The 110924-nt window shown below is 69.7% G+C and carries 111 protein-coding genes and 1 pseudogene (1 of these 112 running past the window's edge); 50 read left to right on the forward strand and 62 right to left on the reverse strand.

Annotation, left to right across the window (positions count from 1 at the left end):
• Positions 1-87 precede the first annotated feature (87 nt).
• The 4 genes from ACFX43_RS28655 to ACFX43_RS28670 are packed head-to-tail and all read left to right on the forward strand — an operon-like array spanning position 88 to position 3510.
• Positions 88-1812 (forward strand): nitrite/sulfite reductase, encoded by a 1725-nt coding sequence (locus ACFX43_RS28655; RefSeq protein ID WP_378840342.1) that lies wholly within the window; start codon positions 88-90, stop codon positions 1810-1812.
• Complete coding sequence (locus ACFX43_RS28660) at positions 1809-1979, forward strand: hypothetical protein (RefSeq protein ID WP_350659041.1); 171 nt, start codon at positions 1809-1811, stop codon at positions 1977-1979. Before ACFX43_RS28655 ends, ACFX43_RS28660 begins: the two co-directional genes overlap by 4 nt.
• Positions 1976-2719 (forward strand): phosphoadenylyl-sulfate reductase, encoded by a 744-nt coding sequence (locus ACFX43_RS28665; RefSeq protein ID WP_141792939.1) that lies wholly within the window; start codon positions 1976-1978, stop codon positions 2717-2719. The genes ACFX43_RS28660 and ACFX43_RS28665 overlap by 4 nt, the downstream gene beginning before the upstream one ends.
• A gap of 47 nt (positions 2720-2766) precedes the next feature.
• Positions 2767-3510, forward strand: coding sequence for a CbiX/SirB N-terminal domain-containing protein (locus ACFX43_RS28670; protein ID WP_160022518.1), 744 nt, complete (start codon positions 2767-2769; stop codon positions 3508-3510).
• 59 nt (positions 3511-3569) lie between these two features.
• Here ACFX43_RS28670 and ACFX43_RS28675 read toward each other — a convergent pair.
• The 6 genes and pseudogenes from ACFX43_RS28675 to ACFX43_RS28700 all read right to left on the reverse strand — a co-directional run.
• Positions 3570-3632: pseudogene (locus ACFX43_RS28675) on the reverse strand (50S ribosomal protein L36); the annotation flags it as partial.
• 6 nt (positions 3633-3638) lie between these two features.
• Positions 3639-3875: a 30S ribosomal protein S18 gene (gene rpsR, locus ACFX43_RS28680; protein WP_378840353.1), complete on the reverse strand. Its 237-nt coding sequence runs from the start codon at positions 3873-3875 to the stop codon at positions 3639-3641.
• A 29-nt stretch (positions 3876-3904) separates the two neighbouring features.
• Complete coding sequence (gene rpmF / locus ACFX43_RS28685; RefSeq protein WP_350658697.1) at positions 3905-4081, reverse strand: 50S ribosomal protein L32; 177 nt, start codon at positions 4079-4081, stop codon at positions 3905-3907.
• A gap of 30 nt (positions 4082-4111) precedes the next feature.
• Positions 4112-5230, reverse strand: coding sequence for a CobW family GTP-binding protein (locus tag ACFX43_RS28690; RefSeq protein WP_378840364.1), 1119 nt, complete (start codon positions 5228-5230; stop codon positions 4112-4114).
• Positions 5227-5490 carry a type B 50S ribosomal protein L31 gene (locus tag ACFX43_RS28695; RefSeq protein ID WP_378840368.1) on the reverse strand — a complete coding sequence of 88 codons (264 nt, stop codon included), beginning with the start codon at positions 5488-5490 and terminating at the stop codon, positions 5227-5229. The genes ACFX43_RS28690 and ACFX43_RS28695 overlap by 4 nt, the downstream gene beginning before the upstream one ends.
• Before the next feature lie 78 nt (positions 5491-5568).
• A complete protein-coding gene (locus ACFX43_RS28700; RefSeq protein WP_355224860.1) occupies positions 5569-6126 on the reverse strand; it encodes an XRE family transcriptional regulator in 558 nt (185 codons plus the stop codon).
• A 72-nt stretch (positions 6127-6198) separates the two neighbouring features.
• Between ACFX43_RS28700 and ACFX43_RS28705 the strand changes: the two genes are divergently transcribed.
• Complete coding sequence (locus ACFX43_RS28705; RefSeq protein WP_378840371.1) at positions 6199-7752, forward strand: FAD-dependent oxidoreductase; 1554 nt, start codon at positions 6199-6201, stop codon at positions 7750-7752.
• 123 nt (positions 7753-7875) lie between these two features.
• Here ACFX43_RS28705 and ACFX43_RS28710 read toward each other — a convergent pair whose 3' ends face one another.
• The 5 genes from ACFX43_RS28710 to rpmB all read right to left on the reverse strand — a co-directional run bounded on the left by ACFX43_RS28710 (position 7876) and on the right by rpmB (position 10757).
• Positions 7876-8418: a hypothetical protein gene (locus ACFX43_RS28710; RefSeq protein ID WP_378840374.1), complete on the reverse strand. Its 543-nt coding sequence runs from the start codon at positions 8416-8418 to the stop codon at positions 7876-7878.
• A gap of 8 nt (positions 8419-8426) precedes the next feature.
• Positions 8427-9158 (reverse strand): TIGR03943 family putative permease subunit, encoded by a 732-nt coding sequence (locus tag ACFX43_RS28715; RefSeq protein ID WP_378840379.1) that lies wholly within the window; start codon positions 9156-9158, stop codon positions 8427-8429.
• Positions 9155-10141, reverse strand: a complete 987-nt coding sequence (locus ACFX43_RS28720) for a permease (RefSeq protein WP_378840383.1) — start codon at positions 10139-10141, stop codon at positions 9155-9157. Before ACFX43_RS28720 ends, ACFX43_RS28715 begins: the two co-directional genes overlap by 4 nt.
• 74 nt (positions 10142-10215) lie before the next feature.
• Positions 10216-10521: a 30S ribosomal protein S14 gene (gene rpsN / locus ACFX43_RS28725; protein WP_378840389.1), complete on the reverse strand. Its 306-nt coding sequence runs from the start codon at positions 10519-10521 to the stop codon at positions 10216-10218.
• Positions 10521-10757, reverse strand: coding sequence for a 50S ribosomal protein L28 (gene rpmB / locus ACFX43_RS28730; RefSeq protein ID WP_350720330.1), 237 nt, complete (start codon positions 10755-10757; stop codon positions 10521-10523). The genes rpsN and rpmB overlap by 1 nt, the downstream gene beginning before the upstream one ends.
• A gap of 128 nt (positions 10758-10885) precedes the next feature.
• Here rpmB and ACFX43_RS28735 point away from each other — a divergent pair, with 128 nt between their 5' ends.
• Positions 10886-11299 carry a Fur family transcriptional regulator gene (locus ACFX43_RS28735; protein WP_378840396.1) on the forward strand — a complete coding sequence of 138 codons (414 nt, stop codon included), beginning with the start codon at positions 10886-10888 and terminating at the stop codon, positions 11297-11299.
• Position 11300: 1 nt separating this feature from the next.
• Here ACFX43_RS28735 and ACFX43_RS28740 read toward each other — a convergent pair whose 3' ends face one another.
• The 7 genes from ACFX43_RS28740 to dut all read right to left on the reverse strand — a co-directional run bounded on the left by ACFX43_RS28740 (position 11301) and on the right by dut (position 16738).
• On the reverse strand, positions 11301-12737 hold the full coding sequence (locus ACFX43_RS28740; RefSeq protein WP_378840399.1) for a PepSY-associated TM helix domain-containing protein: 1437 nt from the start codon (positions 12735-12737) through the stop codon (positions 11301-11303).
• 80 nt (positions 12738-12817) lie between these two features.
• Entirely contained in the window at positions 12818-13357 is a 540-nt protein-coding gene (locus ACFX43_RS28745; RefSeq protein WP_378840402.1) for a cell division protein FtsQ, read from the reverse strand.
• A 27-nt stretch (positions 13358-13384) separates the two neighbouring features.
• Positions 13385-14431, reverse strand: coding sequence for a hypothetical protein (locus tag ACFX43_RS28750; RefSeq protein ID WP_378840406.1), 1047 nt, complete (start codon positions 14429-14431; stop codon positions 13385-13387).
• On the reverse strand, positions 14428-15180 hold the full coding sequence (locus tag ACFX43_RS28755; protein WP_378840411.1) for a DUF3159 domain-containing protein: 753 nt from the start codon (positions 15178-15180) through the stop codon (positions 14428-14430). Before ACFX43_RS28755 ends, ACFX43_RS28750 begins: the two co-directional genes overlap by 4 nt.
• A gap of 11 nt (positions 15181-15191) precedes the next feature.
• The gene (locus ACFX43_RS28760) at positions 15192-15563 is read right to left on the reverse strand and encodes an OB-fold nucleic acid binding domain-containing protein (RefSeq protein WP_355224876.1); all 372 of its coding nucleotides are present in this window, start codon (positions 15561-15563) and stop codon (positions 15192-15194) included.
• A gap of 7 nt (positions 15564-15570) precedes the next feature.
• Positions 15571-16233: a DUF3710 domain-containing protein gene (locus ACFX43_RS28765; protein WP_378840414.1), complete on the reverse strand. Its 663-nt coding sequence runs from the start codon at positions 16231-16233 to the stop codon at positions 15571-15573.
• Between the two features lie 52 nt (positions 16234-16285).
• Positions 16286-16738, reverse strand: coding sequence for a dUTP diphosphatase (gene dut / locus ACFX43_RS28770; RefSeq protein ID WP_378840417.1), 453 nt, complete (start codon positions 16736-16738; stop codon positions 16286-16288).
• A 73-nt stretch (positions 16739-16811) separates the two neighbouring features.
• On the opposite strand from dut, the gene ACFX43_RS28775 reads away from it, so the two are divergent.
• Together ACFX43_RS28775 and ACFX43_RS28780 are read left to right on the forward strand one after the other, a co-directional pair.
• Positions 16812-17270 carry a DUF3093 domain-containing protein gene (locus ACFX43_RS28775; RefSeq protein WP_378674274.1) on the forward strand — a complete coding sequence of 153 codons (459 nt, stop codon included), beginning with the start codon at positions 16812-16814 and terminating at the stop codon, positions 17268-17270.
• A gap of 35 nt (positions 17271-17305) precedes the next feature.
• Positions 17306-17620 carry a DUF4235 domain-containing protein gene (locus ACFX43_RS28780; protein WP_378840420.1) on the forward strand — a complete coding sequence of 105 codons (315 nt, stop codon included), beginning with the start codon at positions 17306-17308 and terminating at the stop codon, positions 17618-17620.
• Here ACFX43_RS28780 and ACFX43_RS28785 read toward each other — a convergent pair.
• A complete protein-coding gene (locus ACFX43_RS28785) occupies positions 17566-18363 on the reverse strand; it encodes a GntR family transcriptional regulator (RefSeq protein WP_378840425.1) in 798 nt (265 codons plus the stop codon). The two genes, ACFX43_RS28780 and ACFX43_RS28785, sit on opposite strands and share 55 nt — an antisense overlap.
• A gap of 145 nt (positions 18364-18508) precedes the next feature.
• On the opposite strand from ACFX43_RS28785, the gene ACFX43_RS28790 reads away from it, so the two are divergent.
• From ACFX43_RS28790 to ACFX43_RS28810, 5 genes are read left to right on the forward strand one after another with little or no spacing between them, the layout of a single operon-like run.
• A complete protein-coding gene (locus tag ACFX43_RS28790; protein WP_378840428.1) occupies positions 18509-19765 on the forward strand; it encodes an NRAMP family divalent metal transporter in 1257 nt (418 codons plus the stop codon).
• Between the two features lie 5 nt (positions 19766-19770).
• A complete protein-coding gene (locus tag ACFX43_RS28795; protein ID WP_378840434.1) occupies positions 19771-20550 on the forward strand; it encodes a LamB/YcsF family protein in 780 nt (259 codons plus the stop codon).
• Complete coding sequence (locus ACFX43_RS28800) at positions 20547-21341, forward strand: putative hydro-lyase (RefSeq protein ID WP_350665607.1); 795 nt, start codon at positions 20547-20549, stop codon at positions 21339-21341. Before ACFX43_RS28795 ends, ACFX43_RS28800 begins: the two co-directional genes overlap by 4 nt.
• Positions 21338-22960: a 5-oxoprolinase/urea amidolyase family protein gene (locus tag ACFX43_RS28805; RefSeq protein ID WP_378840441.1), complete on the forward strand. Its 1623-nt coding sequence runs from the start codon at positions 21338-21340 to the stop codon at positions 22958-22960. Before ACFX43_RS28800 ends, ACFX43_RS28805 begins: the two co-directional genes overlap by 4 nt.
• A 1-nt stretch (position 22961) precedes the next feature.
• Positions 22962-24686 (forward strand): acetyl/propionyl/methylcrotonyl-CoA carboxylase subunit alpha, encoded by a 1725-nt coding sequence (locus ACFX43_RS28810; RefSeq protein WP_378840444.1) that lies wholly within the window; start codon positions 22962-22964, stop codon positions 24684-24686.
• On the opposite strand, the gene ACFX43_RS28815 is transcribed toward ACFX43_RS28810, so the two are convergent.
• From ACFX43_RS28815 to ACFX43_RS28830, 4 genes are all read right to left on the reverse strand, one after another.
• Complete coding sequence (locus ACFX43_RS28815; RefSeq protein ID WP_378840450.1) at positions 24683-25534, reverse strand: alpha/beta fold hydrolase; 852 nt, start codon at positions 25532-25534, stop codon at positions 24683-24685. The two genes, ACFX43_RS28810 and ACFX43_RS28815, sit on opposite strands and share 4 nt — an antisense overlap.
• Positions 25535-25574: 40 nt before the next feature.
• Complete coding sequence (locus ACFX43_RS28820) at positions 25575-26627, reverse strand: adenosine deaminase (protein WP_378840456.1); 1053 nt, start codon at positions 26625-26627, stop codon at positions 25575-25577.
• Between the two features lie 333 nt (positions 26628-26960).
• Positions 26961-28451 carry a putative T7SS-secreted protein gene (locus ACFX43_RS28825; RefSeq protein ID WP_378840459.1) on the reverse strand — a complete coding sequence of 497 codons (1491 nt, stop codon included), beginning with the start codon at positions 28449-28451 and terminating at the stop codon, positions 26961-26963.
• Positions 28452-28454: 3 nt separating this feature from the next.
• Positions 28455-28790 carry a hypothetical protein gene (locus ACFX43_RS28830; protein ID WP_350665627.1) on the reverse strand — a complete coding sequence of 112 codons (336 nt, stop codon included), beginning with the start codon at positions 28788-28790 and terminating at the stop codon, positions 28455-28457.
• A gap of 92 nt (positions 28791-28882) precedes the next feature.
• Here ACFX43_RS28830 and ACFX43_RS28835 point away from each other — a divergent pair, with 92 nt between their 5' ends.
• From ACFX43_RS28835 to ACFX43_RS28845, 3 genes are read left to right on the forward strand one after another with little or no spacing between them, the layout of a single operon-like run.
• The gene (locus tag ACFX43_RS28835) at positions 28883-29206 is read left to right on the forward strand and encodes a hypothetical protein (protein WP_378840462.1); all 324 of its coding nucleotides are present in this window, start codon (positions 28883-28885) and stop codon (positions 29204-29206) included.
• Positions 29206-29505 (forward strand): hypothetical protein, encoded by a 300-nt coding sequence (locus ACFX43_RS28840; RefSeq protein WP_378840465.1) that lies wholly within the window; start codon positions 29206-29208, stop codon positions 29503-29505. The genes ACFX43_RS28835 and ACFX43_RS28840 overlap by 1 nt, the downstream gene beginning before the upstream one ends.
• 23 nt (positions 29506-29528) lie before the next feature.
• Positions 29529-29924, forward strand: a complete 396-nt coding sequence (locus ACFX43_RS28845) for a VOC family protein (RefSeq protein ID WP_350716765.1) — start codon at positions 29529-29531, stop codon at positions 29922-29924.
• Here ACFX43_RS28845 and ACFX43_RS28850 read toward each other — a convergent pair.
• Positions 29921-30391: a DUF5709 domain-containing protein gene (locus ACFX43_RS28850; protein ID WP_378840472.1), complete on the reverse strand. Its 471-nt coding sequence runs from the start codon at positions 30389-30391 to the stop codon at positions 29921-29923. The two genes, ACFX43_RS28845 and ACFX43_RS28850, sit on opposite strands and share 4 nt — an antisense overlap.
• Positions 30392-30518: 127 nt before the next feature.
• On the opposite strand from ACFX43_RS28850, the gene ACFX43_RS28855 reads away from it, so the two are divergent.
• A complete protein-coding gene (locus ACFX43_RS28855; RefSeq protein ID WP_378840477.1) occupies positions 30519-32060 on the forward strand; it encodes a sulfatase-like hydrolase/transferase in 1542 nt (513 codons plus the stop codon).
• Here ACFX43_RS28855 and ACFX43_RS28860 read toward each other — a convergent pair.
• From ACFX43_RS28860 to ACFX43_RS28895, 8 genes are all read right to left on the reverse strand, one after another.
• Positions 32045-33010 carry a formylglycine-generating enzyme family protein gene (locus ACFX43_RS28860; RefSeq protein ID WP_378840482.1) on the reverse strand — a complete coding sequence of 322 codons (966 nt, stop codon included), beginning with the start codon at positions 33008-33010 and terminating at the stop codon, positions 32045-32047. The genes ACFX43_RS28855 and ACFX43_RS28860 overlap by 16 nt on opposite strands.
• A 43-nt stretch (positions 33011-33053) precedes the next feature.
• A complete protein-coding gene (locus tag ACFX43_RS28865) occupies positions 33054-34268 on the reverse strand; it encodes a hypothetical protein (RefSeq protein ID WP_378840485.1) in 1215 nt (404 codons plus the stop codon).
• A gap of 98 nt (positions 34269-34366) precedes the next feature.
• The gene (locus tag ACFX43_RS28870) at positions 34367-34903 is read right to left on the reverse strand and encodes a DUF1697 domain-containing protein (RefSeq protein ID WP_378840488.1); all 537 of its coding nucleotides are present in this window, start codon (positions 34901-34903) and stop codon (positions 34367-34369) included.
• Positions 34904-34907: 4 nt separating this feature from the next.
• Positions 34908-37433 carry a bifunctional FO biosynthesis protein CofGH gene (locus ACFX43_RS28875; protein WP_378840497.1) on the reverse strand — a complete coding sequence of 842 codons (2526 nt, stop codon included), beginning with the start codon at positions 37431-37433 and terminating at the stop codon, positions 34908-34910.
• Between the two features lie 37 nt (positions 37434-37470).
• Positions 37471-39756 (reverse strand): serine/threonine protein kinase, encoded by a 2286-nt coding sequence (locus ACFX43_RS28880; RefSeq protein WP_378840502.1) that lies wholly within the window; start codon positions 39754-39756, stop codon positions 37471-37473.
• Between the two features lie 114 nt (positions 39757-39870).
• Positions 39871-41049 (reverse strand): hypothetical protein, encoded by a 1179-nt coding sequence (locus ACFX43_RS28885; protein ID WP_378840505.1) that lies wholly within the window; start codon positions 41047-41049, stop codon positions 39871-39873.
• Positions 41050-41387: 338 nt separating this feature from the next.
• On the reverse strand, positions 41388-43649 hold the full coding sequence (locus ACFX43_RS28890) for an MMPL family transporter (protein ID WP_378840508.1): 2262 nt from the start codon (positions 43647-43649) through the stop codon (positions 41388-41390).
• A gap of 93 nt (positions 43650-43742) precedes the next feature.
• Positions 43743-44783, reverse strand: a complete 1041-nt coding sequence (locus tag ACFX43_RS28895; RefSeq protein WP_378840513.1) for an LLM class F420-dependent oxidoreductase — start codon at positions 44781-44783, stop codon at positions 43743-43745.
• A 23-nt stretch (positions 44784-44806) separates the two neighbouring features.
• Here ACFX43_RS28895 and fgd point away from each other — a divergent pair, with 23 nt between their 5' ends.
• The 4 genes from fgd (at position 44807) to ACFX43_RS28915 (ending at position 48578) form a co-directional block, all read left to right on the forward strand.
• Entirely contained in the window at positions 44807-45811 is a 1005-nt protein-coding gene (gene fgd, locus ACFX43_RS28900) for a glucose-6-phosphate dehydrogenase (coenzyme-F420) (RefSeq protein ID WP_378840519.1), read from the forward strand.
• A gap of 166 nt (positions 45812-45977) precedes the next feature.
• Positions 45978-46952, forward strand: coding sequence for an RNA polymerase subunit sigma-70 (locus ACFX43_RS28905; protein ID WP_378840522.1), 975 nt, complete (start codon positions 45978-45980; stop codon positions 46950-46952).
• Positions 46953-47049: 97 nt separating this feature from the next.
• Positions 47050-47832: an SDR family NAD(P)-dependent oxidoreductase gene (locus ACFX43_RS28910; protein WP_378840529.1), complete on the forward strand. Its 783-nt coding sequence runs from the start codon at positions 47050-47052 to the stop codon at positions 47830-47832.
• 20 nt (positions 47833-47852) lie between these two features.
• Positions 47853-48578: an acyltransferase gene (locus ACFX43_RS28915; RefSeq protein WP_378840532.1), complete on the forward strand. Its 726-nt coding sequence runs from the start codon at positions 47853-47855 to the stop codon at positions 48576-48578.
• Between the two features lie 16 nt (positions 48579-48594).
• Here the strand turns inward: ACFX43_RS28915 and ACFX43_RS28920 are convergent, their stop codons facing one another.
• On the reverse strand, positions 48595-49773 hold the full coding sequence (locus ACFX43_RS28920) for an alpha/beta fold hydrolase (RefSeq protein WP_378840541.1): 1179 nt from the start codon (positions 49771-49773) through the stop codon (positions 48595-48597).
• 160 nt (positions 49774-49933) lie between these two features.
• On the opposite strand from ACFX43_RS28920, the gene ACFX43_RS28925 reads away from it, so the two are divergent.
• Positions 49934-50812 carry a glycerophosphodiester phosphodiesterase family protein gene (locus ACFX43_RS28925; protein WP_378840545.1) on the forward strand — a complete coding sequence of 293 codons (879 nt, stop codon included), beginning with the start codon at positions 49934-49936 and terminating at the stop codon, positions 50810-50812.
• 29 nt (positions 50813-50841) lie between these two features.
• A complete protein-coding gene (locus ACFX43_RS28930) occupies positions 50842-51462 on the forward strand; it encodes a TetR/AcrR family transcriptional regulator (protein WP_378840548.1) in 621 nt (206 codons plus the stop codon).
• 702 nt (positions 51463-52164) lie between these two features.
• Here ACFX43_RS28930 and ACFX43_RS28935 read toward each other — a convergent pair.
• The 3 genes from ACFX43_RS28935 to ACFX43_RS28945 all read right to left on the reverse strand — a co-directional run bounded on the left by ACFX43_RS28935 (position 52165) and on the right by ACFX43_RS28945 (position 55396).
• Positions 52165-53439: a DUF222 domain-containing protein gene (locus tag ACFX43_RS28935; RefSeq protein WP_378840551.1), complete on the reverse strand. Its 1275-nt coding sequence runs from the start codon at positions 53437-53439 to the stop codon at positions 52165-52167.
• Positions 53440-53846: 407 nt separating this feature from the next.
• On the reverse strand, positions 53847-54101 hold the full coding sequence (locus ACFX43_RS28940; RefSeq protein ID WP_378840554.1) for a hypothetical protein: 255 nt from the start codon (positions 54099-54101) through the stop codon (positions 53847-53849).
• Positions 54098-55396: a PspC domain-containing protein gene (locus tag ACFX43_RS28945; RefSeq protein ID WP_378840559.1), complete on the reverse strand. Its 1299-nt coding sequence runs from the start codon at positions 55394-55396 to the stop codon at positions 54098-54100. The genes ACFX43_RS28940 and ACFX43_RS28945 overlap by 4 nt, the downstream gene beginning before the upstream one ends.
• Before the next feature lie 124 nt (positions 55397-55520).
• On the opposite strand from ACFX43_RS28945, the gene ACFX43_RS28950 reads away from it, so the two are divergent.
• Both ACFX43_RS28950 and ACFX43_RS28955 read left to right on the forward strand, forming a co-directional pair.
• On the forward strand, positions 55521-56861 hold the full coding sequence (locus tag ACFX43_RS28950; protein WP_378840564.1) for a PspC domain-containing protein: 1341 nt from the start codon (positions 55521-55523) through the stop codon (positions 56859-56861).
• Positions 56858-57505 carry a response regulator transcription factor gene (locus ACFX43_RS28955; protein ID WP_091052906.1) on the forward strand — a complete coding sequence of 216 codons (648 nt, stop codon included), beginning with the start codon at positions 56858-56860 and terminating at the stop codon, positions 57503-57505. Before ACFX43_RS28950 ends, ACFX43_RS28955 begins: the two co-directional genes overlap by 4 nt.
• Before the next feature lie 5 nt (positions 57506-57510).
• Here the strand turns inward: ACFX43_RS28955 and ACFX43_RS28960 are convergent, their stop codons facing one another.
• Entirely contained in the window at positions 57511-59781 is a 2271-nt protein-coding gene (locus ACFX43_RS28960) for a SulP family inorganic anion transporter (RefSeq protein WP_378840569.1), read from the reverse strand.
• Positions 59782-59951: 170 nt separating this feature from the next.
• Here ACFX43_RS28960 and ACFX43_RS28965 point away from each other — a divergent pair, with 170 nt between their 5' ends.
• The 3 genes from ACFX43_RS28965 to ACFX43_RS28975 all read left to right on the forward strand — a co-directional run bounded on the left by ACFX43_RS28965 (position 59952) and on the right by ACFX43_RS28975 (position 63958).
• On the forward strand, positions 59952-60314 hold the full coding sequence (locus ACFX43_RS28965; protein WP_350719670.1) for a hypothetical protein: 363 nt from the start codon (positions 59952-59954) through the stop codon (positions 60312-60314).
• 62 nt (positions 60315-60376) lie between these two features.
• Entirely contained in the window at positions 60377-62836 is a 2460-nt protein-coding gene (gene pcrA, locus ACFX43_RS28970; RefSeq protein WP_378840576.1) for a DNA helicase PcrA, read from the forward strand.
• A 120-nt stretch (positions 62837-62956) separates the two neighbouring features.
• Entirely contained in the window at positions 62957-63958 is a 1002-nt protein-coding gene (locus tag ACFX43_RS28975; RefSeq protein WP_378841203.1) for a DUF222 domain-containing protein, read from the forward strand.
• A gap of 49 nt (positions 63959-64007) precedes the next feature.
• On the opposite strand, the gene ACFX43_RS28980 is transcribed toward ACFX43_RS28975, so the two are convergent.
• Entirely contained in the window at positions 64008-64307 is a 300-nt protein-coding gene (locus ACFX43_RS28980) for a hypothetical protein (protein ID WP_378840579.1), read from the reverse strand.
• A 144-nt stretch (positions 64308-64451) separates the two neighbouring features.
• Here ACFX43_RS28980 and ACFX43_RS28985 point away from each other — a divergent pair, with 144 nt between their 5' ends.
• Positions 64452-65147, forward strand: a complete 696-nt coding sequence (locus ACFX43_RS28985; protein WP_378840582.1) for an aspartate/glutamate racemase family protein — start codon at positions 64452-64454, stop codon at positions 65145-65147.
• On the opposite strand, the gene ACFX43_RS28990 is transcribed toward ACFX43_RS28985, so the two are convergent.
• Entirely contained in the window at positions 65137-65721 is a 585-nt protein-coding gene (locus ACFX43_RS28990; protein WP_378840586.1) for a GNAT family N-acetyltransferase, read from the reverse strand. The two genes, ACFX43_RS28985 and ACFX43_RS28990, sit on opposite strands and share 11 nt — an antisense overlap.
• Positions 65718-67769: a HelD family protein gene (locus ACFX43_RS28995; protein WP_378840589.1), complete on the reverse strand. Its 2052-nt coding sequence runs from the start codon at positions 67767-67769 to the stop codon at positions 65718-65720. The genes ACFX43_RS28990 and ACFX43_RS28995 overlap by 4 nt, the downstream gene beginning before the upstream one ends.
• 174 nt (positions 67770-67943) lie before the next feature.
• Here ACFX43_RS28995 and ACFX43_RS29000 point away from each other — a divergent pair, with 174 nt between their 5' ends.
• The 7 genes from ACFX43_RS29000 to ACFX43_RS29030 all read left to right on the forward strand — a co-directional run bounded on the left by ACFX43_RS29000 (position 67944) and on the right by ACFX43_RS29030 (position 73582).
• Entirely contained in the window at positions 67944-68264 is a 321-nt protein-coding gene (locus ACFX43_RS29000) for a hypothetical protein (protein WP_378840594.1), read from the forward strand.
• An 82-nt stretch (positions 68265-68346) separates the two neighbouring features.
• Entirely contained in the window at positions 68347-69261 is a 915-nt protein-coding gene (locus ACFX43_RS29005; RefSeq protein WP_091042336.1) for an ABC transporter ATP-binding protein, read from the forward strand.
• A complete protein-coding gene (locus tag ACFX43_RS29010; RefSeq protein WP_378840597.1) occupies positions 69261-70091 on the forward strand; it encodes an ABC transporter permease in 831 nt (276 codons plus the stop codon). The genes ACFX43_RS29005 and ACFX43_RS29010 overlap by 1 nt, the downstream gene beginning before the upstream one ends.
• Before the next feature lies 1 nt (position 70092).
• Complete coding sequence (locus ACFX43_RS29015; protein WP_378840602.1) at positions 70093-70905, forward strand: ABC transporter permease; 813 nt, start codon at positions 70093-70095, stop codon at positions 70903-70905.
• 71 nt (positions 70906-70976) lie between these two features.
• A complete protein-coding gene (locus ACFX43_RS29020) occupies positions 70977-72119 on the forward strand; it encodes a methyltransferase domain-containing protein (RefSeq protein WP_378840606.1) in 1143 nt (380 codons plus the stop codon).
• 15 nt (positions 72120-72134) lie between these two features.
• Positions 72135-72329 (forward strand): DUF3046 domain-containing protein, encoded by a 195-nt coding sequence (locus ACFX43_RS29025; protein ID WP_378840609.1) that lies wholly within the window; start codon positions 72135-72137, stop codon positions 72327-72329.
• Positions 72326-73582 (forward strand): MFS transporter, encoded by a 1257-nt coding sequence (locus ACFX43_RS29030; protein ID WP_378840612.1) that lies wholly within the window; start codon positions 72326-72328, stop codon positions 73580-73582. The genes ACFX43_RS29025 and ACFX43_RS29030 overlap by 4 nt, the downstream gene beginning before the upstream one ends.
• A 52-nt stretch (positions 73583-73634) precedes the next feature.
• On the opposite strand, the gene ACFX43_RS29035 is transcribed toward ACFX43_RS29030, so the two are convergent.
• Together ACFX43_RS29035 and ACFX43_RS29040 are read right to left on the reverse strand one after the other, a co-directional pair.
• Complete coding sequence (locus ACFX43_RS29035; RefSeq protein WP_378840615.1) at positions 73635-74276, reverse strand: DUF305 domain-containing protein; 642 nt, start codon at positions 74274-74276, stop codon at positions 73635-73637.
• 95 nt (positions 74277-74371) lie between these two features.
• Positions 74372-74815 (reverse strand): DUF6153 family protein, encoded by a 444-nt coding sequence (locus ACFX43_RS29040; RefSeq protein WP_378840620.1) that lies wholly within the window; start codon positions 74813-74815, stop codon positions 74372-74374.
• Between the two features lie 133 nt (positions 74816-74948).
• On the opposite strand from ACFX43_RS29040, the gene ACFX43_RS29045 reads away from it, so the two are divergent.
• The 8 genes from ACFX43_RS29045 to ACFX43_RS29080 all read left to right on the forward strand — a co-directional run bounded on the left by ACFX43_RS29045 (position 74949) and on the right by ACFX43_RS29080 (position 81136).
• Positions 74949-75677, forward strand: a complete 729-nt coding sequence (locus tag ACFX43_RS29045) for a DUF4396 domain-containing protein (RefSeq protein ID WP_378840624.1) — start codon at positions 74949-74951, stop codon at positions 75675-75677.
• 248 nt (positions 75678-75925) lie between these two features.
• On the forward strand, positions 75926-76984 hold the full coding sequence (gene recA, locus ACFX43_RS29050) for a recombinase RecA (RefSeq protein WP_183545582.1): 1059 nt from the start codon (positions 75926-75928) through the stop codon (positions 76982-76984).
• Between the two features lie 67 nt (positions 76985-77051).
• A complete protein-coding gene (locus tag ACFX43_RS29055; protein WP_378840633.1) occupies positions 77052-77774 on the forward strand; it encodes a regulatory protein RecX in 723 nt (240 codons plus the stop codon).
• A complete protein-coding gene (locus ACFX43_RS29060; protein ID WP_355020998.1) occupies positions 77771-78271 on the forward strand; it encodes a phosphoribosyltransferase in 501 nt (166 codons plus the stop codon). The genes ACFX43_RS29055 and ACFX43_RS29060 overlap by 4 nt, the downstream gene beginning before the upstream one ends.
• Before the next feature lie 23 nt (positions 78272-78294).
• On the forward strand, positions 78295-78990 hold the full coding sequence (locus ACFX43_RS29065) for a GNAT family N-acetyltransferase (RefSeq protein ID WP_378840638.1): 696 nt from the start codon (positions 78295-78297) through the stop codon (positions 78988-78990).
• A gap of 31 nt (positions 78991-79021) precedes the next feature.
• On the forward strand, positions 79022-79864 hold the full coding sequence (locus ACFX43_RS29070) for a PPK2 family polyphosphate kinase (protein WP_378840645.1): 843 nt from the start codon (positions 79022-79024) through the stop codon (positions 79862-79864).
• Positions 79865-79943: 79 nt separating this feature from the next.
• The gene (locus ACFX43_RS29075) at positions 79944-80726 is read left to right on the forward strand and encodes a HipA family kinase (RefSeq protein WP_378840649.1); all 783 of its coding nucleotides are present in this window, start codon (positions 79944-79946) and stop codon (positions 80724-80726) included.
• Entirely contained in the window at positions 80726-81136 is a 411-nt protein-coding gene (locus ACFX43_RS29080) for a DUF3037 domain-containing protein (RefSeq protein WP_378840654.1), read from the forward strand. The genes ACFX43_RS29075 and ACFX43_RS29080 overlap by 1 nt, the downstream gene beginning before the upstream one ends.
• Positions 81137-81156: 20 nt before the next feature.
• Here ACFX43_RS29080 and ACFX43_RS29085 read toward each other — a convergent pair whose 3' ends face one another.
• The 3 genes from ACFX43_RS29085 to ACFX43_RS29095 form a co-directional block, all read right to left on the reverse strand.
• The gene (locus tag ACFX43_RS29085; RefSeq protein WP_378840657.1) at positions 81157-83316 is read right to left on the reverse strand and encodes a HelD family protein; all 2160 of its coding nucleotides are present in this window, start codon (positions 83314-83316) and stop codon (positions 81157-81159) included.
• A 133-nt stretch (positions 83317-83449) separates the two neighbouring features.
• Complete coding sequence (locus tag ACFX43_RS29090) at positions 83450-83971, reverse strand: hypothetical protein (RefSeq protein WP_378840660.1); 522 nt, start codon at positions 83969-83971, stop codon at positions 83450-83452.
• Positions 83972-84063: 92 nt separating this feature from the next.
• Entirely contained in the window at positions 84064-84831 is a 768-nt protein-coding gene (locus ACFX43_RS29095) for an enoyl-CoA hydratase family protein (protein WP_378840667.1), read from the reverse strand.
• Positions 84832-84850: 19 nt separating this feature from the next.
• Here ACFX43_RS29095 and ACFX43_RS29100 point away from each other — a divergent pair, with 19 nt between their 5' ends.
• Positions 84851-85432: a protein-L-isoaspartate O-methyltransferase gene (locus ACFX43_RS29100; protein WP_378840670.1), complete on the forward strand. Its 582-nt coding sequence runs from the start codon at positions 84851-84853 to the stop codon at positions 85430-85432.
• Here ACFX43_RS29100 and ACFX43_RS29105 read toward each other — a convergent pair.
• The gene (locus ACFX43_RS29105; protein WP_378840675.1) at positions 85429-86565 is read right to left on the reverse strand and encodes a YihY/virulence factor BrkB family protein; all 1137 of its coding nucleotides are present in this window, start codon (positions 86563-86565) and stop codon (positions 85429-85431) included. The two genes, ACFX43_RS29100 and ACFX43_RS29105, sit on opposite strands and share 4 nt — an antisense overlap.
• A 96-nt stretch (positions 86566-86661) precedes the next feature.
• Here ACFX43_RS29105 and ACFX43_RS29110 point away from each other — a divergent pair, with 96 nt between their 5' ends.
• Both ACFX43_RS29110 and ACFX43_RS29115 read left to right on the forward strand, forming a co-directional pair.
• Positions 86662-87234 (forward strand): RDD family protein, encoded by a 573-nt coding sequence (locus ACFX43_RS29110; protein WP_378840680.1) that lies wholly within the window; start codon positions 86662-86664, stop codon positions 87232-87234.
• A 60-nt stretch (positions 87235-87294) separates the two neighbouring features.
• Positions 87295-87984 carry an RDD family protein gene (locus ACFX43_RS29115; protein WP_378840683.1) on the forward strand — a complete coding sequence of 230 codons (690 nt, stop codon included), beginning with the start codon at positions 87295-87297 and terminating at the stop codon, positions 87982-87984.
• A 63-nt stretch (positions 87985-88047) separates the two neighbouring features.
• Here ACFX43_RS29115 and ACFX43_RS29120 read toward each other — a convergent pair whose 3' ends face one another.
• Genes ACFX43_RS29120 through ACFX43_RS29150 form a run of 7 tightly spaced genes read right to left on the reverse strand, consistent with a single transcriptional unit; the run spans position 88048 to position 96939 of the window.
• Complete coding sequence (locus ACFX43_RS29120) at positions 88048-89211, reverse strand: acyl-CoA dehydrogenase family protein (protein WP_378840688.1); 1164 nt, start codon at positions 89209-89211, stop codon at positions 88048-88050.
• Complete coding sequence (locus ACFX43_RS29125; RefSeq protein ID WP_378840692.1) at positions 89208-91100, reverse strand: biotin carboxylase N-terminal domain-containing protein; 1893 nt, start codon at positions 91098-91100, stop codon at positions 89208-89210. The genes ACFX43_RS29120 and ACFX43_RS29125 overlap by 4 nt, the downstream gene beginning before the upstream one ends.
• An 8-nt stretch (positions 91101-91108) precedes the next feature.
• Positions 91109-92680 carry an acyl-CoA carboxylase subunit beta gene (locus ACFX43_RS29130; RefSeq protein WP_378840696.1) on the reverse strand — a complete coding sequence of 524 codons (1572 nt, stop codon included), beginning with the start codon at positions 92678-92680 and terminating at the stop codon, positions 91109-91111.
• Positions 92677-93828, reverse strand: a complete 1152-nt coding sequence (locus ACFX43_RS29135) for an acyl-CoA dehydrogenase family protein (RefSeq protein ID WP_378840700.1) — start codon at positions 93826-93828, stop codon at positions 92677-92679. Before ACFX43_RS29135 ends, ACFX43_RS29130 begins: the two co-directional genes overlap by 4 nt.
• Positions 93825-95552 carry an acyclic terpene utilization AtuA family protein gene (locus tag ACFX43_RS29140; protein ID WP_378840704.1) on the reverse strand — a complete coding sequence of 576 codons (1728 nt, stop codon included), beginning with the start codon at positions 95550-95552 and terminating at the stop codon, positions 93825-93827. The genes ACFX43_RS29135 and ACFX43_RS29140 overlap by 4 nt, the downstream gene beginning before the upstream one ends.
• Positions 95549-96343, reverse strand: coding sequence for a TIGR03084 family metal-binding protein (locus tag ACFX43_RS29145; protein ID WP_378840708.1), 795 nt, complete (start codon positions 96341-96343; stop codon positions 95549-95551). Before ACFX43_RS29145 ends, ACFX43_RS29140 begins: the two co-directional genes overlap by 4 nt.
• On the reverse strand, positions 96340-96939 hold the full coding sequence (locus ACFX43_RS29150; protein ID WP_378840710.1) for a TetR/AcrR family transcriptional regulator: 600 nt from the start codon (positions 96937-96939) through the stop codon (positions 96340-96342). The genes ACFX43_RS29145 and ACFX43_RS29150 overlap by 4 nt, the downstream gene beginning before the upstream one ends.
• A gap of 114 nt (positions 96940-97053) precedes the next feature.
• On the opposite strand from ACFX43_RS29150, the gene ACFX43_RS29155 reads away from it, so the two are divergent.
• Positions 97054-97413 (forward strand): VOC family protein, encoded by a 360-nt coding sequence (locus tag ACFX43_RS29155; protein WP_378840712.1) that lies wholly within the window; start codon positions 97054-97056, stop codon positions 97411-97413.
• Positions 97414-97531: 118 nt separating this feature from the next.
• Here ACFX43_RS29155 and ACFX43_RS29160 read toward each other — a convergent pair whose 3' ends face one another.
• From ACFX43_RS29160 to ACFX43_RS29175, 4 genes are read right to left on the reverse strand one after another with little or no spacing between them, the layout of a single operon-like run.
• Entirely contained in the window at positions 97532-100204 is a 2673-nt protein-coding gene (locus ACFX43_RS29160; RefSeq protein ID WP_378840714.1) for an FtsX-like permease family protein, read from the reverse strand.
• Positions 100201-100923, reverse strand: a complete 723-nt coding sequence (locus tag ACFX43_RS29165) for an ABC transporter ATP-binding protein (RefSeq protein ID WP_378840717.1) — start codon at positions 100921-100923, stop codon at positions 100201-100203. Before ACFX43_RS29165 ends, ACFX43_RS29160 begins: the two co-directional genes overlap by 4 nt.
• A complete protein-coding gene (locus ACFX43_RS29170; RefSeq protein WP_357355598.1) occupies positions 100916-101065 on the reverse strand; it encodes a hypothetical protein in 150 nt (49 codons plus the stop codon). Before ACFX43_RS29170 ends, ACFX43_RS29165 begins: the two co-directional genes overlap by 8 nt.
• Complete coding sequence (locus tag ACFX43_RS29175; RefSeq protein WP_378840723.1) at positions 101062-101622, reverse strand: PadR family transcriptional regulator; 561 nt, start codon at positions 101620-101622, stop codon at positions 101062-101064. Before ACFX43_RS29175 ends, ACFX43_RS29170 begins: the two co-directional genes overlap by 4 nt.
• Before the next feature lie 184 nt (positions 101623-101806).
• Here ACFX43_RS29175 and ACFX43_RS29180 point away from each other — a divergent pair, with 184 nt between their 5' ends.
• Positions 101807-104626, forward strand: a complete 2820-nt coding sequence (locus tag ACFX43_RS29180; protein ID WP_378840727.1) for a M4 family metallopeptidase — start codon at positions 101807-101809, stop codon at positions 104624-104626.
• A 27-nt stretch (positions 104627-104653) separates the two neighbouring features.
• Here the strand turns inward: ACFX43_RS29180 and ACFX43_RS29185 are convergent, their stop codons facing one another.
• The 5 genes from ACFX43_RS29185 to ACFX43_RS29205 form a co-directional block, all read right to left on the reverse strand.
• A complete protein-coding gene (locus ACFX43_RS29185) occupies positions 104654-105175 on the reverse strand; it encodes an SPFH domain-containing protein (protein ID WP_378840733.1) in 522 nt (173 codons plus the stop codon).
• Positions 105176-105231: 56 nt separating this feature from the next.
• The gene (locus tag ACFX43_RS29190; protein WP_378840736.1) at positions 105232-106161 is read right to left on the reverse strand and encodes a hypothetical protein; all 930 of its coding nucleotides are present in this window, start codon (positions 106159-106161) and stop codon (positions 105232-105234) included.
• Between the two features lie 140 nt (positions 106162-106301).
• Entirely contained in the window at positions 106302-108467 is a 2166-nt protein-coding gene (locus ACFX43_RS29195; RefSeq protein WP_378840740.1) for a 3-hydroxyacyl-CoA dehydrogenase NAD-binding domain-containing protein, read from the reverse strand.
• A gap of 17 nt (positions 108468-108484) precedes the next feature.
• A complete protein-coding gene (locus tag ACFX43_RS29200; protein WP_091043431.1) occupies positions 108485-109696 on the reverse strand; it encodes an acetyl-CoA C-acetyltransferase in 1212 nt (403 codons plus the stop codon).
• Between the two features lie 39 nt (positions 109697-109735).
• Positions 109736-110329: a MerR family transcriptional regulator gene (locus ACFX43_RS29205; RefSeq protein WP_378840746.1), complete on the reverse strand. Its 594-nt coding sequence runs from the start codon at positions 110327-110329 to the stop codon at positions 109736-109738.
• Between the two features lie 133 nt (positions 110330-110462).
• Here ACFX43_RS29205 and ACFX43_RS29210 point away from each other — a divergent pair, with 133 nt between their 5' ends.
• On the forward strand, positions 110463-110924 hold the start of the coding sequence (locus ACFX43_RS29210) for an acyl-CoA dehydrogenase family protein (protein ID WP_378840754.1). The gene runs 702 nt beyond the window's last position; 462 of the gene's 1164 nt are visible here — the first part of the coding sequence; its start codon is at positions 110463-110465; its stop codon lies beyond the right edge, outside the window.

Here is a 110924-nt window from a genome sequence, read left to right on the forward strand (position 1 = left end):
CGCCGCCCGACAGACATCCCGGGCGCCCGCCGCGAGCACGTCCCTGCTCCGCCGTGCGTCCACGACCGACGCAAAGGTTTCTCTGACATGAGCGACAACCGGTTTCAGGCCAAGCGCGCCACCCGAACCGAGATCCCCCGGCCCAAGAAGGGCGAGGGCCAGTGGGCCCTCGGCTACACCGAGCCGCTGAACAAGAACGAGGAGTCGAAGAAGAACGACGACCCCCTCAACGTTCGCGATCGGATCCTCTACACCTACTCCAAGCGCGGGTTCGACTCGATCGACCCGGCCGACATGCGCGGCCGCTTCCGCTGGTTCGGCCTCTACACCCAGCGCAAGCCCGGGATCGACGGCGGCAAGACCGCCATCCTCGAGGAAGAGGAGCTCGACGACCGCTACTTCATGATGCGGGTCCGCTCCGACGGCAAGCTCCTCTCCCCCGCCGCGGTGCGCACCCTGGGTCAGATCGGCGTCGACTTCGCGCGGGACACCGCCGACATCACCGACCGCGAGAACATCCAGTACCACTGGATCGAGATCGAGAACGTCCCGGAGATCTGGTCGCGCCTCGAGGAGGTCGGGCTGCACTCGACCGAGGCCTGCGGTGACTCGCCGCGTCCGTTCCTCGGCTCGCCGGTCGCCGGCGTCGCCGCCGACGAGATCATCGACGGCACCTCGGCGCTGCGCGAGATCGAGTCCCGCTACCTGGGCGACCCCGCCTTCTCGAACTTCCCGCGCAAGTTCAAGACCGCGCTGACCGGCCACCCCTCGCACGACGTGGCGCCCGAGATCAACGACATCGCCTTCGTCGGCACCGTCCACCCCGAGCACGGCCCCGGCTTCGACGTCTGGGTCGGCGGCGGTCTCTCCACCAACCCGCGCCTGGCCGAGAAGCTCGGCGTGTGGGTGCCGATCGACGAGGTCGCCGACGTGTGGGCCGGCGTCGCGGGCATCTTCCGCGACTACGGCTACCGCCGGCTCCGTTCGCGGGCCCGGCTGAAGTTCCTGGTCGCCGACTGGGGCAAGGAGAAGTTCCGAGAGGTCCTCGAGAACGAGTACCTCGACCGTCAGCTCGTCTCCAACCCCTCCCCCGAGTCGCCCCTGGGCCACCGCGACCACGTCGGCATCCACGACCAGAAGGACGGCAAGAAGTACGTCGGTCTGGCCCCGATCGCCGGGCGCATCTCCGGCACCCACCTGGTCGAGCTCGCCGGCGTCATGGAGAAGTTCGCCGTCGAGGGCGCTCGGCTCACGCCGTACCAGAAGATCGTGCTCATCGGTGTCGACCCCGCGGTCGTCGAGGACCTCGTCACCGAGCTGGACGCCATCGGCTTCTCGGCCCGGCCCTCCAACTGGCGTCAGAACACGATGGCCTGCACCGGGATCGAGTTCTGCAAGCTCGCGATCGTGGACACCAAGGACCGGGCCCGCGACCTGATCGCCTCGCTCGAGTCTCGCTTCCCGGAGCTCGACGCCTCGATCACCGTCAACGTCAACGGCTGCCCCAACGCCTGCGCGCGGACCCAGGTCGCCGACATCGGGCTCAAGGGCCAACTGGTCCTCGACGACGAGGGCAACCAGGTCGAGGGCTTCCAGGTGCACCTGGGCGGCGCGACCGGGCTGACCGCCAACTTCGGGCGCAAGCTGCGCGCGCACAAGGTCACCTCGGCCGGGCTCGACGACTACATCTCCGCGCTGGTCGTCAACTACCTCGCCGACCGCGAGGAGGCTGAGACCTTCTCCGCTTGGACCGCGCGGGCCGACGAGGTACTGCTGCGCGGCGAGAAGACCTTGGACGAGGTGACCGCATGAGCGAGCGCGCGAGCACCCCGTTCCACTGCCCGTTCTGTGGCGAGACCGACCTGTGGCCGCACGAGGCCACGCACGGGTCCTGGGAATGCCGCGCCTGCCTGCGCGCCTTCCAGCTGAAGTCGCTTGGACAGATCTCTCGGGCAACCACGAAGGAGGCGCACAGATGAGCGTCAGCACAGCAGCCGCCCGGGCCAACCGCGCGGTGGACACCGAGGGACGTACGCCCGAGGAGCTGCGCGAGATCGTCTCCCACTGGGGAGCCGAGCTCGAGCTCGCCCCGGCCGAGACGATCATCGAGTGGGCCGCGGCGACTTTCGGTGAGCGGTTCGCGATCACGTCCTCCATGGGTGACGCGGTCCTGGCTCATCTCGCCTCGAAGGTCGTACCCGGGATCGACGTGGTCTTCCTCGACACCGGCTACCACTTCATCGAGACGATCGGCACCCGCGACGCCGTCGAGGCGACGATGCCGGTCAACCTCCTCACGATCACGCCCGTGCAGAGCGTGGCGGAGCAGGACGCCGAATACGGCAAGGACCTCTACCGGACCGACCCCGACCTGTGCTGCGCGCTGCGCAAGGTCAAGCCCCTGGCCGACTCGCTCGCCTCCTACGACGCCTGGGCCACCGGCCTTCGCCGCGCGGAGACGAAGAACCGGGTCATCGCACCGGTCATCGGCTGGGACGCCAAGCGCCAGAAGGTCAAGGTCTCGCCGATGGCGCGATGGTCCGACGAGCAGGTCGAGCGATATATCGAGGACAACGGAGTGCTCGTGAACCCGCTCGTCTACGACGGGTATCCCTCGATCGGCTGCGCGCCGTGCACCCGCCGGGTAGCCCCCGGCGAGGACCCGCGCAGCGGGCGATGGGCCGGCACCGGCAAGACCGAGTGCGGCATCCACGCCTGACCACAGACTTTCCGACCTTTCCCCGCAACACCCGAAGGATGAAGACAATGGCAGCTCCCGCTCTGGTAGCCCTGGCTCACGGCAGCCGCGATCCGCAGTCCGCCGCGACCATCAACGCCCTCGTTGCCGAGGTACGCGCCCTGCGCCCCGACCTCCGCATCGAAGCCGCCTTCCTCGACCACTCCCGGCCGCGTTTCCAGGCCGTCGTCGACAAGCTGGTCAAGGCCGGCCACGACGAGATCGTCGTCGTGCCCCTGCTCCTGACCGAGGCGTTCCACGCCCGCGTCGACGTACCCTCGGTCATCGCCGAGGCCACCGCGCGCCACTCCGGCCTGCGCATCCACACCAGCGAGATCCTCGGCCTCGAGAGCGTCTTCCTCCAGGTGCTCGACGAGCGTCTGCGGGCATCGCTCAAGGCCGCGCGGGTGCGCGAGCTCGACGCGCTCGTCCTGGCCGCCGCCGGCTCCTCGGACTCGCTGGCCAACCAGTCGGTCGCCCGCCTGGCCCGCATCTGGGGTGCCCACCACAAGCTGCCGGTCGTGGCCGCGTACGCCTCGGCTGCTCCGCCGGCCACCGGCGAGGCGGTCCGTGCCTTCCGCGCCGAGGGCCGCCGCCACATCGCCGTCGGCATGCTCTTCCTGGCTCCCGGGCAGCTGCCCGACCGCGCCAAGGAGCTCGCGCTCGAGGCCGGCGCCGTCGCGGTCAGCGACCCGATGGGCGCCCACCCCGAGGTCGCCCGCACCATCCTGGCCCGCTACGCCGTCGGTGCCGTCGAGCTCGTCCCGGTCTGATCTGACCCGCCCGCGCCGAGTCGGCGCATCCTGACAACGATCCCCGCCGAGGCGGCTNGGCGGCGTACGACCTGGGAGCCGGGCTGGTTCTTCAGCGACCGGATGGAGTTGACCACCTTCATGGGGACCTATCCCTTCGTGCTCGTGTAGGGCAGCAGCGCGACCTCGCGGGCGTTCTTGATCGCCTTGGTCACCGCGCGCTGCTGCTGCGGGGTGAGTCCGGTGACGCGGCGCGAACGGATCTTGCCGCGGTCGGAGATGAACGTACGCAGCAGCTGCACGTCCTTGTAGTCGACGTGGGTCACGTCCGGCGCCAGCTGCGGCTTGCGCCGCTTGCGGACGGGAGACGGCGGTCGTTTGGGCATGCGGTCGATCTTCCTCTCAACAGGGTCTTTCAGCGGAGCTTGGCGGGGTCGACGTAGCCCCGCTGGACCGCGCGGACCAGGCGACGGGGCACGTCATAGCTCTGGCCGTCGACGGTCACCGGCACGAGCGCGACCGGAGTCGCCTTCCAGCTCGACCGGCGGTGGCGGGTGTTGCTGCGCGACATCTTGCGCTTGGGTACGGCCATGGTGGCCTCCTTCGGGGTGGTGGATGCGATTCAGGCGGCTCGGCCGATGGGGCCGAGCCAGTCCTCGAGCCCGTCCCAGGACTCCTCCCAGATCTGGCCGCGCTGGGCGATCTCCTGGTCGGTGAGCAGGGCGCGCTCGAAGGCCCGCGGGATCTCGTCGGCCTCGTCGTCGATCCCGATCACGACGATCCGGGTGAGCCGCTCGGTGCGACCCCACTTCTGGGTCGAGCCCACGCTCGCCTGGCCACCGGCCCCGTCCCAAACACAGATGTCGTCGGGGCGGGTCGGCACCCAGAAGCAGCCGCGCGAGCGGCGGGGGCCACCGCCGAGACGCTCCAGCTCCTCCTGGAACCGGACCGGGTGGATCGGGCGCTCCGAACGCAGGTCGAGCCGCCAGGCGCCACCCTCGGGCAGCGGCGGCAGCGCGTTGCGACGCACCTCCGCGACCCAGGCTTCGACCGCGTGGTGGCGGTGCACGCCGGCGACCAGGCCGGCGGCGTCCAGGAGCGAGGGGTCGGTCACCACCGGGATACCCGGCCGGGCGAGCGTCGCGACCAGCGACTCCTCCTCGGGATCGGGGGCCTCGGTGATGCTGACGACGTCGGCGTACTCGACGATGGCGCTGGCAACCTCGGCGACGCCGCGCCGGTCGTCCTCGGAGGTGGCCAGCCCGCGCTCATCGAGAAGGTCGGGACCGAGCAGGTCCTCGGCGACGGTCGCACCCTCGAGCGCCGCGACGACGGCAGCGATCGAGATGTGCGGAGCCATCCGCGGAGCCCACGCGAGCACCCGGCAGACCTGGATCGCCTCGGCTGCGACCGGCAGGCAGGCCACGATGCTCCCCCAACGGCCCTGGGCCGCCAGGCGCTCGAGCGTCGGCACGATGTCCTCGCGGATCGCGCAGGCCACGCAGGCGTGGGCGAGGTTGATCTCCTCGTGCTCGATCACGCCGGTCAGGTCACTGACGACGCGGGTGAGGAGCTGGCGCTCGGGGTCGATGACGTGGCGCACCATGACCGCGTCGGGGAGGCCGAACTGGAGCGAGATGGTCGCCGAGAGCATCGCACTCTCCGCGACCCCGCTCACCAGGATCACCGGCACCTTCGGACGAGCGAGCTTGCGGGGAGACCGCGGACGAGGCGCGCTCATCGATCGCGCCCGTAGCGGCGCTTGAAGCGCTCGACCCGTCCCTCTGTGTCGACCACGCGGCCGCGGCCGGTCCAGAACGGGTGGCTGGCACTGGAGACGTCGACGTCGACGACCGGGTAGGTCTCGCCGTTCTCCCAGGTGACCCGCTCGTGGTCGTCGGCGAGACGCTCGAGGATCGTCGACTGCATCAGGAAGAGCTTGTCCGCCGAGCGGTCGCGGAAGACGACCAGCCCGGAGACGGGATGGATGCCTTGCTTCATGGGGACCTCCCGTTGTGGTTAATGATAACGATTCTCATCTTACCCACAACGTGCCCGTTATTCACATCGAGGTGAGACTCACCCCTCGGCGGTGTGGGTGTGCATGCGTACGCCGTCGCTGTTGAAGATGCTCAGCACCTGCGCCGGGCGAGACCCGGTCGCGAAGATCGCGTGCGGGACTCTGGTGTCGAACTCGGCGGCCTCGCCGCGGGTCAGCACCAGGTCGCGGTCGCCCAGCAGCAGCCGCAGCTTGCCGGAGATGACGTAGAGCCACTCGTAGCCGTCGTGGACCCGCGGCTCCGGCACCTCGGTCACCGGCTCGTAGGTGATCTTGAAGGTGTTGACCGGCGATCCCTCCGGAGTCAGTGGCGCGATCTCCATGCCGTCACGGCGGATCACCGGCCGGCGCACCCGCGGATCCGGGACCGACGGCGTCACCAGGCTGTCGAGACCCACGCCGAGGTGGCGGGTCAGCGGGATCAGCAGCTCCAGGCTCGCCTGCCGCTTGCCCGACTCGAGCCGGGACAGCGTGCTCGGCGACATCTCCGCCATCGCGGCCAGCTGGTCCAGGGTCCATCCCTTGCTGTGCCGGATCGCCCGGATCCGCGGGCCGACCTGCTTGAGCTCGTCGATCATGTGCCCCATCTCCCATTTGCCATTTCTGCAAGAACCCTTGCCGTTCCTTCATTGTGCCACTGAACTGAAGGCATGACCCAACACACCGAACACTTCGACGCAATCGTCATCGGCGGCGGTGCCGCCGGCCTCTCCGCGGCTCTCATGCTCGGCCGCTCCCGCCGCAGGACCCTCGTGGTCGACTCCGGCCTTCCCCGCAACCGCTTCGCGGCCCACATGCACGGCGTGCTCGGCCACGAGGGCATCGACCCCACCGACCTGCTGCGCAAGGGACGCGAGGAACTGGCTGCGTACGACGTGGGGATCCGTCCTGGGCGCGTCGCCCGCCTCGACGAGACCGAGCAGGGCGTGAGCGTCCTTCTCGAGGACGGCGAGCGGCTCACCGGCCGGATCGCGATCGTCGCCACCGGCGTCACCGACGAGCTTCCTGACATCCCCGGCCTGGCCGAGCGCTGGGGCGCCACCGTGCTGCACTGCCCCTACTGCCACGGCTGGGAGGTGCGCGACCGGCGGATCGGGGTGCTGACCACCTCGCCGCTCGGGATGCACCAGGCGCAGCTGATCCGGCAGTGGAGCGACGACGTCGTCGTCTTCACCGCCGGGCTCGGCGAGCTCGGCAAGACCGACGAGCAGCGGCTGCGAGCACGTGGGATCACACTCGTCCCGGCCCCGGTCGTCGAGGTCCTCGGCGAGGGCGACCAGGTCACCGCGGTGCGCACCGCCGACGGGTCGACCACCGAGGTCGGCGCCATCTTCACCGCCGGCACCCTGCGCCCGCACGACGACTTCCTGACCCACCTCGGCCTCGACCGCTCCGACACACCGGTCGGCAGCTTCCTCACCGTCGACGCGACCGGCAAGACCAGCAGCGACCGGATCTGGGCGGTCGGCAACGTCTCCAACCCGATGGCCAACGTCCCGATCAGCATGAGCGCCGGCACCATGGCGGGCAGCGTCGTGAACATGACCCTGGTCACCGACGACTTCGACCGTGCCCAGGCCGGGCCCGCTGCGGTGGACTTCTGGCAGGAGAGGTACGCCGGCAGCGACCGGATCTGGTCCGGCAAGGTCAACACCGTGCTCGGTGACATCGCCACCGGCCTCGAGCCCGGGACGGCCCTCGACCTGGGCTCCGGGGAGGGCGCCGACGTGATCTGGCTGGCGCAGCAGGGCTGGCGAGCCACCGGCGTCGACATCTCCGAGAACGCCGTCACGCGCGGACGCGAGGCGGCGCGGGCTGCCGGGCTGAGCGAGGACCAGGCGAGGTTCGTGGTCTCCGACCTCTCCTCGCCGGCCGACCTCGACGGGAGCTACGACCTGGTCACCGCCAGCTTCTTCCACTCCCCCGTCGAGCTGCCGCGCACCGACATCCTGCGCCGGGCAGCCGATCTGGTGAGCCCGGGCGGACACCTTCTGGTCACCTCCCACGCGGCCGCACCGCCGTGGGCCGACGCGGCAGCGCACGAGCACCGCTTCCTCGACGCCAAGGAGGAGCTGGCCTCGCTCGACCTGCCCGAGGAGAGCTGGGAGACGGTCGTCCTCGAGCACCGGCACCGTCCCGTCACCACCCCGTCCGGCGAGGAATCCACCCTCGAGGACGCCGTGGTCCTGCTCCGTCGTCGGTGACTCGACTCGCGAACACCGGGGGCATTTTCCCGCCATGGCGGGAAAATGCCGCCTCGACTCGAGCGCGAGCCCCGCAGAATCCCGCCATGGCGGGATTCTGTCCGCCACCAGGGGACAGAACCGTCAGCTAGCCGCGCCGCAGCTCTCGGTGAGGAACTCGCCGAGGCGCTCGTAGGCGAGGTTCTGGGCCTCGCCGCGCTCCAGCGGGTCTTCGCCGCGGCCGGTGCGCAGGGCATCCTCGATCATCATCCGCACGCCCTCGACTGCTGCCGCCGGCGTACCTTCTGGGACACCCATCGACTGCAGACTCGTCGCCGCCAGACCGAGCGCGGTCTCGTTCTCGTCGTTCGGGGTGGACATCTGGGTCGCGTGGGCGTTCGCCATGGTCTGTACGGCGCCGCAGAACTCCTCCAGGGAGGCGACCGGCCCCGCGGCGACCGGAGCGGCCGACGAGGTCGCACCCGACGGGGTGGAGACCGCCGGAGCGTCTCCACCACCGAGGTCGCGGGTGAGCACCACGACACCGATCGCGACCGCGATGATCACACCGACGACGAGCGCACGCGGCGGGTGCGGGAGTCGGTCCCGCCAGGTCCGCTCTTGCTGCGCCTCCGCCCGGCGGGCGGGGTTGCCGGAGCGTCTCGGGTCACTCGGGGCGCGACTCACCGGGGCGCTCACTGATAGGTGTTGGCCGGCGCCTCGCGCGGCTCGACGGAGGCGGCCTCGATGGCCGTCTCCGACTTGCCGCCCGGCGCGGTGCCCTCGACCCAGCGACCGGTGACCGCGACCCAGGAGTCGCGCTCCGGGGCGTCGTCGTAGTCCTCCACCCGGACCCGGGAGGCGCTCGCGTCGGCGGCGCAGCAGGCGATGGCGATCCGGGTGACGTACCAGTTGCCGTTCTCGTCGGTGCTCACGAAGCCGGTGAGGCGTACGTCGCGGTCCTTGATCGTCGCGCCGTCCTCGACCCCGGCACGCCACATGAACTCGGCGACCTCGACGTCGACCGGGCCGTCTGAGGCGGGCAGCGGCAGGATCTCGGCGTCGGGGGCCGCCGCGACCGGGTCGTCGGCACGCCGCTCGGCGAGATAGGCACCCAGGGACGGCGGACTGGCCACGAAGACGATCACCCCGGGAATGATCGCCAGCCAGGTCATCGCCGGGACCTTGTGGTCGTGGGCGTCGTGGGCGTCGTGGCCGTCGTGGCCGTCGTCGCCCTCGCCGTCGTGGTCGTCCGGCGCGGGTCGCAGCAGCATCCACACGGTCAGCCCGAGCAGCACCACGCCGGTGGCGACCAGCGGCCACTTCATCCAGCCGGTGACGTACCTCAGATAGCCGTCGCCGAGCGAGAGCCGCAGCAGTACGGCGCCGAGGAAGCCGACGACCAATGCCTGGGTAGTACGTGTCACAGCAGCCACCATCCGATGCCGACGGCGGAGGCGACCGCCGTGATGATCACCAAGGGTACGAAGCGGAGCGCGAAGCCCATGCCGAACTGGCCGGCCTCCATCGAGGCGAGCTTGATGTCCATCGCCGGGCCGACGACGAGGAAGACCAGCTTCGCGGTGTCGGAGAAGGCGGTGAACGAGGCCGCGACGAAGGCGTCGGACTCCGAGCAGAGCGCCACGATGAACGCGAACAGCGCCAGCGTCGCGATCCCCAGCACCGCCTGACCGGCGACGGTGTTGACCACCGAGCGGGGTACGAAGGTGTTGACCGCCGCGGCCAGCATGGCGCCCAGCACCAGGAAGCCGGAGGCGTGCAGGAAGTCGTGGCTGACGTTGCCGAGGAACGACCGCTCGTGGGCGTGCTGGTCGCGGCCCAGGTTGGTCAGCCGCTCGAGCAGCAGCTTGCCGCGCGCGAGCATGATCCAGCCGACGGCGACGGCAGTGATCATCGAGGCCAGGAACCTGGCCAGCACCATCACCGGCTGGCCGGGGAAGGCGACGGCGGTCGAGACGAGCACCGCGGGGTTGACCGCGGGCGCGGCCAGCATGAACGTCAGCGCCACCGCGGGCGCGACCCCACGGCGGATCAGCGAGTTGGTCACCGGCACCGCGGCGCACTCGCAGCCCGGCAGCCCGATCCCGGCCAGGCCGGCGACCGGGACGCCGAGCACGGGGCTCTTGGGCACGATCCTGCTCAGCGCCTTCTCGGAGAGGAAGGTCGAGATGACGGCGCTGAGCAGCACGCCACCGAGCAGGAACGGAGCCGACTGCACCACGATGGCGACGAAGATCGTGCCCCAGGTGTTGAACAGGTCATGGTCCAACAGCGGCAGCAGCCAGCGCTGGGAGAGCAGGATGATGAGCAGGACGATCGCGACGACCTCTGTCTGCCCCAGCCTGAACCCAGACTTCTCGGCCGCCCGCTCTGGGGTCCTCGTACTCATGGAGCGTGTGTCTAGCACAGGCCTACGACGACCGGGTTACGCCTCGCCGACTCGGAACGATTCTCGTTAGGAACTCACCAGCTGGACTTGGTGATCCCGGGCAGATGTCCCTTGTGCGCGAGCTCGCGGAAACGGATCCGGGACACGCCCGCCTTGCGCAGATAGCCCCGCGGCCGGCCGTCGACCTGGTCGCGGTTGCGCAGGCGTACGGGTGAGGAGTCGCGGGGCAGGCGGGACAGGGCGCGGACCGCCTCGGCCTGCTCGGCCGAGCCCGGCTCGGCGGTGCGGATGCGCTCCTTGATTTCGGCCCGGCGTGCTGCATACCGCTCCACGGTCTCGCGGCGCTTGGCCTCCGCCGCGATCTTGGACTTCTTCGCCATCAGACCTTCTCCCCTCGGGCGAGCATCTCGGCGACGACGGCGTCGATGCCGCGTACGTCGATCCGCTTGATCGCGTTGGTGCTGAGCCGCAGCGTGACCTTCCGGCCCAGGCTGGGGACGTAGTAGGTCTTCTTCTGCAGGTTCACCTCCCAGCGTCGCCGGGTCGCCTTCTTGGACCAGGGGCGGTTGTTGCCGAAGCCGGGGCGGGCTCCGGTGACCTGACACGTGCGTGACATGGCAGCCTTTCGTCTTATTGGGAATCGTTCCCATTATGGCATAGGTGTCACACGCCGCGTCATCGACCGCCCTGCTGACGGTGCCACTGGGCAGGGGATCCATACCGATACCGACTAACATGACGCCCATGGCACCAACCCAGCAGGTCAAGCGGCGCTCAACCAACCAGGGCGCCGCGGTGAAGGAGGCTCTCGCCGCCGAGGACACCTTCCGCAGCGCCCAGGACGTCTACGCCACGCTGCGAGCCAACGGCGAGAAGATCGGCCTCTCCACGGTCTACCGCCACCTGCAGATCTTCGTCGACGACGGACTGGCCGACGTGATCCACAAGCCCGACGGCGAGTCCACCTACCGGCTGTGCGGCGACGCCTCCACGACCCATCACCATCACCTGGTCTGCCGCAGCTGTGGCAAGGCCGTGGAGATCGAGGGCCCGGCCGTGGAGACCTGGGCCGACAAGGTGGCGGCGCAGAACGGCTTCACCGACGTCAACCACACCGTCGAGATCTTCGGCCTCTGCGCCGCCTGCGCCGCCTCCTGACTCAGCTGCGGCGACGCACCGCGCCCAGCGCGGCGTCGACCCCCAGGAACGCGATCAGACTGATCCCCAGCAGCGGGACGAACCAGCCGACGAGCGCGGTCACCGCGATGCCGCCCACGAGCACGGGCACCGGCAGCCGGCGCCAGGCGCCGCGCGGCACCGGCCGGCCGAACCGCAGCCGGCTCGCGCCGCGGGGACGCCGCAGCCACCACATCCGGTAGCCGAGCAGCGTCATCACGATCAGGCCGATCGCCAGTGCCGCCAGTGCCAGCTGGTTGACGATGCCGAACAGGATGCCCATGTGGGCGCCGATGACCCAGTCGGTCAGCTTGGCCATGACCGGCCAATCGGCGAAGTCGACCCGGTCCAGCATCTTGCCCGTGGCGGGGTCGACGCTGATCGCGTCGTAGCCGGTCGGCCAGTCGCGCTTGTTCTCCGCCGCCGTCCATGCGCTGGCGCCGTCGGCCGGCGGAACCAGGTAGAGCGGATCGCCCAGCCCGGCCTCCCGCGCGGCGGCGAGCGCTCCGTCGACACCGGCCCCGTCGGAGAAGACCGCATCCGGGTCCTCGACGCCTGCCGCCAGCCCCGAGGAGCCGTGGTGCGCGTGCTCGTCCGCAGCACCGCCGGCCTGCAGTGAGGTTGCCGGTGTGGGCTCGGTCCACGACAGGGCGGTACGCACCTCGCCGATGTGTGCCCCGGCGAAGCGTGACCAGGTCAGCCCCGAGACCGACAGCGCCAGTACGCCCAGCAGGACCCAGACGCCGATGACCGCGTGCCACGACATCACCCGGGAGCGTCCGGTGGCCGCCGGGTCGGGCGCGACCAGCCGGCGCATCCGCCGATCTCGGCGTCCCTTGCCGATCCACAGCATCAGCCCACCGAGTGCCACCACCCACAACCAGCTCGCGGCGAGCTCGCTGTAGTGACGCCCGAAGGCACCTAGGTGGAGGTTGCGGTGCAGCTCGTCGAGCCAGGCGCGGAAGCCGAGCCACTGCCCGTAGCTGCGTACCTGGCCCTGCACAACAGCGGTGTAGGGGTTCACGAAGACCGACATCGCGTAGTCGTCTGGCACGGTCTCGTCGGTGAAGACCACCCGGGTGCTTCGGTAGGCGGCGGGCGGCACGTCGACGCGGAGGATGTCGCCGTCGGGGTGACTCACCCGGGCCGCGGCGACCTGCTCGGCCAGCGTTGCCTGATCTCCAGACACGGCGACGTGGGTCAGGTCGCGGTAGGCGATCTGCTCGACCTGCGGGGCGATCGTGTAGAGCAGCCCGGTCACCGAGGCGACCAGGATGAACGGGGCGACCAGCACCCCGGCGTAGAAGTGCAGCCGCAGCACGAGCGGGCGGATCATCGGCCACCAGCCGGGCCCGGGGCTCGACGACTCGATCTGTGGCTCTGCTGGAGGGGCGGTCTGGAACTGCGTCGGAACGGACATTCGAGGTTTCTCTTCTCGCGAATTTTTCGGGTACGCAAGACAGCCACCGGGGCTCACCCGGTGGTGCTCGCAGAGGGATCTCAGAGGCCGGCCGGCCTCGGCGGTCCCCTTCGCGGAGAGACATGGGTCCACAGGGCCGGTCGCGGGACGAACTGTGTTGACTCGGCGAGCAGGCGGCCGCCGACCGCGACCCGCGGCATCGGGAGGCTGCGTACGGCAACGGCGAGGGCCTTGCGGTGCAGCACCCAGACGAAGACTGAGAGGACGGCGGCGCAGGCGTGGGCCAGGAGCATCGCGGCACCGTCGGCGGAGCCGAGCGAGGTGCCGACTGCGTGATGGTGCTCGGCGCCGGGGGTCGCGGAGAACGCCGCGAAGACCTCGTGGAGCCCCAGCTGGGACAGTCCGGCCAGGACAGCACCGGCGAGGATTCCGACCCAGCGCTGCAGCACCACGATGCCGGCGCCGAAGACGGCCAGGGCAGCCGCGGCCAGCCAGCCGGCACTCGGCAGCGCGCCGCCCGCGGCCAGGTGGGCCAAGGCCGCGCCGGTCATGATCTCGAGCGTGGCGAGCAGGGAGAGCCACACGCTTCCACGCGTCGGCCTCACCACTCGCAGCTCCACGCGCAGCACCGTATCCCGACGACGCGCTCAGAGCTCGTTGGCCGCGCCCTCGACGAGGAAGGTCGGATACTGACCCTGGTCCTCGTCGTCGGTCGGGATCACCGGGCTCACCGGCGTGCACGCGAGGGTCCGCACCTCGCAGCTGACGACCTGCTGTGCGCGCAGTACGTTGAGGGCGTTCTGGTCGATGCGCTGCGCGACCCCGAAGAACGTGTCCTGGTCACTCCACCCGGCCAGCGTGAAATGGCCCCAGGGAGCATCGATCGGGCGTTGGTCCCCGGTCGCTGCGTCGTACGCGACCGCCTCGGTGGGCCATTGGCTGGTGTCGAAGATCGTGCTGCGGTCCGGGGAGAGCAGCCCCACCCCGGAGAGCCAGGTGTCGGCCACCTCCCGGCGCCGGCCCTCGCCTTCGAGATAGACGTGGAAGCCATCGGGGAAGAGGGTCTCGGCAAAACCCTCGTAGACCTCCCCGTCGGGGCCCTCGCTCGCCTGCGTCGTGGAGCCGTCCTCGAGATCGATGGTGGTTCGGTCGAAGAAGAGGCGCTCGTCGCTCACCCCCACCAGCAGGGGCATGATCTCGCCGTAGAGGTCCGCGAGATCCGCGCCGCCGGCGGGCTCCTGGTCAGGCGTTCGGTAGAGCTGCTCGCCCGTGCGGGTGTCGAACGCCGCCACCTGGAGCACGTGGGTGCCGAACTCGTCGGTCGGGCCGCGCGACTGGTCCACCGTCGCGAAGACCGACCGGTCCGCCGACACCGCCAGGTTGCCCCACCCGACCTCCTCGACCTTCTCGGTCTCGCCTTCGGCGCTGGTGAACCACAGCGTCTGGCCACGCATCCAGTAGGCGCCGGTCGCGCCCAGCACGAACTGGTCCACGCGGTCACCGAGGTCGACCGTCCGTTCCCCGACGTGCAGGGTGCCGTCGGCGTACCAGGCCGGGGCGGTGGCGTCCCACTCAGTCGGTCCCACAGGCAGCGAGAAGGGCTCCTTGCCGCCGCCGGTCGCGGTCGGGCTCCCGCACCCAACCAGCGAGAGCGAGACGAGAGCGCCGGCGACGACGGCCCCGCGCAGGTTCATCGAGCCTGCTGGACCGGCGTGTGGTTGCGGGCGAGGAGCCAGATCATGGTGCCGTAGCAGGCGATCCGCAGCGCCCAGCCGAGGCCGGTGCGGAGGATGCCGAGGGCGAGGATCGCCCAGTCGCGGTCGATCGCACCGCTCCAGGCCAGGAACCAGATCGGGCCCTGGATGGCCGCGCCGATCGCGCCGGGAGCCAGGAACAGCCAGGTCAGCCGCGAGCACAGCTTCACGATCTGCTTGTCCTGGTGCCACTCGAGCGGATCGCCGCTGGCGACGCCGATGAAGAAGCCGAAGATCGGCCAGCCGATCAAGCACAGGCCGCCGACCACGACGGTGTAGCCGAGGCTGATCAGGATGCCGGGCAGGAAGTAGGCCAGCGCCTGCTCCTCGGCCGAGCCGCCCATGGACTGGGCCAGCCGCACCACCGCGAAGCCGATGAGGATGCCGAAGATGGCGTTGCCGACGTACTGCAGGCTCGAGCGCTGCACGAGCCGGACCAGCAGGAAGGCCGCGGCGGTCGCGGCCGAGGCGATCAGCGCGACCTTGAGGTCCTTGAACACCAGCCAGGCGATGGTGAAGACCAGGCCGGGTACGCCGGCCTCGAGCATGCCGCGCACACCGCCCAGCCCGGCCGACATCTGGCGGCGTACGACCGCCTCGACGGTGTCGACCGTCGGATGGTTGTGGTTGTGGTTGTGGTCGTGCTCGTCGCCCTGGCCGTCGGCAGGGGTCTCAGAGGTGGGGCTCACGTGTGGTTGGCTCACTCGTTGGGGTCCGGTATCAGCTCGTAGCGGGGGTTGAACATGATGCGCTGGCCATCGGTACGGCCGATGCGGCCCTGCACCTGCAGGGACCGGCCCGGGCTGATCCCGGCGATGCGCCGGCGTCCCAGCCAGATGAGCGTCAGGGTGCCGGAGCCGTCGAACAGCTCGGCCTCCAGGGCGGGGACACCGCCGCGGGGCCGCAGTGTGATCGTACGCAACGTCCCCCGCAGTCGCACCGGTTCACGGTCGGGCGCGTCGGCGATCGAGGCGACATCCTTGGCGACGTAGGCCGCACGGATCTCGCTCGCGTCGATCGAGGCGGTGTTCGCCCACTCACTGAGCTTCGCGCGCAGCCGGCCCTTGGACACTACCGGCTCACTTCTCCACGCGACGCGCGTTGGGCGGCAGCTTCACCTCGAGCGCCTCGCCCTTGGGCTTGGCCCCCTCACCGCGGCGCACGACGACCCGCTCGAGGAGCTTCTCCCACTCCTTGCCGGCGGTCGGCTCCATCGCAGGACGGCCCATCATCGTGGCGCGCAGCATCCAGCGCGGGCCGTTGACGCCGATGATGCGGGTCTGCTGGACGGCCGGCTGGCCGTCGGGCAGCTTGACCTTCATCTGGGTGATCAGCTCGGTGCCCCACGGGCCCTCCAGGTCGGCGGTCGCACCGCCGCGCTGCTGGACGTCCTCGCGCAGCATCGGCAGCGACTCGGTCCACAGGTCGCCGTTGCGGGGCGCGGCGAAGGCACGCAGCTCCATGGCGCCGTCCTCGGCGGTCAGCATCACGGCCGCGATCTGGCCGGACTTCTCGTCCACCTGCAGGCGCAGCTCCTTGCCCGGCGCGGGGGCGAGCATCATCGAGCCGAGGTCCACCCAGTCGCCGGTCATCAGCCCGTCGGGGACGGAGTCGATGTCGAACGGCCCGACCTCGGGAGCCGCCGGCACCGGCCGCTCGGGGGCCATCGGCCCGTCCTGGACCGGTGCAGATGGCTCTCCCCGGTGGGAGGGCGTGGACTTGCGACGGAACTTCACGACCATCTGCTTTCAGGTTGCGGTGATTCTCTGAGGAGACTTATCTAACACTGATCCCTCAGCGGTTGGAGAAGCCCCCTGTAGAACCGTATCCCCCATCTCCACGAACGGAGTCGGGCAATTCGGACACCTCGACGAACCGAGCCTGCTCGACGCGCTGGATCACCAGCTGGGCGACCCGGTCGCCGCGGCGCAGCTCGATCGCCTCGACAGGGTCCAGGTTGATCAGCGCCACCTTCACCTCGCCACGGTAACCGGCGTCGACGGTGCCGGGGGCGTTGACGATGGACAGCCCGTGCTTGGCGGCCAGCCCGGAGCGCGGGTGCACCAGGCCGACGTACCCCTCCGGCAGCGCCATCGCGATCCCGGTCGGCACCAGTGCGCGCTCCCCCGGCTTCAGGCTCACGTCCACGGTCGTCCGCAGGTCGGCTCCGGCATCGCCCGGGTGGGCGTACGCAGGTGGCGGCAGCTCGGCGTCGAGACGGACCAGGGCTACTTCGAGATCAGACACAACCCGCACCTTAGATGCTTTACTGCTCACCCGATTCGTGACTCCCTTGATCGACGTGAAAAACTCACGATTCGTGAGCACCCCGGCGTACGACGAGCGACTGACCGTGCCGCTGCGGTGGTGGGTCCAGGGCGTCATGTTCCTGGCGACCCTGTGGATCGCGGTCATCCTGTGGGTTCCGGCCGCGCTCGCCTGGGGCATCACCGCGGCGATCGTCGGACTGTTCGCGCTGGCCATGATCGTCTACGGCAACGCCAGGATCACGATCGCGGACGGCGTCCTGCGCGCAGGGCCGGCCCGGATCGAGGCGCGCTTCCTCGGCGAGGCGGTCGCGCTCGACGAGACCGAGGCGCATCACCTGGCCGGGCGCGACGCCGACGCCAGGGCGTACCTGCTCCTTCGTCCCTACCTCAAGCGCGCGGTGCGGGTCACCATCGACGACCCGGCCGACCCGGCGCCCTACTGGCTGCTCTTCACCCGGCACCCGGTGGCCCTCGCGAAGACGGTCAACGCGCTCCGAGCGAGTCTCTGAGCGCCAACGTCCCGGCCATGGCCTAGGCTCGAGGTATGTCCAAGTCCACCAAGGCTGACAAAGCCGACAAGGCTGACAAGGTCTGGGCGATCATGGCCCTCGTCAGCGGAATCGGGGCCGCGAAGGTCACGAACAAGCTCCTCTCCACCGGCTGGAAGGCGTCCACCGGACGCAAGCCACCGGCGAACCCCGCCGACCCCGACGTACGCCTCGTGGAGGCCGTGCTCTGGTCGGCTGCCACCGGCGCCACCGTCGCGCTCGCGCGGATGTTCGCCCAGCGCCGCGCGGCCAACTACTACGTGAAGTCGGTCGGCCGGCTGCCGAAGCAGCTGGAGAAGGACGGATCCTGAGTCAGCAGATCCTGAGATAGCAGAAAGGCCGCACGGGTTCCGTGCGGCCTTCTTCTTTTCGGCCTGGCTTGCGCTCGGCTCTCGCCGAGTCGGCGCGTTTGCACCGGACGCTTGCTAGCGCAAGCTATGAAAACGCGCCGACTCGNGGAGAGGATGAGGTAGTCGCGCAGCTCCTCAGCGGCCGCAGGCCCTCCCTGCTCGAGGAAGGTCTCGAGCAGGGAGCGGTTGCGTGTGACGAACGGAGCGTGCAGCGCCTCGGGGTTGTCTATCTCGAGGAACGCGAGCCGCAGCTCGGCGGCGATGTCGCGGAACAGGCGCTCCAGGCGCGGGCTGTCGGCGAGGGCGACGATGGCGTCGTGGAACGCCATGTTGGCGGTGCCCACCGTGCGCCAGTCGCGCGCCTCGAGGCTGGTCTCGCTCTGTTCCACCGCCGCGCGCATCGCCGTCACCGCTGGATGCAGCGGGGAGCCCGCGGCCAGCGCGGCAGGCTCGACGTAGCGCCGCGCCCGATAGATGTCGACGACGTCCGCCACGGTGGGGGAGGCGACCGAGACCCCGCGATGGGGCACGTGCTCGATGAGGCCCTGCTCCGCCAGCACGCGGAACGCCTCACGAAGCGTGTTGCGCGAGACCCCGAGCTTCTCGGCGAGGGAGATCTCCGACAGCCGGGTGCCGGGCGCGAACTCGCCGTCGATGATCCGCCGGCGCAGGGCGTTCGTCAGGGTGTCCTCGACATCGGGCATGACCGCATCTTAGGGGAATTGCATCCGCGGACAATCGAAACACCATTTTAACAACGGCGGGTGTTGTTGTAGAACAATCTATGCCATCTTGTACTACACAAATGAGAGTGTGGTGCCAGCCACACAGCGATGGCAGGAGTCCCCCATGACCGAGACGACCAGCGCCGAGCGCGCGAAGAGCTTCGCCCGTTCCCGCCGAGGACCCATCCTCGGCGCCATCTTCCTGATGGCCACCTCGGCCATTGGCCCCGGCTTCATCACCCAGACCGCGACCTTCACCGCGCAGCTCGGCGCGGCGTTCGCCTTCGCGATCCTGGCCTCGATCCTGATCGACTTCGCGCTGCAGATGAACGTGTGGCGCATGATCACCGTCGCCGGCAAACGGGCCGGCGACCTGGCGAACGAGGCGGTGCCGTACTCCGGTCACCTGCTGGCGACGCTCATCGTGATCGGTGGTCTGGCCTTCAACATCGGCAACATCGCGGGTGCCGGCCTCGGTCTGAACGCCCTGCTGGGCATCGAGCCGAAGGTCGGCGGCCTGCTCTCGGCGCTGCTCGCGATCGGCATCTTCATGTACAAGCGGGCCGGTCGCGTCGTCGACATGGTCGTGCTCGGGCTCGGTCTGCTGATGATCGGACTCACTCTCTTCGTCGCGATCGCGTCGCAGCCTCCGGTCGGCGACGCGCTGCGCCAGACCTTCGTGCCCGACACGCTCAACTTCGCGACGATCACCACGATCGTGGGCGGCACCGTCGGTGGCTACATCACCTACGCCGGTGCCCACCGCTACCTCGACTCCGGCCTGACCGGCCCCGAGCACGTGCCGGCCGTGCACCGGGCCTCGATGAGCGGCATCCTCGTCACCGGGATCATGCGCTACGTACTCTTCCTCGCGATCCTCGGTGTCGTGGCCTCCGGCGTCACCCTCGACTTCTCGAGCCAGGCCGCCAACCCGGCCGGTCAGGCCTTCGGGGCCGTGCTCGGCGACGCCGGCATCCGGATCTTCGGTGCGATCTTCTGGGCCGCGGCGATCACCTCGGTCATCGGCGCCGCCTACACCTCGGCCACCTTCATCTCGACCTTCTCGAAGAAGCTCGGCGCGGGGCGGCCGCTGCAGGTCGCGACCGTCGCCTTCATCGTGGTGTCGCTCGTCCTCTACCTGCTGATCGGCGCCGCACCCGCGGCTATCCTGGTCTTCGTCGGCGGCTTCAACGGTCTGATCCTCCCGATCGGCATGACGATCTTCATGTACATCGGCTGGTTCCGTCAGCGCGACGTCCTGCACGGCTACCGCTACCCGCTGTGGCTGCTGATCCTGGGGACGCTCGCGACCCTGCTCAGCTGGTACATGGGCATCGTCTCGGTCGGCCCGATCTTCGCCTTCATCGGCATTGGAGCGTGAGCACCGTGAACTACAAGGCAACCATCGACCTGAACTCCGACCTCGGCGAGAACACACCCGACCGTGTGGTCGCCGACGACGCGGCCATGCTCGCGATCGTCTCCAGCGTCAACGTCGCGTGCGGGTTCCACGCCGGCACCCCTGAAGGGATCCGTACGACGCTCGCCGACGCCGTGGCCAACGGTGTCACGATCGGTGCGCACCCCGGCTACCGCGACTACGAGGGCTTCGGACGCCGCGCCGTGGACATCGACTCCGCGACGCTGCAGGCGCACGTCGAATATCAGCTCGGCTCGCTGATCGGCCTGACCTCGGCGGTCGGCGGCGTCGTCCGCTACGTGAAGCCGCACGGTGCGCTCTACAACACGATCGCCCGCGACGAGCGACAGGCGCGGGTCGTGGTCGCCGCGGTCATGGCGATCGACCCGTCCCTCGTGCTGCTGGGACTGGCGGGTGGCGTGGTGCTCGACGTGGCCGAGAGCGCCGGGCTCGCGACGGCGGCGGAGGCCTTCGCCGACCGTGCCTACACACCCGGCGGGGAGCTGGTCTCGCGCGCCGAACCCGGTGCGGTCCTGCACGACGCCGACGTCGTCGCGGCGCGCATGCTGCGGCTCGCGCGAGAGGGTGTGGTCGAGGCGATCGACGGCACCGACGTGGCCGTACGCGCCGACTCGATCTGCGTGCACGGCGACAGCGACGGGGCGATCCGGATGGCTGCCGCGACCCGAGCCCTGTTCGAGGCCGAGGGCATCGTGATCGCCCCGTTCGCCGGGACCGTGGCATGACCGCGAGCATCACCCAGCTCGCCGCGGCTCGCGCCGCGCGCACCTCCTACCGGGCGGGCGAGGTCGCACCGACGAGTGGCGTCGCCCACGGCCTGGTGCAGGCGAACCTGATCTCCGTGCCGGCCGACTGGGCCTTCGAGGTGCTGCTCTTCGCGCAGCGCAACCCGAAGCCGTGCCCGGTGCTCGAGGTGCTCGACCCGGGCGCCTACGAGTCGACCCTGGCGCCCGGCTCCGACCTGCGCACCGACATCCCGGCGTACCGGATCTGGCGTGATGGTGTGCTCACCGAGGAGGTGACGGACGCGAGCGCGGCGTGGGAGGAGCACCCCGACCTGGTCTCGTTCCTGATCGGCTGCAGCTTCACGTTCGAGGCGGGCCTGGCCGACGCCGAGATCCCGATCCGCCACCAGGAGCTCGGACGTAACGTGCCGATGTACCGCACATCCCGCCCGTGCGCTCCCGCCGGGCGCCTGCGCGGCGACATGGTGGTCTCGATGCGGCCGATCCCCGCTGACCGCGTCGCCGATGCCGTACGCATCTCCGGGCGCTATCCGGCGGTGCACGGTGCGCCGGTGCACGTCGGTGACCCGGCCTCGCTGGGCATCGCCGACCTCGCCGCTCCTGAGTTCGGGGACCCGCCGGAGGTGCGCGACGGCGAGGTGCCGGTGTTCTGGGCCTGCGGGGTCACGCCGCAGGCCGCGATCATGGACTCGCGCCCGCCGTTCGCGCTGACCCACGCGCCCGGTCACATGTTCATCACCGACGTACGGGATGCGGAGTATCTGGCGTGAGGCGCGTTCTCATCGCATCGGATCAGGCGCTGCTGGTCGAGGAGGACGACCTCGAGGGCGCGATGCGGCTGCACGCTGCCCTCGTGGCCGCGCCGCCGACCGGCGTCGTCGAGCTGGTGCCGGCCGCCCGGACGGTGCTCGTCCGGTTCGACCCGACGCTGGTCGACGAGGTGACCCTCGCGAAGGAGCTGGGTCGCGTCGAAGCCGTCCACGGTGGCCTTCCGACCGCTGGTTCGGTGACCATCGGTGTCCGCTACGACGGACAGGATCTCGACGAGGTCGCGGAGCTGCTCGGGGTCAGCGCAGAGCAGGTCGCCGCGCGCCACGCGGCCGCGACCTGGCGGGTGGCCTTCACCGGCTACGCGCCCGGCTTCGGCTACCTCGTCGGCGACGACCCGCTCTTCGACGTACCGCGGCGCTCCTCTCCACGCACCCGGATCCCCGCCGGCTCCGTCGGGCTGGCCGGGACGTTCTCGGGCGTCTACCCCAGGGAGAGCCCCGGTGGCTGGCAGCTGATCGGGCGTACGGACGCACCGATGTGGGACCTGCACCGGGACCCGCCCGCCCTGCTCGCGCCCGGGATGACCGTGCGGTTCGAGCGGCTCGAGCGGGAGTCGGTCGCGGTGACAGCCTCCGACCCGGTTGCCGACGCGGCGGACCATTCGTTCGCAGTCGAGGTCGTACGTCCCGGCCTACAGTTGGTGCTCGAAGACCTCGGCCGCCCCGGCCACGCCGCGCTCGGAGTCTCCGCGTCGGGAACGGCCGACCGCCGCGCCCTGCGGGCCGCGAACCGCGCCGTGGGGAACGCTCCGGGAGCGGCAGGTCTCGAGCTCGCCGGTGGCGGTGCGGTCCTGCGCTTCACCGGCCCCGCCGTCGTGGCGGTCGCGGGCGCCCTCGCCGAGACGACGATCGTACGCACCGACGGCCCGCCGCTCCCCGTCGAGCACGGCGCCGCCACCGCGCTCGAGGACGGCGAGGAGCTGCGTCTAGGCGCGGTGAGCGCCGGCCTGCGCGCCGTGATCGCGGTGCGTGGCGGTCTGGATCTCGAGCCGGCACTCGGCAGCCTCTCGAGCGACACGCTCGCGGGCCTCGGCCCCGGCGACCTCGGCGGACGGCCCCTGCGCGCCGGCGACGTCGTGCCGCTGCACGGGCCCTCGGCCGCACCCCACTCGGTGGACCCGAACCCCGCTCCCGCCGACCCGCTGCCCGCACCCGGTGACACGGTCGAGCTGCGCGTCGTGCTCGGCCCGCGCGAGGACTGGTTCACCCCGGCCGGCGTACGCACCCTCGTCGAGCAGGAGTGGACCGTCACACCGCGCTCCGACCGGGTCGGCGTACGCCTCGAGGGCGCCGTCCCGCTCGAGCGGGACGTCGCCGGCGAGCTGCCGAGCGAGGGCGCGGTGACCGGCGCGATCCAGGTGCCACCCGACGGCCAGCCCGTGCTGTTCCTTCCGGACCACCCGCTCACCGGCGGCTATCCGATCATCGGCGCGGTCATCGACCGCGACCTGGACCTGGCCGGGCAGCTGCCGCCCGGGGTCCGCATCCGCTTCCGACCCGTCGCGCCCACTGTGCCTATTTTGGCCGTTGGGCCGACGACCGAGAACCGAGGAGACTGACATGCGCAGGGTGCTCATCGCCAACAGGGGAGAGATCGCCGTCCGCGTCGTGCGGGCGGTTGCCGAGGCCGGCCTCGTGTCGGTCGCCGTCTACGCCGACCAGGACGCCGACGCGCTGCACGTGCGTCTTGCCGACGAGGCGTACGTGCTCGGTGGGTCCACCGCCGCCGAGTCCTACCTCAGCATCGAGTGGCTCATGGCCGCGGCGCAGGCCTCCGGCGCCGACGCCGTGCATCCGGGCTACGGGTTCCTGTCCGAGAGCGCCGAGTTCGCGCGCGCCGTCGAGGCCGCCGGCCTGATCTGGATCGGCCCGGCTCCTGCGAGCATCGACAGCCTCGGCGACAAGATCACCGCACGCCGGATCGCGCAGAGCGTCGGCGCCCCGCTGGTCGCCGGCACCGACCGGCCGCTGGAGTCGGCCGACGAGGCGGTCGCGTTCGCGCGCGAGCACGGGCTCCCCATCGCGATCAAGGCCGCCTTCGGTGGTGGCGGCCGTGGGCTGAAGGTCGCGCGCGAGCTCGACGACGTCGCCGATGCCTTCGACTCCGCCTCGCGCGAGGCGCTGGCCGCGTTCGGTCGCGGCGAGTGCTTCGTCGAGCGGTTCCTGGAGCGTCCGCGGCACATCGAGGTGCAGGTGCTCGGCGACGGCACCGGGCACGTCGTGGTGGTCGGCGACCGGGACTGCTCGCTGCAGCGCCGCAACCAGAAGCTCGTCGAGGAGGCGCCCGCGCCGGGGCTGACGGAGGAGCAGCGTCGCCGCATCCACGACGCCGCGCGCGACATCTGCGCCGCGGTCTCCTACCGCGGGGCCGGGACCGTCGAGTTCCTGATGGGCGAGGACGGGGTGATCTCGTTCCTCGAGGTGAACACCCGCCTGCAGGTCGAGCACCCGATCACCGAGGCGGTCACCGGTGTCGACCTCGTCGCGGAGCAGCTGCGCATCGCCGCGGGCGAGGGGCTCTCCTTCTCGGAGACGCCGGCGCCGACGGGCCATGCGATCGAGCTGCGGATCAACGCAGAGGACCCGGGCCGCGGCTTCCTGCCGAGCCCCGGCGTCGTGACGGGCCTGCGGGTCCCAGCGGGGCCGGGCGTGCGCTGGGACGCCGGGATCGAGACGGGCGACACGGTGCAGAGCGCCTTCGACTCGCTGATCGCCAAGCTGATCGTGCACGCGCCGGACCGGGACACCGCCGTCGTACGTGCCCGCCGCGCGCTCCGTGAGCTCAGCGTCGAGGGGGTCGCGACCGTCGTACCCTTCGCTCGCGTCCTGCTCGACGACCCGGCCTTCTCGACCGCCGGGTTCGCGGTGCACACGCAGTGGATCGAGACCACGCTGATGCCGCGGCTGGAGGAGCAGCGGCGACCCGAGCCGGCGCCAGTGCAGTCGCTTCGGCGGGTGCCGATCGAGCTCGACGGCCGCCGGGTGATGCTCGGGCTTCCGGATGACCTCCTGCGTGGTCTCGCGGCGGGCGGGTCGGTGACGGCCGATCCCGGGTCAGCGGCCGTCGCCGACCCCACCGTGCTCGAGGCAACCGTTCCCGGCGTACTCGTCGACTGGCTCGTCCCCGACGGCGAGCAGGTCACCGAGGGCCAGGACGTCGCGGTCATCGACGCCATGAAGATGGAGACCCGCGTCGTCGCACATCGTGCGGGCGTGCTCTCCCGCGGCACCGACGTGGGTGGGACGGTCGCGATCGGCGACGTGCTGGGGAAGATCGAGGTCTAGCCCGTGTGATCGATGATCGCGGGGACGACCTTGTCCCAGGTCGAGGGCGGGGGCGGCTCGTGGCCGACGCCGTCGAGGGCGAGGAGCGTCGCATTGGGGATGTCGCGGGCCAGGATCTCGGCATGCCCGATCGGGAACAGCGGGTCGCGGGTGCCGTGGATGACCAGCGTCGGCGCGGCTATGTCGGCCAAGGTCGCCTCGATCGGCTCGCCGTCGCTCATCGCCTGGTGGTTGGCGAAGCTCGGCCGCATGTCCGGCGTGCGGCGTACGACCCGCTCGATCACCGCCCGCATCCTGGCCTCGTCGAAGCCCTCGGGAACGAACGCCCGCTGGTCCTCCACCAGCATCGACACCAGAGCCTCGTGGTCGTCGGGATCCGGGACCGTGGTGGTGGCCGCCTTCGCGAAGAAGTCGGCCAGCTCCTCGCCGATGGGCGGCAGGTCGGGTACGCCGTCGAAGGCCGGTGAGGTCTCGTTGAGGATCAGCGTCTCGACCCGCTCCGGATAGAGCACCGCCGCACACTGGGCCAGCGCCCCGCCCATCGAGATGCCGAAGATGTGGGCCTTGTCGAGGCCGAACGCGTCGAGGAGAGCCGGGATGTCCGCGATCATGTCGCGCCCGGTGTAGCCCGGCTCTCCCGGCGGCCAAGTCGTCGAGCGGCCGGTGTCGCGGTGGTCGTAGCGGATCACGAACCTCCGGCCCGCGGCCAGCGCCTGGCAGAAGTCGTCCTCCCAGTAGTCCATCGAGGCGCTCATCCCACCGACGAGCAGGATCGGCGGGTCCGCCGGACTCCCGAACGTCTCGACGCACAGCTCGATCCCGTTGACCGCCAGTGTCAGTTCGCCCATGGCGTCCAGCAAACGGGCGGGGCCGAGCCGCGTCAAGCGCTTAAGGCGTGGCGTACGCGTCGATCTCGGCGCGCAGCCGGGTCTTGACGTCGTCGGGTGCGTAGGAGACGTCGACCGCAGCACGGGCGAGGTCGGCGATGCCCGCGGTGTCGAGGCCGAGGAGGTCGGTCGCGATCTCGTACTCCTGGTTGAGCGTGGTCGCGAACATCGGCGGGTCGTCGGAGTTGATCGTGACCGGCACGCCGGCATCGACGAACGTCTTCAGCGGGTGCTCCTCGAGCGTCGCGACGGCGCCGGTGGCGACGTTGGACGAGGGGCAGACCTCGAGCGGGATCCGGTGCTCGGCGAGGTGGGCGAGCAGGGCGGGATCCTGGGCCGCCGAGGTGCCGTGGCCGATCCGCTCGGCCTTCAGCACGGTCAGGGCGTCCCAGATCGTCTGCGGTCCGGTGGTCTCGCCTGCGTGCGGCAGCGAGCGGAGCCCCGCGGCGCGGGCTGCGTCGAAGTGCCTCTCGAACTGTGGCCGGGGAACCCCCACCTCGGGTCCGCCGAGCCCGAACCCGACGAGCGCCTCGGGGCCGTGGTCGACGGCGTACGCCAGCGTCGCATCGGCCGCCGGAATCCCCGACTCACCCGGGATGTCGTAGATCCAGCGCAGCGTGATCCCGAAGTCGCGCTCGGCGCCCACCCGAGCGTCCTCGAGCGCCTCGGTGTAGGCCTCGATCGCCATCCCGGTGTGCCCGGTTTGCCCAGGCTCGCGCACGGCCAGATCCGGGCGTACGGAGGTGTAGGGGGTGCAGGTCAGCTCGGCGTAACGGACCTGCTGAGTCTGCGCCAGGTCACGCGCGATCTCGTAGGTCAGATAGCGGATGTCCTCCGGCGTACGGACCAGGTCGACGACCGAGAGGTAGACCTCGATGAAGTGCGCGAAGTCGCTGAACGTGAAGTACTCCCGCAGCAGCTCGATGTCCGCCGGCACCGTCCCCGGATGCCGCGCAGCCAGCTCCGAGACGATCCGCGGCGAAGCCGACCCGACGTGGTGGACATGGAGCTCGGCCTTGGGCAGCCCGGCAATGAAGGTCTTCAGGTCACTCACGCCCCGATCCTCACACGCCCCTGCCAACGGCTGCGAGCGAGTTTCAACGCGCGGCGGCTTTATCAGGGATGGCCACCCGGTCGCGCGCCACCACAAACTATGCGGCGTAGACCACCTTCGCTGGCCAGGTGCCGCTGCTTGACGCCTGCCGTGACGCCTTGTGAAGGATGGCCATCGCCGCGCGTTCAGAGGTTGGGTCAGGAACAACGAAGAACCTGCTGAGATCGCTCTTCGAAGCTGCCACTCGGCCGGATCGTCCGCTCGTGGACTCGAATGAGTACACGACAAGTTCCTCGTCCTCGAAGACCTTTTCTCCGTCGATAAGCGCGCCCATTACAGTCCCATCTCTTTCGCCCAGTTTGCCACTTTGTTCGCGGCGTCGTGGGCCTCTCGGTAGGTTGAACCAGGATTGTCTCGCATGTACTCGAGCTCGAATTTCTCGTGCTGAAGCCACAGGCGGTCGAGGTCGGTTCCTTTACCATCCTGCAGGCGGAACCATGCTTCCGCCTGCTCGGGGCTTGCATCGAACCGCTTCATCTGCGGGAGTCCATCGTCGCCATCCAGTTCATGTTCCTTGAGGAATACGTGGTCCTTGATCGCCCGTAGATCGTCTGGTGTGACTTGTGTCCCGTCTGGAAGGGAAGTGTTCGTCGGATCACTCGCGATCTTGTCGATGTCATCAGACGTTTCGCGGATCTCGTCGTACGCATCTTCTGCCCAGTCGAAGCGTTGGCCGTAGTCCCTCGGAGCGATGTGTCCGCCCGTCTGGAGTTCTCCGAGCTCGCTCAGGTCCTCGATATCGAGCCTGCTGGGACCGCCCAGATCATCAAGCTTGCCCAAGTCGCCGAGGTCATCAAGGCCTCGGGCTCCTCTGGACAGATCGCTGAGCGCGTCGAGGGCGTCGGCACCGCCCTTGATGCCGCGGGTCGCGGCGGTGGCGGTGCCGCCGGAGAGAACACCGGCGACGATGTCGGGGACGAGGTGGCCGATCGCGCGGGCGGGGTCGTCGGCCCAGGTGTCCCAGTCGAGCAGGCCCTTGCCGAGCTGCTTGCCGAACTCGAGGGGGTCGGTCTTGAGGGCTTGCCACAGCGCCTCGGCGTCCTCGAGCATCATCGACTTCTGGGCGGCCAGCTCCTCTGCGGTGAGATCACCGGTGGCGAGCTCGATGATGTCGTGGAGCGGGCCCATGTTGTAGCCCATCTTGACGAGATCCCAGACGGCCTCACCGGCGCCCTCGAAGATGCCGCCGACGAAGGCGAGTCCGGACTCGAACCAGTTGCGCTTCTCCGGAGCGTCCTTGCAGCCGACGCGTACCTCTCGGGCGCAGCGTGCGGCCGCGATCTTCAGGTCGCTCTTGGCGGTCTCGAACATCTCCAGCGCGCCTGAGCGGATCTCGGCACCGGGGTCTGTGAAGGGGTCCTTGGTGTAGGGGTACGTCATCCCGCCGGCCAGCGCGTCGGAGCGGGCCCGGTCGAAGCGGCTGGAGTATTCGGCATAGTCGGACTTGGCCTGGGTGGTGACGCCCTCGCCACGTTCGTACTCCGACTTGGCGGTGGCCGCGTTCTGCTGTGCGGTCTCCAGGGCGGAGGCGTAGTCGATCAGGGCGTTGCCAGCGGCGCGGAAGCCGGTGCCGGCCTCGTACCAGCGGTTCGGTTCGCGGTCGTGGGCGTCGCGGAAGTTGTCGGCGGCCCGGCCGATCCAGCCTTGAGTGTCGATCCTGGTGAGGGCGTCGCCGGTCTGGTCGAAGAACTTGCCCTTGTCGGCGCAGGTCTGGCCGCGGGAGCGGATCTCACCGGGATTGCCCTTGATGGTGAAGTCGGGCACCGGCTACTTCCCTCCGCCGGTGATGGTGAGGTCGGTCGCGGCGGACTTGGCCTTGTCCATCTCCGTCTTGCCCGTCTCGTTGAGCTCGAAGTAGTTCATCGCGATCTTCCCGATGCGACCGGACATCTCGCCGACGTCCTCGCAGAGGTTGTTCATGCCCCGCTCCCAGCGGTCCTTGAACTCCTCGACCGCGCCCCAGACCTCCTCGGAGCCGCAGGCGTCCTCGGAAGGCACCAGGTCCTCGACGTCCTTGTCCTTGAACAGCTGCACCGTCTCAGCCAGCCCCTGAGCAGCCTTGGCCAAGGACTCCAGATCGACCTCGAAGTCGTACGACGCCATCCACCAAGCCTTCCGAGTCTGTACCCACCCACGTACGCCGGGGGACAATGTAGCCTCAGGCTCACTGGCACATCGAATACTCTGGGGCGCCCGTGAACATCCAACTGACAGTCGGTCAACAGACCGCTGCGGCCAAGCATGTCGAAGACAGCATCGCCGATCTCGAGAAGCTGCTGACCACCCTCTCCGGCAACATCGAGAGCGCTGTGCCGGGGATGATGGGGAGCGCCGCCGGAGGTCTCGTGGAGTCCCTGCAGACGTGGTACGAGAAGGTCGGCGGGCTGGCGACGCTGATGCAGGAGTACGCCGCCGCGCTGCGCGACGTGGACGTCCAGCACGCGACGACCCAGAACGAGATCGTCCAGGAGGCTCACGGTCAGGCCTCGAATCTCGAGCAGCGACTGGGGAACATCTGATGAGCGACAACAGCCTGATCGTCAAGGAAGCCAGCATCGAGGACCTCGAGACGACTCTGAAGACTGCCGCCGGAGATCTGCGCACTTTCTTCACCGACCTGATGGACGAGGTCGACCAGATCACCGCCGGCTGGTCGGCCGAGACCGGGTCGAAGCAGGCCGCGGACCGCGCCGCGCGCCGAATGATCGATGCCTCCGGACGCGCCGCCGCCGTGCTGGAGACGATGGCCACTGCCGTACACAACTATGGCGAAGAGGCGCACGACATCGAGGTCAAGAACGTCGCGATCGTCGGATGATCGCCTGAACCGAGGAGACGAAGATGCGGGCGATCCACCACTGGGACCTCTGGGTCGACGACTTCGAGACTGCCTCGGGGGAGTGGGGCTGGCTCTTCGGCGAGCTCGGCTGGGAGGCCGGCACCCAGGGCCACTTCTGGGAGGCGCCGGACGGGACGTACGTCTTCATGGAGCACTCCAAGGACCAGCACGGCACGCAGGACCGGCTGCGGCCCGGCGTCAACCACATCGCGTTCATGATCGATGACCGAGACCAGCTCGACAGGATCCGGGCGGCGTCGACCGAGCACGGCTGGCACGAGATGTACGCCGACCGCTACCCGCACGCAGGCGGCGACGAGCACACGGCGCTCTACCTGGAGAGCTCTGAGGGGTTCGAGGTCGAGATCGTGCTGGAGATCGACGACCTCACCGCCTAGCGGTAGTCGTCCCCGTCGTCGCTCTCGGCGTCGCTGTCGTCGATGATGTGGATGGCGGCCTCCTCCGCGGAGGCGCCGGCGCCGTCGATGCCGGCATCGATCCCGTACAGCTCGGACTCCGCATCCTCGCCCTCGCCGCGGTCGGGGTCGACCAGCCGGCCCGCTCGCTGGTTGCCGACCTCGCGGCCGTCAGGGTCGTCGCTCTCCTCGGCATCGTCGTACTCGACCGCGTAGGGATCCGGCTCCGGCACCTCCTGGTGGCGGCGTTGGTCGATGCACTCGCGGTGCTCCTCCTCCCAGGGCGTGTTGCCGTAGTCGGTGGAGTAGTGGTCGGCGGTGACGATGCCGTGGTCGAGCTCGTCGCGCACCTCACCTTCGAGAACGTCCCCGGAGAGCGCGTCCTCACCGGTGATCTGGTCCTCGTCGTCGACACTGTAGTCGCCGTAGTTCTCGCGCGATTCGCTCACTTGAGTCTCCTGATCAGCCGGGCATTGGGGTCATGACGGCCCCCTTCGGTAACGTTAACCCGGTCCGGTATGGAGTGGAACCGGACAGAAACATACGACGCGGGGATCGACCAAGGGAGCAGACCACATGGCGCCTCGCGCCCGATTGGCGGTGGCGGCCGTTGCCGTGCTCGCCGGCGCCTCGATCGCGCTCGGCGCGATGCCTGAATCGGCCGGTCCGCTGGGGTCGCTGGGGTCTCTGGCCGGGAACGCCTTCGCGCGCGACAACGGGGGCGTGGTGCCCTCGACGCCGACATCGACGCCCGACTGGGCGCCCTACTCGACCCAGCCCAACATCCTCATGATCACGGCGGACGACCTCGCCTACGAGGATCTCGAGTTCATGCCCCACACCCGCAGCCTCCTGGCCGCGCAGGGCACCTCGCTGACCGAGGCGATCGCTCCGACGCCGATCTGCGTGCCGGCCCGTGCATCCCTTCTGACCGGGCAGTACAGCCAGAACCACCACACCGTGACGATCAACGGCGAACGCGGTGGCTACGAGTCGATGGACCACACCGGCACGCTGCCCGAGGCGCTGCAGGATGCGGGCTACGACACCCTCTTCGCCGGCAAGTACCTCAACGGCTACGGCCTCAACGGAACGGCCAAGGACGTGCCGCCCGGGTGGACCGACTGGCGGGCGACGACCGACATGTCGACCTACAACTTCATCCGGCCGAGGATCAACCACAACGGCAAGCTCACGACCTACAACCGCTACACGACGTACGTCATGCGGGACCAGGCCAACGAGATGATCTCGGCGCCAGAGCGCGCCGACAAGCCGTGGTACATGTGGCTCAACTACGTGGCCCCGCACCACGGCGGGCCCGACGAGCCGGAAGACCCGGAGGGCACCAGCACGACCCGACCGGCGGAGGAGGACAAGCACTCCTTCGACGGTCTCGAGCTGCCGGACACCCCCAACATGTTCCGCACCCCGACCGATGCGCCGCGGATCTCGGCCTCCCGCAAGTACTTCGACGCACAGGGCCGCGCCGAGCTGCGGATCGCGCACGAGCAGCGGGTCGAGGCCGTCCAGTCGCTCGACCGCGCGGTCGCCAGCCACGTACTCCGTCTGCAGGAGACCGGCCAGCTCGACAACACCATCATCATCTTCTCCTCGGACAACGGCTACACCACCGGCGGCCACAACATCAACGGCAAGCTGATGCACTACCGCGAGACGCAGCGGATCCCGGTGATCCTGCGCGGCCCGGGCATCCCGGCCGGGCGGACCCTGGCCACCGGGGTCGGCAACCCCGACATCGCCACCACGATCATGGCGGTCGCCGGCGCCGAGCCGGGGCGCGCCCAGGACGGCGTCAACATCATGCCGTGGCTCGAGGCCCCCGCGCAGGACCGGGTGATCCCGCTCTCCGCCTGGCGGGTCAACGACGGCTACAAGCAGATCTACTCGGGGATCCGCTTCGGTGACTGGACCTACGCCCGCTTCTCCGACGGCAGCGAAGAGCTCTACGACCTGGCAGAGGACCCCTACCAGATCCGCTCGCTCGCGCTGCTCCCCGAGTACGCCGACGAGCTGGCCGAGCTGCGTGGGCTGAGTGAGAAGTACGCCGACTGTGCCGGTGACACCTGCCCGAAGGAGTTCTACCCGGCCGACTGATCGTCCAGGTCGGCCGCGCAGCGGAACCCCAGGTTGCCCGCGGTCGAGTCGGGCGGGCTGCTGGAGCGCGCCGAGAGCCGGTAGCGGTGGCAGTAGGAGTCGTGGCAGAGGTAGGAGCCGCCGCGCATGACGCGGGTCAGGCCCTCGGCCGGGCCCCGCGGGTCCGAGGAGGAGCCGGAGTCGACGAGGTCGGTGTAGTAGGTCGGCGAGAACCAGTCCGCGCACCACTCCCAGACGTTGCCGATCATCTGGAACAGCCCGAAGCCGTTGGGTTCGTACGTCCGCACCGGCGCGGTCGTGACGAACCCGTCGTCGGCGGTGTTGGTGTCGGGGAAGACTCCCTGCCAGACGTTGGCGTGGTGGGTGCCGCCCTGCTCCAGGTCGTCGCCCCACGGGAACCGTGAGCCGGCGCGGCCGCCGCGGGCGGCGTACTCCCACTCGGCCTCGGTCGGCAGCCTCGTCCCGGCCCAGTCGCAGTAGGCCAGCGCGTCGTCGTGGGAGACGTGCACGACCGGGTGGTTGCCGCGGCGGCCGACGTTGGAGCCGGGGCCCTCCGGCGCCCGCCAGGACGCGGCGCGTACGCCGAGCCACCAGGGCGCCTCCGGGGAGCGGCCAAGGATGTCACGCGGGTTGCCGTCGAAGGCCAGGTGGAAGACGGCCGAGAAGCCCTCCCGCTCGGCCGTGGTGACGTGGCCGGTCGCCTTCACGAACCGAGCGAACTCCTCGTTGGTCACCGCGGTCGCGTCGAGCCGGAACCCGGGCAGCTCGACCGGATGCACCGGACCCTCGCCGTCGGCCTGGTAGCCCTCGCCGAAGGAGTCGCCGGCGGCGTACTGCCCACCGGGGAGGTCGACGAGGGTCCGGCGGCGCTTGCGGGGCAGGGCCGGCGGGCGCCGAGCCGGGTCGGGGCTGGGCCCGCGGGTGGCGCCGAAGGTGAGGTCGGAAGGCACGCCCACCAGCCTACGAGCTGTGCCCATTGCTTCGGGCTTCGCTTCAGCCGGTGTACGTCGCCTTCAGGCTGCCCGCGCTGGCCACGACCTTCCCCTTCTTGCCGGTGACCATGAGGCCCGGCGTGCGGGCCTTGCCGCTGGCGTCGGCCTTGATCTTGACCGTGCAGGTGGGCTTCTTGCCGGCGCACTTGAAGTCACCCGTCGGTCGGTAGGTGACCGTCATCGTCTGGTTGTCGGCCAACCCCTCGACGTAGGCCGCCATGTAGGTGCACTTCGGCTTGCCCTTCGGGCACGAGCGCTCGACGGTGTGCCACTCCATCCGGGCCGCGGCCGCCTTGCCGCAGAGCTTGGCCGGCTCGCCGGCTCGGACCGTGCCCCAGGCGTACGTCACCTTGGTGGTCGCCTCCACGCAAGCCTCGGTGCCGCCCTTGGCGACCGGCAGGGTGTAGGTGAGCTCTGGGTCCTCACCTGCGGTCGGCTGGGTGGCGCCGTCGTCGATGGAGGCGATGCCGGAGGCGACCGCCGGGGCGGTGACCTTCAGCGTGACCTCGCGGTAGCCCGCGGCGGCAGCGCCGGTCGGCGCCTCGGGGGTGCGGGCGTAGCAGCTGTCGAGCTGGGTGATCGCGGCGACGTTCTTGGCGGCGAGGTCCTCGTCGGTGAGCCGCAGGTTGGTGACGGCCAGGACACCGGCGATCTCGGGGCGGCCGACCTCCCGCAGGCATCGGGGGTCATCGAGCGTCCAGGCGTCCGCGACCTGCCTGCTCCAGCTGTTGGCGCCGCCGTCGGCACAGTCGAGCAGCTCCGCGTACCACTGCGAGCCCAGCGCCGAGGGCCACTCGCCGGCGTAGCTGAACCCGCTGCCGCTCTTGGTGACCACTCCGGCATCTGCGAGCCCGGCGCTGCCCTTGTCCTTGACCACGGCGTCCGCCGCGCAGCGGATCTGCTCGGGATCGGCCCAGGCGGGGGTGTCGCCGGCGAGGGCGAGAGTGCGCGCGACGTCCTTCTCGGCACCGCGCAGCGGACCGATCTCACCGGTGAAGTAGGCCCACGCCGAGGTGCCGAGGAAGGCCACCGCGACGAGCAGGCCGACGCTCACGAGCCAGCGCAGCGCCAGGCGTACGGGGCGGCTCCGGTCGCGCCGCCGCCGTGGTAGCGGGGGCAGCCCGAGCCGCCGCCGTCGGGCTTCCTCCGCCGCCGCGTTGGCGAGCTCGGTGGGTTTCGGTTGTTGTTGAGCAGTGCTTCCGGTGGGGTCGGACATCTCACTCTTCCTCGAGACGGTTCAGCGAGGATCGTAGAGGGTAGTCGTTTCCGATACCCCCTGCCACTCCCCGGTGGCTTCCGCCTCAACGACGAGGGCTACTTCCACTTTGCGGCGGCGTTCAGCAGCCGGTCGATGGAACCACGGGTCCTCGTCGTGGCCACGCCACCGGTGGCCAGTTCCAGTTCGAAGGTGGGACTCCCCGCTGAGTTGCGGGGTTTGCGGATCAGGCTCAGGGCGATCCCGTCTCCGATGTGCAGCACGTCGACGTCGTCCTTGGAGTTGGTCCACGGCGTTGACCAACTCGGCTCCTTGCCGCCGCGGAAGAACGTCACGGTTTCGCGGTACGTGCGGGGGGACTGGTGCTTCTCGAACACCCCCAGGGCCAACAGCTCTTCGAGGTCCGCCAGCGGCCTCACGATGGCCGCGTCGTCGTACCCTGCCAGGGAGCCCAGTTCGCCGGCTGCCGCAGCCACGACCCTCTCGGGGGCATCGGCCTCGAGCAACACCGTCCCGTTCGTCTGGAACGACCTCACGCGCAAGGCGCCGCCCCGCTCGAGCGCACACTCCAGTTGCTCCCGGTTCGGCGACCCGGCATGACCGAGGTTGAGGTTCCGGTAGAACACGACGTGCATCAGGTCATCGACCTTCGTACAAGGTCGTCCGTTCGCGCACGTCCCGGCCGATACCTGCACCGATCTCCTCGAGCTCGGCGACGGTCTTTGCCGAACCGTGCTCAGAACCGGCCATCCGGGAGATGGTCTCCTCCATCAGGGTGCCGCCGAGGTCGTTGGCGCCGGCCTGGAGCATCGCCCTGGTGCCGTCGATGCCGAGCTTGACCCAGGAGGTCTGGATGTTGTCGATGCGGCCGTGGAGCATGATCCGGGCGAGGGCGTGGACGGCGAGGTTGTCGCGCATGGTCGGGCCGGGGCGGGCGGCGCCGGCGAGGTAGATCGGTGCGCTGGTGTGCACGAAGGGGAGCGGCACGAACTCGGTGAACCCGGCGTTTCCGTGCTCGCGGGCCTTGTCCTGGATGCCGGCCAGCACGCGGAGGTGGCCGACCCAGTGGCGCGGGTTGTCGACGTGGCCGTACATCATCGTCGACGTCGTCGGGATGCCGACGCGGTGGGCGGTGGAGACGATCTCGATCCAGGTCTTCGCGGGCAGCTTGCCCTTGGTCAGGACCCAGCGGACCTCGTCGTCGAGGATCTCCGCGGCGGTGCCGGGGAGCGAGCCCAGCCCGGCCTCGCGGACCTTGATCAGGAAGTCCTCGATGGAGAGTCCGGTGCGGGAGGTGCCGTTGACGATCTCCATCGGGGAGAAGGCGTGCACGTGCATCTCCGGCACCCGTTGCTTGACGGCCTGGACGAGATCGAAGTACGCCGTCGACGGGAGCTCGGGGTCGATCCCGCCCTGCATGCACACCTCGGTGGCGCCGAGGTTCCAGGCCTCCTCGGCGCGGTCGGCGACCTGGTCCAGATCCAGGGAGTACGCATCCGCGTCGGTCTTGCGCTGGGCGAAGGCGCAGAACCGGCAGCCGACGTAGCAGACGTTGGTGAAGTTGATGTTGCGGTTGACGACGTAGGTGACGGTGTCGCCGTTGACCTGTTGGCGCAGGTCATCGGCGAGCTTGGTGACCTGGCGCAGCAGGTCGCCCTCGGCGGTCATCAGGGTCAGCGCGTGCTCGTCGGAGAGGTTGCCGGGGTCCTTCTCGGCGGCGGCGAGAGCCTCGTGCCCCTCGGCATGGAGTACGGCCGGAGCACCGGTCGAGGTGGCTGCCTCCCGCACGGCGTCCCAGTCGCCGTAGACCGTCTCGAAGTCGTCCCTGCGGTCGTTGGTGCGACCCTCGGTGTCGACCGAGGCGTGCAGGTCGACCCGGCCGGCCGCGGTGAAGCCACCGTCGGGCTCCTGCCACGGGTGCCCTTCGGGCCGGATGCCGTCACGGGCCAGCCCGTCCTCGTCGGCGAGAGCCTCGACGTGGGAGAGGACGCGCGGGTCGATCCACGCCTGCCCCTCGCGCAGGGTGCCGTTGACGTACTCCGGGTGGACGGTCAGCCGCGGCCGCAGCTGGAAGCCGGCCTCGGCGGACACCTGGCGCAGCGCGTCAAGTGAGGGCCAGGGGCGCTCGGGGTTGACGTGGTCGGGCGTCAGCGGCGAGACGCCGCCCCAGTCGTCGATCCCGGCGCCGAGCAGCGCGCGGCACTCGTCGAGGTCGACCAGGTTGGGTGGCGCCTGGACCCGTGCCTTCGGCCCGAGGACGATCCGGGTCACCGCGATCGCGGCCAGATACTCATCCAGCCCCAGGTCGTCGACATGGCGCATCGCGGTCGACGGCTTGGCCCGGAAGTTCTGCACGATGATCTCCTGCAGCCCGGAGTAGGCCTTGTGCACCTTCCGCAGCGCGAAGATCGTCTCCGCGCGCTCGGTGAGGTTCTCGCCGATGCCGACCAGCAGCCCGGAGGTGAACGGGATCGAGAGGCGACCTGCGTCCTCGAGCACCCGCAGCCGCACCGCCGGATCCTTGTCGGGCGAGCCGTAGTGGGCCTCGCCCTTGGTCTCGAAGAGCCGTCGGCTGGTGGTCTCCAGCATCATCCCCATCGAGGGGGAGACCGGCTTGAGCCGGTTCATCTCCTCCCACGACATCACCCCGGGGTTGAGGTGGGGGAGCAGGCCGGTCTCCTCGAGCACCCGGATCGCCATCGCGCGCACGTAGTCGAGGGTCGACTCATAGCCACGGGACTCCAGCCACTCGCGCGCTTCGGGCCACCGGTCCTCGGGCCGGTCCCCGAGGGTGAAAAGCGCCTCCAGACAACCGAGCTTCGCGCCCTCGGCGGCGATCTCCAGGATCTCGTCGGGGCTCAGGTAGGGCTCGCGGCCCTCCCGCTCTGCCTGCCCCGGCGTCTCCACGAACGTGCAGTAGTGACATCGGTCCCGGCACAGCTTGGTCACCGGGATGAAGACCTTCGGCGAGTACGTCACCGTCTCCGGTCGTCCGGCCGCGACCAGTCCGGCGTCGCGTACCTTCGCCGCGGCGGTGGTCAGTCGTTCGAGGTCATCGCCCCTGGCCGCGAGGAGTGCCGAAGCCTCCGCCACGTCCAGGGCTGCGCCGCGTTCGGCCCGGGCCAGCGCCCGGCGGATCTGCTGAGGTGTCGGCTGCTCGCTCATCACCAAGCAGCCTAGTAGGCACCGCCCAGTTGTCGAACTAGTTGTCGATCTGGGCGCTCGCTCCGGGGGCCGTGGCGACGAACTTGGCGGTCCAGTCCTTCGGGCCCGACCAGTCGACGATGGCTCCCTTGCCCTCACCGTCGGGGGCGCCGGGCCAGACGCACTTCGCGTTCTTCGCGTCCGAGCACTTGCCGCCGTTGAGCGTGAGCTTCACGTTGAACTGCTTGCCGGGCTGGAACCCCTCGAAGGTGAGCCGCCAGGTGTTGCACTCGACCTTCTGCTTCGTATAGACGGGGTCGGTGCACTTGTCCTGCTTGATCCACTCGAGCTTCTTCGGCTGAGCCTTGCCGCAGGCGTCGGCGTCGGTGGCCTTCTCGGTGCCCCAGGCGAAGGTGACGGTGGTCTTGACCGCGATGCAGCCCTCGACGCCTCCCTCGGTGACGGAGAGCTCGTAGGAGGAGCCCTTGAGCTCCTCGTAGCTGCTGCTGCCCTTCTTGGCGATCCCGATCGCCGACTCGCCGCCGGGAGCGGTGGGCTCCTGTACGTCGAAGTCGACCTGCATGTAGGCAGGCTTGGGGGTCACCTTGGCGCCGAGGGCGTCGGCCTTGACGTAGCAAGCGTCGAGGGCCGCGACGGCCTTCTCCTTGGCCGGGCCGGCGGCACCGGGGTCGCCGTCCTTGAGGAGGTCGTCGACCGCGATCAGGCCGGCCATGGAGGTCTTGTCGACCTCCTTCTCCATGCAGCGGGTGTCGCCGACCTTCCAGTTGTCGCCGATCTCGGTCGCCCAGGACTCGGTGCAGTCGAGCAGACCCCGGCTGAAGTTCATCGCGTCGTCCGCGGGCCATTCGCCGGTGTAGGTCCAGTCGTCGCCCGCGTCCACTACTCCGTGGGAGCGCAGCTCGGCGGCGGGAACCTTCCCGACCAGGGTCTCGGCCGCGCAGGTCATCTGGTCCTCGGTGGCCCAGCCCGGCTTGGGTACGCCACTGGCGATCGCCTCAGCCGCCTTGGCGTCGTCGCCGTGGAGACCGAAGATGCCGAAGCCCTGGGTGAAGATGCCGACGCCGAGGAGCAGAACCGCGGCGACCCCGCCGCCGACGATGGTGTAGAGCTTCTTCTTGTCGCCGCCGTTGCCCTGGCCTGCGTTGGAGTGGTGCGAGGGCAGCCACTCGGGCTGGCCGCCGCCGGCACCGGTGTTGCCGGTCGAGGACGCAGCGGCCGCGGCGGCAGCGGTCTGGGGCAGACCCTTGCCGCTGTGCACGACCGTCGAGTCGGTCTCGTTGGCGAGCGGTGCGGGAATCGGGGTGCCTTCGCCCGGGCGCTTGACGATCGTCGGCTGGGCCTCGGCCTCGGGGGCGTTGGCGCCGGCTCCGGAGGTGCCGTCCGCGGTGGTGTCCCAGGTGACCCCAGGACGGGATCCGAGATCGGCAGCGGCCGCTCCGGCCGCTCCGGCGGCACCGCTGATGACACCACCACCGAGACCGGACTCCTCGAGCCGGTCGGCGGCCTTGTCGAGGGCCTTGGAGAGCTCGGCCGCGGTCCGGAAGCGGTTCTCCGGCTTCTTCGCCAGCGCCCGCTGGATGATCGGGTTGATCAGGTCGGCACCGGGCGTCGAGGCGGGCAGCCGCGGCACCGGGTTGTTGATGTGGGCGCTCATCAGCTCGAAGTCGGTGCCGGTGTAGGGAGCCTTGCCGGTCAGGCAGGCCCACAGCAGACAGCCGGCGGCGTAGATGTCGCCCGCCGCGGTCGCCTGCTCACCCATGTGACGCTCGGGCGACATGTAAGGCAGCGAGCCCACCACCGAGCCGGCCCGGGTCACGTTGGAGTCGCCCTCGGTCGCGATGCCGAAGTCGGTGAGGTAGGGGACGAGCTCGCCCTCCTGGCGCTCCCACAGGAGCACGTTGGACGGCTTCACGTCGCGGTGGACCACACCTGCGCGGTGCGCGTCGAAGAGGGCGTCGCTGACGTCACCGACCAGGCGCAGCGCCTGGACGGTCTCCAGCTGCCCCTTGGTCTTCAGCCAGCCGTGCAGGTCGCCATCGGGGACGTACTCGGTGACGAGGTAGACGGTGCCCTCGACCTCGCCGTATTCGATGATCTGCACGATGTTGCGCGAGCGCAGCTTGGCCAGGATGTTGGCTTCCCGCTCGAAGCGGGTGATGAAGTCCTTGTCGACCGTGAGCGAGGGCAGCACCAGCTTCAGCGCCACCTTGCGTCGCAGTGCCGGGTCCTTCGCCTGGTAGACGACACCCATGCCACCTTGACCCAGGACCCGCTCGATCACGTAGCGACCGAACTGCTCGCCTTCCTGGGGGAACGCAACCATCTTTAGAACCTCGCCCTGATTTTTTTACCCGATTCCAGACCTCTGCCGAAACCCTAGCGTCCCCTTAACGATCGTCGCGCGGCAACGCCACGGGCGAGACCAATTGTTAAGGACCTAGTTGGGAAGTACGGCCTTGAGCCCGTCGACCTCGGCGGTGAATCGGTCCTTCCAGCCCTTGGGAGCGGTCCAGTTGGTCCAAGTGCCACTCGGCTTGGTGACGAAGGCCGTGTCCGAGCACGATCCGGAGGCCGACCGGCAGTTCCCGCCATTGAGCTTCAGCTTGATCGTGACGCTGGAGAGGAGCTCGTAGCCCTCGTAGTGGAGCGTCCAGGAGCTGCACGGGGCGTACTTCGGCTGGGCGCACGACTTGTCCTTCGTCCACCACAGCCTGCGGTCCTTCGCCTTCCCGCAGGCCTCGCTCTCGCTGGTCTTGGTGGTGCCCCAGGGGTAGTTGATCGAGGCCTGGAAGGTCGCGCAGCCCTCCTGGCCGCCTTCGCGCACGGGGATGTTGACCTTCCCGCCGGTCACCGGGGCCCACTCCGAGGAGTCGGCGGACTTCGCCTGCACGACCACCTCGCTGCCCTCGACGGTCGGCGACGTGACCGCGAAGTCGACGCCGAGCACCGCCGGGGTGGCCGTCGCGGCCGGCGCGGTGAGCTCGTCGCTGACGTAGCACTCATCGAGCGCGGCGACGGCCTTGTCGGCCTGTTTCGTGACGCCGGCGTCCTCGACCTCCATGACCTGGGTGGTGATCAGGCCGGCCATCGCGGTCTCGTCGACGTCGCCGAGGCAGTCGGTGTCGGTCAGCGCCCACTCCTTGCCGATCGCCTTGCTCCAGTCACCCGAGCAGGAGAGCAGACCCTCGGCGTACGTCGTCGCCTGCTGTCCCCGCCACGCGCCGGTGTAGGTCACCGACTCGCCGGAGATCTGGATCAGCCCCGCCTTGCGCAGGGCGTCGCTGCGCTCGTCCTTGACCAGCTGTTCGGCGGCGCACTTGGCGTCCCCGGCCGAGGCCCAGGCCGGCTTCGGTGCGTCCGCGGCGATCGCGGCCACCGCCTTCTTGTCCTCGGCGCTCAGCGGGCCGAACCCGAGACGCCCGCTGAAGAAGGCCCATGCCCCGGTGCCGAGCAGTGCGACGAGCACCACCGCGCCGACGGCACCCAGCCCGATCAGCAGTCCCTTGTTGCTCTTCTTCTGCTGTTGGTGGTGCGGCGGCAGCCCATAGGCCGAGGCGTACGCAACCGGCGGCTGCCCCGGAGGCGGGCCGTAGCCGCTGGGCGGTGCCGCGGGCATCGCCATCGTGGGTGGCGGCGGGGGAGGTGCCGTCGGCGGCTGAGCAGGCGGGGGCGAGGAGGGAGGGGGCGACGACGGGGGAGGTGACGACGGGGGAGGCGGAGGCGGCGGCGGAGTGGGGCTCGCGCTGGGGATCCGGGTCGCGTCCGGGTCGATGGGGTTCGCCGGCTCAGGCGCCGGAGGCGGCGTGGGCCGCGGCGTACCCGGTCTCGTCTTGTCCTGGTCGTCTGGCCCCATGTCGCACGCCCCGCATGTCAGTGAAGTGGAGCGACCGGGCCGAGCGACCCGAGTCGTAGGGCACATCGTAAAGACAGTTCGCCGGATTCGCAGCCGGGGCCTCAGTACTGGCCAGGATTGCGGGGCTGGCGGAGCTGGTGATCGAGCTGGTGATGGGGCCGGGCCATCGGCCTCCGAACGACCGCCGGGTGCGGCGAACGAATTTTCGTTCGCCCCCGGGCGAGCCTGCTCGGCCACCAGATGACGTCACCCAGATCGAGGTTGATGGCGGTCACCAGGATGGAGCGGACCACGAGGGTGTCGAGAAGTACGCCGAGGGCGATCGTCAGGCCGATCTCGATGAAGCTCACGTGCGGCAGCGTGGTGAGCACCGCGAAGGTCGCAGCCAGCACGATGCCGGCGCTGGTGATGACCCCGCCGGTCGCCGAGAGCGCGACGAGCGAGGCCCGCCGGGTGTCGCCGTGCTCACTGGCCTCTCCTGCAATGGCTTCCTCGCGGACCCGGTGCATCAGGAAGATGTTGTAGTCGATGCCCAGCGCGACCAGGAACACGAAGACGAACAGCGGGAACTCGCGGCCCTGTCCGGCGAACCCCATCGCGTCGAAGATGATCGCCGAGAGGCCGAGCGCGGCGCCGAAGCTGAGCACGACGGTGGCCATCAGCAGCAGCGGGGAGAGGATCGAGCGGAGCAGGATCATCAAGATGATCAGCACCAGCCCGAGCACCAGCGGCATCACGACCTTGGTGTCGCGATCGGTCGCCGAGGCCATGTCGAGCTGGATCGCGGCGGTGCCGGTGGCGAGCGCGTCGGCGCCGTCGACCGAGTGGACGACGCCGCGTACGTCCTCGACGGTGTCGAACGACGCCTTCGACATCGGGTCGGTGGCCAGCGGGACCGCGGTCAGCGCGACCTCGTGAGTGCCGTCGGTGACCGGGGTGACGCCCTCGTAGCCGGCCTTCGTGAGCGCCTCGACGACGTCCTTCTCGGTGCCTGGGGCCGAGACGACCTGGATCGGGTTGGAGGGGTCGCCGAGGTCGTGCTCCTCGAGCACCCGGTCGCCGATCAGCGACGGGAAGTCCTTGGTGTAGGTCTCCGAGCTGTCCAGCGTGGTGATGTTGAGCATCGAGAGCCCACCGCAGCAGGCCAGCAGCACCGCGGCGGTGCCGATCCAGACCGCCCGGGGCCGTTTCTGGATCCAGTCGCCGAGCCGCGCCCAGATACCGCCGGTCTTCTCGCCTGATGTGCCGTACGCCGGCTTGACCGGCCAGAACACCCAGCGACCCGTGATCACCAGCAGGGCCGGGAGCAGGGTCAGCATCACGACCAGGCCGGCGACGATGCCGATCGCGCAGACCGGGCCGAGGCTGGCCGTCGACCCCATGGTGGCGACCATCAGGCCGAGCATGCCGACGGTGACCGTGCCGGCCGAGGCGATGATCGCGGGGGCCGCCCCGCGCAGCGCCGCCGCCATCGCGCGATGGCGGTCCTCGTGGCGGCCCAGCTCCTCGCGATAGCGGGCGATGAGCAGCAGCGCGTAGTCGGTGCCGGCGCCGAAGACGAGCACGTCGAGGATCGCCCGGTTCATCTGGTTGAGGGTCAGCCCGGCGTAAATCGCGCAGAGATAGACGACGCCCATCGACACGACCAGCGCGACCAGCACCGAGACGAGCGGGAGGAACCACAGCACCGGGCTGCGGTAGGTGATCAGCAGGATCACGACGACCACGCCCGCGGCGGCGTAGAGCAGCGCACCGCCGATGCCGGCGCCGGCCTCCATCTGGTCGGCCGTGGAACCGCCCGCGCCGCCGATGTAGACGTCGACGCCGTCGATCTTCGTCATCTCGACCAGGTCGTCGCGCAGCTCGAGCAGCGCGGTCGGGTCCTCGTCGGCGTAGTTGACCACGAGCGAGACCGTGGCGACCTCGCCGTCGGCGGAGACCAGGCCGTGCTTCTGGCCCTTCTTCTCCCCGGTCGGGTAGGCGATCGCCGGCATCACCGGTTGTCGAGCCTGTCGAGACCCATTCTGTTGCGACTGAGGATTCGCTTGGCTCGTGACCCCGTCGAGCGACGCGATCTCCGGGATCTGCAGCACGATCGCGGTGTAGTCGGACTTCGTCAGACCACCCTCGCGGTGATAGACGATCGTCGTGGTCAGGTCGTCGGGGTCCTGCACCTTGGCGAGCTCGTCGATCGCCTGGGTCGACTCCGCGTTGGCCGGGAGCCAGTCGGAGTTGTCGTGGGACTCGACATCGCCGAGCTTGCCGGTCAACGGCCCGATCAGGACCAGCATCACCAGCCAGAAGCCGAGCACGACCCACTTGGTGACGGGCCCGGTGATGGCGCTGACGATCCGCTCAGACATGCGTCCATGCAACCAATGCCCGTGGGGGCAGCGTCACATCGGGACTGCTGGGGTGGCCGTGGGTGTAAGGGAGTTCACAGCCGGCCAGGTGGTCTAGGCCAGCCACTCCTTGACCTGGGCGATCGACGCGAGACCGTCGGTGCCGAAGGCGGGGGTCACCTGGAGGCTGGTCACGCCGGCCTCCTTGAAGGCCGCGATCCGCTCCTTCACGAACGACTCCGGTCCGACCAGGTTGCCGGCCTCGAGCCAGGCGTCGGGGACCTCGGCCTCGGCATCGCGCTTGTGGCCGTCGAGGTAGAGGTCCTGGATCTTCTTGGCCGCGTCCCCGAAGCCGTACTTCACGGCCATGTCGTTGTAGAAGTTCTTGCCGCGGGCGCCCATGCCGCCGACGTACAGCGCCAGCAGTCCGCGCATCGTGTCGCGGTGGCGCTTGGCCTCGTCGGGGTCGTCGGTGATCGCGAGGAGGCCGCCGGCGGAGATCTCCAGCGGCTTCAGGTCGGCCGAGCGCTTGGCCAAGCCCTTGTCGATGGCCTCGCCCCAGACCTCGCGGGCCTTGTCGGGCAGGAACTGGAACGGCAGCCAGCCGTCGGCGATCTCGGCGGTCATGGCGACGTTGTTGTCACCGAGCGCGGCCACCCACAGCGGGGTGTCGGCACGCTCGGGCCTGTTGAGCAGCTTGAGCGGCTTGCCGAGGCCGGTGCCCTGGTCGGCCGGCAGCGGGATCTTGTAGAGCCCGTCGCTCTGCAGCCGCTCGCCCCGCAGCCCGGCGCGCAGCAGGCCGATGATCTCGCGGGTGCGGGTCAACGGCTTGTCGTACGCCACCCCGTGGAAGCCCTCGATGACCTGGGGCCCGCTCGCGCCCAGGCCCAGGATCGCGCGGCCGCCGGAGACGTTGTCGAGACCGGCCGCGGTCTGGAGCAGCGCTCCCGGCGTACGGCTGTAGATGTTGAGGATGCCCGCGCCGAGCTCGACGGTCTCGGTCTTGGCGGCCAGGTAGCCGAGCAGCGAGACCGCGTCGAAGCCGTACGGCTCGGCGACCCAGAGCTGGTCGAGCCCGGCCTTCTCCAGGCCGACGACCTGGTCAGCGGTCTCCCGCGGGTTGCCGAAGTAGGTCAAGGGCATCGCAAGCTTCATGCCGAGGAGGCTACCGTGACCGTGTGACGGAGATCAGGTTCGGATACAAGGCGTCCAACGAGCAGTTCGCACCCACGGAGCTGTTGAACTACGGCGTGATGGCGGAGGAGCAGGGTTTCGACTCGGTCTTCATCTCCGACCATCTCCAGCCCTGGAGACACGACGGCGGTCACGCGCCGTTCGCGATGACCTGGCTGGGCGCGCTCGGCGCGCGCACCGAGCGGATCGTGATGGGCACCTCGGTGCTCACCCCGACGTTCCGCTACCACCCGGCGATCGTGGCGCAGTCCTTCGCGACCCTGGGCTCGCTCTTCCCTGAGCGCGTCGTGCTCGGGATGGGCACCGGCGAGGCGATGAACGAGGCCCCGCTGGGCATCGAGTGGCCCGAGGGCAAGGTGCGCTTCGCGCGGTTCCGCGAGGCCGTGCGGGTGATCAAGAAGCTCTGGTCCGAGGACCGGGTCACCTTCGAGGGCGACTACTACCAGCTCGACCGGGCGACCATCTACGACAAGCCGTCCACGCCGGTCCCGATCTACCTGGCCGGCAGCGGCCCGGCCGCGACAAAGTACGCCGGCCGTGCCGGTGACGGCTACATCACCACCTCCGGCAAGGGCGCCGAGCTCTACACCGAGACGCTGCTCCCGGCCGTACGGACCGGCATCGAGCTCTCCGAGCGCAAGCCGGAGGACGTGGACATGATGATCGAGGTCAAGGTCTCCTTCGACCACGACCTGGAGCAGGCGATGGAGGCGACCCGCTTCTGGGGCGCTCTCGGTCTGACCCCCGAGCAGAAGCACTCCGTCGAGGACCCGGTGGAGATGCAGCGTCTCGCCGACGCGCTCCCGACCGAGGCGACCGCCAAGCGGTTCATCGTGTCGACCGACCCCGACGAGCACGTCGCCCGGATCAAGGAATACCTCGACATGGGCTTCACCCACCTGGTCTTCCACGCCCCTGGCCCGGACCAGGCGAAGTTCCTCAAGCTCTACGGTGAGGAGATCCTCCCCAAGCTCCGCGCTCTCGCCTGAGCTGGGCCGGAGCATGGCCAGGGCCCCGGCCGGGAATCAGAACCGGGGCCCTGGGAGGACCGCCCCACATACGTGATACGCCGTGCGGATGTGGGGCGTTGCACTTGTTTGAGGCCGGTTGCGAGTTTCGTCTCCGGTGCGGGTGGCAGGGCCTACGCTCACCGGCATGAGCCTGATGGTCGACCCGTTCGTGGACGCCGCCGAGAAGCACCGGCGCGAGCTGCGGGTGCACTGCTACCGGATGGTGGCGAGCTTCGACGAGGCCGAGGACCTGGTCCAGGAGACTCTGGTCAAGGCCTGGGAGCGGCGCGATCAGCTGACCGACCCCGAGGCGCTGCGGGCGTGGCTCTACCGGATCGCGACCAACACCTGCCTCGACTTCCTGCGCCGAAACGAACGGCGGCCGAGGACGTACGCCGCCCTGCCGGGGTTCGACCACGGCACCGGTGAGCCCCCGGAGCTGCTGGAGTGGCTCCAGCCGTTCCCGGACTCTCTGCTCGACCCGGAGCGTCCGGAGGATGAGGCGGTCGCGCGGGAGACGATCGAGCTGGTCTTCCTGACCGCGATCCAGCACCTGACCCCGCAGCAGCGGGCGGTCTTCGTCTTCCGTGAGGTGCTCGGCTGGTCGGCCGCCGAGACCGCGGCCGCGCTCGACGTCACCGTCGCCACGGTGAACTCGCTGCTCCAGCGGGCCAAGCCGGCGCTGCGCCGCCACCTGCCCGAGGACCGGTCGACGTGGCGTACCGAGGGGCCGACCGAGGAGGAGCGGAAGGTCATCGACGCCTACATCGCGGCGGGGGCGAGCAACTGGCGCGAGGGCATCGCCGACCTGCTGACCAGCGACGCCGTGCTGACCATGCCGCCGAACCCGTTCTGGTTCACCACCCGCGACGCGTTGCTGTCGTTCGTGCTGCCCAACCTCGACCCGTCCTCGCCGACCTACCTGGGTGAGTGGCGCTTCATCCCGGCGAGCGCCAACCGGATGCCCGCGGTCGCGGGCTACGTACGCCGCCCGGGCACCACGATCTACCGGCCGCAGACGCTCGACGTGCTCCGGATCGTCGACGGCCGGCTCGCCCAGATCACCACCTTCGAGCCACATCTCTTCCCCGCCTTCGGGCTCCCGCAGGCGCTGACCTGAGAAAAGTTTCGCGTCACCCGATGAGTTGCTGGCGCTGCGTACGTCCTAACGGGCAGATCGCGCACGACGGGTGCGCGACAGGACCTCAGGAGACACCATGAACGCACAGCTTCAGGACCGCACCGCCATCGTCTGGGGCGGCGCCGGCGACATCGGCTCGACGACCGCGAAGGCCTTCGCGGAGGCGGGCGCCAAGGTCTACCTCGCCGGCCGCACCGAGGCCACCCTCGCGGCCAGGGCCGAGGAGGTCGGCGCGGCCGGCTACGGGGTGGTCGACATCCTCGACGAGGACGCCGTGGTCGCCTTCGTGGAGCGGGTTTTCGCCGAGACCGGCTCGCTCGACATCTCGTTCAACGTCGCCGACCGGGGCGACATCCAGGGGCAGTCGCTGCTGGAGATCTCGGCCGCCGACTACACCCAGCCGGTCGTACGCGGCATCGCCGGCTCCTTCCACACCGCCCGTGCGGCCGCACGGCAGATGGTGACGCAGGGCCGCGGCGTCGTGCTCGCGCTCGACTCCGGCTCCGCACGTGGCTCGGCGCCCGGCATGGGCGGCACCAGCGCCGCCGACGGTGCCCTCGATGCGCTGGTCCGTGATCTCGCCGCGGAGGTCGGCCCCTCCGGCGTACGCGTCGTGGGGATCTGGACCGCCGGGATCACCGAGACGTTCACCGCGGAGAAGTTCGAGCGGGTCCTCGGGACACGGCTCCCGGAGGATGCCCTCGACGGGATCCGGGCGAACCTCGACGGACTGCGGATGACCAAGCGGTCGCCGCGGCTGCAAGAGGTCGCCGACACCGCGACCTTCCTCGCCTCCGACGGAGCCGGCGCGATCACCGGCACCTGGCTCAACGTGACCAGTGGGATGTACCCGAGCTGAGCCGGGTTAAGGTTCCCGGCATGTCCTGGACCAGGGGTGAGCCGCTCACCGACGTACATCGGGAGCGGCTCATCGCCGCGGGGCTCGAGCCGGAGGTGCTTGCCGGGCTCGAGCTGAGCGAGATCACCGGGCCGTTGCCGGAGTGGTGGCACGAGGGCGGCAACGCGCTCTACCTGCGCGACGGATTCCCGCTCGACGAGCGCCTGATCGAGCTGCTCGGGTTCTACCCGTTCTCCGACGCGCTGATCGTGGTCGCGACCGACATCACCTCGATGCAGGCGCTGCTGGTCGGCGGCGACTCACCGACCATCTTCATCGGCCCGGACACGAGCATGGTCTGGGGCGAGATCTACTGCGGCGGCGGCTCTGCGGTGATCCTCTCGGGTGGTCTCGTCGCGACCTCGCGCGCGCAGATCGATGCCCGCAACGGCGGCTCGATCGTGGCTGCCCGGGACCAGCTCTGGGCGGCCAACGTCTACGTCGCGACCGACGACATGCATCGGCTCGAGGACGGTGAGACGGGGCAGCGGATCAATCCGTACGGCGCCAACATCCGCTTCGGCGAGCACGTCTGGCTCGGCCGCGACGTGATCGTCACCGGCCACGCCGAGATCGGTGACGGTGCCGTCGTCGGCATGCGTGCCATGGTCCGCAACCAGAAGGTCGAGCCGCGTACGGCCGTAGCCGGCGTCCCCGCCCGACTGATCCGCGAGAACGTCGTCTGGTCCGGCGAGGACACTCCCTGATCCCTGTCGCGTGTGCTCAGAGCTCGAGCAGCGGCACGAGAGCGCGAGCGAACTCCGCGGGAACCGCACTTGCGCCCACGTGGTTGCCGGGCATGTCGATCAAGGGTCGGTCCAGCAGCGCGGCCAGGGCCTGGGCCGCCCGTCGCGCCATCTGGTGATGGCTCAGCGTGCCGGCGCACACGGTCAGCCGGGCTCGACGGATGACCTCGATATCGGGCTCGTAGAAGACGCTGGGGCCGGCCATCTGGCCAAGGAAGTAGCGGTTCTTGTCGAGTTCCTCGGTCGGTAGCTCCGGCAACGCGATATGCGCGGGAGGCACCTGATCCTGGCCTGTGTGGTGGGCGGCGCCGCTGAGGTCGAAGAACTCCTGCACGGCTTGCTGAGGATCAGTCGTCGCGACCGCGAATGCCGATGCTGCGCGGGCAGCGAGGGTGGAATCGTCCAGCAGAGTGATCAGGGGCGGCTCGTGCAGCAAGGCCGATGCAATGATCTCGGGATGCTGCTTGGCCAGCTCGAGAAGGGTGACAGCTCCGCCGCTCGTACCGACGAAGAGCGCCGGCGCACCGGTGAATGCGTCGACCAGTGCGGCAAGGTCTTCAGCGAGGACCTCGGGCGTTGGCGCAGCCATTCCAGGCGTGACGCGACTGGCCCCGATGCCGCGAGGATCATGGGTGACGACGGTGAACTGCCCCGCCAGCTCCTCCGCGAGAGCTGCAAACCCGGCTCGCCCTGCCGGGGCTCCGACGAGGAAGAGCAGTGGCCCCTTCCCCTGGACGCTGTAAGTGATCCTCGTGTCGGGCCGCTCGAGGACGTTCACCGAGCCGGTTGCTCGATCGGTGTAGTCCGCGATCTTGCGGCTGATCACCTCGAGGGCCCGGTCCAACGCCTCACGGCGCTCTTCGACACGACGGCGATGCGCGGTGAGCAGCTCCAGCCGCAACCGCGACGGGTCGGTGACCTCGGCTTCGGCTCCGGTGAACTGCGCGATGTCGGCCAGGGGCATTCCTGTCTCGCGTAAGTGGACCAGCATGCGGACCAGGTCGACATCAGCCGCAACGTACTGACGGCGCCCAGAAGCGTCACGCCGAGGGGCAGGCAAGATCCCCTGCCTCTCGAAGTACCGCAGGGTGTCGGGTTCTAGGCCGGTACGCGCGGCGACCTCACCGATGCCGAACTGCACTTCTTGCTCGCTCATGGTGCAAGCCTCCGACCTGGACCGCGGTTCAGGTCAAATGGATCTCCGAACCGCAACCCGAGCTCGAGCTCCACCGAACCTCCGAACGGCCCGCCGCTCGTAACGTCCCATTCACATTGTGCCCGCCACGGCTTCGCTGCCGGCACGCACGCTTGGCGACATGGCATCGGCCCACCGCCCCCTTGTGATCGGCCATCGCGGAGCACCCGGCTATCTGCCGGAGCACTCCTTGGAGTCCTACCGTCTGGCGCTGCGCCAGGGCGTGGACGCGCTCGAGACGGACGTGGTGATGACGAGCGACGGGGTGATGGTGCTCCGACACGAGAACGAGCTCTCCCGCACCACGGACGTGGCCTCGCGCCTGGAGTTCGCGGAGCGGCGTACGACCAAGGTGATCAGCGGCAAGAAGTGGACCGGCTGGTTCACCGAGGACTTCACCTTCCCCGAACTGCTCAGCCTCGGGGCGCCGACGACCAGCCAGCCGATCATCACCCTCGACACGCTGCTGCTGCTCGTCGCCGACGAGTCGCAGCGCCGCGGGCGGCGGGTCGGGCTGCACGTAGAGGTCAAGCACCCGACGTACTTCGCCTCCATCGGCTTGCCCGTCACCGAGACCCTGCTGCAGACCCTCGCCGACCACGGCGTCGACGCCTGGAACAGCCTCCCGGGCCTGCCCGCCCAACGGCTGTGGCTGCAGAGCTTCGACGAGGCGTGGGTGCGGGAGATGAGCACCCGCGCCGACCTCCCGCTGGTGCAGCTGGTCGACAAGAAGTGGGGCGCGGTCGACTGCGCGGAGATCGCGACGTACGCCCAGGCCATCGGCCCCAAGAAGTCGATGGTCCGCAAGAAGGGGCAGCCCGCGACCGGCTTGGCCGACGAGGCCCACCGGCACGGCCTGAAGGTCTTCGTGTGGACCCTGAAAGCGGGCCGCGACCAGGCCAATCGCCTCTTCGAGGCCGGAGTCGACGGGGTGTTCGCCGACTACCCGAACCGTCCGATCGCGGCCTTGGCCGACATCACACAGGTACAAACCGCCTGAGGCTGGCGCTCGCGCGTAGGGTTTGGGGCATGCCGCCCCTCAATGCGGACCGCGCGGTCCTGATCGCTGCTCGGGAGGTCCTGCTCAGGGACCCCCGCGCGACCATGGCCGCGGTCGCGGAGGAGGCCGGAATGGGAGTGGCCGGGCTCTATCGCCGCTACGCCAACAAGCAAGCGCTGCTGCGGGCCGTCGCCGCCGACAGCTACCGCCGCTACATCGCCTTCGCGGAGGCGGCTCTGAGCGACACCGACGACCCGTGGCTCGCGTTCACGGGCTTCCTGCGCCAAGTGCTCGACGACGGACTCCCGCGGCTCACCCTCGCCCTGCGCGACGAGGTCAGCTTCGACCAGGGCCTGCGTGACCTGGACAAACTCGCCGTCGACACCACCAACCGCCTCCTGCGCGGCGCCCGTGGCAGCGGCATCCTCCGCCCCGACGTCACCCGCGCCGACATCACCGTTCTCCTCGAGCAGATCAGTCGCATCGAGGTAGGAGACGACGTACGCAGCGCCGCCCTGCGCCGCCGATATCTTGCTCTCGTCTGCGACGGCCTGCGTGCCGAGGCAGCCAGTCGCCGCCTCCCCGGTCCGCCGCCACACGAGGCCGAGCTGATCGGGCGATGGGCGGGGGAGATCTCGAGCGTCTCCTAGGCTGCCGGTTTCGTTGTCGAGCTTCGTCGGTCTTGGTTTGGTCTCGGTTCGCCGCGCTGGAAGTGGCCGTGGCTTGTTTCGGGGTTCGCCGCCGACCCTTGGTTCGATTGTTTCTCGATCGCGTACCGCGTCAAGGACGGGCTTCGCCCGCCGGCTTCGCCGGTCGCCTGCGGCGATCCTTGACCCGGCGCGCGATCGAGAAGATTTGGCCTGTATCGGGTCGGCGGCGAGGGTGTGGCGCAGCGGATTCAGGTGGGCACGGGTTTGGGGGCTGTGTGCTGGTCGTGCGCGCCGGCGGGTCGCGCCTCGTGGGTGCCTACGGCAGTGGGCGCGACCTTGTGAACCGTTCACAAGCGGGCAGTTGTTCTTGGCCGGGGTGGGTTCGGTGCCGGTCGGGTCGCGAGTTTCCCACTGATCGGGAGAGTTCCCCACGGGTGCGGAGGTTCCCCATGCTCCGGAGCGCGGGGAAACTCCGCTGCAGGGGGAAGTGTTCCCGCCAGCTGGGAACGGCGCGCGTGGAGTCGAGAAGGTGGCCGGAACGCTGGTTGGGCACCAGGACAGGGGCCCTCAGCGAGAGCCGAGACCGGTCGACGGTTGGAGTCGTCGGGCCCGGTGGCAGGGCCCGGTGGCGGGGCCCGGTGGCGGGGCCCGGTGGCGGGGCCCGGTGGCGGGGCCTGGTGGTGTGGTTCCTCGCCCCGCCGGTCAGGGGCGTCGGGTGAACCTGATGGTGCCGTCGGGTAGTCGCTCATGGGTATAGCCGGGTGCGTGGGCGAGGCGGTGATGGTGGGGACACAACAAGGCCCCGTCTTTGAGGTCTGTCTTGCCGCCGGCGGCCCAGGGGTCGAGGTGGTGGGCGTCGCACCACTCCGGTGGCATGTCGCAGCCTTCGGCCTGGCAGCACTTGTGCTGCAACCGGAGTGCTTTGCGTTGGATCGGCTGGAAGAACCTGCTGCCACGGCCGGCATCGAGGACCTCACCGTCACCACCGAGCACCCAGGGAATGATGGTCGCGCTGCACGCCATCCGCCTCGCCTCAGCCGCGCTGATGGTGGTGCCGTTGGTCTCGTCGTAGCCCAGGGTGGCGATGCCGAGGTCCTTGCGGAGGTCGTCGAGGGAGATCACCACGTTGACCACGGTGGCGTCGCCACCGTGACGGGGCAGGGCGGCCGGGTCGACGGTCTCGAGCAGTCGGGCGAAGCCCTGACCCATCAACCGCTCCCACGGCGGCAACGGCGCACCCTTGGCGACGAGCTGCTGCTTGCGGGGCTGGGCGTGGGCCTCGACCAGCCGTTTGAACCGCATCCCGATCGAGGTCGGCAGCGCGCCGTCGAACCCGATGGTGCCGTCGTGGTTGTCCCAGACTCGTAGGGCGGTCTTCTGGTGGGCGCGTTCTTCCTCGGCGAGGAGGGCTTTGGCTTCGGCGTCTTCGAACCGGGCCGGGTCGATCTCAGCCAGGATCCGTTTGCCGACGATCCGGAGCTCGTTGGCGGTCAGGCGATCGGCGTAGTCGACCAGGAGCTTCTCGGCCAGAACCAGGTCCTCGGCACTGGTGACCGGATTGGCCTCGATCTTGTCCAGGGCCTGGGTGATCACCCTGGCCTTGTCCAGAGACACCACACCGTCCGCCAGACCAGCAGCGACGAGCTCGTACTTCTCGACACTCGCGGCAAGTTTGATCTGGGACCGGGCGACGGCCTTGTCGACCAATAACTCGGCCCGCATCCACCCCGACGCATCCTTTGCGCCGGTCTCTTCGGCGATGTCGCCGGCCGTGGCCAGCACCCGGAGTTTCAACGCGGCTTGCTGGGCCTGGAGTTTCTCCAAGCGTTCCAGGAGGTCCTTCTTCTGTCCGGTGCGCCAGTAGGCGGGGTCGGTTGCTAGCAGGTCTTGGAGGGCGGTCTCGATGGCCTTCAGGGCAGCGTCGATCGCGGCGCCGGGGTTGGTGCCCCAGTGGTCGATCGAGCGGCCGAGACTCATCGCCATCCTCCCCTTCAGAGGTGTGCTGTGATGGGTCTGATTCTACGCCGTCGGCCCTTACCTGGCTATCTATTTTCCCAGGTCAACCACTGTTTTCGCGGTGAGCGAACGGACTAGCATCTGTGGATGGTAAGTGGCCCGAAGGGCCACCCTTGCGCCCATCAACCTCACCTTTCCCAGGCAAGAGTCCGCTGCGCCACACCCCGGCCGCCGCCCCGATAGCCAGCCAAATCTTTTCTCGACGGGCCCCGGTGTCAAGGATCGCCGCAGGCGACCGGCGAAGCCGGCGGCCGAAGGCCGTCCTTTACTCCGGGGACCGTCGAGAAGACCCTCAAGAACGGGTCGGCGGCCCACCCCAACCCCGAAAAACGATCCCGCAGAGACGACAAACGCCCCCGCGAAGAGAGTCAGCTCTTCCTGAGCAGCGCCGCGAGGAGGCCGATGGAGCCGCCGACGATCCAGGGGAGCGGGAGGAGCCAACGGAGGTCCTCGATGCTGTGGATGACGACCGTGCCGCTGACGATCAGGGCCCACACGACGACGAAGACGAGGAAGGCGAGCCCCATGACCAGGTGGCCGATGTTGACCGGGTGCCGGCCGGTGGGCTTCGGCGGTTGAGCCTGGTCCTCGAAGCGTGGCGGCGGGGCGTAGTCGTAGCTCATGGGTTGGTCCTCTCGGCCGTTCCGACGAAGGCGGCGGCTCGGGGGTCGCTCTCCTCGAAGACCTTGATCGCGCCGACGTCAGCCGTGGTGGTCAGGTGGAGGTCGGCGTCATCGGCGAGACCGGGTTCGCTGCCTTCCTTCCCGGCGACATGGGTGCGGGCCAGGTTGAACCCGCCGACGTCGCTGCGGGTCTCGTCGAAGATCTGCGCCTCCCCGAGTGCGCCGACCGAGGCGTCCACGGAAACGGTGGCGTCGTCGGGGACGATCACGGTGATCTCGCCGAAGGAGCTGTTGATGTCGAGCTCGCGACCGTCGAGCGTCTTCGCGTCGATGGCGCTCATGTCCAGCATGATCTCCCCGGCGTCGACCTGGTAGGACGACTCCAGCATCGCGACGCTCCGCGGATGGGACTCGATGCTGCTGCCGGTGTCGATGTTCGAGGGGTCGATCATGGTGAGCGGCAGCGCGGCGAGCGCCAGCAAGCCGAGGAAGATCAGTCCGCCGGCCCGGCCCCAGAAGGCGCCGAGCACGAGGAAGCCACCGAAGACGGCCAGGAGCGCCGCCGGGTAGGCGCTGGTCGGCACCGGTGCCCAGTCGGCGACGTCGACGAGCCCGAGGACACCGACCACCAGCGCGGCGACCGCGACGGCGCGGCCGAACAGCAGCGGCGGGCGCCGCCGACCGGCCAGGGTGACAGGCGCGTTGGGATCGTAGGATCCGGGCGGCCACGGCGCCGGAAGAGTACGCGTCTGAGCTGCGGGAACGTCCATGCTCGTGGTTGAAGAAGACGAGGCCGGGGACGGGGGAGGTCCGCCGCGCTTGCGGCCCCACTTGCCGCGGTTGGCGTACCAGAGCGCGACCACCCCGAGCACCGCGAGCCAGAACCAGGGGACGCTGGTGTCGCCGAACGCGTCGCCGAGCAGTGAGATCGCCGCGATCCCGCCGGCGATCCAGAGCAGGAGGTTGCGGGCAGGCGGCCCGACGGGAATCATCCCGTCCTCGGCACCTTCCTCGGGCACCAGCACCCAGGCTGCGACGTACACGATCCCACCGGCGCCCCCGAAGAACACCGCCACCACCAGCAACACCCGCACCAGCAGTGGGTCGACGTCGAAGTGGCGTGCGATCCCACCCGCGACGCCGGCGATGTGCCGTCCCTCCGGAGAGGCATGGGTCGTACGCCGCAGCCCACTGAGGTTGCGCAGCTGCTCGACACTGGGGCGGGCGCGCTCCTCGGAGACAGGCGATGGCGGCTCCGGGTTGGGAGGCAGCGGCGCCTCGGGCGGGATCGTCACACCCCTACTCTGACTCCTCCGCACGCCGCAGACCATCAGGGACGGCCCTGAGTTCTCGACGAGCAAGGATCAGGGTGAATCCTCATGGCACACACCCACGGTTGGTGTGACGATGGATGTCATCATGACGACATCCCATGCCACGGCGGAGCTGACGGCACCGCCCCCGGAGCGCGCAGGCCCTATGGCTTCGGGCTCCGCTTCAGCGGTACGCCGCGCCTACCGCGACACCGACGCGTCGGTGATCGGCGGGGTGGCCGCGGGCCTGGCCGAACACCTCGGCCTGCCGGTGCTCGCCGTGCGGGCGTTCTTCGTGGTGACCGCCGTGTTCAGCGGCTTCGGCGTGCTGCTCTACGCCGCCCTGTGGATCTTCGTCCCCGCCGCGCCTCTCCTGGAGCAGTCCACACCAGGCGGTGAGAGCGCGACCCGCGGTGGCCGCCGCCCCGCCGCGCGTTCGGGTGGCGTCGACAAGGGCCCGGCGATCGCGCTGCTCGCCCTCGGGTTCGGCGCCGTGGTGCTCTTCGACACCCTGCTCGGAGCCGGTGCGCTGATCTGGCCGGCGATGCTCGGCGTCGCCGGCGTCGCGCTGCTGTGGCGCCAGGCAGACGCCGCCCAGCGAGAGCGCTGGATCGACGGCACCGGCCGCCTCGACCTGGTTCGGATGGTCTTCGGCAAGGGCGGCTGGCGGGCGTACGTCCGGGTCGGAGTCGGCGTCGGGCTGATGCTCTTCGCGGTGATCCTCGCCGGCGGCCAGCTCGACTTCGGCAACGCCACCGCGCTGATCATCGCCGGGCTGATCGTGCTCGGCGCGGGCTTCCTTGTCGTCGGGCCGTGGATGCACCAGCTCGCCAGCGATCTGGGCAGCGAGCGCGAGGAGCGGATCCGGAGCCAGGAGCGCGCCGACATGGCCGCTCACCTGCACGACTCCGTCCTTCAGACCCTCGCCCTGATCCAGCGCAACTCCGGCGATCCCGCGATGGTGCAGAAGCTGGCCCGCGCCCAGGAGCGCGACCTGCGGGAGTGGCTCTTCTCGACTCCTGCCGAGGCCGACGAGACGTTCGCGGCCGCGCTGAAGGCGGCCACCGCCGAGGTCGAGGACGCCCACGGCGTGACCGTCGACGTGGTGGTCGTCGGCGACGGCCCCTTCGACGAGACGGTGCGCCCGATCGTCGCCGCCACCCGCGAGGCGGTCACCAATGCTGCCAAGCACGCCGGCACCGGACGGGTCGACGTCTACGCTGAGGCGACGGAGGAGGCCTTCGAGGTCTTCGTCCGCGACCGGGGAGCCGGCTTCGTCGTCGACGAGGTCTCCGCCGACCGGCACGGCGTGCGCGACAGCATCATCGACCGGATGTCGCGCCACGGCGGCAGCGCTGTGGTGAGATCGTCTCCGGGAGAGGGCACCGAGGTGCGGCTGAAGCAGCCGCGGACCGGCAACACACATTCTGGAGAGGAACGACGATGAGTGAGGTCAAGGTCGTCATCGTCGACGACCATGCGATGTTCCGCACCGGCGTGCGCGCCGAGCTGAGCCGGTCGCCGGTGATCCGGATCGTCGGGGAGGCCGAGGATGTCGACACCGCGGTCAAGGCGATCGCCGAGGGCAAGCCCGACGTGGTGCTGCTCGACGTACATCTTCCAGGTGGGGGCGGTGTCGAGGTGATGCGCAAGGCGCCCGCCGTCGACGGCTCGCCGCGCTACCTCGCGCTGTCGGTCTCCGACGCGGCCGAGGACGTCATCGGCACCATCCGCGGCGGTGCCCGCGGCTACGTCACCAAGACCATCACCGGCGCCGAGCTGGTCGCCGCGATCCAGCGGGTGTCCGGCGGCGACGCGGTCTTCTCACCGCGTCTGGCCGGCTTCGTGCTCGACGCCTTCGCGGGCACCATCGCCATCGCCGACATCGACGAGGACCTCGACCGTCTGACCGAACGAGAGCGCGAGGTGATGCGCCTCATCGCCCGTGGCTACTCCTACAAGGAGGTCGCCGGCGAGCTGTTCATCTCGATCAAGACGGTCGAGACCCACATGTCCAACGTGCTGCGCAAGCTGCAGCTGTCGAGCCGTCACGAGCTCACTCGCTGGGCCAACGACCGCCGCCTGCTCTAGATCGTCTACGCGGGCTCCGGCGGGCGAGCCTCCATCAGGTGGGCGAGCTCGTCGGTCTCTGCGTCGGTGAGCGTCGTGAACCCGTCTCCTCGCAGGATCTGCAGCGTGCCGTCGGAGATGTCCAGGAACAGCCCCACGAGACGTACGTCCCGGCCTGCCAGGAGCTCCCCGAGGCGATCGATCATGACCGCGACGTTGACCTGGGAGACCTGGTCGACCTCGCTCCGGCCGGCCGCGGCGGCCGCGGCGCCGACCGGGTGCCCGGCCTGCCACTCCTGGATCGCCGGAGCGGCGTGGCGCAGCCAGTCGCCGACCGGTCCGGCGGGGACTTCCCCGGCACGGGTGCTCTCCAGCGCCGAGGTGATCGCCCCGCAGCGGGAGTGGCCGCAGACGACGACGGTGTTGATGCCGAGGTCGTCCACGCCGAAGAGCATCGGCGCCGCGACCGAGCTGTCCGGGCTACCGGGCTCGGGTACGAGGTTGCCCATGGTGCGCACGGTCAGCAGGTCGCCCGGGCCGCTCGAGGTGATCAGGTTCGGCACCACCCGGGAATCGACGCAGGTCAGGAAGACGGCGTGCGGCTCCTGGCCGTCGGCAAGCCCCTCGTAGACCGGGCGTAGCGGTGCCGCGTGGCGGCGGTGGTACTCCCGGACGCCGAGGGCCAGCGGGTGATGCCGGTCGGTGCGGTCGGCACGTACGTCCTGCCAGGCGCCCCACGGCAGCAGGCCGCGTGGGCTGATCGGAGGCGCCTTCAGCGCGCGCTCCTGGCGGGGTGCCTCCTCGCCGTGGGGTCCGGAGTGCTCGACGAGCACGGTGCCGCCGGCGGCCTCGTAGCGGGCGCGCCAGTGGTCGAGCTGGTCGCGCCCGGCCGGGTCGAGGTAGTCGACGAGGAGGTCGAGCTCGACGACCTGGCCTTCCGGGATCTCGTCGAGCCTGCTCACCAGCGTCGGTGTCGCCAGGAACGAGAGGCTGCCGTGCACCTCGACCAGCCACTTCTCGCGGCCGTCGGCGGCCTGGCCGGCCATACGTACGTCGATCCGCACATGGACCAGGCGCCACAGCACCAGGACCAGGGCGGCGATCAGGCCGATCAGGACACCTTCGATGAGGTTGAGCGCGAGCACTCCCGCGATGGTGAGGCCGTAGATCCACAGCTCGCCGCGGGCGTGCGCCTGGGAGATGTCGGCGGGCCGGACCAGGCCGGTGCCCATCATGATCAGCAGCCCGGCCAGGGCGGCGAGCGGGATCTGCTCCACGAGTCCGACCAGGACGAGGGCGAAGAGGAGCACCCAGACGCCGTGCAGGATCGCGGACGCGCGGGTGCGGGCTCCGGCGGCGACGTTGGTCGAGCTGCGCACGATGACGCCGGTGACCGGGAGGCCGCCCAGAGCACCGGAGGCGGTGTTGGCCAGGCCCTGGCCGACGAGCTCGCGGTTGAGGTTGCTGCGCGGGCCGCCGTGCAGCTTGTCCACGGCGACCGCCGAGAGCAGGCTCTCGACGCTCGCGATCAGGGCGACGGTGAGCACCGCGCCGGCCACCGCGAGCGGGGTGCCCTCCGGGAGCGCGACCGAGCCGATCTCGTCGAGCAGGTCACCACCGAGCTCGACCCGCTCGGCGCCGGGCAGCCATGCCGCGGCGAGCAGGGTGAGCGCGACGATGGCAACCAGCTGGCCGGGCACCGCGCGGACCCGCTGGGGTAGCCGGGGCCAGACGAGCAGGATGCCGATCACCCCGAGCCCGGCCAGGATCGCGTGGATGTTGGGCTGCTGCGCGTTGCCGACGATGTGCTCGAGGTTCTCGAACGCGCTGGACTGGGAGCGGCCGCCGAGAGCGACGTTGAGCTGGCCGAGGACGATCGAGATGCCGATCGCGGCCAGCATCGCGCTGACCACGGTCGGAGAGATCGCCAGCGCGTAGCGACCGAGCCGGGTGGCACCGAGCACGACCTGGAGAATTCCGGCCATCACCGTGATCGCACAGGTCGCCTCCCAGCCGAACTCGGCGACCGTCTCTGCGACGACGACGGTGAGACCCGCGGCCGGGCCGCTGACCTGCAGTGGTGAGCCGCCGAAGAGGCCGGCGACGATGCCGCCCGCCGCAGCGGCGATCAGGCCCGCGGCGACAGGTGCACCGGAGGCGACGGCGATGCCGAGCGAGAGCGGCACGGCGACGAGGAAGACGACCAGCGAGGCCGGTACGTCGAAGCGAATGATCTGGCGGAGCTGATCGAGCGGTCTGGACCCGCCAGTGGGCAGGGTCGGGTTGGGTGATGACACGTCAGAATCCTCCTTGCGGAGCCGAGAGCGATGGTGGCGGTCACGGTGAGAGTAGGCAGACGTCGCCGAATTCCCCAAGGCGAATGTGACCAAAATCGTGTGATCGTTCGAAAACGTGCCGAAGCGGTACCGCGTGGTGGGCTCCGAAGCGGTGGCTCTAGTCTTTGCCCATGGAGATCGTGCGGCACATCCTGCTCGTCATTCACCTGCTCGGCTTCGCAGCGCTCTTCGGCGGCCTGCTGGTGCAGATCAAGACCCCTGACAAGGTCGCCAACGGCCTCATGCGCGACGGCTCCGGCACCGCGTTCCTCGCCGGTCTGCTGCTCGTCGGCGTCCTCGAGATGGGCGATGGTCCGGTCGACCACGCCAAGGTCGGCGTGAAGCTCGTGATCGGCCTGGTCATCCTCGGCCTGGTGATGTCGCAGCTGCGCAAGCCCAAGATCTCCGACGGGCTCTACTGGACGATCTTCGGGCTGACGATCATCAACGTCTGCGTGGCGGTCTTCTGGTCCTCCGCGCACGTCGCTGCCTGACGGTTCTCACAGGGCCCGCCGACCCGTGACTTGTCGGTGCCAGCCCCTAGGCTGGAGGCAGCATGAGTACGCCTGACCAGACCCCTGTCGCAACCATTCCGGGCCTCGAGGCCTTCGCCTCGGCGCAGCCGGCCGACGAGCCGCGTACGAAACGGCGTGGCCCGAGCACCGAGGAGCTCCTCGACGGGCTCAACGAGCCCCAGAAGGCCGCGGTGCAGCACCAGGGAGCACCTCTCCTGGTCGTCGCGGGTGCGGGGTCGGGCAAGACCCGCGTGCTGACCCGGCGGATCGCGTGGCTGATCTCGCAGCGCGGCGCCCACCCCGGCAGCATCCTGGCGATCACCTTCACCAACAAGGCCGCGGCCGAGATGAAGGAGCGCGTCGAGGCCCTGGTCGGCAAGCGCGCCCGGATCATGTGGGTCTCCACGTTCCACAGCGCCTGCGTGCGGATCCTCCGCAAGGAGATCGACAAGGTCGGGCTGAAGTCCAACTTCTCCATCTACGACGCCCAGGACCAGAAGCGGCTGATGCAGCTGGTGCTCAGCGATCTCGACCTCGACCCGCGCCACTACCAGCCCGGCCAGGTGCTCAACTGGGTCAGCGACCAGAAGAACGAGCTGCGCGACGTCGAGGCGGCCGAGAAGGACGCGCGCAACCACCTCGAGCAGACCTACGTGGCGGCCTACAAGGAGTATCAGAAGCGTCTGCGGCAGGCGAACGCCCTCGACTTCGACGACCTGATCATGTCGACGGTCGAGCTCTTCCGGACCTACCCGGAGGTGCGCGAGGTCTACCGGCGCCGCTTCCGGCATGTGCTGGTGGACGAATACCAGGACACCAACCACGCTCAGTACGCCCTGGTCCACGAGCTCTGCGCCGACCGGATGGACGACACCGCGCTGACCGACACCTACGCCGAGGACACCCCGCGCGCCGAGCCGGCCGAGCTGATGGTGGTCGGTGACGCCGACCAGTCGATCTACGCCTTCCGCGGCGCCAACATCCGCAACATCCTCGACTTCGAGCAGGACTTCCCCAACGCGACCACCATCCTGCTGGAGCAGAACTACCGCTCCACCCAGACGATCCTCACCGCCGCCAACGCGGTCATCAAGCACAACAAGGGTCGCAAGGAGAAGGCGCTGTGGAGCGACGCCGGCAACGGCGACCGCATCGTCGGCTACGTCGCCGACGACGAGCGCGACGAGGCCCGGTTCGTCTCCGACGAGATCGACAAGCTGGTCGACGGTGGGCTCAAGGCCGCCGACGTCGCCGTCTTCTACCGCACCAACGCTCAGTCGCGTGTCTTCGAGGAGGTGTTCATCCGCACCGGCCAGCCCTACAAGGTCGTCGGCGGTGTGCGCTTCTACGAGCGCAAGGAAGTACGCGACGCCCTGGCCTACCTGCGCACCCTGGCCAACCCCGACGACCAGGTCTCGCTCCGAAGGATCCTCAACACCCCCAAGCGGGGCATCGGTGACCGCGCCGTGGCCTGCGTCAACGCGCTCGCCGAGCGCGACGGCCTGACCTTCTGGGATGCGCTGCAGAAGGCCGAGGACGCCCCCGGTCTGGCCACCCGCAGCCTGACCAACATCAAGGCCTTCGTCGCGATGGTCGAAGAGCTGCTGCAGATGGTCGCCGCCGGCGAGCGGGCCGACGTCATCCTGGAGACGGTGCTCGACCGATCGGGCTACCTCGCCTCGCTCGAGGAGTCCGACGACCCGCAGGACGAGACCCGCGTGGAGAACCTCGCCGAGCTCGTCGCCGTGGCCCGTGAGTTCTCCGACGATCCGGTCGCGGCCCCGAGCGCCGACCCGGCCGATGTCGACGCAGGCACGGTCGAGCCCGGACTCCGCGACTTCCTGGAGCGCGTCGCCCTGGTCGCCGACACCGACCAGATCCCCGACGACGAGGACGGCGTGGTCACCCTGATGACGCTCCACACCGCCAAGGGCCTGGAGTTCCCCGCGGTCTTCCTCACCGGCATGGAGGACGGCGTCTTCCCGCACTCCCGGGCCCTCGGTGACGGCACCGAGCTCGAGGAGGAGCGCCGCCTGGCCTACGTCGGCATCACCCGCGCCGAGAAGCGCCTCTTCATCTCACGTGCCGTGGTCCGGTCCGCGTGGGGCGCTCCCTCGCACAACCCCGGCAGCCGTTTCCTCGACGAGCTCCCGGTCGACCTGGTCGACTGGCGACGCACGGAGAAGGAGATGTCCTCGTGGGGCCGGCCGAACTTCGCCAACGACAGCTGGGGCGGCGGCCAGCGTCTCGGCCAGCCCACGGCCGCCGGTCGCCGCAACTTCTCCTCGGCCGCGCTGCGCGCCGATGTCGCGGCCAAGTCGAAGCCGGCTCGTGAGGTGCCCTCGCTCGACCCGGGCGACCGGGTCACCCACGACTCCTTCGGCCTCGGCACCGTCGTCACCATCGAGGGCTCGGGCGACAAGCAGGTCGCGAGCATCGACTTCGGCGACACCGGCGTCAAGCGCCTCCTGCTCCGCTACGCCCCGGTCGAGAAGCTCTAGTCACGCCGAGTCGGCTCGTCCTGACAGAGATCAGCGTCGAGTCGGCTCGTCCTCACCCGAAATCCCGCCGAGTCGGCTCGTCATAACGAGCCGACTGGAGTTCAGACGTGTGCTCTTCCGATCNACAAGGCCGTCGCCCGGTCCCAGATCAAACTTGCCGCGAGTGTCGCCAAGTACGAGCTCGTCGCTGCTGGTCTGGCGGACGGTGTGGTGTCTCTGGACAAAGCCCGGGTGATCACCAAGGCCCTCGACAAGATCGAGGCCAATCCGATCGCCAGTGCTGAGGACTTGGTGTTGGCCGAGAAGCTGCTGGTCGACTACGCCACCCGGTTGACCGCGAACGAGCTCCGCATCGTGGGGAAGCGGATCCTGGCCGAGATCGACCCGGTCCGGTTCGAAGACGCCGAAGCCAAAGCCCTCCTCGCCGAGGAAGAACGCGCCCAGCAGAAGACCGCGTTGCGGGTGTGGGACAACCACGACGGGACCGTCGGGTTCGAGGGTGTGTTGCCGACCTCGATGGGGATGAGGTTCAAGCGGCTGGTCGAGGCCTACGCCCAACCCCGCAAACAACAACTCGTCGCCAAGGGCGCCCCACTCCCTCCCTGGGAACGGCTCATGGGCCAAGGCCTCGCCCGGCTCCTGGAGACCATCGACCCCGCAGCGCTACCTCGTCACGGCGGCGACGCGACCACCATCAACGTGGTCATCTCCCTCGAGGAACTCCGCAAGGACCTCGGCGTCGCCACCCTGGGCTACGACGAGACCAACGGCACCACCATCAGCGCGGCGGAAGCGCGGCGGATGGCCTGCAACGCCACCATCATCCCCTGGGTCCTCGGCGGTGACGGTGAGGTCCTCGACGCCGGGCGGAGCAGCAGGTTCTTCCAACCCATCCAACGCAAAGCACTCCGGTTGCAGCAGAAGTGCTGCCAAGCCGAAGGCTGTGACATGCCACCGGAATGGTGCGACGCCCACCACCTCGACCCCTGGGCCGCGGGCGGGAAGACCAACCTCAAGGACGGGGCCTTGTTGTGCGCGCATCATCACCGGTTGGCGCACAACCCTGCGTACGTTCATGAGCGACTACCGGATGGCACGATCCGGTTCACCCGCCGCCCCTAACCAACAGGGCGTCAACTCTAGTTCGCGCGCACCACGAAGCGTCTGCTGGTCAGACAGGATCTGTGAAAGTGACTGGCTTGCCGGTGGCATGGGCATAGGCGATCTCCCTGCGCGTGGACTCGCCGACGTACCCGCCTGGGTTGACGACCAGAACCCGGTCGGCCAGGTCGATCTTGCGCAGGTGGAGGGCGTCCAGTGCCGCCTTCTGCTCCTCGGTGACCAGCTCGTCCGCCTCGCCCGGCGCGACGACGATGACACCCGCGAAGGTCAGTTCCCGGTTCGCCGCCCGCATCTCCTCCACGAACCGGGTGGAGCCGCAGATGCAGACGATCTCAGGCCGGTCGGTCATTGCTCAGTCCTTCACTTGAACGGAATGCTTGTGAATGGTTCACAAGGTGACGCCCACTGTCATGGTCGCGCGCGAGGCATGAGGCGCCGAGCCACCTCGACCCACGGCTCCCGGAAGTTGGTCGCCCAGAGGAAACTAAGTGGCATGCGAAGGATCGGCGTACTGGGTGGGATGAGCTGGGAGTCGACGGCGGAGTACTACCGCCTGCTCAACGAGATCACCGCGAAGCGACTCGGCGGACTGCGTTCGGCGGACCTGCTCGTGCGGTCGGTGGACTTCGCGGAGATCGAGGAGATGCAGGCATCCGGCGAGTGGGAGCGAGCGGGGGAGCGCCTTGCCGCGGAGGCGGCGACGCTGAGTGATGCCGGGGCCGAGGTGATCGTGCTGGCCACGAACACGATGCACAAGGTGGCCGGGGCGTTGGAGGAGACGTACGGAGATCGTTTCCTGCACCTCGGCGACACGACGGCGGCCGCGGTCAGAGCGGCGGGGGTCGGGCGGGTCGGACTTCTCGGCACCGGGTTCACGATGTCGCAGCCGTTCTACGCCGACCGGCTCCGCGGCCACGGCCTCGAGGTCACCGTCCCCAACGAGCCGGACCAGGAGACCGTCCATCGGATCATCTACGAGGAGCTGTGTCTGGGGACGTTCCTGGACAGCTCCCGGCAGGCGTACCTCGAGGTAATCGACCGTCTGATCGCCGCCGGCTGCGAGGGCGTGATCCTCGGCTGCACCGAGATCGAGCTGCTGCTGCCGATCGAGACGTACGCAGGTGTGCCGCTGTTCCCGACGACCCGGCTGCACTGCGAGGCCGCGATCGCGGCGGCACTCAGCGCTTAGCCCACTCCTCCGCGAGGATCGCGTAGGAGAGGCCGTCGAGCCAGCCGCGGGTGCGGTGCAGGGAGTCCTTGACGGTGTGCGACTCACGCCGCATTCCGAGGCGCTCCATGAGTCGCCACGAGGCCACGTTGTCGGCGAAGCACTCCGCGACGACGCGGCGCAGACCCAGGGGGCCGAAGCAGACGTCCAGCACGGCGCGTACGGCCTCGGTGGCGTAGCCGTTGCCCTGGTGGGCCGGGTCGATCGTCCAGCCGAGCTCGGCCTGGGTGCCGTTGCCCTGCTCGCGCACCTCGGTCTGCGACCACGGGTCGGTGATCCGCAGCATGAGGTCGCCGACGATGACGCCGTCGCGCTCGATCACCAGGCCGGGCCCGATGACGTCGGGGTCCTCGAAGACCTTGCGATAGGCCTCGAGATCCGCGAACGCTGTCGTCACCCATTCGGCCACCTCGGGAAGCCCTCGGAAGGCCCAGGTCGGCTCGATGTCGGCGGGCGTCATCCGGCGGATCACCAGACGCTCGGTGCGTAGCGGCCAGTCAGCCTTCTCCAGCGGATCCGGTCGGACGTCGATCATGCGCCTACTTTCGCATCCACCCGTTCCGGGACGCCACCGAGTTCTTCGGGGAGGGCGTCGTGCCGTACGACCAGGGAGGTGACAGCGCGGGTGAGGCAGACGTAGAGGCGACGGAGACCGGTGTCGCGGTCGGGCTCGCCGGCGACGATCCCGGTGGGGTCGGAGACCACCACGTGGTCGAACTCGAGCCCCTTCGCCAGCGAGGCGGGAACGAGATCGAGATGGGCGTCGAACTCGGTCTCCTCGTCGGCGGCCACGCCTATCTCGGCGAAGGACAGTCCGGCCTCGGTCAGCTCGGCGCGCACCGTCGCCAGCGAGGCGTCCGGCACGATCAGCCCCACCGACCCGGGGCGCTCCAGCGCAGCCCCGAGCGCCTCCACGACCGACGAGGTGGTGAAGGCGAGGTCACCACGTGTGCGGCGCACCGCGACCGGCGGCTCGAGGTCGGGGGCGATGTGGGGGAGGAGGCGGGCCGCGTAGGCGATCACGTCGGCCGGGACCCGGAAGCCGCGCGTCAGCTGCTCGACATGACCGTCGGGCTTGCCGAGGTGTGCCAGGGCTTCGGTCCACGACGAGGAGGCCCATGGCGTGGTCGCCTGGGCGAGGTCCCCGAGGATCGTCAGCGAGCCCGTCGTCGAACGGCGGCCGAGCGCGCGCAGCATCATCGCGGAGAGGTCCTGGGCCTCGTCGGCGACGATGTGGGCCACCGACGGTGTGCGGTCGAGCAGGTCGGCGATCTCGTCGAGGAGCACCAGGTCGGCCAGCGACCAGCGCGCCGCGCCTGCCGAGCGCGGCGGCTTCTCCCAGAGCAGGCTCGCCTGCTCCGTCTCCGTGAGCAGCCCATCGGCGACCTCGGCCAGCCAGCCCGCGTCGGTGAACAGCCGGAACAGGACGCGGGCGGGCTTGAGATCGGGCCAGAGCGCGGCGGCGTAGTCCTTGACCGGCTTCGCCCGCGCCACCGCGTCGTGCACCCGGTCGTCGGGTGAGTCGCCCGAGCGCTCCATCTGCACCAGCACCCGGTGGGCCAGGGCGCGCGGGAGGAGGGCCCGGCCCGCGGCGTACCTGAGATCGTTGGCGCGCAGCCCCTCCAGGGCCTCCCGCGCCTCGTGCGACGGCACTCGCCAGCGCCGCGAGCCGCGCGGGACGACCAGGGCCTCGTCCGGCTCGCCGAGGTGGGACCAGACCGCCCGGTGGAGCACCTCCGCCATGCGTACGTCGCCCTTCAGCGTCGCCACCGGCGCGGCCTCCTCCGCGCGGACGGCGCCATGGCTCTGCCCATTCTTGGCGACCAGCTCCGCGATCGTCGCCTGCTTGGCCTCGATTTCACCCAGCGCGGGGAGAACGTCGCGGATGTAGCGGAGGAACGAGGCGTTGGGGCCGATGATCAGGACCCCGCGCCGGGTCAGCTGGTCGCGGTGCGCGTAGAGGAGGTACGCCGCCCGGTGCAGCCCCACGGCCGTCTTTCCCGTCCCCGGCGCACCCTGCACGACGATCGTCTGGGACAGGTCGGCGCGGACCAGGACGTCCTGCTCGGGCTGGATGGTCGCGACGATATCGCGCATCGGTCCCACGCGCGGCCGCTCGATCTCGGCCTCGAGGATCGCCGAGTGCTCCGGCCCGGCCCCGGCGTCGGTCAGTGACTCGTCCTCGAACGCCGTCAGCTCCCCGTGGGAGAACCCGTAGCGCCGCCTCCGCGCCAACCCCATCGGCTCGGTCCGGGAGGCTCGGTAGAACGGGACGCTGACCGGGGCCCGCCAGTCGACCACCATCGGGTCGCCTGCGCCGTCGGAGATGTGGCGCCGGCCGATGTGGAAGGACTCGCCTCCTACCGCAGCGGTCCGGTCGATGCGGCCGAAGAAGAGCGGCACGTCAGGATCGTCGGCGAGCTGCTCCAGCCGATGCGCGAGAGTGGCGTCGAGGATCTCGGCGCTGACCCAGTTGCCGGCCGTGGAGGAGTCCAGCGACTCCACCTTCTTCCGCATCCGGGCCAGATCCTGCCGGGATGCGGCCAGATGCTCGCGCTCGGCGTCGAGATCGTCTATGGGCATGGCTGGTTCATCGCTTCTCCGTCGCGGCAGGTTTCGATGGGGGCGCGGGGTCAAAGGCTCCAACATAGGCGACCACGGAGTGGGCGCCCAACAGGTTTATCCGGGCGTGCGTTGGGCACCAGGATGCACAATTGCACCGTGAGCCTGTTCGATCGTTTCCGCCGCGGGACGCGCATGAGCCGCCCGACAGGCGAGAGCTACACCGGATCCACAAGGGTGCGCGCCGCGGACTCCACCGACCAACAGCATCTCGAGCAGTTCGTGAAGACCCGGCGTGGTGTCGAGGGGTTCGTCGAGCCGCGCACCGTCGTCAGCGAGGTGACCCTGCTGCTGGTCGCGCATGACGGCGAGTGGACCCGGCGGCGAGTGCCGTCGGCGCAGTGGGCGCACAAGTTCGCCAACAAGCACCAGGTCCCGTCCTACGACGCCGCGGTGGTCGGCGTACCCCAGCGGATGCGCGACTACAACCGACGCCAGAAGCAGCGGGGCCTGTAGGCGCCGATCCGGGTTCGATCGAAGGCTCGGTCGAAACTGTCGGCGCTGCCATCTAGTCTTTGCCGACGTGGGTGAAGACCTGATGATCTCGGCGCGCGGGTTGCGCAAGTCGTTCGGCGACTTCGAGGCGGTGCGCGGGATCGACGTGTCGGTGCGCCCCGGTGTGGCCTTCGGTTTCCTGGGGCCGAACGGGGCCGGCAAGTCCTCGACGATGCGGATGATCTGCTGCGTCTCGCCGCCGAGCGGGGGAGAGCTGCGGGTCTTCGGGATGGATCCGGCCAAGGACGGGCCGAAGATCAAGGCGCGGCTCGGAGTGTGCCCGCAGGAGGACACCCTCGACGTCGAGCTCAACGTCTACGACAACCTCTTCGTCTACGGCCGCTACTTCGGGCTGCCGAGGGCCGAGGTGAAGGGCCGGATCGAGGAGCTGCTCGACTTCGTCCAGCTCACCGACAAGGCCAAGGCGAAGGTCGACGACCTCTCCGGCGGCATGAAGCGACGGCTGACGATCGCCCGGAGCCTGATCAATCGACCCGAGATCCTGGTGCTCGACGAGCCGACCACCGGCCTGGACCCGCAGGCCCGCCACGTCATCTGGGACCGGCTCTTCCGGCTCAAGCAGGCGGGCGTGACGCTGCTGCTGACCACCCACTACATGGACGAGGCCGAGCAGCTGTGCGATGAGCTCGTGGTCATGGACCAGGGTCGGATCGTGGCCCACGGGACGCCGCTGGGACTCATCCAGCAGCACTCCACCCGCGAGGTCGCCGAGCTGCGCTTCGGCGTCGGCGAGCACGAGGCGCTGGCGGCGAAGGTCGAGGACCTCGCCGAGCGGGTCGAGGTGCTGCCCGACCGGCTGCTGCTCTACAGCGACGACGGCGAGGCGGTCATCGAGGCCGTCCACAGCCGCGACCTGTCGCCGGTGGCCACCCTGGTGCGGCGCTCCTCGCTCGAGGACGTCTTCCTGCACCTGACCGGCCGGACCCTGGTGGACTGATGGCCGACTACGCCGACTCGGGGCCGGCTACCCCACCGACGGCGCCCGCGGGGCTGGTCTCCGGGGCGCTCCGGATGGGCGACTACTGGCTCACCGTCCTGGCGCGCACCTGGAAGGGCGGGGTGATCACGACCTTCGTGACGCCGTTCTTCTACGTGCTGGCACTGGGCGTGCTGCTCGGCGGCTTCGTGGAGGCCGATCCGGCCACGCTGGAGGGCGCCGACTCCTATCTGGCCTTCGTCGCGCCGGGCATGGTCGCGGCCCACGCGATGACGATCGCCTTCTCCGAGATGACCTATCCGGTCTACGGGATGGTCAAGTGGCAGCGGATCTACTTCTCGATGATCGCCTCGCCGCTGACCGCCTCGCACATCGTGCTGGCCCAGCTGGGCTTCCTGATGCTGCGTACGTTGTTCGCCTGCGGCGTCTTCCTGCTGGTCCTGGCCCCTTTCGGCGTCTTCGAGACGTGGTGGGGCGTGCTGACGGCGTGGCTGGTGCAGGGGCTGGTCGTGCTTGCGTTCGGGACGCCGGTGCTGCTGTTCTCGCTCTCGATCAAGGGCGAGGAGTCCTTTGCGCTGATCTTCCGGCTGGGGATGATCCCGCTGACGCTGTTCTCCGGCACGTTCTTCCCCGTCGCCAACCTCGGGCCGGTGCTGGAGAAGGTCGCGATGGCCTCGCCGCTGTGGCAGGGCGTCAACCTGACCCGGATGCTCGCGCTGGGTGAGATCGACTGGGCGCTGGCCGCGGTCCACGTCGGCTATCTCGGACTGCTCGCGGGCGTCTGCTGGTGGCTCGCGGTGCGCAAGCTGGGCGAGAGGCTGGTCTCCTGAGATGGCCCTCTTCACCGCCGCCGTGGGCGCCACCGTCGCCCGCCCGCTGCGAGGCGGCGAGGCCGCCCGGCTGCTGCTTTGGCGCAACATCCTGGTCTATCGGCGCGCCTGGCTGGTGTTCATCACCGGGTTCCTGGAGCCGGTCTTCTACCTGTTCTCGATCGGCATCGGCGTGGGCGCGATGGTGGTCGGCTTCGAGTACGCCGGTAAGCCGGTCGACTACCGCGAGTTCGTCGCCCCCGGGATGATCGCGGCCTCGGCGATGAACGGGTCGCTGCTGGATGCGACGTTCAACTTCTTCTTCAAGCTGAAGTACAACAAGCTCTACGACCAGATGCTGGCCACCCCGCTGCGCACGGTCGACATCGCGGTCGGCGAGATCCTCTGGAACCAGCTGCGCAGCGGCATCTACGTGACCGCGTTCCTGCTGATCATGGTCGCGATGGACCTGGTCCACTCCTGGTGGGCGCTCCTGGTGGTGCCGGCGGCGCTGCTCATCGGGTCGGCCTTCGGGGCCGTCGGCATGGCGCTGACGACCTACATGACCTCCTGGCAGGACTTCGAGAAGGTCACCCTCGCGATGATGCCGATGTTCCTGTTCAGCGCGACGTTCTTCCCGATCACGGCATATCCGGAGTGGCTGCGCTGGGTCGTGGAGGTCACGCCCCTCTACCGCGGCGTCGTGCTGTGCCGTGAGCTGACGCTCGGAGTGCCGTCGTGGGGCTCCGCGGTCTCGGTGGTCTACCTGCTGGCGTTCGGGGCGGTCGGTCTGGTCGTCGTGCGCCGCCGGCTCGACTCCCTACTCCTCACCTGAGCGGCAGCAACTCGCGTCTCAAAGGCAGGATCCCCCTCGTGAGGGCCCTAACGGGCCGTCAAGATTGATCCATGACTTATGACGCGATCGAGCCGGACACCAAGGACTGGACGTGGGTGCTCGACCGGCCCTGCCCGGAGTGTGGCTTCATCGCCGGTGCCGTCACCGCGGACCAGCTCCCCGAGATCGTGCGGGACAACGCGACGTACTGGGAGATCTACCTCGCCGCCGACAACGCCCGCGACCGCCCCCAGCCCGGGGTGTGGTCGGCGCTGGAGTACGGCGCGCACGTACGCGACGTCCACCGCATCTTCGGCGAGCGGCTGCAGCTGATGCTGACCGAGGACGAGCCGCGCTTCGCCAACTGGGACCAGGACGTGGCCGCCCGCGAGGGCGACTACGCCGGCCAGGACCCGGCGGTCGTCGCCGAGCAGCTGATGGACGCCGCGGACGAGATCGCCACGATCTACGAGAAGGTCCCGCCGGACGCGTGGGGCCGTCGTGGGACCCGGTCCAACGGCGACGTGTTCAGCGTCGAGTCGCTGGGCCGCTACCACCTCCACGACGTCGTCCACCACCTGTGGGACGTACGCGCGGCCGCCAAGCAGGCGACCGTCGCCGCCTACGACGCCAGCGTCGCGACGTACGTCCAGGGCAGCTCGTTCTCCGAGGAGAACCGTTCGGTCCTGGACAGGTTCCTGGCCGTGCTCGAGCCGGGCGACCACGTGCTCGAGATCGGCACCGGACCCGGCCACGACGCGAAGGCGCTCGAGGCCGGGGGAGTGCGGGTTCGGCGCACCGACATCAGCGAGGGGTTCGTGGCGCACCTGCGCAAGCAGGGATACGCCGCTGCCTGCCTGGACCCGCTGACCGACGATCTGCGCGACCCGGTCCACCCCGACGTCCCCTATGCCGCGGTCTGGGCCTCGGCGACGCTGCTGCACGTGGCCCGCGACGACTTCGGGACGGTGCTCGCCCGGCTCGCCGAGGTGACCCGCCCCGGCGGTGCGCTGCATGTGTCGATGAAGGAGGGCGACGGCGAGGAGTGGACCAACCGCGGTCACGTCGAGGCACCCCGCCTCTTCGTCTACTGGCGCGAGCCCGCGCTCCGGGCGGCGCTGGACGAGGCCGGCTGGGAGGTGCTCGAGGTCGGGCACGCCGACGGACGCCTCGGCGACGTCTGGCTCGACGTCCTCGCCCGCCGGCGCGCCTGAGTAGCATTCGGGGCAATGAGACACACGGAGTTCTGGTCCCGCATGGACGAGGCGCTCGGCGCGGGCTACGCGCGAGCGTGGGCACGCCAGTTCGTCATGGGCGACCTGGGCGGGCGCACCGCCCAGGAGGCCCTCGACGACGGCGTCCCGCCCAAGGAGGTCTGGACCGCGGTCTGGAAGGCCCTGGAGCTGCCGGCGCGTGAGCGGTGACGCTGGTCGCACCGGCCTCGGTGGCCGCGGTCCAGAAGCGCACCATCCTCACCCTGGTCGCCACCCAGGCGGTCGGGGCGATGGGCATCACGATCGGCATCGCGACCGCCTCCCTGCTGGCGCGCGACCTGTCCGGCTCGGAGTCGATGGCAGGTCTCTCACAGACGACCCAGGTGCTCGGCGCCGCCGTCGCCGCGTACGTCCTGGGGCGGGTGATGGATGCGCGCGGGCGCCGGTTCGGGCTGGTGGCGGGCTACCTGCTCGGGGCGGCCGGTGGGCTGCTGGCGGTGCTGGCCGGCGTGGTCGGCTCGATGACGCTGCTGCTGGTCGGCGCCGTGCTGCTGGGTGCGACCACCGCGGCCAACAACGGAGCGCGCTACGCGGCCACCGACCTGGCACCTGCCAGGAGCCGGGCGCGGGCGCTGTCGGTCGTCGTCTGGGCGACGACGTTCGGTGCGGTGATCGGCCCCAACCTGACCGGCGTCGCCGAGATCTTCTCCGACTCCGTCGGGATCCCGGTCCTCACCGGGCCGTTCGCGATCGGGTCGATGGGGATGCTGGCCGCCGCGCTGGTGGTCGGGGTCTTCCTGCGACCTGACCCGCTGCTGGTCGCCCGGGAGGGCGCGCCGCCGGCGGAGTCCTCATCGGTGGTCGAGCCTGTCGAGACCACGAGCTGGCGACGGGCGATCGCCGTCATCCGGGAGCGGCCCGCACTGGCGGCGGCGGTCGTCGGGCAGGCCGCGGCCCATGCCACGATGGTGGCAGTCATGGTGATGACCCCGCTCCACATGGAGCACGGCGGCGCCGGCCTGGAGATCATCGGACTGGTGATCAGCGGGCACGTACTGGGCATGTTCGCCTTCGCGCCGATCGCCGGCTGGCTCGCCGACCGCGTCGGCCGGGCCGATGTGATGGCGCTGGGCGGCGGGGTGCTCCTGGTGTCCCTGGTCCTGTGCGCCGCGGCGCCGGAGGGCAGCTCGGGGCGGATCTTCGTCGGGCTCTTCCTGCTCGGACTCGGCTGGTCGTTGGCCACGATCGCCGCGGCCACCTCGGTCGCGGACCACACCCCGCTCGAGGTGCGCGCCGACGTCCAGGGCACCGCCGACCTGATCATGGGCGTCGCCGCTGCCGCCGCCGGGGCGCTGTCGGGCGTCGTCGTCGACCTGGCCGGATATCCGGCGCTCGCGCTCGGCACGATCCTGCTGGTCATGGTGCTGTTCGGGGCTGCGTACGTGGCCCGTAAGTCTGCCTGACCGGCCTGCATGATGGGCAGGGCCGTTGGCGGCCCTGCCCATCAGAGCGTCCTCAGCCGATGAGCTTCTCCATGGTTTCGATCTCGGCCGTCTGGGACTCGATGATCGTCCCGGCCAGATCGACGGCCGGCTTGAACCGGCCCTCGTCCTGCTCGGCCTCGGACATCTCGATCGCGCCTTCGTGGTGCTCGATCATCATCTTCAGCCACATGTCGCTGAACTCGGCGTCGGAGGCTTTCTCGAGGGCGTCCATGTCCTCGGCCGACATCATCCCGGGCATGTCGTCGTCCATGCCCTCCATCGAGTCGGACATGCTGCTGTCGTCGTCGCCGTGGCCCTCGTGGCCGCCGTTGACGTGGTCACGCATGGTCGACGGCACCTCCTCGCCCCACTGCTGGAGCCAGCCGGACATGGTCTCGATCTCGGGGCTCTGGGCCGCCCGGATCGAGTCCGCCAGCTCCTGGACCTCGGGCTCGAGGTTGCGGTCCATGGTCAGGTCGACCATCGACAGGGCCTGGGCGTGGTGCTGGATCATGTCGGTCGCGAAGGTGACATCGGCCTTGTTGTTCTCGGTCTCCGAGAGCTTCTGAGGAGCCTCGGCCTCCTCGCTGCCGCCACAGGCGGACAGGGTGAGCAGCACGGCGAGGCCGGCCGCCGCCCAGGTCGCGCGGAAGAGGGGACGTTGCGTACGCATCTGTTGTTTCTCCTTGTGAAGTGCTGATTACGGGCATCGCTGACCCACCTGCTGACCTCGGGCATGGCCCGGGTCGCGGGGTGGGGTCAGGCCGCTCAGCACCTGATGACGGAGTAGGCCCAGACAGAGGGCGGGCCGGTCGCGGGACAGGTGAGCAAGGGCGCGAACCCGCTGGTCCGGGACCAGGTGCGGGCCCGCGAGAACCACCAGGCAGGAGTACGCCGCCACAGCCCGCTCAGCAGCAGCGCGCCGGCGGCGAGCAGGAACGCCGCGCACAGCATCATCGCCGTGTGCCCGGCGCCGCCCGGGTGCCCGGCGCCGTCGGCTGCTCCGTGGCCGGTGTGCTCGAGCGCGTGCGTGTGCCCGACGTGGGCGGCTGGCAGGCTCAGCGCGCCGTGCTCACCGTCGGTGTCGGTGCCGTGGAGGCTCAGCCCATGCATGGCCAGCAGACCGGCGACCGTGACCACGACCGCTGCCAGCAGGCCGGCGCGCGCGACCGCACGGGTCGTCCGCTGTCGTCGTCGCGCTGCCGTCCACACACAGCACACCCTAGGGAGTCCGTCGTGGTTGGACAAAGTGAGGTCTCCGACCGGATGTCGCTTGCGACCGCATACCCCCATGGGGTATGAATGTTCGGGTAGGCACAACGAACCGAACGATCAAGGGAGCGACATGACGTCGCATGACGAGCACCTGCACGCCGGACACGACCACGGCGGACATCAGCACTCGATGCACGAGGGTCACGAAGGTCATGGCGGCGACCACTCGGCGCATGACGTGCACGGCGCGCATGGGGGCGGGGTGAACGCGATGGCGGCCAGCGCCACGCTGCACTGCCTCACCGGATGTGCGATCGGCGAGATCGCCGGACTGATGATCGGCACCGCGATCGGGCTCAGCACCGGATGGACGATCGTCCTGGCCGTCACGCTCGCGTTCGCCTTCGGCTACGCCCTCTCGACCCTGCCGCTGCTCAAGTCGGGCCTGGCCGTCGGTGCGGCGTTCAGTGTGGTGCTGGCCGCCGACACCCTCTCGATCGCCACGATGGAGCTGGTCGACAACCTGGTCATGGCGCTCATCCCCGGGGCGATGGAGGCCGGTCTGGTCAACGTCGTGTTCTGGATCGGGATGATGATCGCCCTCTCGGTGGCCTTCGTGGCGGCCTTCCCGGTCAACCGGTACCTGCTCCAGCGGGGCAAGGGGCATGCGCTCACCCACCAGTACCACGGCGCGGCGCCGGTCCAGGAGGGCGTACGTCGCTTCATCCCGTCCTTCTCGAGCGGTGCCCTGGCGGCGGTGATCATCGCCTTCATGCTCGGTGGTCTGTCGGTCGCCGTCGCCGACGAGATGGGTGGCGGCTCGGCTCCCGCCGAGCAGGTCGAGATGCAGGACCACTGAGGATCCGGCGACCTCGACACGCCCGAACAGGTGTTCACATCGAACGCTTGTTCGGGCTAGTGTGTGGTAGTAGGTGGAGCGTGGTTCGTGCTATCGGCCAGGCAAAAACAGGGTCGTGAAACACCGTGCCAGAGGGTCCCGTCCAAAACTGTCGGTGGTCCCGTCTAGCGTCTGCCTTGATGACGACGAAGACACGTGGACAAGCGGCAGGCAAGGGGAAGAAGTCTGCCCCTCAGGAAGGAAAGAACATGGCGGCAGGTGATCGCGAGAAGGCATTGGACGCCGCTCTCGCCAACATCGAGAGGCAGTTCGGCAAGGGCTCGGTCATGCGGCTGGGCGATGAGACCCGGGCTCCGCTGGAAGTGATCCCGACCGGCTCGATCGCGCTCGACGTGGCGCTGGGTCTGGGCGGTCTGCCCCGCGGGCGGGTCGTGGAGATCTACGGTCCGGAGTCCTCGGGTAAGACGACGGTGGCCCTCCACTCGGTCGCCAGCGCGCAGCGCGCCGGTGGCATCGTGGCCTTCATCGACGCCGAGCACGCGCTCGACCCGGAATACGCGAAGAACCTCGGCGTCGACACCGACGCCCTGCTGGTCTCCCAGCCCGACTCGGGTGAGCAGGCCCTGGAGATCGCCGACATGCTGATCCGCTCGGGCGCGCTCGACCTGATCGTCATCGACTCCGTCGCGGCGCTGGTGCCGCGGGCCGAGATCGAGGGCGAGATGGGCGACAGCCACGTCGGCCTCCAGGCTCGACTGATGAGCCAGGCGCTGCGAAAGATGACCGGTGCGCTCAACAACTCCGGCACGACCGCGATCTTCATCAACCAGCTGCGCGAGAAGATCGGCGTGATGTTCGGCTCGCCCGAGACCACGACCGGTGGTCGCGCGCTGAAGTTCTACTCCTCGGTGCGACTCGACGTGCGCCGGATCGAGACGCTCAAGGACGGCACCGACATGGTCGGCAACCGCACCCGCGTCAAGGTCGTGAAGAACAAGGTGGCTCCGCCGTTCAAGCAGGCGGAGTTCGACATCATGTACGGGAAGGGCATCTCCCGCGAGGGCGGCCTGATCGACGTCGGTGTCGAGGCGGGCCTGGTCCGCAAGGCTGGCGCTTGGTACACCTACGAGGGCGACCAGCTCGGTCAGGGCAAGGAGAACTCCCGCAACTTCCTCAAGGACAACCCCGACCTGGCCAACGAGCTGGAGAAGCGGATCCTGGAGAAGCTCGGCGTCGTGCCGACGGTCGACGCCCCGGCCGACGGCGAGACGCCCGCGGCCGAGCCCGCCGGCGTCGAGGACTTCTAGGTCCAAAGGCACCGGCTGACCCGTGGCTTCGTCAAGGCCTGACCGTTCGTCCACCCAGGATCCCTGGGTGGACGAACGGCCCGCGCCCGACTGGCTGGGGGACGTGACCCTCGGCGTCGAAGCCTGGGCCGGCAAGACCCCGTCCTCCCCGTCGCTCGAGCCGTCCGTCCCGTCGGTTGAGCCGTCGTCGCGACGAAGGAGCGACGACGTGTCGAAACCAACACGTTCCCGTCGAAGGCAGCCTCGCCCGGCGGATCCCGCGGACCCGAAGAACGACCCGGAGCCCGACCACGAGGCGATCGCCCGCAAGATCCTCCTCGACGCCCTGACCGGCCAGGCGCGCAGCCGCAAGGAGCTCGCCGACAAGCTCGAGAAGAAGGAGGTTCCGGCGGCCCTGGCGACACGGCTGCTGGACCGCTTCGAAGAGGTCGGGCTGATCGACGACGAGGCCTTCGCCAGGGCCTGGATCGCCAGCCGACAGCCCGGAAAGGGCCTGGCCCGACGAGCCCTGGCCCAGGAGCTGCGCCGCAAGGGCATCGACGACGACGTCGCCCGCGACGCGCTCGACGAGATCGACCCCGACGACGAGCGTGAGGCCGGCCGGCGGATGGTCCGGCGCAAGCTGCGCTCCCTGGAGCGCTTCGACGACCAGACCAAGACCCGGCGTCTGGTCGGGATGCTCGCCCGCAAGGGATACGGCGCCGGTGTGGCCTACAGCATCGTTCGCGAGGAGCTCGCTCTGGCCGATGACGATGGCGCGGGCGGTCTCGTGTCAGAATCCGATCTGTGAGTGAGCAGCAAGAGCGCGAGATCCTGACCTACGACCTCTTCGGCACCGCGGTGCGCGACATCGCCCAGAAGGTCGTCGACAGTGGTTACGAGCCCGACATCGTGCTCTCCATCGCCCGTGGCGGCCTGGCCCTTGGGATGGGCCTGGGCTATGCCCTCGACGTGAAGAACCTGTCCGCGATCAACGTGGAGTTCTACACCGGCGTCAACGAGCGTCTCGACGTCCCGATCATGCTCCCGCCGACCCCCGCGGCCGTAGACCTGACCGGGATGAAGGTGCTCATCGCCGACGACGTCGCCGATACCGGCAAGACCCTGGAGATCGTCCACGACTTCTGCGAGGGTCACGTGGCCGAGGCCCGCACGGCGGTGATCTTCGAGAAGCCGTGGACGGTGATCAACGCCGACTACGTCTACAAGAAGACCGACCGCTGGATCGACTTCCCGTGGTCGTCCCAGCCGCCGCTCGTCGACCGCCGCGGCGGCCAGGCCCACTGACCCTGCGGCGTTAACCTGGGTGCATGTTCACGCCGGTTGCGGTCCACACCGGGACACACCGTCTCGGGGGCGTGACGCGCCCGGGGGAGAGCTGGGCAGCGGCGGCGGCGAGAATCGCCGGGCGGCCTGCGTACGCTGTGGATCTCTCCGCTGAGGTGAAGGAGTTCTCCTCCGACCCGATGCCGGTGGTGGCGCTGCGGCCGATGACCCGCGGCGACCTGCCTCACCTGGTCCGCTGGCTCAACACCGAGCACGTGCACCGGTGGTACGCCGTCGATGGTGAGCCCACGCCCGAGTGGGTGAGGGAGAACTACGGGCCGGACATCGACGGCAAGACCCCGGTCACCTTCTGGGTGATCGAGGCCAACGGGCGCTCGATCGGGTTCTGCCAGGACTACCGGATCAGCGACGAGCCCGACTATGCGCTGCTCACCCCCGACCCGGACGCGATCGGCTTCGACTACGCGATCGGTGAACCGGCCTTCGTGGGTCGCGGGATCGGGCCGCGGATGGCGTGGGTCTGGCTCACCTCGATCCCGCGTCGCTATCCCGGCGCGACGGCCTGCTTCGCCGCCCCCGACCACCGCAACGCCGCCTCGCTGCGGATGCTCGCCAAGGTCGGCTTCGAGCAGGGCACCTGGTTCGACGAGCCCCAGCCGGACGGTTCGACGACCACGATGGTCGGCTGCTCGCTCGATCTTCGGCGCGTACTCGGCTGACGGCCCGCGCCTCGGCACCTATCGTCAGGGCATGAGCCTTCTTGACGAGCTGCGGATGCCGGTCGGACCGGTGGACCTGCGGAAGTACGACACCAACTCCGCGCCGGGCGTCGGCGCTGACAAGGAGACCGGCAAGCAGGTGCTCGCCGAGCTCGGCCCGACACTGATCGAGCTGCAGACCAAGCTGTTCGCCTCCAAGGAGAGCGACGACCCCAGGCGGGTGCTGCTGGTGCTGCAGGGGATGGACACCTCCGGCAAGGGCGGCGTGCTCAAGCACACCGTCGGGCTGGTCGACCCAGTCGGGGTGAAGATCACCAGCTTCAAGGCACCGACCGACGAGGAGCGTGCCCAGGACTTCCTGTGGCGGATCGAGAAGGCGGTGCCGGAGCCCGGCTACCTCGGTGTCTTCGACCGCTCCCACTACGAGGACGTGCTGATCGGCCGCGTCCGTGAGCTCGTGACCCCCGGGGAGATCGAGCGACGCTACGCCGCGATCAACGACTTCGAGAAGCGGCTGGCCGACGACGGCACCGTGATCCTCAAGTGCATGCTGCACATCTCCGCCAAGGAGCAGAAGAAGCGGCTCCTGGCCCGCCTGGAGGATCCGACCAAGCACTGGAAGTACAGCCCCGGCGACATCGACGAGCGCCAGCTGTGGGACAGCTACCAGGAGGCGTACGAGATTGCGCTGGAGCGCACCAACACCGAGTACGCTCCGTGGTACCTCGTGCCGAGCGACAAGAAGTGGTACCGCAACCTGGCCATCGGCGAGCTTCTCCTGGAGACCCTGGACCGGCTCGACCTCGACTGGCCCGCGCCCCACTTCGACGTCGCCGAGGAGAAGAAGCGACTGGAAGAGGACACCATCTCGTGAGTGAGCGCCAGCGAGCGAGCCATCAAGGCATCACGTGGCCGCGTCCGTATTCTGGCGCTTGCGCTACGGATGTGGCCGCGTGAGTCTGGAGACGGTGCGGGTGACGCGGTACGTCACCCCGCTCCGGGAGGGCGGCAGCCTGCCCGGGATCGTGGAGGCCGATGATCTCGGCACCTACGTCTGCAAGTTCCGTGGCGCCGGACAGGGGCTGCGGGTGCTGGTGGCGGAGGTGATCGTCACCGGTCTGTGCCGGGCGCTCGACATCCCGACGCCGGACCAGGTCGTGCTCGATCTCGATCCGGAGATCGCCCGCTACGAGGCGGACGAGGAGGTCCAGGACCTCCTCAACGTGAGCGCCGGGCTCAACCTCGGCATCGACTTCCTGGCGGGTGCGTTCGGCTACGACGCCGCCTACCAGCCCGACCCGTCGCTGGCCGGGCGGATCCTGTGGCTGGACGCGTTGATCGCGAACGTCGACCGCTCCTGGCGCAACCCCAACATGCTGCTGTGGAACGGCGCGCTCTACGTCATCGACCACGGCGCCTCGCTCTACTTCCACCACGTCTGGCCCGGCGGAGGCGGGGACCCCGCGCGCTACGCTGCCCAGCCGTTCGACACCTCCGAGCACATCCTGCGCGCCTTCGCCGCCGAGGCGCTCGCCCAGAACGACGACCTCGCCTTGCGGCTCGACGACGCGGTGCTGGAGAAGGTGCTCGCCGACGTACCCGACGAGTGGCTCGAGCCGGTCCCCGGCTATGACACCCCGGAGTCCCTGCGCGAGCGCTACGTCACGTTCCTGCGGGCGCGCCTCGACGGCGAGCGCCCGTGGCTGCCCGCGGCCGAGCCCGCCCCGGAGGCGTGATGGACGCCTACCAGTACGTCGTGCTCCGCTGCGTACCCCGCCCCGAGCGCGAGGAGTTCCTCAACGTCGGCGTCGTCCTCCACTGCCCCGAGCAGAAGTTCCTCGCCGCCCGGTGGAGGCTCGACGAGCAGCGCCTCGCCGCCTTCGCCCCGGGGCTCGACCTGGCCCTGGTGCGGGCCGCCCTGGAGTCGGTGGACCTGATCTGCGCCGGCGCCGCCCATGCCGGCTTCGGCGCGGGCGTCCGCGCCACCGCGTACGGGATGAGGGCGCTCTCCGACAACGAGTCCGCCCGCTTCGGCCTCCTCAAGGCCCCGAAGAGCACGGTCCTTCAGCCAGGCCCCGTCCACGGCGGTGTCACCACGGATGCCGCAGCCGAGCTCGACCGCGTATTCGCCCACCAGATCACCTGAAAACCCGCCGAGTCGGCTCGTCATGACGAGCCGACTCGGCNGGTGGCGCGGCCGGTGGCCGACTCGCGTTCGATCTCGTCGGGGCTGACCACGACGATGCCGTCGAACTCGAGGCCCTTGGTGTCCAGGCCGGTGAGGACGACGATGCGGTCCTCGCCGGATGGCACCGAGGTCCGGTCGGCGGCGGAGGCGGCGGCGCTGGGGGCGTCGTCCGCGAACTCCGGCCAGGACGCGAGCCACGAGTTGACCTCGGAGCGGCGCGCCACCGGGACCACGATGCCGACGGTGCCGCCGACGTGCGACGCGATCTCGCCGACCGCCTCCCGGGTGGCCTTCTCCAGGTCGACCGCGTGCTCGATGACCCGCGGCTCGACACCGGTGGAGCGGACCGCGGTGGGCAGGTCGGCGTTGAGCCCGACCCGCTCGGCGTAGGCCGCGGCGAAGTCGTAGATCTCGGCCGAGTTGCGGTAGTTCGTCGACAGGTGGAACGCGTGGACCGGCTTGCCCTCGAGCGCCTTGGCCCGAGCCGCCTCGGCCTCCGCCGCCACCGGCCACGAGGACTGGGCGGGGTCACCGACGATGGTCCACGAGGCCGTACGTCCCCGGCGACCGACCATCCGCCACTGCATCGGGGTGAGGTCCTGGGCCTCGTCGATGAGGATGTGGGCGAACGGGTCGTCGTCGATCCGGTACGTCGGAGGGCGCCAGCCACGGCCCGAGGAGAACTCGCGGTCGGAGGCGGTCATCAGCTCGGCGATGTCGATGCCGCTCTGGTCGGCGTCCCGCTCGTCGGCGACCTGCTCGGGGATGTCGCCGATCGCGTAGCGGAGCTCGTCGAGCAGCGGAATGTCCTCGATGGCCAGGTCGGCGTCGGTCAGGCCGCGGCCGGCCCACGACTTGAGGAGCAGCTGCTGCTCGTCGTGAGTCAGGATTCCCTCGGAGACGCGAGCCAGGAACTCCGGCTCGCGGAGCCAGCCGAGCACCTCGCGCGCCTCCAGCGCCGGCCACCAGGCGGCGGCGAACTCGAGGAAGGCGGGGTTGTCGAGCATCTCGTCGTTGAAGACCTCGCGACCGCGCTCGCGGCCGCGCTCTCCGCGTACCTGCCGCCAGAGGATGTCGAGAAGCATCTGGGGTACGCGACGCAGCTGCTGGTTGCGTCGGCCCTGGCTCATCAGCTGTCGCCGCAGCTCACCGAGCCGCTTGCCGTCCAGGCGCAGCGAGTCGTCGCGGTAGAAGACCTTGAACTCGCGCGGGGAGCCCGGCGCCTGCTGGCGCGAGGCGCGACGCAGCACCTCGGCCATCCGGACCGAGCCCTTCACGTCGGCGACGGCGGGGTCGTTGTGCCACGTCGCGCGTACGCCGTCCACGACCTCACCCAGCGAGCGCAGCGCCACCGCGGTCTCGCCGAGGCTCGGCAGGACGCGCTCGATGTAGCGCATGAAGACGCCCGACGGGCCGACGATGAGCACGCCGCCGGACTCGTAGCGGCGACGCTCGGTGTAGAGCAGGTAGGCGGCCCGGTGCAGAGCCACCACGGTCTTCCCCACGCCCGGACCACCGGAGATCGTCGTGACGCCCTTACCCGGCGCACGGATGGCCTTGTCCTGCTCCGCCTGGATGGTCGCGACGATGGAGTGCATCGTGCGGTCGCGGGCACGGCTGAGCTGGGCGATCAGCGCGCCCTCGCCGACGATCGGCAGGTCGGCACCGGAGCGCTCCAGCGCCTCGGCGTCGAGCAGCTCGTCCTCGACACCGATCACGCTCTGCCCCTCGGAGCGGAGCACCCGCCGTCGGATCACCGACCGCGGCTCGACCGCCGTGGCCTGGTAGAACACCGCGGCCGCCGGCGCCCGCCAGTCGATCAGCAGCGAGTCACGCTCCGCGTCGCGAAGACCGATGCGGCCGACGTAGCGCGGCTCCGGGTCAACCGACGGGTCGAGGTCGAGGCGGCCGAAGACCAGCCCCTCGTGAGCGGCATCGAGCTGCGCGATGCGTCGCGCCGCCTGGAAGGCGAACGCGTCGCGCTCGACCAGACCACCTTCGTGGCCCAGACGCCCACGGTCGCGGCCCTCGGCGGCCAGCTCCTGCGCAGCGCGCGCCGACTCTCCCAGCTGGAGGTAGACACGATCTACGAACCCCTGCTCCTGAGCGATCTCGCGCTCAGCCAGCTTGTCGTTCAACTGGATGTTCCCCCGTCACAAAGATCCACACCCGCCGTGCGCCCCCCATGGCGCACGGCAAGGAGATAACTCTACCCCCGACGTGGTGTTATACGGGCAGCGGTGCCACCAATCGACCGCCGTGGCGAACTGGCTAGCCGCCGACCCAGCCCTCGACGTGGTCGATCACACCGAGGTGGATCTCGATCGTGCCGTCAGCGGGGACGTACGGCGATCCGTCCTTGTGCAGCGCCCGCAACGTGATCTTGTGTTTCCCTGGTCCGCCGAGCACGACCGACCCACCACCGTTGCTGTGGTAGTTCGCCCGCGGCTCGGTGCACCATTCGGCGCTCTCCTGGTCCCAGCCATCGGCCGACATGTAGACGTGCAGATCGCCCGGAATCTCGAAGTCGCAACCGAACTCCACCCGAAAGTTGTCGAGCGTGGTGGTGAACTCGATGGTGTGGCCGGCCGGGTCGAGCAGCTCACGTGCGTCCGTGCTCTCCCAGCGAGCGACGACCTCGCCGCCGTCCGGCGTCGCCGTCGGAGGCACGACGGACACCTCCGGCTCCGACGACCATACGAAACCTTCGTCATCGCCGCCAAAGGGGTTGATCACCCACAGGACCCCGGCGACGACGACCAGGAACACCGCACCCGACAGGGCCTTGACCATCTTTACTTCCTTCCAGGGAGGAAGCGGAGCCTAGCCTCGCGCGCACTCTCGAGCGCTGGAATTTCCACAAGCCATCAGCCGTCTCGCTGGCACTACTTCTTGCGCGTCAGGAACGCGGTCATCGCCTCGCGGGCCTCGTCGGAGCCGAAGAGGCGGGCGGAGAGGGCGGCCATCTCCTCGCCGCCGGCGTCGATGTGCTCGACCAGGCCGCGGACCATGAGGCGCTTGGTCTCGCGCAGCCCCTGGGGGGAGCCCTCGAGCAGGGAAGCGGTGATGGCGGCGACCTCGTCGTCGAGCGAGGCGGCGGGGACGGCGGCGGTCAGGATGCCGATGCGGGCTGCCTCGGCGGCGTCGAACTTGTCGCCGGTGAGGAAGTAGCGGGAGGCGGCGCGGGCGTCGATCCGGGGCAGGATCGAGAGGGAGATCGCGGCGGGGGCCAGGCCGAGCCGGACCTCGGTGAGCGCGAACGAGACGGTGTCGGCGGCGATCGCGATGTCGGCGGCGGCAACGAGCCCGAGACCGCCGGCACGCACCGGTCCCTGGACCTTCGCCACGACGGGCTTGGTCAGGGCGACGATGGTGCGCTGGAGACGTACGATCCCGCGGGTGCCCTCCTCCATCGGCACCGTCGCGGCCTCGGAGAGGTCGGCGCCCGAGCAGAAGACGGTGCCCGTGGCCTGGAGCACGACGGCCTTGACGGAGGTGTCCTTGTCGGCGGCGTGCAGCGCCTCGAACAGCTCGGTGACCAGCTGGCGGGAGAGCGCGTTGCGGTTGGCCGGCGAGTCGAGAGTGATGGTGGCGACACCCTCGGCGACGTCGAGGTGGACGAGCTCTGCGTTGGTTTCAGGCGACACAGTCATGGGGCAGACCTTACGGTGCTTGACTGGAGGGGTGGACGCGGTCCTCGATGCATTTTCCGCCATTCCCCGGGAGGGCTTCCTCCCGCCCGAGGAGCGCGACTTCGCGCGCTTCGACGAGCCGCTTCCGATCGGTCACGGGCAGACCAACTCGCAGCCGCGGACGGTGGCCGACATGCTCCGTCTTCTCGAGGTCGCACCGGGTGACAAGGTGCTCGACGTCGGCTCCGGGTCGGGCTGGACCACCGCGCTGCTCGCCCACCTGACCGGTCCGGAGGGCAGCGTCATCGGGGTCGAGCTGGAGCCGTCCCTGGTCAGGTTCGGCCGCCGCAACCTGGCGGCGACCGACCAGCCCTGGGCCCGCATCGAGAAGGCGAAGCCCGGGGTCCTCGGGTGGCCGCGGCAGGCTGCGTACGATCGCATCCTCGTCTCCGCCGAGGCCGAGGCCCTGCCGCGCGAGCTGATGGACCAGCTCGCCGCACCCGGCCGGATGGTGGTCCCGGTCGCCGGGCTGATGATGCTGGTCGAGCGGAACTCGACGGGCACGTCGCGACTGAGCAGCCACGGCTGGTATCGCTTCGTGCCGTTGCGGAGGAAGCCCTAAGAGCTCGTACGCCGCTCCGGCTGGTCCTCGTCGGGATGCGGCACCGCGCGCAGCTGGCCGGGAGGCACCGGGGGCGGCGGCTTGGTCGGCGGCAGCGGCCGGCTGAACTCGTCGCGGCGACGGATCTGCCGAGCGGTCTTGCGGAGCCAGGAGGGGTCCATGACGATCTCGTGGCTGTTGCCGTCGGGGCCGTCGAAGGTGACCGCGACCGTCTCGAAACCCTTGTGGCGCTGCATGAGGGCATAGCTCGCGTAGGCGCGGCGGTCGGCCTCGGTCAGCTCGACATCGTCGGTGAAGAGGGTCAACAGCGCTCGCGGCCACAGGTGACGGGCGTAGACGACGTTGACCTCGATCGAGATCACCACCATCAGCGCCGCGATGTAGAGGAAGGCGACCAGACCGAGGACCAGCGCGAAGGTCTGGTTCATGCCACGGGTGGCGGCGAGCACGTGCTGGACGAACTCCGCGCCGAAGTACTGCAGCACCTGCCACAGCATCGCGAACGTGAGCGCTCCTGGAAGGGCGTGGGCGAGGGCGTGGTCGCGCGTAGTGGCCATCCGGAAGACGACGCAGAGCATGCCGGTGACGATCACGACGGTGCCGAGGATGACCAGCCAGTAGCCGACGTCGACCGCCTTGAATCCGAGGAAGTCCGTGCGGCTCAGCACCAGCGACAGCGCAGTCACCGAGAGGATGGCCAGACCGCCGGCGGCGAGCATGAGCAGCGACCGCACCCTCAGCAGGATCGGGTTGGGGCGGCTGTTGCGCGGCACGGACCAGGCAGTGTTGACCGCGTTCTGCAGCGAGAGGCCCAGGCCGAGCGCACCGTAGAGGGCGGTGATACCACCGATGACGATCGCGCCGGTCGATCCGGTGAGCTCCTTGCGGCCGAGCTGGTCGCCGATGATCGGGAACTGCGCCAGCGCCGTGTCGAGCACTGCCTCCTGCAGGCTCGGGTTGCCCTCCAGCACGAAGCCGAGGATCGAGGAGGCGAGCAGCAGGATCGGGAAGACGGCGACGAAGGCGTAGTAGGTGATGATCGCGGCGAGGTTGTTGCCCTGGTCGTCCCAGAACTTGTACAGGACAGCCAGCGGGAACGCGACCGGCGGGAACCGGCGCTGAGCCCGATCCATTGACCTCGCCGCTCCAGCCATAAGGGTCAGGCTAACCCCTGTGCGACCCGATAGATTGAACGTCGGCCAGGTCAGCAGGCCAGCACACTCGAGGAGATGACCCACCAGATGTCGAACTTCGGCCCGCCGCCAGGGCCGCCGCCCGGGCCGCCGCCAGGCGCACCGCAGGACCCCACCCGTGGACCGGGCGAGCAGCCCCAGACCCCGCCGTGGGCACAGCAGTCGTACGTCCCCACCGGCCCGCCGCTGGCGACCTGGGGTCGCCGGGCCGGCGGTGCGCTGATCGACGCGGCGCTGCTGGTGCCGTTCTATCTGGTCGCCGGTGTGGGAGGTGGGTTGTCGCAGGAGTCCGGCTTCTTCGTCACCCTGTTCGGCCTCCTGGTCACCCTTGTCGGCTGGCTGGGGTTCATCGGCTTCGCCGTCTGGAACCACGTCCTCAAGCAGGGCCGCTCCGGCTACACCATCGGCAAGGGCGTCGTCGGGATCAAGCTGGTCCGCAAGGAGCCACAGGCGACGACCGGCGTCCCGATGGCGCTGGTGCGGCAGCTGCTCCATGTCCTCGACGCGTTCTGCTTCATCGGCTATCTGTGGCCGCTGTGGGACGACAAGCGGCAGACCTTCGCCGACAAGATCGTCGGGACGCTTGTCGTGGTGGAGCCTCGGTCTTAGCCGCAGCAGGCTCAGGCGTGTGCGCTGACATTTACGTTGAGATGTGGCCATACTCGGCGCATGTCTAACTACGGCCCGCCTCCTGGCACCCCCCAGGACCCCTCCGGCCAGCCCCTGCCGCCGACTCCGCCGCCAGCACCGGCCTACGGTCAGCCCAGCGCTCCGCCGCCTCCGCCCGCGCCGGGCTACGGCGCCCCCGCCGCTCCCGGCTACGGCGCCGCCCCGGCCGGTTACGGCTACGGCGCCCCGACACCGCCGTACGCCTCTTGGGGCGCACGCGCGGGTGCCTTCATCATCGACGGACTCGTCGGCGCGGTGGCCATGATCCCGTTCTGGATCGGCTACGGCCTACTCATCGGCGGAGCCGCCTCGGGTGGCGTCTCGGAGTACGACCCGAACACCGGCATGTACACGCCCGCCGGCGAGCCCAACGGAGCGCTCATGGCGATCGGCGGGCTCCTGATGTTCATCGGCTTCCTCGTCTCTCTCGCCTTCCTGTTCTGGAACTACGGCCTGAAGCAGGGCAAGACCGGCTACTCGATCGGCAAGGGCGTCCTCGGGATCAAGGTCGTCAAGGAGGCCGACGGCCAGGTCCTCGGCACCTGGTTCTCGATCGGCCGCTTCTTCGTCCACTACCTCGACCAGCTCGCCTGCTACATCGGCTACCTGTGGCCGCTGTGGGACGACAAGCGTCAGACCTTCGCCGACAAGATCCTCAGCACCATCGTGATCATCGAACCGAAGAAGTAGAGACAGACGTACGCAACAGGGCCGGTCGCTCACGCGACCGGCCCTGTACTCATTTCGCCGTGATCAGTAGGACTTCGGGAGTCCCAGGGTGTGCATGGCGATGTAGTTGAGGATCATCTCCCGGCTGACCGGGGCGATCCGGCCCAGGCGGGCGGCGACGAGCTGGTTGGCCAGGCCGTACTCGACCGTCAGGCCGTTGCCGCCGTGGGTGTGGACCGCGGCATCGGTGGCGTTGCAGGCGACCTCGCCGGCGGCGTACTTGGCCATGTTGGCGTACTCCCCGGCACCGGCGTCGTCGCCGGCGTCGTAGAGCGCGGCGGCCTTCTGCCACAGCAGGCGAGCCTGCTCCAGCTCGATCTTGACCTTCGCGAGCGGGTGCGCGATGCCCTGGTGGGAGCCGATCGGGGCGTCCTTCCAGACCGACCTCGACCCGGCGTACTCGACCGCCTTTCCGAGCGCGAAGCGCGCCATCCCGCAGGACAGGGCAGCGCCCATGATCCGCTCGGGGTTGAGGCCGGCGAAGAGCTGCCAGATGCCGCCGTCCTCGTCGCCGACGAGCGCGTCGGCGGGGAGACGTACATCGTCGATGAAGAGGGTGAACTGCTTCTCCGGCGCCTCCCAGGCCATCGGGATGACCTGCTTGGTGAAGCCCTCGGAGTCGGTCGGAACCACGAAGAGCGCGGGCTTGAGCTTGCCCGTCTTGGCGTCCTCCGTGCGCGCGACGATGAGGACCGAGTCGGCCTCGTCGACGCCCGAGATGAAGGTCTTCTGGCCGTTGAGCACCCAGCTGTCGCCGTCGCGCTTGGCGGTGGTGGTGATCTTGTGGGAGTTGGAGCCGGCGTCGGCCTCGGTGATCCCGAAGGCCATCAGCAGGCTCCCGTCCGCGATGGCAGGAAGCCAGCGCTTCTTCTGCTCGTCGGTGCCGCAGCGGCCGATGATGCTGCCGCAGATCGCCGGGCTGACGACCATCATCAGCAGTGGAGCGCCGGCGGTCGCCGCCTCCTCGAGCACGGCGGCCAGGTCGCTCATACCACCGCCACCACCGCCGTACTCCTCGGCGATGTTGACGCCGAGGAACCCGTTGCGGCCCATCTCGAGCCACATCTCGGTCATCTTGCCGCCCTCGCGGGCCTGCTTGGCGACGAAGTCGTGGCCGTACTTCCCGGCCAGCTTCGCCACCGCCTCTCGCAGAGCGGTCCGCTCCTCGGGCTCAGTGAACGCAGTCATGCTGTCTCCTCCTCTACGACGGCGAGGACCTCGCCGGCGGCGACCTGGCTTCCTGGTTTGACGTTGATCTGAGCGAGTACGCCGGCGGTGGGCGCGGTCACCGTGTGCTGCATCTTCATCGCCTCCAGGACCAGCAGCGGCTGGCCCTCCGTGACGTTGCTGCCGGACTCGGCGAGCACGCTGATGACCGATCCCGGCATCGGCGCCAGCAGGCTTCCGGGCTGGGTCTGGGTCGCGGGGTCGGTGAACCTCGGACGCTTCCGCAGCGCGGTGTGGCCGAACGAGGAGTCGACGTCGATCCGTGCGCCGTCGATCGAAACCTCGTACGTCGTTCGCAGGCCGTCCTTCTCGAGTACAACCCGGTCCTGACCTGCATCGATGACGTCGAAGCCGTCGATGCGATAGCCGTCGCGGGTGCCGTACCACTCCACGACGAGGCCGTCTTCTGAGTCATCCTCGAAGACCGTCCGCTGCGGCTGGCTCGTGACGTTGCGCCAGGCGACCGGGAGCCCCGGGCGGCGGGTCGTCTCGGCCAGCGCGACCGCTGCAGCGACCGGGGCGCCGGGGTCATCCGTGCGCGGAAGGAACTTTTCTTCCGCGAGAAGAGAGGTGCTGACCTCACCGGACCGGAACGCCTCCGACCCGAGGATCCCGATCAGCTGCTCCCGGTTGGTGACCAGGCCATGGATCTTGGCCGTACGCAGCACCCCGACGAGCCGCCGGACCGCCGCGTCGCGCGTGGGCGCGTGCACGATCACCTTCGCCAGCATCGCGTCGTAGAAGGTGCTGACCTCCGAGCCCGACGTGTAACCGGCGTCGATCCGGGCGTCACCCGGGAACTCCAGCGTCGTCAACGTCCCCGACTGCGGCTGATAGTCCGCTGCCGGATCCTCGGCATAGAGCCGCACCTCCACCGCATGCCCTGTCACGGTGGTCGAGCCTGTCGAGACTACGCCCGAGACACCTTCCGCCACCGCGATCTGCAACTCCACCAGATCCACCCCGTGCACCAGCTCGGTCACCGGGTGCTCGACCTGCAGGCGCGTGTTCATCTCCAGGAACCAGAACCGCTCCGAGGCGGCGTCGTAGAGGAACTCGACGGTCCCGGCACCGCGGTAGTCGATCGCCGCGGCAGCGTTCCGGGCGGCCTCGTGGAGTGCCGAGCGGACCGCATCGGGCAGCAGCGGAGCCGGGGACTCCTCGACGACCTTCTGGTGGCGACGCTGCACCGAGCAGTCGCGCTCGCCGAAGACCGCGACGTTGCCGGCACCGTCGCCGACGACCTGGACCTCGACGTGGCGGCCGGCCTCGACGTAGGGCTCGACGAAGACCGTCCCGTCCCCGAAGGCGGACGCGGCCTCGGCCTCGGCCTTGGCGATCTCGGCGCCGAGGGCGTCGAGGGAGCGGACGATCCGCATCCCGCGCCCACCCCCGCCGGCGGAGGCCTTGACCAGCAGCGGCAGGTCGGACTCGACCGGCGATGCCGGCGCCTCCAGGACCGGGACTCCGGCGGCGGCCATGATCTTCTTGGCCTCGATCTTGGAGCCCATCTGCTCGATCGACTCGGGCGCGGGCCCGATCCAGACCAGACCGGCCGCCTCGACGGCACGGGCGAAGTCGGCGTTCTCCGACAGGAACCCGTAGCCCGGGTGGATCGCGTCGGCACCGGCCACCTTCGCCGCCTCGATGACGAGGTCGGCGCGGAGGTAGGTCTCGGCGGGGGCGTTGCCGGGGAGGCGTACGGCATGGTCCGCCTCCGCCACGAACGGCAGGTCCGCGTCGGCGTCGGAGTGGACCGCGACGGTCTCGATGCCGAGCTTGCGGGCGGTGCGGAACACGCGCGAGGCGATCTCGGCGCGGTTGGCGACCAGGATTCGACTGATGGTCATGGCAGCACTCACATCCTGAAGACGCCGAAGTTCATGGCGCCTTCGATCGGTCGGGTGGCGATGGCGGAGAGGCAGAGGCCGAGGACGGTACGGGTGTCGCGCGGGTCGATGACCCCGTCGTCATAGCCGAGGCCGGAGAGGAACATCGGCAGCGACTGCTCCTCGACCATCCCTTCGACCATCTCCTTGACGCCCTTGAACCCGTCGGCGTCGAAGACCTCGCCCTTCTTCTCCGCGGACTCGCGGGCGACGATCTCCATCACGCCGGCGAGCTGGGCCGGCCCCATCACCGCGGACTTGGCAGAGGGCCATGTGAACAGGAAGCGGGGGTCGTACGCGCGCCCGTTCATGCCGTAGTTGCCGGCGCCGTAGCTCGCGCCCATGATCACGGTCAGGTGCGGGACGGTGGAGTTGGAGACCGCGTTGATCATCAGGGCGCCGTGCTTGATGATGCCGCCCTGCTCGTACTCCGTGCCGACCATGTAGCCGGTGGTGTTGTGCAGGAACAGCAGCGGGGTGTCCTTCTGGTTGGCGAGCTGGATGAACTGCGCCGCCTTCTGTGCCTCCTCGCTCATCAGTACGCCGCGGGCGTTGGCGAGGATGCCGATCTCGTAGCCGTGCAGCCGCGCCCAGCCGACGCAGAGCGACGGGCCGTAGAGCGGCTTGAACTCGTCGAACGCCACCTCGTTGTCAGGACCAGTGCCGTCGACGATCCGCAGGATCGCCTCGCGCGGGTCGAAGGGCTCCTTGAGATCGGTCGGGATCAGGTCGAGCAGGCCGTCGGGGTCGAGCTCGGGCTCGTAGCTCGCCTTCGGTTCGGGACCGTGCTTGCGCCAGTTGAGCCTGGCCACGACTCGTCGCGCCTGCCGGATGGCGTCGTGCTCGTCGACCGCGAGGAAGTCGGAGGAGCCGGAGATGCGCGAGTGCATCTCGGCGCCACCCAGCGACTCGTCGTCGGTGTCCTCGCCGGTGGCCATCTTCACCAGCGGCGGGCCGGCCAGGAAGACCTTCGCGCCTTCCTTGACCATGATCACGTAGTCGCTCATGCCCGGGACGTACGCACCACCGGCCGTGGAGTTGCCGAAGACCACCGAGATGGTCGGCTGCTTGCGCGCGGAGGCGCGGGTGAGGTCGCGGAACCCCTTGCCGCCCGGGATGAAGATGTCCTTCTGGGTGGGCAGGTCGGCGCCGCCGGACTCGGTCAGGTTGATCGTCGGGAGACCGTTCTTCTCCGCGATCTCGGCCGCCCGGAAGGAGCGCTTGAGGGAGTAGGGGTTGAGCGCGCCACCCTTCACCGTCGGGTCGTTGGCGACGATCATGCACTCGACGCCCTCGACCACACCGATGCCGGTGATGATCGAGCCACCGACCGGGAAGTCGCTGCCCCAGCCGATCAGCGGCTGGGTCTCCAGGAACGGGCTGCCCTCGTCCAACAGCAGCTCGATCCGCTCGCGGGCGAGGAGCTTGCCGCGGGCCTTGTGGCGGGCGACGTACTTCTCGCCGCCTCCGGCCGCCGCCTTGGCGTGCTCGGCGTCGAGCGCCTCGATCTTCTCGAGGAGGGCTTCTCTGTTTCCGGTCATCGGTCCAGTCCCAACAGCTTGGCGGCCAGGTCCGTCATCACTTCGGTGGCTCCTCCTCCGATCGGCAGGATCCGGGCGTCGCGGTAGTGCCGCTCGACCTCGGTCCCGTGCATGTATCCCGTCCCGCCGTGGAGCTGGACGGCCTGGTCGACGACCCAGGTGCAGGCCTCGACCGCTGTCTGCTTGGCCAGCGCCGCCTCGGCGATCGTGGCCTGGGTCGATCCCTCGCGGTCGTAGCGCGCGACCACGGCGTGGGTGTAGGCCTTGGCCACCTCGACCTGCCGGTGCATCTCGACCAGCTTGTGGCGTACGACCTGACGCTTGATCAGGGGCTCACCGAAGGTCTCGCGCTGGCGGCAGAAGTCGGCGGTGAGCGCCAGGCAGCGGGCGGCGGTGCCGTAGCCCTGCACGGCCAGCGCGATCCGCTCGGTCACGAACGCCTCGGCGATGTACATGAACCCGGCGTTCTCGTCGCCGACGAGATTGGCGGCGGGGACGCGTACGTCCTCGAACGCGAGCTCAGCGGTGTCGGAGCAGTGCCAGCCCATCTTGGCGAGCTTGCGCGTGACCGTGAAGCCACCGGTGGTCGAGCCTGTCGAGACCTCCTTGTCGATCACCAGCAGGCTGATGCCGCCGGCGCCCGGGCCACCGGTGCGGACCGCGGTGGTGACGAAGTCGGCGCGGCAGCCGCTGGTGATGAACGTCTTGGCGCCGTTGACCACGAACTCGTCGCCGTCGCGTACCGCGGTGGTGCGCAGGTGTGAGACGTCGGAGCCGCCGTCGGGCTCGGTGATGGCGAGGCTGCCGATCTTCTCGCCGGCCAGCGTGGGCTTCACGTAGGTGTCGATGAGGTGGGGCGAGCCGTGCTTGGCGATGTGCGGCAGCGCGATGCCGTGGGTGAACAGGCCCGCGAGCAGGCCGGACGAGGCGCCCTCGGACATCATCCCCTCGGTCACCGCGACGGTGTCGGCCAGTCCGCCGCCCTCGCCGCCGGCCTCCTCAGGGAACCCGATCCCGAGCAGGCCCTGCTTGGCGGCGGCCTTGTGGACCTCCCGCGGGATCTCCTGGTTGTCTTCCCAGACCTGTAGGTCTGGGAAGACCTCGCGACGGGCGAACTCCGCGCCCAGCTGGTAGAGGTCGTCGTTCATCGGATCGTCTCCGATGTGCTGCCGTCGGGACAGAGATTTAGGGGCATGTCGACAAATCGGCTCCGTGCCCACTCGCCCAAGCCCTTCGCCTGCGGGTCGAACCGGGTCGAGGCGGCCACGCCTTCCCCGAGCAGGTCGTGGATGACGATGTTGACGCCGCGAAGATGCGGCAGCGGCGTGATGTCGATGGCGAGGTCCTCGGCCTCGGGCAGCAGCTGCCGTACCCACTCCGGGGTGACGGTGTCCAGCAGCCACTCGACGGCCGCGTCCGACCGCCCCTGCGGCACCCAGAGCCCGAGGTTGGCATCGCCACCCTTGTCCCCGGATCGCGCATAGACCAGCTCCCCGAGCTCTCGCCGAGACGTCGCTCCCGTCGGCCGAGTGGTCACCTTGCCCGTGGCCCGTGACGTCTCGGCCGGCGCGCGTGACGCCTCGGCGTAGGCGAGGGGGGCCGGGACCTCGTAGGTCGAACCGTCGGGGAGGTGGACGGTCTCCGGGGCGCGGTCGCGTCGGACGTACGCAGCCTTGTAGATCCCGAACGGAGACGGCCGTCCCGGGGGCGCGGTGACGTGGAAGCCCGGGTAGGAGGCCAGAGCCAGCTCGATGGCCGGTGCCGTCAGCGCGCGTCCGACTGCGTCGGCGTCCGCCGCCCGCGCAGAGAGCCGCAGGATGCAGGCGGCTCCCTCCTCGGTCGGCGAGTCGGGGGCGGGGACGCGGTAGGTCGACCAGGTGTAGTCGGGTCCGATCGGGAGCTCGGCGTCGAGCTGGTCACGCAGCCAGGCGGCCTTGGCGTCGATGTCGGGGCCGGTGAGCACGAACTCGGCCGAGTTGCGATAGCCCCCGAGCGAGTTGACCGCAACCTTGAGGGTCGCCGGCGGCGGCGTGCCGGTCACGCCCGTGATCGCGACCCGGTCGATCCCGACCTCCTCCAGACGGATCGACGTGAGATCGGTCGTCACGTCGGGACCGAGGTAGAGCGGACCCTGGATCTCGTAGAGCAGCTGCGCGGTGACCGTGTCGACCGTGACCGTGCCGCCGGTCTCGTCCTGCTTGGTGATGATCGAGGAGCCGTCGACGGCGATCTCGGCGACCGGGAAGCCCAGCGGACGCGCCCGAGCCTGCGGTGACATGGTCAGGAACCCGGAGAAGTTGCCGCCGGTGGCCTGGGTGCCGCACTCGATGACATGCCCGGCGACCACGGCGCCCGCGAGCTCGTCGTAGGAGTCCCGCTTCCAGCCGTGGTGGGCGATCGCCGGCCCGACGACGACCGACGCATCGGTCACCCGGCCGGTGACGACGATGTCGGCGCCGGCGTCGAGCGCGTGCGCGATCCCGAAGGCACCGAGATAGGCGTTGGCGGTCAGGGCGTCGGGGTGGGAGTCGAGCCGGCCGCGAAGGTCGTCGCCGTCGACATAGGCCACCTTGGCGCTCGTCCCGAGCGCCTCGATGGCGGCAGCGAGACCGGCGGGGTTGAGGCCGCCGGCGTTGGAGACGATCTTGACGTCTCGTTGCAGCGCGAGGTCGATGCTGTCGGCGACCTGGCGCAGGAAGGTCTTGGCGTAGCCCGTCGACGGATCCTTGAGGGTGTCCTTGCCGAGGATGAGCATGGTGAGCTCGGCGAGGTAGTCGCCGGTGATCACGTCGAGCCGACCACCCTCGAGCATGTCGCGCATCGCCGAGAACCGGTCACCGTAGAAGCCGGAGCAGTTGCCGATGGTGATCACTTCTTGGGCCTCCCGTTCCCGGTGGGACCGGCGAACGCCTGGGCGATGCTCAGCCACTTCTCGGCGTCGTCCCCGGTCGCCTCCAGCGCGGTGTCGTCGCGGTGGATGCGCTGGGTGACGAGACGCGCGAAGTCGTACGCCGGGCCGCGGACGCTCTGCGTCGCATCCTCAGGCCCCCACTCCCAGACCTCACCGGACGGCGCGGTCAGTTCGAGCCGGAACGGGGAGCTCGGCGGAGTCAGACCGTGGACACCGTAGGAGAAGTCCCGGGTGCGGGTGCCGAGGTGGCAGACGTGCTTGATGCGGTCGCTGGGCTCGTAGGTCAGACCGAGCGCCTCACGCACGTCCAGTCCGTGGGCCCAGGTCTCCATGAACCGCGCGGTCGCCATCGAGGCCGGCGACATCGGCGGCCCGAACCAGGGCAGCTTCTGCCCGTCCGGGACGTTCGCGAGCGCTCCGGCGAGCTCGCCGCGCACCCCGTCCCAGTGCTCCAACAGGTCCGTCGCCGGCATCGTGGCCAGCGCCAGCGCGGCCTCGTCTACATAGCCCTCGGGATTCTTGAGCGCCTCGGTGACCAGCTCGTCCCAGGCGGTCGCGTCACCCGCCACCCACTCGGTCGCGGCGAGCGCGGCCTCGTCGGTCCAGGCCAGATGAGCGATCTGGGCGGCGACGTCCCAGCCCGCGGCCGGGGTCGGCTCCCGCCAGCCCGCCTCGCTCAGGCCGGCCACCACCTGGCGCAGCTCGAACCCCTCCATGGAGAGGTCCTCGAGAAGTTCATCCAGCAGGCTCATCGCAGCTCTCTTTCCAAAACCTCGGCCCAGTGATCGAGGATCCGCTCGCGTCGGGCAGCGTCGTCGGTAATCGTGTCAGCCAGAGCCAGGCCGCGGACGAGATCGAGCGTGGCCTGCACGAGCTCGCGTACGCCCGGCTTCGACTCGTCCACGTCGAGCAGCTCGACCGTGGCCCGGTGGAGCTCGCGGCCGATGCGCTGCTCGAGCGGACCCACCGCCGCGGCCAGCTGCTCGTCGGTGCGGGCCGCGACCCACAGCTCCAGGGCCGCGGCGAAGACCGGGGAGGTGACCTGCTCGGCGAGCATGGCGAGCACGTGCCGCGTACGCTGCCCGCCCTCCGGCAGCGCCCCGGCAGCCGCCTTCAGCGCCTCGCCACGGGCCTCGGTGATGTGCTCGACCGCCGCCACGACCAGGTCGTTCTTGGCCGGGAAGTGGTGCAGCTGCGCCCCGCGAGACACCCCGGCCCGCTGGGAGACGAGCGTGGTCGAGGTGCCGGCGAAGCCGCGCTCGGCCAGCAGCTCGACGGTGGCGTCGAGGAGGCGGGCCCGCATCGCGCGGGTGCGCTGCTCCTGAGGTACGCGGGTGGCCTGGCTCACAGGCACGCACTCTGCCGCGCCAGAAACAAACAGTCAACCCTGACTGTATATTTCTGAGACGACGATGTCGCAGGCGGAAGCGGAACGTCCGGAACCGCTCGTAACGTCGGTCCCATGGCTATCGCACGCAATCCTCAGTGGGTCATCGACTGTCCCGACACGGCGGCTCTGGCCGCCTTCTACGCACAGCTCCTCGGATGGGAGTCCAAGGTCGACGACGACGGCGGCTGGGCCAGCGCCTGGGGCGACGGCGGATCGCTGGACTTCCAGCGGGTCGACAACTATCAGGCTCCGAAGTGGCCCGGCCAGGACGTACCTCAGCAGACGCATCTCGACGTCACCGTCGACGACCTCGACGAGGCCGAGGCAGCGACCCTCGCCCTCGGCGCCACCAAGCATGAGGTCCAGCCCGGCGAGTCCTTCCGGGTCTTCCTCGACCCTGCCGGCCACCCCTTCTGCCTCTGCAAGGCCTGACGCCGAGAAGTCACCCGCGCCGGTCGAGAAGTCACGTACGCGGATCGAGTCGGCACCAACGTGCCAACTCGATCCGCGGAAGTGACGCCTCGGCCGACGTACCTGACGCCTCGGCGGGCTATTCGACGCGGGCCACCATGGGCAGGCGGCCGCGGGTGGTGACTGCGACGATGAGCGCGATCAGCAGGGGAAGCCCGACGACGACGATGCCGACGAGGTCCCACGGGATCTCGAGGTAGTGCGCGGCGACGCTGTCGCGCTCCGGCCAGCCCTCGGTGGTGATCGGATAGCTGATCGCGATCCCGGGAACGAACCCGATGAGAGCTCCCGGGACCGCCCCGAGGAGCGTCACGACCAGGGCGTACGAGGCAGCGACCCCACGTCGCGTACGCGTCCTGGCTCCGACCGCCGAGAGGGTCGCCAGGTCGGGACGGGCGTCGTTGAGCGCCAGGTGGGTCGCGGTCAGCGCGCCACCGATCATCAGCACGGCCCCCAGGGTGACCAGGAGCAGCCAGACGATCACCGCGGTGTCCGTCTCCTGGTAGCCACGTTCGATCAGGATCGTCGTGGGGAACTGCCCGGCGGCCAGGGCCTCGTCGAGGTCCGTCTCCGCGGCGGCGCTGAGCCGGGCGTTCTCGATGTAGAGGCCCAGGACCCGCGGTTCGACACCGAGCTTCTTCACCATCGCCGGCGTCACGACCGCGTACGCGGGCGCTGCCCGGTCGCCGACGTCGAGGTAGGTCGCCGGCACGTCGACGGTGACGGCGTCGACCTCCGTCTGCTCGTCCTCGGACCACTCCTTGATCACCAGGCGCGCGGACTTCGAGGACCGAAGCTCGTCATCGGTGGTGAACACCACCGCACCGGAGGACCTCAGGGTCTCCGCGGCTGCGACGGCATCCCGCTCGGAGAGCGATCGCGCCACCGCCGGCGGGAGGGTCCCGTCGGCGCCGGCGACGACGAGGTCGCCGAACTCGCCGATGGTGGTGTCGAGCTGGATCGCCTCACCGTCACCGGTCTCGACGGCGACGTACCGTCCGTCCGCCTCGGATGTCGCGCCGGTCGTGAGTGCTGCCGTCGCCCCCGGGATGGCCTTCTCGACCTGCGCGGCGATGTTCTCCCACCGTGCCCGCGTCTCGTCCTGGTCGACGTCGCTCTCGGTGGCGCTGTGTCGCGGATGCACCACGGCGTCGCCGATCGTGAAGGAGGGCAGGTAGCTCTCCTGGTTCTGCTCCTGGTCGCTGCTGAACGCGATCCCGAGCGTGACCACACCTACCACCGTCACCGCGATCGCACCGGCGGCCGGCACCGTCCGGGTGCGGTGCCGATCGGCGTCGCGGGTCGCGAACCGGATCACCAGCGGCATCCGAGCGCTGAACCGCGCGGCCGCGGACACGAGGGCGGGGAGGATGAACAGCACCCCGGCGACACAGAGCAGTACGCCGAGAGCGATCGGGATCCCGCTGAGCGCATTCCGGGTGCCGAACGCCGCCGATCCGACTCCGGCGATTACCAGCACGAGGCCGATGATCGGCGAGCGCCGCGAAGGCAGGGTCTCGGACCGCCGCCCGGACAGTACGCCGACGACGTTCTGGCGCGAGGCGATCCAGGCGGGCACGATCGCCGCGCAGATCGCGGCCGCGAAGCCGATGACGGCCACCGCCAGAACCTGAAGCCACGGCACCTCGAACGGTCCGAACCAGGCCGAGACCTGATCCTGGGCGAGCGGCTGGAGAAGCCGCGCCAGCCCGACCCCGAGGGCCGCACCGACAACGGCCGCCACCGCACCGATGACGATCGCCATCCCGAGCAGGACGCGCCGGGACTGACGAGCGGTGCCTCCCGAGGCCGCGATCAGGGCCAGGTCGCGCGCCTGGCGCCGGGCCGCGACCGCGAACGCCGGCCCTGCCAGCAGGACCACCTCGAGGATGACCATGACCACGATGAGGACGAGGACCACGAGCTCGGACGGATCCGGGGCGCCCATCGGCGGACGGATCTCCTTGTCGGCCGCGCGAGCCGCCGCCGGCGGGTCCATGACGACCGAGCGCGAGAGCACGAAGGCACCCGCAGCGTTCAGGTCCTCGATGTCGGACCAGGTCACCGGTCCGCCGCCCACCAACCAGGTCGAACGATCGCTGGTGTAGTCCACCGGAAGGTCCACTCCGGCGATGAAGGGGTCGTTGCGTACGTTCGCCGACTCGACGATCCCGACGACCTTGCGCGTCTCGTCGATGTCGCCGTTCGGGATCAGCAGCTCCTCACCGACGCCCGGGCCCCGGAACGCGAGGTTGGAGTTGACCACGACCTCGTCCGGGCTCTGTGGGAGCCGGCCCTCGGTCAGCCGGGTCAGCCCGGCGGCGAGCGGGTCGTTCAGATCGGTCTCCAGGCCGCTGGCCCAGGTGACGCCCTTGTCGGTGCGTACGTCGAAGGTCCGCTCCTCGGCCACCAGCAGTGGGCGGTCCCCGATGACGGCCTTCACCCCGGCCGCGTCGAGCGGGTCGGCGTCGGACTCGTCGAGCCATTCGGACGCGTTCTCGGGGTCGATGCCCTGCCGCACGACGGCGGAGCCCTGGACGTCGATGCTCGCCGCGGCCTCGGTGCCGAGCCGGCGGTCGAGGCCCTCCACGGTGTCGACGTCATAGGTCCGGTACGTCACCGCGACCGCGGTCACGCCCGCCACCGGCAGCGCGATCATCAAGATGACCAGCAGGCTGCGCCACTTCGCCCGCCGGGCCTCCCGTTGCCCGATGCGCAGGGCGAGACGCCAGCCGGCAAGACTCCCACTCATGCCTCGACCTCGTCCACGAGTGCCAGGTTCGGCGTCTCGCCGGCCTCGTCGACGACGAGGCCGTCGCGCACGTAGATCACCCGGTCGGCCCAGCTGGCGTACCGCGGCTCATGGGTGACGAGCACACCGGCCGCGCCCGCGTCGCAGCGCGCCCGGATCAGCTTGAGGATGTCCTCGCCGGTCTCGGTGTCGAGGGCACCGGTCGGCTCGTCGGCCAGGATCAGGCGACGCTCGCCGACGATCGCACGGGCGATCGCGATCCGCTGCCGCTGCCCACCGGACATCTCGTCGGGGAACCGGTCGGCGAAGCCGTCGAGCCCGACCTCCTCGAGCGCCGTCCTCGCCGCGGTCCGCGCCGAGCGCCGACCGGCGCCGTCGAGCTCGAGCGGCAGCGCGACGTTCTCGGCGGCGGTCAGCGCCGGGATCAGGTTGAAGTCCTGGAAGACGTAGCCGATCGACGTACGCCGCAGCTTGGCGCGCCCGCTGACCCCGGCCTCACCGAGATCCTGGCCGTCGACCTCGACGGAACCCGAGGTCGGCGAGTCGAGGCCGCCGGCGATCGTCAGCAATGACGACTTCCCGGAGCCGCTCGGCCCCATGATGGCGACCAGCTCACCGGCGTACGCAGCGAGGCTGACGCCGCGCAGGGCGTGCACCTCGGCGGCGCCGGTGCCGTGGACGCGGCTCACGTCGGTGAGCCGGAGGACGGGTTCACTCATCGGTGGACTCCTTGGTCGAGGTGTTGCCCGGCTTGACGGGCGTGGCGTGGACGCGGCGGCTCAGCCGCTCGCGGGCGTCGGCGAGCCAGCGATCGCTGTCGTGGCTGAGGCGGCGCAGGTCGTGGGCGAGAGCGGCGTTCATCGCGCCCCTCCTTCGGTGGACTGGGCTGGCTCCGGAGCGGTGCTCGTGGAGGCGGCCCGGCGGAGCCGCGACTCGCAGTGGTCGAGCCAGCGGATCTCGGCCTCGGCCGCGAAGATCAGGCGATCGAGGACCAGCCCGCCGGCGAGGTCGTCACCGGCTCCGGAGCGCGACTGGCGGCGGTATCCCTGAAGCGCCTGCATCGTCGCGTTGCGCTGCTGCTGGACGACCTTGCCGACGTCCACGCTCGGCACGGCGACCGCCACCGCGAGCTTGATCGCGAGCTCGTCGCGCTGCGGCTGCGTACGCTCCACCGGAGTGTCGAACCACCCCTTCACCTCGACCTTGCCGGCCTCGGTGAGCTGGTAGAGGGACCGTCCCTCCGCGTCGGTCCCTCCAGCCTCGACGAGGCCGTCCCGCTCGAGCCGGGACAGGGTCGTATAGACCTGCCCGACGTTCAGCGGCCAGCTCGCGCCGGTGCGCTGCTCGAACTCGGCGCGCAGCTCGTAGCCGTAGCGCGGCTTCTCCAGCAGCGCCAACAGTGCGTGTTTCACGGACACTCGATCACCTCCCTTGGTTACTTACTGAGTATGTATATACCGAGTATGTACGCCTTCGCAAGCCGCGGAAATACGGGCGACGGCACCCGCGCCCGCCTGGGAGACTTCTGCCGCTGGTTCGGGCCGGCGGTCTTGTCGGCCCGTGAACCTCCTCCGGGCCGCTCCCACTCCCGAAGGAGTCGAAGTGTCACCTCGTAGACGCGTCGTCGCCCTGACCGCGACTGCGCTTGCCCTCGGTGGGCTGAGCGTCATTTCGATGACCTCGCCCGCCTCCGCCGAACCCGACCCGGTCGCGACCTACCAGGACCGTGCCGGCGTACCTCTCAGCATCCATCGCACTGCCGACGGCGACGCCGACTTCATCGGTTCGAAAACCGAGGCCATCGACCCGCTTGGCGCCACCGTCAAGCCCGCGAAGGCGGCCCAGACCCACCTCGACCGCGCCGCCGAGGCGCTCGGCACCGAGAAGACGGACCTGCGCGAGAGGTCGACAAGCAAGGCCGTCGGCGGCGGGTCGGTGACCAGATACGAGCAGTACGTCGCAGGCCTCCCGGTCCTCGGCGGCGAGGTCGTCGTCGGGCTGGACAAGGACCGCGGCCTCACCTCCGCGGCCACCAACCTCTCCGACGCCAAGACCGCCGAGGTCACCGAGCCGGACGAGTCCACGCGCGCGAAGGCGAAGGCAGCAGCGAAGACGGTGGTCGCCAAGTCCCACCACGGAGCCACCGGCCTCACCGTGAGCGACCAGGGCACCTGGCTCTACGACCACGACCTGGTCCGCGGTCCGGAGATCGGCGAGACCAGCGTCTTCCGGTTCTCGGTGACCAACGGCTCCAGCATCCGTGAGACCGTGCTCGCCGACGCCGGCACCGGCCGCGTACTCATGCACATCAACGAGATCGCCCACGCCAACCGCCGCATCTGCGACAACGCCAACGTCCGCGCCGCGGCGAACGGCTGCGCGGACACGAGCCTCACGGTCAAGCGGCGCGAGGGCGATGCGCCTTCCGGAATCGCCGACGTCGACAAGGCGTACGACATGCTCGGTGCGACCTCCGACTTCTACGCCTCCCTCGGGCTGGACCTGACCGATGAGATCGGCTGGTCCGATGGCGTCACCGGCAAGGCGGTCACCGCCACGACCCGCTACTGCGAGCTGACAGAGCCGGGCTACACGCCACCGTGCCCGATGGACAACGCGTTCTGGAACGGTCAGCAGATCTACCTCGGCCAGGGCCTGGTCGTCGACGACATCGTCGGTCACGAGCTGACCCACGGCGTGATCGAGAACAGCTCGAACCTCTTCTACTGGTACGAGTCCGGCGCCATCAACGAGTCGATGGCCGACATCATGGGCGAGATCGTCGACCACCGCTACGCGACTCCCGGCGACTCCGCGACCGACTGGCGCATCGGCGAGGACTCCTCCTTCGGCGCGATCCGCGACCTCGCCAACCCGACGGTGCACGACCAACCCGACCGGATGACCAGCTCCCTGTGGGAGGCCGACGACCTCAGCTACTACGCCGACGGCGGCGGGGTGCACACCAACAGCGGCGTCGGCAACAAGACGGCGTACCTGATCTCCCAGGGTGGCACCTTCAACGGCGTCACCGTCACCGGTCTCGACGTCGGCGACCCGACCCTGCAGAAGACCGCGGCGCTCTACCTCTACACGATCCAGCACCTCGTCTCCGGAAGCCAGTACGCAGATCTCGGCCGCACGCTGGCGAACGCCTGCGGCACGCTCTCGGCCGCCGGCACCGCCGGCTTCGTCGCGGAGGACTGCATCCAGGTCCTGCGCGCGACCCAGGCGACCGAGCTCGCCAAGTCGCCCACCAAGGCCGGTGCGACCCGCCCCGCGGAGGCGCCGAACACCTGCCCCGCCGGGAGCACCGGCAAGGCCGGGATGGCCACCCCGACGCTCACCCGCGGCGGACTGTGGCACCAGGCACCCGACGCCGCCGAGGGCATCCCAGCCAACGACCGCGACGGCAACGGCTCGGACTTCGGCTGGAACCCTGACCCGGACTACGGCGACCCGACGTCCAGCGGCCTGACCACGGCCGGCATCAAGGTGCCTGCCGGCAAGCGGACCTATCTGCGGTTCAGCCACTGGTACCTCTTCGAGTGGTACACCGGCAGCGACCCTGCCTACCCGGCGCCGGAGTACTACGACGGCGGCGAGGCGCGCCTGCTGGTCAACGGAGTTGCGACCGCGATCCCGTCCTCGGCCTGGGTGAACGGGCCTAAGCAGAAGCTGCTCCTCAACAATCCCTCCAAGCCGCTGACCGGCTTCGGCGGCGACTCCAACGGGTGGATGAGCTCCCGCGTCGACCTGTCCTCCTTCGCCGGCAAGACCGTCCAGTTCCAGTGGGTCGTACGCGGCGACAGCGAGGGCTCGCAGATCGGCTGGTTCATCGACGGGCTCGAGCTCTACACCTGCAACCCGCTGACCGTCGCGAACACCGCGGCACCGACGATCAGCGGCACCCGGCGGGTCGGCTACACCCTGACCGCGACGAAGGGCTCCTGGAGCCCGACCGCCACGACGGTGAAGTACCAGTGGCTGCGCAACGGCGTCGCCATCTCGGGCGCCACGGCGTCGACGTACAAGCTCACCGGCTCCGACCACACCAAGGAGATCCGGGTCCGAGTGACGGCGTACGCCTCGTCCTGGCCCGCCGCCAACCCAGGAGTCCGGGCGAGCGCTGCGACCGCGAGGATCGCGGCCGGCTATCTCACCGCGGCCACGCCGACCATCGGCGGCACCCGCAGGGTCGGCTACCTGCTCACCGCCTATCCGGGCACCTGGAAGCCTTCGGGGATCACGTTCTCCTACCAGTGGCTGCGCAACGGTGTCGCGATCTCGGGTGCCACCGGGAAGACGTACCGCCTTCGGTCCGTCGACCGCGGTGACCGCATCCGCGTCAAGGTGACCGGCCGCAAGGCCGGCTACTACACAAAGACCGCCACCTCGGCGGCCACCAGCACCATCCGCTGACCTGGTCCGGCCCGGCGGTGGCGGCGCTCAGCCGTCATCGTCGGGCCGGCCGGGATGCAACAGCAGGTCGACCTCGTCGATGACCACATCGGTCACCACACCGGCGGCGAGGCCGTCGATCCGGATGCCCTCGATGGCGGCCACGAGCCCGTCGCCCTCATCGGTCAGCCGCGCCGCGGGCCGGGCGCGGACCGCGTCGGCGACTCGGCGCTCCAGCGCCGTGTGCAGGACGGCACGCGGGTCGATGTACGCCGCGCCGACCCGAGGCGGGTCGACCTCGACGGAGAAGGTGGCGAGGACGCGTACGTCCCGGCCGTCGCCGGTCCGGGTCCGGACGACGATCGCGATCTCGATCTGTCCGGTCGGCCACTCGAGCACCTCGTGGAAGCCCGGGATCGCCAGCGTCATCGCGTCGGAGGCGATCCGGACGATCCGCCGGTGTCTGGTCACCACCAGGCACTCACCACGGCGGGCCCGGCGCAGCAACGACGCCACCACGAGGCCGACCGCGATCGCCGCGATCACCAGAACCGTCGCCATCTCCCCCATGGCTCCGAGTCTTCTCGGCCCACGCGCCATTCCGAATGGGCTCTGCCACCCATTCGTCAGGGCCTGCGTACGCCGCCGACCCAGCCCTCGACCATGCCACCCCGCGTGCCTTGGACCACGTACGCCAGCGGCTGCCCCGACCGCCCGGGATAGCCGTCGTACGCGGTGAGCCACCGGCTGACGTCGTCGAGCACGCGGTCGCCCTCGGCGGCCTCGACCAGGACGGTCAGCGGATCGTAGGGAGCTGACAGCTGCGCGGTGGTCACCGACGGGCGCGCGGAGGCGTCCACCACCAGCTTCACCGCGATCGGGTCGGGGACGTCGTTGGACCGGTACCAGGCGTGGCCGCCGAACAGGTCCACCGGACGCTGCCGGCTGCGTGCGACCGTCGCGATCTGGACGAGTGCGTCCTTCGGCGCTCGTACGTCAGCCTTGCCGGGGTCTTTGGTCTGCGGCTGGGAGGCGCTCAGCGACACCGACGTGGCCCCGGCCTCGCGCAGCGCGACGGCATCGGCGAGCGCATCGTCCACGGCGTCGAGCGGGTCCAGCCCACTCGCGCCCACCCAGTTCTCGGCCGACCCGATCGCGAACGACGCGCTGGTCCGGTCGGGGCCGGCCTCCGGCACGAGCCGGGCGATCTCGGGCTCCAGCAACCGGAGCACCTCACGGCCGGCCTCGGCCGCCTCCGGTCCGGACAGGTCGCCCTCCAGGGTGACCTCGAGACGGACGGAGTGCTCCCAGCTGTCCGCCTCGCCGAAGTTGTCCCCCGGAATGCGCCGGGACTCGTCGACGGCCGTGACCTCGCGTACGCCGTGGACGGATCGCCACTCGTCGGGAAGCTCGAGATTCGTCGAGACCGTCTCGGCCCCGGTCTCCGGAGTCACGAGCATCACGACCGCGCATCCGGTCGCGATCAGCAGGACGAGCCCGACGATCACGACGCCCACCCGGAACTCGCGCCTTCGTGTGCTCCCCGGCATCGCCACGTACGTCCTCCTCGACCTCACGGAAAGGCAAAGAGTCGCACGGGCGGAGCCGCATCAGCCCCGCAAATGGTGAACCGGCACGGTTCCTTCACAGGATCCGTGCCGGTTCACCACATTGCGCATGGGTCAGGCGGGGCTGGTCAGACCGGGAGGGCCTCACCCTTCGCCGCGAGGTCGCGGAGGTACTGCGTCGGGCGGAACCGCTCGCCGTACGTCTCGGCCAGCTCGTCGGCACGAGCCAGGAACGCCTCGATGCCGATCGAGCCGTCAGCGGCCTCGTAGCCGGTGATGAACTGGGCCGCACCACCGGTCTGCGGCGGGAAGCCGATGCCGAAGATGGAGCCGATGTTGGCGTGCGCGGCGGAGGTGATGACGCCCTCCTCGAAGCACTTCGCGGTCTCCAGGGCCTCGATGAAGAGCATCCGCTCCTCGGCGTCCTTGATCGGGATCTGCTTCTCGGCGACCGGGAACACGCTGCCGAGGTCGGCCCAGATCGAGCCGCGCTTGCCGTCGGTGTAGTCGTAGAAGCCGGCGCCCTTGAGCTTGCCGGAGCGCCCCGCCTCGATGAGCGGGTTGAGCACCTTCTCCGTGGTGGTCAGCTCCTCGACACCGGCAGCCTCGCGGGTCGTACGAGCGATCTTGACCATGAGCTCGTGGTTGAGCTCGTCGGCGATCTGCAGCGGCCCGACCGGGAACCCGGCCTGGGTCGCGGCACGCTCGAGCGAGTAGGGCGCGAAGCCCTCGGCGAGCAGCTCCAGACCTTCCTGGATCTGGGTGCCGATGACGCGCGAGGTGTAGAAGCCGCGGCTGTCGTTGACGACGATCGGGGTCTTCTTGATCTGCTGGACCACGTCGTACGCCTTGGCCAGCGCGACGTCGTTCGTCTCGGCACCCTTGATGATCTCGACCAGCGGCATCTTGTCGACGGGCGAGAAGAAGTGCAGGCCGATGAAGTCGGCCGGGCGGTCGATCCCCTTGGCGAGCTCGGTGATCGGCAGCGTCGAGGTGTTGGAGCAGAGCACCGCGTCCTCGTTGACGAACGGGGCGATCTCGCTGAAGACCTTCTGCTTCAGCGCGACGTCCTCGAAGACCGCCTCGACGACGACGTCGACACCGGCGAAGTCCTCCGGCGCGACCGTCGCGGTGATCCGGTTGAGGATCTCGTCGGCCTTCTCCTGGGTCAGCTTGCCGCGCGAGACCGCCTTCTCGTTGAGCTTGGCGGTGTAGGCCTTCCCGCGCTCGGCCGACTCGATGGCGACGTCCTTGAGGACGACCTCGGCACCGGCCCGGGCGAAGGAGTACGCGATGCCAGCACCCATCATCCCGGCACCCAGAACACCGACCTTCGTCGCGGTGAACTTCTCGACGCCGTCAGGACGCAGGGTGCCGGCGTTGATCGCGCCGAGGTCGAAGAAGAACGCCTGGATCATGTTCTTCGACTGCTGGCCGGTGACCAGCGAGGTGAAGTAGCGCGACTCGATCCGGGTGGCGGTGTCGAAGTCGACCATCGCCCCCTCGACCGCGGCCGACAGGATCGCCTTCGGGGCGCGCATGTCGGACTGCTTGAGCTGCTTGCGCAGGATCGGCGGGAACGCGGGCAGGAAGCCCGCGAGCGCCGGCGAGGTCGGCTTGCCACCGGGCATCTTGTAGCCGGGCTTGTCCCACGGCTGGGCGATCTCGTCGGGGTTGGCCTTGATCCACGCCTTCGCGGCGGGCACGAGCTCATCGGGGGAGGAGACCAGCTCGTGGATCAGACCCTTCTCGAGGGCAGCGGCGGGCTTGAACTTCGTGCCCTGGCCGAGGACGTCCATCAGCCCGGTCATGATGCCCAGGAGGCGTACGACGCGGGTGACGCCACCGCCGCCCGGGAGCAGACCGAGGGAGACCTCGGGCAGGCCGATGTCGTAGCGGGCGTCCAGCGCGATGCGGTGCTGGGTGGCCAGCGCGACCTCCAGGCCGCCACCGAGGGCGGCGCCGTTGATCGCCGCGACGACCGGCTTGGGGAAGGTCTCCAGCTTGCGGAGGGTCGCCTTGATCGACTCGACCTCCTCGAAGACCTGGGCGGCGTTCTCCGGCCGCACCTGGATCATGTTCTTGAGGTCGCCGCCGGCGAAGAAGGTCTTCTTCGCGGAGGCGATCACGACGCCGGTGACACCGTCGGCCTCGGCGTACAGCTTCTCGACGGCCTCCGCCATCGAGGTCTTGTACAGCTCGTTCATGGTGTTGGCCGACTGGTTCGGGTCGTCCAGGGTCAGCGTGACGATGCCGTCGGCATCGCGGTCGTACTTAACGGCAGACTCAGTCATCTCTTCGCAAACCTCTCTCAGACCAGCTCGACGATCGTGGCGATACCCATGCCGCCACCGACACACAGCGTGGCGAGGCCGCGCTGCTTGCCCTGACGCTCGAGCTCGTCGACCAGGGTGCCGAGGATGATGGCACCGGTCGCGCCCAGCGGGTGACCCATGGCGATCGCGCCGCCGTTGACGTTGGTGACCGACTCGTCGATGCCCATGTCCTTCATGAACCGCATCGCGACGGCGGCGAACGCCTCGTTGATCTCGAACAGGTCGATGTCGTCGACGGTGAGACCGGCCTTGGCCAGCGCCTTGCGCGAGGCCGGGGCGGGGCCGGTGAGCATGATCGTCGGGTCGGCGCCGGAGACGGCGGCCGAGATGATCCGGGCACGCGGGGTGAGCCCGTTGGCCTTGCCGGCCTCTTCAGAGCCGATCAGCATCAGCGCGGAGCCGTCGACGATGCCGGAGGAGTTCCCGGCGTGGTGGACGTGGTCGATCTTCTCGACCCAGTGGTACTTGGCCAGCGCGACATCGTCGAAGCCGGCCTCCTGGCCCTGCTGGAGGAAGGACGGCTTGAGGCCGGCCAGGGTCTCGGCGGTGGTGCCGGGGCGGATCAGCTCGTCGTGGTCGAGCACGGTCAGGCCGGTCTGGTCGACGACCGGGATGACGGCGTCCTTGAAGTAGCCGTTCTCCCAGGCGGCGGCGGCCCGGGCGTGGGACTGAGCGGCGTAGCGGTCGACGTCCGCGCGGCTGAAGCCCTCGAGGGTCGCGATCAGGTCGGCGCCGATGCCCTGCGGGACGAAGCCGGTCTTGAGCGCGGTGTCGGGGTCCTGCGCCCAGGCGCCGCCGTCGCTGCCCATCGGCGCCTTGCTCATCGACTCGACACCACCGGCGAGGATGAGGTCCTCGAACCCGCCGCGTACGCGGGAGGCGGCCTGGTTCACGGCCTCGAGCCCGGAGGCGCAGAAGCGGTTGAGCTGCACCCCGGCGGTCGTCTCGGGGAGACCGGCCTTGATGGCGGCGGTCTTGGCGATGTCACCGCCCTGCTCGCCGACAGGGGTGACGACACCGAGGACGACGTCGTCGATCCGCTCGGGGTCGAGGTTGGGGTTCCGCTTGCGCGCCTCGTCGATCAGGCCGACCACCAGGTCGATCGGCTTGACCTCGTGGAGCGCTCCGGTCTTCTTACCCTTCCCGCGCGGCGTGCGCAGGTGGTCATAGATGAATGCTTCAGCCATGCGCCGATTGTGACACTAAAACTGTCACAGTCAACAGGTTCACGACAGATTGCGGGAGATCGTCCGGTTCACCGCGTCCTGGAACGACACCACGATGGCCTCGGTGGTCAGCTGCCGCAGCCGCGGGAGCACCTCTTCGAGGTGCTTGGCCTCCTCGGGGCTGTGGTGGGTGCGCCGGAACGGGTCGACCACCTGGTCGCGCAGGATCGTGTTGAGCTCGTCCGCGAGGTCCGCCATGAGGCGTGAGGTCGCTGCGTACGCCGCTGCCAGCGCGTCACGGGGCAGCCCCAGCGCGATCAGCTCACGCCCGATCCGGGCCTGGATGTCCTCGGTCGGCTCGGTGGCCCAGGAAGTGATCATGGCGCGCTGCATCGCGAGGTCCTCCCGCGTGATGTCCGCGGGGAGCCGTCCGAGGTAGCGCTCGATGGCCTGCAGCGTGAACCCGTGCTCCTGGAGCGCGGTGACCAGATCCAGGCGAGCGCGATGCTCGGGACCGTAGTAGGCCACCCGCCCGCGGCGGATCGGCGGCGGGATCAACCCGAGGCTCGCGTAGTAGCGCGTCGTACGCACCGACAACCCCGTGACGGTCGACAGCTCATCGATCGTCATCAGTTCCTCGGTCGTCTCCGTCATAGTCAGGGACCGTAGACCAAACGGTTGCGACTTCGCCAGTGTTACTGTCACAGTTGCTCCGTCACCACCCGAGAATGCGGTCTGTGTCACAGACGTGAGGCACGGTGAGTGCGACTGTCTACGAAGGAGTGTCATGCCCGAGAAGCCCACCATCTACGCTCCATCCATTTATGAGGCTGAGCACGAGGACTTCCGCGCCACGGCCAAGGCCTTCTTCGAGAAGGAGGTCGCCCCGTTCCACGATGAGTGGGAGAAGGCCGGCATCGTCCCCCGCGAGCTGTGGAAGAAGGCCGGCGACACCGGGCTGCTCTGCTTCGACGTCGACGAGGAGTACGGCGGCCCCGGCATCAAGGACTTCCGATTTAATTCAGTCCTCCACGAGGAGATGGCGAAGATCGGCGCCAGCGGGCCTGGGTTCTTCGTGCACACCGACATCATCGTCCCTTACATCGAGTACCTCGGCACCCCGGAGCAGAAGGCCCGGTGGCTGCCGGGCTGCGTCTCCGGCGACATCATCACCGCCGTCGCGATGACCGAGCCGGGCGCCGGCTCGGACCTCCAGGGCGTACGCACCACCGCGGTCGACAAGGGGGAC

This window comes from Nocardioides sp. YIM B13467 (assembly GCF_042788075.1).
In the GTDB taxonomy this organism is placed as follows: domain Bacteria; phylum Actinomycetota; class Actinomycetes; order Propionibacteriales; family Nocardioidaceae; genus Nocardioides.

Excerpts from the sequence above, each read along its gene's own strand:
- ACFX43_RS28655 (WP_378840342.1), top strand. The coding sequence starts at position 88 with ATGAGCGACAACCGGTTTCAGGCCAAGCGCGCCACCCGAACCGAGATC.
- ACFX43_RS28660 (WP_350659041.1), top strand. The coding sequence starts at position 1,809 with ATGAGCGAGCGCGCGAGCACCCCGTTCCACTGCCCGTTCTGTGGCGAG.
- ACFX43_RS28665 (WP_141792939.1), top strand. The coding sequence starts at position 1,976 with ATGAGCGTCAGCACAGCAGCCGCCCGGGCCAACCGCGCGGTGGACACC.
- ACFX43_RS28670 (WP_160022518.1), top strand. The coding sequence starts at position 2,767 with ATGGCAGCTCCCGCTCTGGTAGCCCTGGCTCACGGCAGCCGCGATCCG.
- rpsR (WP_378840353.1), bottom strand. The coding sequence starts at position 3,875 with ATGCCCAAACGACCGCCGTCTCCCGTCCGCAAGCGGCGCAAGCCGCAG.
- rpmF (WP_350658697.1), bottom strand. The coding sequence starts at position 4,081 with ATGGCCGTACCCAAGCGCAAGATGTCGCGCAGCAACACCCGCCACCGC.
- ACFX43_RS28690 (WP_378840364.1), bottom strand. The coding sequence starts at position 5,230 with ATGAGCGCGCCTCGTCCGCGGTCTCCCCGCAAGCTCGCTCGTCCGAAG.
- ACFX43_RS28695 (WP_378840368.1), bottom strand. The coding sequence starts at position 5,490 with ATGAAGCAAGGCATCCATCCCGTCTCCGGGCTGGTCGTCTTCCGCGAC.
- ACFX43_RS28700 (WP_355224860.1), bottom strand. The coding sequence starts at position 6,126 with ATGATCGACGAGCTCAAGCAGGTCGGCCCGCGGATCCGGGCGATCCGG.
- ACFX43_RS28705 (WP_378840371.1), top strand. The coding sequence starts at position 6,199 with ATGACCCAACACACCGAACACTTCGACGCAATCGTCATCGGCGGCGGT.
- ACFX43_RS28720 (WP_378840383.1), bottom strand. The coding sequence starts at position 10,141 with ATGAGTACGAGGACCCCAGAGCGGGCGGCCGAGAAGTCTGGGTTCAGG.
- rpsN (WP_378840389.1), bottom strand. The coding sequence starts at position 10,521 with ATGGCGAAGAAGTCCAAGATCGCGGCGGAGGCCAAGCGCCGCGAGACC.
- rpmB (WP_350720330.1), bottom strand. The coding sequence starts at position 10,757 with ATGTCACGCACGTGTCAGGTCACCGGAGCCCGCCCCGGCTTCGGCAAC.
- ACFX43_RS28735 (WP_378840396.1), top strand. The coding sequence starts at position 10,886 with ATGGCACCAACCCAGCAGGTCAAGCGGCGCTCAACCAACCAGGGCGCC.
- ACFX43_RS28740 (WP_378840399.1), bottom strand. The coding sequence starts at position 12,737 with ATGTCCGTTCCGACGCAGTTCCAGACCGCCCCTCCAGCAGAGCCACAG.
- ACFX43_RS28750 (WP_378840406.1), bottom strand. The coding sequence starts at position 14,431 with ATGAACCTGCGCGGGGCCGTCGTCGCCGGCGCTCTCGTCTCGCTCTCG.
- ACFX43_RS28765 (WP_378840414.1), bottom strand. The coding sequence starts at position 16,233 with ATGGTCGTGAAGTTCCGTCGCAAGTCCACGCCCTCCCACCGGGGAGAG.
- ACFX43_RS28780 (WP_378840420.1), top strand. The coding sequence starts at position 17,306 with ATGTCCAAGTCCACCAAGGCTGACAAAGCCGACAAGGCTGACAAGGTC.
- ACFX43_RS28790 (WP_378840428.1), top strand. The coding sequence starts at position 18,509 with ATGACCGAGACGACCAGCGCCGAGCGCGCGAAGAGCTTCGCCCGTTCC.
- ACFX43_RS28800 (WP_350665607.1), top strand. The coding sequence starts at position 20,547 with ATGACCGCGAGCATCACCCAGCTCGCCGCGGCTCGCGCCGCGCGCACC.
- ACFX43_RS28810 (WP_378840444.1), top strand. The coding sequence starts at position 22,962 with ATGCGCAGGGTGCTCATCGCCAACAGGGGAGAGATCGCCGTCCGCGTC.
- ACFX43_RS28815 (WP_378840450.1), bottom strand. The coding sequence starts at position 25,534 with ATGGGCGAACTGACACTGGCGGTCAACGGGATCGAGCTGTGCGTCGAG.
- ACFX43_RS28830 (WP_350665627.1), bottom strand. The coding sequence starts at position 28,790 with ATGGCGTCGTACGACTTCGAGGTCGATCTGGAGTCCTTGGCCAAGGCT.
- ACFX43_RS28840 (WP_378840465.1), top strand. The coding sequence starts at position 29,206 with ATGAGCGACAACAGCCTGATCGTCAAGGAAGCCAGCATCGAGGACCTC.
- ACFX43_RS28845 (WP_350716765.1), top strand. The coding sequence starts at position 29,529 with ATGCGGGCGATCCACCACTGGGACCTCTGGGTCGACGACTTCGAGACT.
- ACFX43_RS28855 (WP_378840477.1), top strand. The coding sequence starts at position 30,519 with ATGGCGCCTCGCGCCCGATTGGCGGTGGCGGCCGTTGCCGTGCTCGCC.
- ACFX43_RS28865 (WP_378840485.1), bottom strand. The coding sequence starts at position 34,268 with ATGTCCGACCCCACCGGAAGCACTGCTCAACAACAACCGAAACCCACC.
- ACFX43_RS28870 (WP_378840488.1), bottom strand. The coding sequence starts at position 34,903 with ATGCACGTCGTGTTCTACCGGAACCTCAACCTCGGTCATGCCGGGTCG.
- ACFX43_RS28875 (WP_378840497.1), bottom strand. The coding sequence starts at position 37,433 with ATGAGCGAGCAGCCGACACCTCAGCAGATCCGCCGGGCGCTGGCCCGG.
- ACFX43_RS28880 (WP_378840502.1), bottom strand. The coding sequence starts at position 39,756 with ATGGTTGCGTTCCCCCAGGAAGGCGAGCAGTTCGGTCGCTACGTGATC.
- ACFX43_RS28885 (WP_378840505.1), bottom strand. The coding sequence starts at position 41,049 with ATGCCCGCGGCACCGCCCAGCGGCTACGGCCCGCCTCCGGGGCAGCCG.
- ACFX43_RS28890 (WP_378840508.1), bottom strand. The coding sequence starts at position 43,649 with ATGTCTGAGCGGATCGTCAGCGCCATCACCGGGCCCGTCACCAAGTGG.
- ACFX43_RS28895 (WP_378840513.1), bottom strand. The coding sequence starts at position 44,783 with ATGAAGCTTGCGATGCCCTTGACCTACTTCGGCAACCCGCGGGAGACC.
- ACFX43_RS28905 (WP_378840522.1), top strand. The coding sequence starts at position 45,978 with ATGAGCCTGATGGTCGACCCGTTCGTGGACGCCGCCGAGAAGCACCGG.
- ACFX43_RS28910 (WP_378840529.1), top strand. The coding sequence starts at position 47,050 with ATGAACGCACAGCTTCAGGACCGCACCGCCATCGTCTGGGGCGGCGCC.
- ACFX43_RS28915 (WP_378840532.1), top strand. The coding sequence starts at position 47,853 with ATGTCCTGGACCAGGGGTGAGCCGCTCACCGACGTACATCGGGAGCGG.
- ACFX43_RS28920 (WP_378840541.1), bottom strand. The coding sequence starts at position 49,773 with ATGAGCGAGCAAGAAGTGCAGTTCGGCATCGGTGAGGTCGCCGCGCGT.
- ACFX43_RS28925 (WP_378840545.1), top strand. The coding sequence starts at position 49,934 with ATGGCATCGGCCCACCGCCCCCTTGTGATCGGCCATCGCGGAGCACCC.
- ACFX43_RS28930 (WP_378840548.1), top strand. The coding sequence starts at position 50,842 with ATGCCGCCCCTCAATGCGGACCGCGCGGTCCTGATCGCTGCTCGGGAG.
- ACFX43_RS28935 (WP_378840551.1), bottom strand. The coding sequence starts at position 53,439 with ATGAGTCTCGGCCGCTCGATCGACCACTGGGGCACCAACCCCGGCGCC.
- ACFX43_RS28940 (WP_378840554.1), bottom strand. The coding sequence starts at position 54,101 with ATGAGCTACGACTACGCCCCGCCGCCACGCTTCGAGGACCAGGCTCAA.
- ACFX43_RS28950 (WP_378840564.1), top strand. The coding sequence starts at position 55,521 with ATGACGACATCCCATGCCACGGCGGAGCTGACGGCACCGCCCCCGGAG.
- ACFX43_RS28955 (WP_091052906.1), top strand. The coding sequence starts at position 56,858 with ATGAGTGAGGTCAAGGTCGTCATCGTCGACGACCATGCGATGTTCCGC.
- ACFX43_RS28965 (WP_350719670.1), top strand. The coding sequence starts at position 59,952 with ATGGAGATCGTGCGGCACATCCTGCTCGTCATTCACCTGCTCGGCTTC.
- pcrA (WP_378840576.1), top strand. The coding sequence starts at position 60,377 with ATGAGTACGCCTGACCAGACCCCTGTCGCAACCATTCCGGGCCTCGAG.
- ACFX43_RS28980 (WP_378840579.1), bottom strand. The coding sequence starts at position 64,307 with ATGACCGACCGGCCTGAGATCGTCTGCATCTGCGGCTCCACCCGGTTC.
- ACFX43_RS28985 (WP_378840582.1), top strand. The coding sequence starts at position 64,452 with ATGCGAAGGATCGGCGTACTGGGTGGGATGAGCTGGGAGTCGACGGCG.
- ACFX43_RS28990 (WP_378840586.1), bottom strand. The coding sequence starts at position 65,721 with ATGATCGACGTCCGACCGGATCCGCTGGAGAAGGCTGACTGGCCGCTA.
- ACFX43_RS28995 (WP_378840589.1), bottom strand. The coding sequence starts at position 67,769 with ATGCCCATAGACGATCTCGACGCCGAGCGCGAGCATCTGGCCGCATCC.
- ACFX43_RS29000 (WP_378840594.1), top strand. The coding sequence starts at position 67,944 with ATGAGCCGCCCGACAGGCGAGAGCTACACCGGATCCACAAGGGTGCGC.
- ACFX43_RS29005 (WP_091042336.1), top strand. The coding sequence starts at position 68,347 with ATGATCTCGGCGCGCGGGTTGCGCAAGTCGTTCGGCGACTTCGAGGCG.
- ACFX43_RS29010 (WP_378840597.1), top strand. The coding sequence starts at position 69,261 with ATGGCCGACTACGCCGACTCGGGGCCGGCTACCCCACCGACGGCGCCC.
- ACFX43_RS29015 (WP_378840602.1), top strand. The coding sequence starts at position 70,093 with ATGGCCCTCTTCACCGCCGCCGTGGGCGCCACCGTCGCCCGCCCGCTG.
- ACFX43_RS29020 (WP_378840606.1), top strand. The coding sequence starts at position 70,977 with ATGACTTATGACGCGATCGAGCCGGACACCAAGGACTGGACGTGGGTG.
- ACFX43_RS29025 (WP_378840609.1), top strand. The coding sequence starts at position 72,135 with ATGAGACACACGGAGTTCTGGTCCCGCATGGACGAGGCGCTCGGCGCG.
- ACFX43_RS29035 (WP_378840615.1), bottom strand. The coding sequence starts at position 74,276 with ATGCGTACGCAACGTCCCCTCTTCCGCGCGACCTGGGCGGCGGCCGGC.
- ACFX43_RS29045 (WP_378840624.1), top strand. The coding sequence starts at position 74,949 with ATGACGTCGCATGACGAGCACCTGCACGCCGGACACGACCACGGCGGA.
- recA (WP_183545582.1), top strand. The coding sequence starts at position 75,926 with ATGGCGGCAGGTGATCGCGAGAAGGCATTGGACGCCGCTCTCGCCAAC.
- ACFX43_RS29065 (WP_378840638.1), top strand. The coding sequence starts at position 78,295 with ATGTTCACGCCGGTTGCGGTCCACACCGGGACACACCGTCTCGGGGGC.
- ACFX43_RS29070 (WP_378840645.1), top strand. The coding sequence starts at position 79,022 with ATGAGCCTTCTTGACGAGCTGCGGATGCCGGTCGGACCGGTGGACCTG.
- ACFX43_RS29080 (WP_378840654.1), top strand. The coding sequence starts at position 80,726 with ATGGACGCCTACCAGTACGTCGTGCTCCGCTGCGTACCCCGCCCCGAG.
- ACFX43_RS29090 (WP_378840660.1), bottom strand. The coding sequence starts at position 83,971 with ATGGTCAAGGCCCTGTCGGGTGCGGTGTTCCTGGTCGTCGTCGCCGGG.
- ACFX43_RS29095 (WP_378840667.1), bottom strand. The coding sequence starts at position 84,831 with ATGACTGTGTCGCCTGAAACCAACGCAGAGCTCGTCCACCTCGACGTC.
- ACFX43_RS29105 (WP_378840675.1), bottom strand. The coding sequence starts at position 86,565 with ATGGATCGGGCTCAGCGCCGGTTCCCGCCGGTCGCGTTCCCGCTGGCT.
- ACFX43_RS29110 (WP_378840680.1), top strand. The coding sequence starts at position 86,662 with ATGACCCACCAGATGTCGAACTTCGGCCCGCCGCCAGGGCCGCCGCCC.
- ACFX43_RS29115 (WP_378840683.1), top strand. The coding sequence starts at position 87,295 with ATGTCTAACTACGGCCCGCCTCCTGGCACCCCCCAGGACCCCTCCGGC.
- ACFX43_RS29120 (WP_378840688.1), bottom strand. The coding sequence starts at position 89,211 with ATGACTGCGTTCACTGAGCCCGAGGAGCGGACCGCTCTGCGAGAGGCG.
- ACFX43_RS29125 (WP_378840692.1), bottom strand. The coding sequence starts at position 91,100 with ATGACCATCAGTCGAATCCTGGTCGCCAACCGCGCCGAGATCGCCTCG.
- ACFX43_RS29130 (WP_378840696.1), bottom strand. The coding sequence starts at position 92,680 with ATGACCGGAAACAGAGAAGCCCTCCTCGAGAAGATCGAGGCGCTCGAC.
- ACFX43_RS29135 (WP_378840700.1), bottom strand. The coding sequence starts at position 93,828 with ATGAACGACGACCTCTACCAGCTGGGCGCGGAGTTCGCCCGTCGCGAG.
- ACFX43_RS29145 (WP_378840708.1), bottom strand. The coding sequence starts at position 96,343 with ATGAGCCTGCTGGATGAACTTCTCGAGGACCTCTCCATGGAGGGGTTC.
- ACFX43_RS29155 (WP_378840712.1), top strand. The coding sequence starts at position 97,054 with ATGGCTATCGCACGCAATCCTCAGTGGGTCATCGACTGTCCCGACACG.
- ACFX43_RS29160 (WP_378840714.1), bottom strand. The coding sequence starts at position 100,204 with ATGAGTGGGAGTCTTGCCGGCTGGCGTCTCGCCCTGCGCATCGGGCAA.
- ACFX43_RS29165 (WP_378840717.1), bottom strand. The coding sequence starts at position 100,923 with ATGAGTGAACCCGTCCTCCGGCTCACCGACGTGAGCCGCGTCCACGGC.
- ACFX43_RS29170 (WP_357355598.1), bottom strand. The coding sequence starts at position 101,065 with ATGAACGCCGCTCTCGCCCACGACCTGCGCCGCCTCAGCCACGACAGC.
- ACFX43_RS29185 (WP_378840733.1), bottom strand. The coding sequence starts at position 105,175 with ATGGGGGAGATGGCGACGGTTCTGGTGATCGCGGCGATCGCGGTCGGC.
- ACFX43_RS29195 (WP_378840740.1), bottom strand. The coding sequence starts at position 108,467 with ATGACTGAGTCTGCCGTTAAGTACGACCGCGATGCCGACGGCATCGTC.
- ACFX43_RS29200 (WP_091043431.1), bottom strand. The coding sequence starts at position 109,696 with ATGGCTGAAGCATTCATCTATGACCACCTGCGCACGCCGCGCGGGAAG.
- ACFX43_RS29205 (WP_378840746.1), bottom strand. The coding sequence starts at position 110,329 with ATGACGGAGACGACCGAGGAACTGATGACGATCGATGAGCTGTCGACC.